Origin of the sequence: Phytohalomonas tamaricis (assembly GCF_003012345.1) — a bacterium.
Taxonomy (GTDB): domain Bacteria; phylum Pseudomonadota; class Gammaproteobacteria; order Pseudomonadales; family Halomonadaceae; genus Phytohalomonas; species Phytohalomonas tamaricis.
Window position 1 is genome coordinate 57,672 of the sequence record NZ_PVRV01000015.1, and the last position, 114,380, is coordinate 172,051.

104 protein-coding genes and 1 pseudogene (2 of these 105 cut by a window edge) are annotated in these 114,380 nt (G+C 57.3%); 51 read left to right on the forward strand and 54 right to left on the reverse strand.

What is annotated here, in order from left to right:
* Positions 1 to 224, reverse strand: the 5' portion of a protein-coding gene (locus tag C3Z11_RS00900) for a 4a-hydroxytetrahydrobiopterin dehydratase (protein ID WP_106475647.1). Its footprint begins 121 nt before the window's first position; only the first 224 of its 345 coding nucleotides appear in the window; the start codon lies at positions 222 to 224; the stop codon falls past the left edge of the window.
* On the opposite strand from C3Z11_RS00900, the gene C3Z11_RS16720 reads away from it, so the two are divergent.
* Entirely contained in the window at positions 223 to 510 is a 288-nt protein-coding gene (locus tag C3Z11_RS16720; RefSeq protein ID WP_158700884.1) for a hypothetical protein, read from the forward strand. The two genes, C3Z11_RS00900 and C3Z11_RS16720, sit on opposite strands and share 2 nt — an antisense overlap.
* On the opposite strand, the pseudogene C3Z11_RS00905 reads toward C3Z11_RS16720, so the two are convergent.
* Together C3Z11_RS00905 and C3Z11_RS00910 are read right to left on the reverse strand one after the other, a co-directional pair.
* Positions 457 to 963: pseudogene (locus tag C3Z11_RS00905) on the reverse strand (Gfo/Idh/MocA family protein); the annotation flags it as partial. The gene C3Z11_RS16720 and the pseudogene C3Z11_RS00905 overlap by 54 nt on opposite strands.
* 89 nt (positions 964 to 1,052) lie before the next feature.
* Positions 1,053 to 1,481, reverse strand: coding sequence for a hypothetical protein (locus C3Z11_RS00910; RefSeq protein WP_106475649.1), 429 nt, complete (start codon positions 1,479 to 1,481; stop codon positions 1,053 to 1,055).
* Between the two features lie 590 nt (positions 1,482 to 2,071).
* On the opposite strand from C3Z11_RS00910, the gene C3Z11_RS00915 reads away from it, so the two are divergent.
* On the forward strand, positions 2,072 to 3,673 hold the full coding sequence (locus C3Z11_RS00915) for a solute:sodium symporter family transporter (RefSeq protein WP_106475650.1): 1,602 nt from the start codon (positions 2,072 to 2,074) through the stop codon (positions 3,671 to 3,673).
* Positions 3,674 to 3,822: 149 nt separating this feature from the next.
* Positions 3,823 to 4,587 carry a M15 family metallopeptidase gene (locus C3Z11_RS00920; protein ID WP_106475651.1) on the forward strand — a complete coding sequence of 255 codons (765 nt, stop codon included), beginning with the start codon at positions 3,823 to 3,825 and terminating at the stop codon, positions 4,585 to 4,587.
* Between the two features lie 117 nt (positions 4,588 to 4,704).
* Here the strand turns inward: C3Z11_RS00920 and C3Z11_RS00925 are convergent, their stop codons facing one another.
* A complete protein-coding gene (locus tag C3Z11_RS00925; RefSeq protein ID WP_262927162.1) occupies positions 4,705 to 6,102 on the reverse strand; it encodes a lytic murein transglycosylase in 1,398 nt (465 codons plus the stop codon).
* 110 nt (positions 6,103 to 6,212) lie between these two features.
* Here C3Z11_RS00925 and C3Z11_RS00930 point away from each other — a divergent pair, with 110 nt between their 5' ends.
* Positions 6,213 to 6,659, forward strand: coding sequence for a DUF4385 domain-containing protein (locus C3Z11_RS00930; protein WP_106475652.1), 447 nt, complete (start codon positions 6,213 to 6,215; stop codon positions 6,657 to 6,659).
* On the opposite strand, the gene C3Z11_RS16965 is transcribed toward C3Z11_RS00930, so the two are convergent.
* Together C3Z11_RS16965 and C3Z11_RS00935 are read right to left on the reverse strand one after the other, a co-directional pair.
* The gene (locus tag C3Z11_RS16965; RefSeq protein ID WP_262927163.1) at positions 6,650 to 6,781 is read right to left on the reverse strand and encodes a hypothetical protein; all 132 of its coding nucleotides are present in this window, start codon (positions 6,779 to 6,781) and stop codon (positions 6,650 to 6,652) included. The two genes, C3Z11_RS00930 and C3Z11_RS16965, sit on opposite strands and share 10 nt — an antisense overlap.
* A gap of 32 nt (positions 6,782 to 6,813) precedes the next feature.
* Entirely contained in the window at positions 6,814 to 7,542 is a 729-nt protein-coding gene (locus C3Z11_RS00935) for a hypothetical protein (RefSeq protein ID WP_106475653.1), read from the reverse strand.
* A gap of 168 nt (positions 7,543 to 7,710) precedes the next feature.
* On the opposite strand from C3Z11_RS00935, the gene yciH reads away from it, so the two are divergent.
* Together yciH and C3Z11_RS00945 are read left to right on the forward strand one after the other, a co-directional pair.
* Positions 7,711 to 8,064 (forward strand): stress response translation initiation inhibitor YciH, encoded by a 354-nt coding sequence (yciH, locus tag C3Z11_RS00940; protein ID WP_106475654.1) that lies wholly within the window; start codon positions 7,711 to 7,713, stop codon positions 8,062 to 8,064.
* A gap of 22 nt (positions 8,065 to 8,086) precedes the next feature.
* On the forward strand, positions 8,087 to 8,512 hold the full coding sequence (locus C3Z11_RS00945) for a YbaY family lipoprotein (protein WP_106475655.1): 426 nt from the start codon (positions 8,087 to 8,089) through the stop codon (positions 8,510 to 8,512).
* Between the two features lie 17 nt (positions 8,513 to 8,529).
* Here the strand turns inward: C3Z11_RS00945 and C3Z11_RS00950 are convergent, their stop codons facing one another.
* Positions 8,530 to 9,384: an NAD-dependent protein deacetylase gene (locus C3Z11_RS00950; protein WP_262927164.1), complete on the reverse strand. Its 855-nt coding sequence runs from the start codon at positions 9,382 to 9,384 to the stop codon at positions 8,530 to 8,532.
* Between the two features lie 136 nt (positions 9,385 to 9,520).
* Here C3Z11_RS00950 and C3Z11_RS00955 point away from each other — a divergent pair, with 136 nt between their 5' ends.
* Complete coding sequence (locus tag C3Z11_RS00955; RefSeq protein WP_106475656.1) at positions 9,521 to 10,408, forward strand: nuclease-related domain-containing protein; 888 nt, start codon at positions 9,521 to 9,523, stop codon at positions 10,406 to 10,408.
* Between the two features lie 25 nt (positions 10,409 to 10,433).
* Here the strand turns inward: C3Z11_RS00955 and C3Z11_RS00960 are convergent, their stop codons facing one another.
* Positions 10,434 to 12,026 (reverse strand): sodium:solute symporter, encoded by a 1,593-nt coding sequence (locus C3Z11_RS00960; protein WP_106475657.1) that lies wholly within the window; start codon positions 12,024 to 12,026, stop codon positions 10,434 to 10,436.
* Positions 12,027 to 12,067: 41 nt separating this feature from the next.
* Positions 12,068 to 12,880 (reverse strand): ribonuclease T2 family protein, encoded by an 813-nt coding sequence (locus C3Z11_RS00965; protein WP_106475658.1) that lies wholly within the window; start codon positions 12,878 to 12,880, stop codon positions 12,068 to 12,070.
* A gap of 313 nt (positions 12,881 to 13,193) precedes the next feature.
* Here C3Z11_RS00965 and C3Z11_RS00970 point away from each other — a divergent pair, with 313 nt between their 5' ends.
* From C3Z11_RS00970 to C3Z11_RS00980, 3 genes are all read left to right on the forward strand, one after another.
* Positions 13,194 to 14,369: an MFS transporter gene (locus tag C3Z11_RS00970; RefSeq protein WP_106475659.1), complete on the forward strand. Its 1,176-nt coding sequence runs from the start codon at positions 13,194 to 13,196 to the stop codon at positions 14,367 to 14,369.
* Between the two features lie 497 nt (positions 14,370 to 14,866).
* The gene (locus C3Z11_RS00975; protein WP_106475660.1) at positions 14,867 to 16,219 is read left to right on the forward strand and encodes a maltoporin; all 1,353 of its coding nucleotides are present in this window, start codon (positions 14,867 to 14,869) and stop codon (positions 16,217 to 16,219) included.
* Between the two features lie 113 nt (positions 16,220 to 16,332).
* The gene (locus C3Z11_RS00980; protein WP_106475661.1) at positions 16,333 to 17,289 is read left to right on the forward strand and encodes a MalM family protein; all 957 of its coding nucleotides are present in this window, start codon (positions 16,333 to 16,335) and stop codon (positions 17,287 to 17,289) included.
* Between the two features lie 85 nt (positions 17,290 to 17,374).
* On the opposite strand, the gene C3Z11_RS00985 is transcribed toward C3Z11_RS00980, so the two are convergent.
* The 7 genes from C3Z11_RS00985 to C3Z11_RS01015 all read right to left on the reverse strand — a co-directional run bounded on the left by C3Z11_RS00985 (position 17,375) and on the right by C3Z11_RS01015 (position 26,849).
* Complete coding sequence (locus C3Z11_RS00985) at positions 17,375 to 19,006, reverse strand: alpha-glucosidase family protein (protein ID WP_106475662.1); 1,632 nt, start codon at positions 19,004 to 19,006, stop codon at positions 17,375 to 17,377.
* A 91-nt stretch (positions 19,007 to 19,097) separates the two neighbouring features.
* Entirely contained in the window at positions 19,098 to 20,210 is a 1,113-nt protein-coding gene (locus C3Z11_RS00990; protein WP_106475663.1) for an ABC transporter ATP-binding protein, read from the reverse strand.
* 46 nt (positions 20,211 to 20,256) lie between these two features.
* The gene (locus C3Z11_RS00995) at positions 20,257 to 21,099 is read right to left on the reverse strand and encodes a carbohydrate ABC transporter permease (protein WP_106475664.1); all 843 of its coding nucleotides are present in this window, start codon (positions 21,097 to 21,099) and stop codon (positions 20,257 to 20,259) included.
* Positions 21,096 to 22,076, reverse strand: coding sequence for a carbohydrate ABC transporter permease (locus C3Z11_RS01000; RefSeq protein ID WP_106475665.1), 981 nt, complete (start codon positions 22,074 to 22,076; stop codon positions 21,096 to 21,098). The genes C3Z11_RS00995 and C3Z11_RS01000 overlap by 4 nt, the downstream gene beginning before the upstream one ends.
* A gap of 17 nt (positions 22,077 to 22,093) precedes the next feature.
* A complete protein-coding gene (locus C3Z11_RS01005) occupies positions 22,094 to 23,368 on the reverse strand; it encodes an ABC transporter substrate-binding protein (protein WP_394810183.1) in 1,275 nt (424 codons plus the stop codon).
* Between the two features lie 216 nt (positions 23,369 to 23,584).
* Entirely contained in the window at positions 23,585 to 25,288 is a 1,704-nt protein-coding gene (locus tag C3Z11_RS01010) for a BCCT family transporter (RefSeq protein ID WP_106475667.1), read from the reverse strand.
* 223 nt (positions 25,289 to 25,511) lie between these two features.
* Entirely contained in the window at positions 25,512 to 26,849 is a 1,338-nt protein-coding gene (locus tag C3Z11_RS01015) for a deoxyguanosinetriphosphate triphosphohydrolase (RefSeq protein WP_106475668.1), read from the reverse strand.
* 227 nt (positions 26,850 to 27,076) lie between these two features.
* Here C3Z11_RS01015 and C3Z11_RS01020 point away from each other — a divergent pair, with 227 nt between their 5' ends.
* The 3 genes from C3Z11_RS01020 (at position 27,077) to C3Z11_RS01030 (ending at position 29,304) form a co-directional block, all read left to right on the forward strand.
* Positions 27,077 to 27,826, forward strand: a complete 750-nt coding sequence (locus tag C3Z11_RS01020) for an alpha/beta fold hydrolase (protein ID WP_106475669.1) — start codon at positions 27,077 to 27,079, stop codon at positions 27,824 to 27,826.
* Positions 27,827 to 27,897: 71 nt separating this feature from the next.
* Positions 27,898 to 28,545, forward strand: a complete 648-nt coding sequence (locus C3Z11_RS01025) for an NAD(P)-dependent oxidoreductase (RefSeq protein ID WP_106475670.1) — start codon at positions 27,898 to 27,900, stop codon at positions 28,543 to 28,545.
* 27 nt (positions 28,546 to 28,572) lie between these two features.
* Positions 28,573 to 29,304 carry a 3-oxoacyl-ACP reductase family protein gene (locus C3Z11_RS01030; RefSeq protein ID WP_106475671.1) on the forward strand — a complete coding sequence of 244 codons (732 nt, stop codon included), beginning with the start codon at positions 28,573 to 28,575 and terminating at the stop codon, positions 29,302 to 29,304.
* Positions 29,305 to 29,320: 16 nt separating this feature from the next.
* Here C3Z11_RS01030 and glnG read toward each other — a convergent pair whose 3' ends face one another.
* From glnG to glnA, 4 genes are all read right to left on the reverse strand, one after another.
* Positions 29,321 to 30,733 carry a nitrogen regulation protein NR(I) gene (glnG, locus tag C3Z11_RS01035; RefSeq protein ID WP_106475672.1) on the reverse strand — a complete coding sequence of 471 codons (1,413 nt, stop codon included), beginning with the start codon at positions 30,731 to 30,733 and terminating at the stop codon, positions 29,321 to 29,323.
* Positions 30,730 to 31,803 carry a nitrogen regulation protein NR(II) gene (gene glnL / locus C3Z11_RS01040; protein ID WP_106475673.1) on the reverse strand — a complete coding sequence of 358 codons (1,074 nt, stop codon included), beginning with the start codon at positions 31,801 to 31,803 and terminating at the stop codon, positions 30,730 to 30,732. Before glnL ends, glnG begins: the two co-directional genes overlap by 4 nt.
* Before the next feature lie 183 nt (positions 31,804 to 31,986).
* Positions 31,987 to 32,553: a DUF4124 domain-containing protein gene (locus tag C3Z11_RS01045; protein WP_106475674.1), complete on the reverse strand. Its 567-nt coding sequence runs from the start codon at positions 32,551 to 32,553 to the stop codon at positions 31,987 to 31,989.
* A gap of 153 nt (positions 32,554 to 32,706) precedes the next feature.
* Positions 32,707 to 34,116 (reverse strand): glutamate--ammonia ligase, encoded by a 1,410-nt coding sequence (glnA, locus tag C3Z11_RS01050; RefSeq protein ID WP_106475675.1) that lies wholly within the window; start codon positions 34,114 to 34,116, stop codon positions 32,707 to 32,709.
* A gap of 537 nt (positions 34,117 to 34,653) precedes the next feature.
* Here glnA and typA point away from each other — a divergent pair.
* Complete coding sequence (gene typA, locus C3Z11_RS01055) at positions 34,654 to 36,465, forward strand: translational GTPase TypA (protein WP_106475676.1); 1,812 nt, start codon at positions 34,654 to 34,656, stop codon at positions 36,463 to 36,465.
* 161 nt (positions 36,466 to 36,626) lie between these two features.
* Here typA and C3Z11_RS01060 read toward each other — a convergent pair whose 3' ends face one another.
* Together C3Z11_RS01060 and ligB are read right to left on the reverse strand one after the other, a co-directional pair.
* The gene (locus C3Z11_RS01060; RefSeq protein ID WP_106475677.1) at positions 36,627 to 36,821 is read right to left on the reverse strand and encodes a hypothetical protein; all 195 of its coding nucleotides are present in this window, start codon (positions 36,819 to 36,821) and stop codon (positions 36,627 to 36,629) included.
* Positions 36,822 to 37,242: 421 nt separating this feature from the next.
* Positions 37,243 to 38,964, reverse strand: coding sequence for an NAD-dependent DNA ligase LigB (gene ligB, locus C3Z11_RS01065; RefSeq protein ID WP_106475678.1), 1,722 nt, complete (start codon positions 38,962 to 38,964; stop codon positions 37,243 to 37,245).
* A gap of 172 nt (positions 38,965 to 39,136) precedes the next feature.
* Here ligB and C3Z11_RS01070 point away from each other — a divergent pair, with 172 nt between their 5' ends.
* A complete protein-coding gene (locus tag C3Z11_RS01070; RefSeq protein ID WP_106475679.1) occupies positions 39,137 to 39,445 on the forward strand; it encodes a hypothetical protein in 309 nt (102 codons plus the stop codon).
* A gap of 172 nt (positions 39,446 to 39,617) precedes the next feature.
* On the forward strand, positions 39,618 to 40,250 hold the full coding sequence (locus C3Z11_RS01075; protein ID WP_106475680.1) for a peroxiredoxin: 633 nt from the start codon (positions 39,618 to 39,620) through the stop codon (positions 40,248 to 40,250).
* A 75-nt stretch (positions 40,251 to 40,325) separates the two neighbouring features.
* On the opposite strand, the gene C3Z11_RS16725 is transcribed toward C3Z11_RS01075, so the two are convergent.
* Both C3Z11_RS16725 and C3Z11_RS01080 read right to left on the reverse strand, forming a co-directional pair.
* A complete protein-coding gene (locus C3Z11_RS16725) occupies positions 40,326 to 40,466 on the reverse strand; it encodes a glycogen/starch/alpha-glucan phosphorylase (RefSeq protein WP_158700886.1) in 141 nt (46 codons plus the stop codon).
* 123 nt (positions 40,467 to 40,589) lie between these two features.
* Entirely contained in the window at positions 40,590 to 41,567 is a 978-nt protein-coding gene (locus C3Z11_RS01080) for an aldose 1-epimerase (RefSeq protein WP_158700887.1), read from the reverse strand.
* Positions 41,568 to 41,764: 197 nt separating this feature from the next.
* Between C3Z11_RS01080 and C3Z11_RS01085 the strand changes: the two genes are divergently transcribed.
* Complete coding sequence (locus C3Z11_RS01085) at positions 41,765 to 42,895, forward strand: NADH:flavin oxidoreductase (protein WP_106475682.1); 1,131 nt, start codon at positions 41,765 to 41,767, stop codon at positions 42,893 to 42,895.
* A 139-nt stretch (positions 42,896 to 43,034) separates the two neighbouring features.
* A complete protein-coding gene (locus C3Z11_RS01090) occupies positions 43,035 to 43,331 on the forward strand; it encodes an ArsR/SmtB family transcription factor (RefSeq protein WP_106475683.1) in 297 nt (98 codons plus the stop codon).
* A 188-nt stretch (positions 43,332 to 43,519) separates the two neighbouring features.
* On the opposite strand, the gene C3Z11_RS01095 is transcribed toward C3Z11_RS01090, so the two are convergent.
* From C3Z11_RS01095 to uxaC, 8 genes are all read right to left on the reverse strand, one after another.
* Complete coding sequence (locus tag C3Z11_RS01095) at positions 43,520 to 45,277, reverse strand: ABC transporter ATP-binding protein (RefSeq protein WP_106475684.1); 1,758 nt, start codon at positions 45,275 to 45,277, stop codon at positions 43,520 to 43,522.
* Between the two features lie 45 nt (positions 45,278 to 45,322).
* Positions 45,323 to 46,270, reverse strand: coding sequence for an acetamidase/formamidase family protein (locus C3Z11_RS01100; RefSeq protein WP_106475685.1), 948 nt, complete (start codon positions 46,268 to 46,270; stop codon positions 45,323 to 45,325).
* A complete protein-coding gene (locus tag C3Z11_RS01105) occupies positions 46,270 to 47,892 on the reverse strand; it encodes an ABC transporter substrate-binding protein (protein WP_106475686.1) in 1,623 nt (540 codons plus the stop codon). Before C3Z11_RS01105 ends, C3Z11_RS01100 begins: the two co-directional genes overlap by 1 nt.
* 57 nt (positions 47,893 to 47,949) lie before the next feature.
* Entirely contained in the window at positions 47,950 to 48,876 is a 927-nt protein-coding gene (locus C3Z11_RS01110) for an ABC transporter permease (protein ID WP_106475687.1), read from the reverse strand.
* Entirely contained in the window at positions 48,876 to 49,733 is an 858-nt protein-coding gene (locus C3Z11_RS01115; RefSeq protein WP_262927165.1) for an ABC transporter permease, read from the reverse strand. The genes C3Z11_RS01110 and C3Z11_RS01115 overlap by 1 nt, the downstream gene beginning before the upstream one ends.
* Complete coding sequence (locus tag C3Z11_RS01120; protein ID WP_106475688.1) at positions 49,733 to 50,323, reverse strand: ANTAR domain-containing response regulator; 591 nt, start codon at positions 50,321 to 50,323, stop codon at positions 49,733 to 49,735. The genes C3Z11_RS01115 and C3Z11_RS01120 overlap by 1 nt, the downstream gene beginning before the upstream one ends.
* The gene (locus C3Z11_RS01125; protein ID WP_106475775.1) at positions 50,320 to 51,459 is read right to left on the reverse strand and encodes a transporter substrate-binding protein; all 1,140 of its coding nucleotides are present in this window, start codon (positions 51,457 to 51,459) and stop codon (positions 50,320 to 50,322) included. The genes C3Z11_RS01120 and C3Z11_RS01125 overlap by 4 nt, the downstream gene beginning before the upstream one ends.
* A gap of 391 nt (positions 51,460 to 51,850) precedes the next feature.
* Positions 51,851 to 53,263 carry a glucuronate isomerase gene (gene uxaC, locus C3Z11_RS01130; protein ID WP_106475689.1) on the reverse strand — a complete coding sequence of 471 codons (1,413 nt, stop codon included), beginning with the start codon at positions 53,261 to 53,263 and terminating at the stop codon, positions 51,851 to 51,853.
* Between the two features lie 359 nt (positions 53,264 to 53,622).
* Between uxaC and C3Z11_RS01135 the strand changes: the two genes are divergently transcribed.
* The 11 genes from C3Z11_RS01135 to C3Z11_RS01185 all read left to right on the forward strand — a co-directional run bounded on the left by C3Z11_RS01135 (position 53,623) and on the right by C3Z11_RS01185 (position 67,068).
* Positions 53,623 to 54,633 carry a TRAP transporter substrate-binding protein gene (locus C3Z11_RS01135; protein WP_106475690.1) on the forward strand — a complete coding sequence of 337 codons (1,011 nt, stop codon included), beginning with the start codon at positions 53,623 to 53,625 and terminating at the stop codon, positions 54,631 to 54,633.
* Between the two features lie 86 nt (positions 54,634 to 54,719).
* Positions 54,720 to 55,334, forward strand: a complete 615-nt coding sequence (locus C3Z11_RS01140; RefSeq protein ID WP_106475691.1) for a TRAP transporter small permease — start codon at positions 54,720 to 54,722, stop codon at positions 55,332 to 55,334.
* Positions 55,334 to 56,629, forward strand: coding sequence for a TRAP transporter large permease (locus tag C3Z11_RS01145; protein WP_106475692.1), 1,296 nt, complete (start codon positions 55,334 to 55,336; stop codon positions 56,627 to 56,629). Before C3Z11_RS01140 ends, C3Z11_RS01145 begins: the two co-directional genes overlap by 1 nt.
* Positions 56,630 to 56,807: 178 nt before the next feature.
* Positions 56,808 to 57,587 carry an FCD domain-containing protein gene (locus tag C3Z11_RS01150; RefSeq protein ID WP_262927166.1) on the forward strand — a complete coding sequence of 260 codons (780 nt, stop codon included), beginning with the start codon at positions 56,808 to 56,810 and terminating at the stop codon, positions 57,585 to 57,587.
* A gap of 88 nt (positions 57,588 to 57,675) precedes the next feature.
* A complete protein-coding gene (locus C3Z11_RS01155) occupies positions 57,676 to 58,158 on the forward strand; it encodes an Lrp/AsnC family transcriptional regulator (RefSeq protein WP_262927167.1) in 483 nt (160 codons plus the stop codon).
* 407 nt (positions 58,159 to 58,565) lie between these two features.
* Positions 58,566 to 59,651, forward strand: a complete 1,086-nt coding sequence (locus C3Z11_RS01160; protein ID WP_106475693.1) for a TRAP transporter substrate-binding protein — start codon at positions 58,566 to 58,568, stop codon at positions 59,649 to 59,651.
* Positions 59,652 to 59,683: 32 nt separating this feature from the next.
* Complete coding sequence (locus C3Z11_RS01165; protein ID WP_106475694.1) at positions 59,684 to 60,193, forward strand: TRAP transporter small permease subunit; 510 nt, start codon at positions 59,684 to 59,686, stop codon at positions 60,191 to 60,193.
* A complete protein-coding gene (locus C3Z11_RS01170; protein ID WP_106475695.1) occupies positions 60,190 to 61,515 on the forward strand; it encodes a TRAP transporter large permease in 1,326 nt (441 codons plus the stop codon). Before C3Z11_RS01165 ends, C3Z11_RS01170 begins: the two co-directional genes overlap by 4 nt.
* Before the next feature lie 159 nt (positions 61,516 to 61,674).
* Positions 61,675 to 62,907, forward strand: a complete 1,233-nt coding sequence (locus C3Z11_RS01175; protein WP_106475696.1) for an efflux RND transporter periplasmic adaptor subunit — start codon at positions 61,675 to 61,677, stop codon at positions 62,905 to 62,907.
* On the forward strand, positions 62,904 to 66,014 hold the full coding sequence (locus C3Z11_RS01180) for an efflux RND transporter permease subunit (RefSeq protein WP_106475697.1): 3,111 nt from the start codon (positions 62,904 to 62,906) through the stop codon (positions 66,012 to 66,014). Before C3Z11_RS01175 ends, C3Z11_RS01180 begins: the two co-directional genes overlap by 4 nt.
* A gap of 106 nt (positions 66,015 to 66,120) precedes the next feature.
* Complete coding sequence (locus C3Z11_RS01185; protein WP_106475698.1) at positions 66,121 to 67,068, forward strand: 2-hydroxyacid dehydrogenase; 948 nt, start codon at positions 66,121 to 66,123, stop codon at positions 67,066 to 67,068.
* A gap of 235 nt (positions 67,069 to 67,303) precedes the next feature.
* On the opposite strand, the gene C3Z11_RS01190 is transcribed toward C3Z11_RS01185, so the two are convergent.
* The 7 genes from C3Z11_RS01190 to C3Z11_RS01220 all read right to left on the reverse strand — a co-directional run bounded on the left by C3Z11_RS01190 (position 67,304) and on the right by C3Z11_RS01220 (position 74,926).
* Positions 67,304 to 68,176, reverse strand: a complete 873-nt coding sequence (locus tag C3Z11_RS01190) for a sugar phosphate isomerase/epimerase family protein (protein ID WP_262927168.1) — start codon at positions 68,174 to 68,176, stop codon at positions 67,304 to 67,306.
* 89 nt (positions 68,177 to 68,265) lie between these two features.
* On the reverse strand, positions 68,266 to 69,276 hold the full coding sequence (locus tag C3Z11_RS01195) for a TRAP transporter substrate-binding protein (RefSeq protein WP_106475700.1): 1,011 nt from the start codon (positions 69,274 to 69,276) through the stop codon (positions 68,266 to 68,268).
* 31 nt (positions 69,277 to 69,307) lie between these two features.
* Positions 69,308 to 70,447 carry a beta-galactosidase BglB gene (bglB, locus tag C3Z11_RS01200; protein ID WP_106475701.1) on the reverse strand — a complete coding sequence of 380 codons (1,140 nt, stop codon included), beginning with the start codon at positions 70,445 to 70,447 and terminating at the stop codon, positions 69,308 to 69,310.
* A 20-nt stretch (positions 70,448 to 70,467) separates the two neighbouring features.
* Entirely contained in the window at positions 70,468 to 71,766 is a 1,299-nt protein-coding gene (locus C3Z11_RS01205; protein WP_106475702.1) for a TRAP transporter large permease, read from the reverse strand.
* Between the two features lie 3 nt (positions 71,767 to 71,769).
* Positions 71,770 to 72,252, reverse strand: coding sequence for a TRAP transporter small permease (locus tag C3Z11_RS01210; protein WP_106475703.1), 483 nt, complete (start codon positions 72,250 to 72,252; stop codon positions 71,770 to 71,772).
* A gap of 349 nt (positions 72,253 to 72,601) precedes the next feature.
* Positions 72,602 to 73,333, reverse strand: coding sequence for an oligogalacturonate-specific porin KdgM family protein (locus C3Z11_RS01215; RefSeq protein WP_106475704.1), 732 nt, complete (start codon positions 73,331 to 73,333; stop codon positions 72,602 to 72,604).
* 717 nt (positions 73,334 to 74,050) lie between these two features.
* Positions 74,051 to 74,926, reverse strand: a complete 876-nt coding sequence (locus C3Z11_RS01220) for a DMT family transporter (RefSeq protein WP_106475705.1) — start codon at positions 74,924 to 74,926, stop codon at positions 74,051 to 74,053.
* Positions 74,927 to 75,042: 116 nt separating this feature from the next.
* Here C3Z11_RS01220 and C3Z11_RS01225 point away from each other — a divergent pair, with 116 nt between their 5' ends.
* Complete coding sequence (locus tag C3Z11_RS01225) at positions 75,043 to 75,258, forward strand: hypothetical protein (protein ID WP_106475706.1); 216 nt, start codon at positions 75,043 to 75,045, stop codon at positions 75,256 to 75,258.
* Between the two features lie 40 nt (positions 75,259 to 75,298).
* Here the strand turns inward: C3Z11_RS01225 and C3Z11_RS01230 are convergent, their stop codons facing one another.
* On the reverse strand, positions 75,299 to 76,222 hold the full coding sequence (locus C3Z11_RS01230) for a LysR family transcriptional regulator (protein WP_106475707.1): 924 nt from the start codon (positions 76,220 to 76,222) through the stop codon (positions 75,299 to 75,301).
* Positions 76,223 to 76,741: 519 nt separating this feature from the next.
* Here C3Z11_RS01230 and C3Z11_RS01235 point away from each other — a divergent pair.
* The 7 genes from C3Z11_RS01235 to C3Z11_RS01265 all read left to right on the forward strand — a co-directional run bounded on the left by C3Z11_RS01235 (position 76,742) and on the right by C3Z11_RS01265 (position 82,846).
* Positions 76,742 to 77,551: a transporter substrate-binding domain-containing protein gene (locus C3Z11_RS01235; RefSeq protein ID WP_106475708.1), complete on the forward strand. Its 810-nt coding sequence runs from the start codon at positions 76,742 to 76,744 to the stop codon at positions 77,549 to 77,551.
* 66 nt (positions 77,552 to 77,617) lie between these two features.
* Entirely contained in the window at positions 77,618 to 78,736 is a 1,119-nt protein-coding gene (locus C3Z11_RS01240) for a succinylglutamate desuccinylase/aspartoacylase family protein (RefSeq protein WP_106475709.1), read from the forward strand.
* Positions 78,737 to 78,793: 57 nt separating this feature from the next.
* Positions 78,794 to 79,273: a GNAT family N-acetyltransferase gene (locus C3Z11_RS01245; RefSeq protein WP_106475710.1), complete on the forward strand. Its 480-nt coding sequence runs from the start codon at positions 78,794 to 78,796 to the stop codon at positions 79,271 to 79,273.
* Between the two features lie 155 nt (positions 79,274 to 79,428).
* Positions 79,429 to 80,730, forward strand: coding sequence for an MFS transporter (locus C3Z11_RS01250; RefSeq protein ID WP_262927169.1), 1,302 nt, complete (start codon positions 79,429 to 79,431; stop codon positions 80,728 to 80,730).
* Positions 80,731 to 80,895: 165 nt separating this feature from the next.
* Complete coding sequence (locus C3Z11_RS01255) at positions 80,896 to 81,390, forward strand: DUF4126 family protein (RefSeq protein WP_106475711.1); 495 nt, start codon at positions 80,896 to 80,898, stop codon at positions 81,388 to 81,390.
* Positions 81,391 to 81,815: 425 nt separating this feature from the next.
* Positions 81,816 to 82,595 (forward strand): hypothetical protein, encoded by a 780-nt coding sequence (locus tag C3Z11_RS01260; RefSeq protein ID WP_106475712.1) that lies wholly within the window; start codon positions 81,816 to 81,818, stop codon positions 82,593 to 82,595.
* A 92-nt stretch (positions 82,596 to 82,687) separates the two neighbouring features.
* Positions 82,688 to 82,846 carry a YqaE/Pmp3 family membrane protein gene (locus tag C3Z11_RS01265; protein WP_106475713.1) on the forward strand — a complete coding sequence of 53 codons (159 nt, stop codon included), beginning with the start codon at positions 82,688 to 82,690 and terminating at the stop codon, positions 82,844 to 82,846.
* Between the two features lie 93 nt (positions 82,847 to 82,939).
* On the opposite strand, the gene C3Z11_RS01270 is transcribed toward C3Z11_RS01265, so the two are convergent.
* The 3 genes from C3Z11_RS01270 to C3Z11_RS01280 form a co-directional block, all read right to left on the reverse strand.
* Positions 82,940 to 84,028, reverse strand: coding sequence for a calcium/sodium antiporter (locus C3Z11_RS01270; protein WP_106475714.1), 1,089 nt, complete (start codon positions 84,026 to 84,028; stop codon positions 82,940 to 82,942).
* 105 nt (positions 84,029 to 84,133) lie between these two features.
* A complete protein-coding gene (locus tag C3Z11_RS01275; protein ID WP_106475715.1) occupies positions 84,134 to 84,625 on the reverse strand; it encodes a YciE/YciF ferroxidase family protein in 492 nt (163 codons plus the stop codon).
* 131 nt (positions 84,626 to 84,756) lie between these two features.
* Positions 84,757 to 85,692, reverse strand: a complete 936-nt coding sequence (locus C3Z11_RS01280) for a DMT family transporter (protein WP_106475716.1) — start codon at positions 85,690 to 85,692, stop codon at positions 84,757 to 84,759.
* Between the two features lie 231 nt (positions 85,693 to 85,923).
* Between C3Z11_RS01280 and C3Z11_RS01285 the strand changes: the two genes are divergently transcribed.
* The 3 genes from C3Z11_RS01285 to C3Z11_RS01295 all read left to right on the forward strand — a co-directional run bounded on the left by C3Z11_RS01285 (position 85,924) and on the right by C3Z11_RS01295 (position 90,114).
* Entirely contained in the window at positions 85,924 to 87,312 is a 1,389-nt protein-coding gene (locus C3Z11_RS01285; protein WP_106475717.1) for a Na+/H+ antiporter family protein, read from the forward strand.
* A gap of 238 nt (positions 87,313 to 87,550) precedes the next feature.
* Positions 87,551 to 88,837: a flippase gene (locus C3Z11_RS01290; protein ID WP_158700888.1), complete on the forward strand. Its 1,287-nt coding sequence runs from the start codon at positions 87,551 to 87,553 to the stop codon at positions 88,835 to 88,837.
* Positions 88,838 to 88,962: 125 nt separating this feature from the next.
* On the forward strand, positions 88,963 to 90,114 hold the full coding sequence (locus C3Z11_RS01295; protein ID WP_106475719.1) for a CapA family protein: 1,152 nt from the start codon (positions 88,963 to 88,965) through the stop codon (positions 90,112 to 90,114).
* Positions 90,115 to 90,205: 91 nt separating this feature from the next.
* Here C3Z11_RS01295 and C3Z11_RS01300 read toward each other — a convergent pair whose 3' ends face one another.
* Positions 90,206 to 91,846, reverse strand: coding sequence for an inorganic phosphate transporter (locus tag C3Z11_RS01300; protein WP_262927170.1), 1,641 nt, complete (start codon positions 91,844 to 91,846; stop codon positions 90,206 to 90,208).
* Between the two features lie 113 nt (positions 91,847 to 91,959).
* Positions 91,960 to 92,541 carry an NAD(P)H-dependent oxidoreductase gene (locus tag C3Z11_RS01305; RefSeq protein ID WP_106475720.1) on the reverse strand — a complete coding sequence of 194 codons (582 nt, stop codon included), beginning with the start codon at positions 92,539 to 92,541 and terminating at the stop codon, positions 91,960 to 91,962.
* Positions 92,542 to 92,642: 101 nt separating this feature from the next.
* Here C3Z11_RS01305 and C3Z11_RS01310 point away from each other — a divergent pair, with 101 nt between their 5' ends.
* Positions 92,643 to 93,548: a LysR substrate-binding domain-containing protein gene (locus tag C3Z11_RS01310; RefSeq protein WP_106475721.1), complete on the forward strand. Its 906-nt coding sequence runs from the start codon at positions 92,643 to 92,645 to the stop codon at positions 93,546 to 93,548.
* A gap of 9 nt (positions 93,549 to 93,557) precedes the next feature.
* Here the strand turns inward: C3Z11_RS01310 and yccS are convergent, their stop codons facing one another.
* The 8 genes from yccS to C3Z11_RS01350 all read right to left on the reverse strand — a co-directional run bounded on the left by yccS (position 93,558) and on the right by C3Z11_RS01350 (position 103,224).
* Entirely contained in the window at positions 93,558 to 95,747 is a 2,190-nt protein-coding gene (yccS, locus tag C3Z11_RS01315; RefSeq protein ID WP_106475780.1) for a YccS family putative transporter, read from the reverse strand.
* A gap of 94 nt (positions 95,748 to 95,841) precedes the next feature.
* Positions 95,842 to 96,429, reverse strand: a complete 588-nt coding sequence (locus tag C3Z11_RS01320) for a DUF2585 family protein (RefSeq protein ID WP_106475722.1) — start codon at positions 96,427 to 96,429, stop codon at positions 95,842 to 95,844.
* A gap of 108 nt (positions 96,430 to 96,537) precedes the next feature.
* The gene (gloA, locus tag C3Z11_RS01325; protein ID WP_106475723.1) at positions 96,538 to 97,074 is read right to left on the reverse strand and encodes a lactoylglutathione lyase; all 537 of its coding nucleotides are present in this window, start codon (positions 97,072 to 97,074) and stop codon (positions 96,538 to 96,540) included.
* 167 nt (positions 97,075 to 97,241) lie between these two features.
* Complete coding sequence (locus C3Z11_RS01330; RefSeq protein ID WP_106475724.1) at positions 97,242 to 98,339, reverse strand: M42 family metallopeptidase; 1,098 nt, start codon at positions 98,337 to 98,339, stop codon at positions 97,242 to 97,244.
* A gap of 97 nt (positions 98,340 to 98,436) precedes the next feature.
* A complete protein-coding gene (locus tag C3Z11_RS01335) occupies positions 98,437 to 100,095 on the reverse strand; it encodes a glucan biosynthesis protein (RefSeq protein ID WP_106475725.1) in 1,659 nt (552 codons plus the stop codon).
* Positions 100,096 to 100,279: 184 nt separating this feature from the next.
* On the reverse strand, positions 100,280 to 101,773 hold the full coding sequence (locus tag C3Z11_RS01340; RefSeq protein WP_106475726.1) for a tripartite tricarboxylate transporter permease: 1,494 nt from the start codon (positions 101,771 to 101,773) through the stop codon (positions 100,280 to 100,282).
* A gap of 6 nt (positions 101,774 to 101,779) precedes the next feature.
* The gene (locus C3Z11_RS01345; protein WP_106475727.1) at positions 101,780 to 102,247 is read right to left on the reverse strand and encodes a tripartite tricarboxylate transporter TctB family protein; all 468 of its coding nucleotides are present in this window, start codon (positions 102,245 to 102,247) and stop codon (positions 101,780 to 101,782) included.
* The gene (locus C3Z11_RS01350; protein ID WP_106475728.1) at positions 102,244 to 103,224 is read right to left on the reverse strand and encodes a Bug family tripartite tricarboxylate transporter substrate binding protein; all 981 of its coding nucleotides are present in this window, start codon (positions 103,222 to 103,224) and stop codon (positions 102,244 to 102,246) included. Before C3Z11_RS01350 ends, C3Z11_RS01345 begins: the two co-directional genes overlap by 4 nt.
* A 173-nt stretch (positions 103,225 to 103,397) precedes the next feature.
* Between C3Z11_RS01350 and C3Z11_RS01355 the strand changes: the two genes are divergently transcribed.
* The 10 genes from C3Z11_RS01355 (at position 103,398) to C3Z11_RS01400 (ending at position 114,247) form a co-directional block, all read left to right on the forward strand.
* A complete protein-coding gene (locus tag C3Z11_RS01355) occupies positions 103,398 to 104,066 on the forward strand; it encodes a response regulator (protein WP_106475729.1) in 669 nt (222 codons plus the stop codon).
* Between the two features lie 10 nt (positions 104,067 to 104,076).
* Positions 104,077 to 105,465 (forward strand): sensor histidine kinase, encoded by a 1,389-nt coding sequence (locus C3Z11_RS01360; RefSeq protein ID WP_106475730.1) that lies wholly within the window; start codon positions 104,077 to 104,079, stop codon positions 105,463 to 105,465.
* Complete coding sequence (locus tag C3Z11_RS01365) at positions 105,462 to 106,502, forward strand: ABC transporter substrate-binding protein (RefSeq protein ID WP_106475731.1); 1,041 nt, start codon at positions 105,462 to 105,464, stop codon at positions 106,500 to 106,502. Before C3Z11_RS01360 ends, C3Z11_RS01365 begins: the two co-directional genes overlap by 4 nt.
* Before the next feature lie 84 nt (positions 106,503 to 106,586).
* Entirely contained in the window at positions 106,587 to 107,084 is a 498-nt protein-coding gene (locus C3Z11_RS01370; RefSeq protein ID WP_106475732.1) for a C40 family peptidase, read from the forward strand.
* 24 nt (positions 107,085 to 107,108) lie between these two features.
* A complete protein-coding gene (locus C3Z11_RS01375) occupies positions 107,109 to 107,888 on the forward strand; it encodes a DUF3298 and DUF4163 domain-containing protein (RefSeq protein WP_158700889.1) in 780 nt (259 codons plus the stop codon).
* 136 nt (positions 107,889 to 108,024) lie between these two features.
* Positions 108,025 to 109,770 (forward strand): putative bifunctional diguanylate cyclase/phosphodiesterase, encoded by a 1,746-nt coding sequence (locus tag C3Z11_RS01380; protein WP_158700890.1) that lies wholly within the window; start codon positions 108,025 to 108,027, stop codon positions 109,768 to 109,770.
* Positions 109,763 to 110,197, forward strand: coding sequence for a BLUF domain-containing protein (locus tag C3Z11_RS01385; RefSeq protein WP_106475735.1), 435 nt, complete (start codon positions 109,763 to 109,765; stop codon positions 110,195 to 110,197). Before C3Z11_RS01380 ends, C3Z11_RS01385 begins: the two co-directional genes overlap by 8 nt.
* A 316-nt stretch (positions 110,198 to 110,513) precedes the next feature.
* Positions 110,514 to 112,256 carry an MFS transporter gene (locus C3Z11_RS01390; protein ID WP_106475736.1) on the forward strand — a complete coding sequence of 581 codons (1,743 nt, stop codon included), beginning with the start codon at positions 110,514 to 110,516 and terminating at the stop codon, positions 112,254 to 112,256.
* A gap of 84 nt (positions 112,257 to 112,340) precedes the next feature.
* The gene (locus C3Z11_RS01395; RefSeq protein WP_106475737.1) at positions 112,341 to 113,330 is read left to right on the forward strand and encodes a zinc-dependent alcohol dehydrogenase family protein; all 990 of its coding nucleotides are present in this window, start codon (positions 112,341 to 112,343) and stop codon (positions 113,328 to 113,330) included.
* A 92-nt stretch (positions 113,331 to 113,422) separates the two neighbouring features.
* Positions 113,423 to 114,247: an HAD-IIA family hydrolase gene (locus tag C3Z11_RS01400; protein ID WP_262927171.1), complete on the forward strand. Its 825-nt coding sequence runs from the start codon at positions 113,423 to 113,425 to the stop codon at positions 114,245 to 114,247.
* A 27-nt stretch (positions 114,248 to 114,274) separates the two neighbouring features.
* On the opposite strand, the gene C3Z11_RS01405 is transcribed toward C3Z11_RS01400, so the two are convergent.
* A protein-coding gene (locus C3Z11_RS01405; RefSeq protein WP_106475738.1) for an HD domain-containing protein crosses the window boundary here: on the reverse strand, positions 114,275 to 114,380 show its 3' end. 491 nt of this gene lie beyond the right edge of the window; 106 of the gene's 597 nt are visible here — the last part of the coding sequence; the start codon falls outside the window, past its right edge; the stop codon is at positions 114,275 to 114,277.

Below are 114,380 nucleotides of genomic sequence, written 5' to 3' on the forward strand. Positions count from 1 at the left end.
GGATGGTGGCCGGCCTGCTCGGCAAGCTCGCCGACGCGGTTGGTAAAATCCAGCGCGGCGCGGAAATTCTTGAAGCGATAGACGCGCTCGAGCTGCTTGATACCGTCGCGCTCGATGACGCTCCACTCGGGCAGTTCGGTGTGAAGCGTGGCGATCTCATTATCGCTGGCGAGTGGCGCATCGGCACGGCAGGCCTGGCAGGATTCGGCGGCGAGTGTGCTCATGACGTATTCCTCTCCAATCAAGGGGACGCAAGAAAGCGACCGCAAGGGTCGCTTTCAGCATAACTCTACTCCGCCTGACGCCGCATCGTTCAGACGGTCACGGCCACGATGGGTCTTAGTCGCCGGTAATGGTGTCGACGCTGACCGCCTGTGGCGGCTCGACTGGCGTAAGGCGTCGCACCTGGTCGGGGTGGATACGGTCCCGGTAGTCGAGCGGTTCGAGCGGCTGCGGTTAGCTGGTTTCAAGCGCACGCTCGATCGCTGCCAGCACGCGCACGTCACGTAGCCCTTCGGTGCCATCGGCCTCGTGGTCACGGTTGTTGAGAATGCAGTCGGAGAAGTAGTCGGTCTCGCCGCCAAACTGCTCGACCGGCCCCGGATTGTGGTGGCGCTTCTCGCCTTCGACGGTAAGGTCATATTCAATCGCGACGTCAGGGCCGAAGAAATAGCACGGTGACGAAGCGACACTGCCCTTGGTGCCTACCACCGAGAACTGGTTGAACACCGCTGAGGCATAGGTGACGAAGAACTGCGCGATTCTCTCGCCCGGGAAACGCAGCGTGACCGCGACGCTGTCATCGAAATTGTAGTTACGCCCGGGGGTCTTGGTGCCGACCGCGCTCACCTCGAGCGGCTCGAGGGCGAACAGGTGGCGCACCACATTGAGCGGATAGGTACCCTGGTCTGGAACCGGTCCCGCCCAATAGCCGTTGAGGGCGCGATGATTCTTTTCGTTGACGCTCCGATTGAAATGCGAGGCTAGCCTTTAAGCGTATCAGCGGTAGCCAACAATGCATTGGCTACCATGTTCGATGCAGCAGGTCACTACTACTGATCGTCCGAACCAGTACCGCCCGCGCCCATGTACTGACCTTTCGATTCTGTAGCGTTAGACCCCGTACCATTCGAGCCCGTGCTGCTGGACCCCGTGCCGGCACGCTTATCGATCTCTTGCTTGGCCTTGTCTCCCGTCTTCTGCTTCATCTTGTCCGTCATGCTGCCGGACTGCTGCGAAGACGTACTAGCACTGTTGCCACCCGTGCTGCTGGACCCCGTACCGGCATGCTTGTCGACCTCTTGCTTGGCCTTGTCTCCCGCCTTCTGCTTCATCTTGTCCGTCATGCTGCCAGACTGCTGCGAAGACGCATTGCCACTGTTGCCATTATCCGTCAGGCTACTGCCCGAGCTCTGCTCGGCAAACGTCGGCGTGGTTGCTAGCGCTAGTACCAACGGTGCTGCCATCCATGCAAACTTCATGAGTGCTTCTCCTTAGCTGAGGTGTACCCTAACCAGCATAGACGAGAGACGACGACCAGCCTCCCCTACCATAAAAAACTAATTAAAATTTAACATTGTCCTGCTCAATCGGAAGCTCCCGGCACAGACCAAGCGGCCGTGGACGTATGTGAGCTGGGCGCGTTCGCTGGCGTCGGGCCTGAGGTTGGCGTAGACGTCGCGGGCGACCATCAACTACAGCGTCAGCATGATCGAATCGATCGTCGACACCGCCTCCGCCGACGTACCGCCACGCTGACCCGCTTCAGCGGTTAACACGCTAAACACGGGGGCGTCTTGTCCTGAACACCCCGCTACGGTCCTCCTTTCCTCATACGTCATCTTTGTCTCACCTTTTTTATTTTTCCCTTTATCATCATTTACTTATATATGACTAATTCGCTCTTATCAGACAAAGGGCGAATAGCACAATGGATTAAGCCGCTTAGAATCGTGCCCCGGTTCTGTACGGCACATGATCTGTTTATATCTCTCATATCTGCGCGCCGTAATCTTTCGACCATGCACGACACTGATCGGTCACTTGCTTCAGTATTCAAGGATAAGACTTCATGCATGCCCTAACGCTTTTATCGTTTTTATTCTTTACCGGGCTGGTAGCGTTTGTTACCTGGCGCATCACCCGTCGGGATGATCTGAGCAACACACGCAATTACTTTCTGGCCGGCCGCAGCCTGACGTTCCCGTTCATCGCCGGCTCGCTGTTAATGACGAACCTCTCTACCGAGCAGATGGTCGGCCTAAACGGCGCGGCATTCAGCGATGGCCTGAGTGTGATGGCCTGGGAAGTGGTCGCGGTCGTCGCGCTGGTACTACTGGCCCTGTTCTTTCTGCCGCGTTTTTTGCGCAGCGGGATTGCCACTGTGCCGCAGTTGCTCGAAATCCGCTTTGACCGGACCACGCAGCTGATCTGTAACATCATCTTCTTGTTGGCTTATGCGGTTATTTTGCTGCCGATCATTCTTTATTCGGGAGCCATTGGTCTTCAAGGCATGCTCGATTTGCCAACGCTGACGGGTATTCAGTCTTCGAGCACCCTGCTGTGGCTGACGGTCTGGGTGGTTGGCCTGATCGGTTCCGTCTACGCCCTGTTTGGTGGCCTGCGCACCGTTGCCGTATCCGACCTGCTCAACGGTATCGGGCTATTGATCGGTGGCTTTGTAATCGTCTATTTCGGTCTTCAAGCTGTTAGTGATAATGGCGGCGTACTGGCGGGCTGGCAGATACTCAAGGACACTCAGCCCGAGATGCTCAATTCGATCGGGCAAGAAGATCAACAAGTACCGTTTGCGACTCTGTTCACCGGTGTATTCCTGATCAACCTGTTCTATTGGACTACCAACCAGCAGATCATTCAGCGTACGTTCGCCGCCAAGACACTGGCCGAGGGTCAAAAGGGCGTACTGTTGACCGGCCTGTTCAAGCTGCTCGGTCCACTCTATCTGGTGTTACCCGGTATTATCGCCTATCACCTCTATGCCAGTGACGGCATCCGTCCTGACGAAGCCTACGGTCGCCTTGTCTTCAACGTTCTGCCGCCTTATCTGACCGGCTTCTTCGCCGCGGTAATGGTCGGTGCGATCCTTTCTTCCTTCAACTCAGCACTTAACAGTACCACCACCCTGTTCAGCCTCGGCGTCTACAAGGGGCTGATCAAGAAAGACGCCACCGAGGAAGAAGTGGTCAAGTCGGGCAAGGTGTTCGGCTGGGTGATGGCGATCGCGGCGATGATCATCGCTCCGCTGTTGGCCGGCCAGGACAGCCTGTTCGGCTACCTGCAGAAGATGAACGCGATTTATTTCATTCCGATTCTCGCCGTGGTACTGGTCGGGCTTTTGACCAAGCGCGTGCCGCCGCTCGCCGCCAAGCTAGCGCTGATTCTTGGCTGCCTGCTGATTGCCGCGGGCTATTTCATTCCGCCTTTCAACGGTATCCTTGAAATCACCAACCAGTATCATTTCGTCGCCGGCGTGTTCGTCTTGCTGGTGGCTATGATGCTGATCATCGGTAAGCTGCGCCCGCGCGCCACCGCCTGGATCCATGAAGACAGCGGTGAGGTCGATCTCACGCCGTGGAAAGGTGCGATTCCGGCCAGCATCGTGCTGATCGTTTTCGTTATCGCCATTTATATGTCCTTCGCTGGCGGCGCTTGATCCCCGCCCGCCCAACAACGCCCCGCACCTGCGGGGCGTTGTTGTTTCTAGCCCAACGTTGAAAAGCGAACGTTTATTGCGACACCGTGCACACCACGTGGCATTCGCGTACAACTAACATTTTTCATAACAATATAGCGACGCTGTATATGGCTGCCTCACGTTTCGACGCTCCCCCCGTTCCCGAACAGGCAATGCCTGACTGGCAATGCGCCAGCCAAATTCCCATCGCCGCCAGCACGTCACAAGCACTACAACCGACCAGCCTTGCCAGTGCCTTTAGAACGCATCCTATTTATTTCAAACTCGGCGTGCCGGGCGCCGTGCCGGAATGCTTCGTACGTACGGAGGTCTATCAGCGGCTGCTCACCGCGGCCCAGACATTGCCTGCCGGCGTCATGCTGGTGGTACTCGACGGCTGGCGGCCACTTGAGGTTCAATGTCATCTCTATACCACTCTGCTCGGCCTGATCACGCAACGTTTTGCCGCGCTCGATGAGGCAACGCGACGCGGGCGTATTCGCGGCTTCGTCGCCCTACCCAGCGATGATCCACTCTGCCCAAGCCCGCACCTGACCGGAGCCGCCGTGGACGTCACCCTGTGCGATGAGCACGGATTGCTGCTCGACATGGGCACCGCGTTTGATGAGATGCATGCCGCCTCGCATACCCGGTATTTCGAGACACTCGCCGCCCCCAGCGCAACCGAACGCGAATGCCGCGAGCGGCGACGAATGCTCTATCACGCCATGGCCCAGGCGGGCTTTGCCAACCTGCCCAGCGAGTGGTGGCACTACAGTTTTGGCGATCAGCTATGGGCCTGGATGGGCGGACATGAGCAGGCCCTATTCGGTAAAAGCGAGCCCTACACGCTGGAAGCACGCTGGTGCCATTCACTGACCTTGATGTCCTAGCCGGGCGAAAAGGACGCTGGCGCGTCCAGGCGGAGTGCCCCCTGCTCAATAGCTGTGTATTTAAACACTATTCAACAGGGAGCTTTGGCGATGTCGGCTTTACGGCCGTGGTGCCGCCTAGCGCAGACGTTCGAGCGTCTCCACGCTGGCAAAGCCATCCGGCGTTTCGCCTCGGCTGCGCTGCCAGGCGCGCAGGGCGGCTCGGGTATTGGGCCCCATGATGCCGTCCGGCGTGCCGGTATCAAAACCGGCACGATTGAGCGCCTGTTGCAGCTCAAGGGTCTGGCTGCGTGATAGCAGCTTAAGACTGCGCGGCCAGCTCGCCTGCACTCCCGGCCGGCCTTTGATGCGATCAGACAGGATCGCCACCGCCAGTGCGTAGCTGGTGGCGTTGTTGTAACGCATGATGACACGGAAATTATGCCCCACCATGAACGCCGGCCCCTGCGCTCCGGCGGGAATAATAATCGCCGCTTCATCGAGTGCCGGCAGCGGCTCGCCGCCTACGCCGCGCACCCCCAGCTCACGCCAGCGCGCCGTACTCATGCGGTTATCGGCATCGGCGCGGGCGTAGTCGAAGCCCTCCGGCAACCTGACCTCCGCGCCCCAAGGCTCGCCGCGCTGCCAGCCGTTGCGCTCGAGATAGTTCGCAGTGGAGGCCATCACATCGGGGATACTGCCCCAGATATCGCGCCGATCGTCGCCATCGCCGTCGACGGCATAGGCCAGAAAGCTGGTGGGAATGAACTGGGTGTGCCCCATCGCCCCTGCCCAGGAGCCGCGCATGTGATCGGCATCGATATCGCCGCGCTGAATGATCTTCAGCGCCGCGACCAGCTGTTCACGTGCGAACTCGTGGCGGCGCCCCTCGTAGCCCAGGGTGGCAAGGGCCGCGATCGTCGAAAAATTGCCGAAGTTGCTGCCGTAGTTACTCTCTACGCCCCAGATAGCGGTCACGATCGATGACGGAACGCCGTAGCGCGCCTCCATCCGCTCGGCAGTCTCGCGGTGAGCCGCGAGTTTGGCACGACCGTTTTCGATGCGGCTTGCAGAGACCGCACTGTCGAGATACTGCCAAATGGCGCGGGTGAACTCCGGCTGGTAGCGATCCAGCTCGATGATTCGCGGCTGATAACTGACGCCACCCAGCGCCATATCAATGGTCGCCGGGTCGATGCCCTGCGAGCGGGCATAAGCACGAAACTCGTCGAGCCACTGGGCAAAGGATTCCTGCGCGGCCGGGGTGCCATCACCGGCGCTCTCGGGGGGGGCCTCACTGCTGCGGACAGTGCCACTATTATCGCTGGCGCCGCTACCGCGTTCGACTATTGCTTCTTTTGTGGCCGTCTCCGCTGTGGCTGCCCGCTTCACAGCGCTCCCGGCGCGAACGTTCGGTTCAGCGGTATTGGCCTGACAGCCCGGCATTATCATTGCCCCTGTCAGCGCCACCATCCACAGGCGCGAGCGCCGTCCGACAGTTGCCCGCCCAACTCTGTCGTTTCTCTCTTCTGCCATGATCGCTTCCCTGTTGGCTTTGCTGAACTATCATGGCTGATGAATAGACTTTTTGCCCACTACCTGGCCTCGCCGGGCGGTGCGGTATTCAACTTCAGGGAAAGCGCCTGATGGGAAATAACAGCAAAGCAACGGCGGAGAAGATAGACCACCGTCATCATCCAGAATGTTACCGGGTCGGGCGCGGCGAGCAGGGCGTTTTGAGTATCGAGCCCTACAAGAGCGAGCTCTTGCCGCACTGGCGCTTCAAGACGCCTGATGACGCTCGCAAATCATCGCAAAAGCTCGAAGAGATGTTCGAGGCCTATCGCGAGGCGGACGATTTCGTCGGCATGGACATGGCGCGCAAGTTCATCCAGATGGGCTACACCCGTGCTCGTCGCTACGCCAACTATCCCGGCGGGCGTAAATACGACAAGAATGGCGAAATACGCGAACGACACATCGACGAGCAGAAGGCGGAGTCGGCCGCCATTTTCGAGCAAGTATGGAAGCGGATACGCGAAGACGAGGACTATCTTGCCCGCAAGCGCGACCACCAGCGCCGTCATGGCTGAGCGCCGCTGTGGCGGCGGTAACCGAAGGAGCTGTCGAGGTTGCAGGTATCGTCAGGCAGCCGCCAGCCGGTGTAGAAGGTAACGCCGTCGAGATCATCGCCTAAACCGATAACGCCCCGCATGGGCGGGGCGTTGTGTCTTGGCTAGGCTCGGCTTAGAAGGTGTACTCGACACCGATCACAGCGACCGGATAGATGTTGTACTTGCTCAGATCATCTTTGAGGTCGTCTTCCTGATTGCGCGCTTCCTGTTCGGCAACTTGGCGGACCAGGGGGTTACTCATCGCTTCCCCACGCGGCGTCAGTGACACTTCCGGATCTATCCAGAACGCGCCGGCTTCGGCGTAGAAGCCTAGCCCTTGCTTGGCGCTGTTGCGCCAGCCGATACCCAGGTAAGGTTCAACGCTGTCGGAGAGTTCTGCACGGCCATCCAGATGCGCATCTTCCGGTTCGATGGAGATGCCTAGATCATCATATGTCCCATCACCAACATAACGTCCCACAGCCTTAAGCTGCACATCGGGCCTGACCGCCCCGGCGGAGATGAAGAAGCCGCTCGTCGCCCACGGATAAATATCGAGCTTCAGACTATAGATATCCGATTCGATTTTGCCCGTGTACTTCACATCATCGTTGGTATGATCAAGATCATCGTAGGTATAACCGCTATAACCAGCGGTCACTGCGAAGTGATCGTCAAAACGCCAGCTGACGTTACCACCAAAACCGGTCGTGCCGGCCTGGGCACCGAGCGACCAGTTATCGTCGGCATGAGCCATGCCAATAGAAGCTGCAAGCAGTGTGCTCGTCAACGCAACAGGAATAAAACGATGCATATCCGGACCTTTAGTGAAGTAATGATCGAGCGGCTGCGTAATGCTCACGCGCGCCTCTAATAATGTGCATCATGCCTTAACTGCAGAAAAGTAAACCTGTAAACACTAAAACTTTTATAGTCCATTTCTTCGATTTTACTGAGCAGGCACCGGTTATTTCGAGAATTTGCTCGGCTGCGCTATGCTAGTCGTCAATATACGCCAGGAGCGCAAACCATGGCTTCGATGAAGGATCAGCTCAGTAAACTCGTCTATTCCACCGAACAGGGCGACCTGCGCAAAAACGAGGAAGACACTGCTACGGCAGATGCCGAACGGCTCGCTTCGCTTGATGGCATTGTCCGTATCCGCCGTGAGACTTCGGGCCGCAAAGGTAAGGGAGTGACAATCGTGTCAGGCGTGCCGCTACCCGCTGAGGAGCTCAAGATATTAGCGGCAGCGCTCAAGAAACGCTGCGGCACTGGTGGCTCAATGAAGGAGGGTATGATTGAGGTCCAAGGCGATCATCGCGAGACGCTTAAGGTGGAACTCGAAAAACGTGGATTCAAGGTCAAGTTTGCCGGTGGCTAACAGGCCACCTGATGAGGAAAAGATGAAGACAAGCCGCCACAAGAGCCATCATATGCTTCCGGCGCTGGTAATAATGAGTGTCGTGCTGGGCGGCTGCAGCTACCTGCCATTCTCATCGGGACCAGAATTCACAACGCTGACCGGCCAGGCGGACAGCGAAGAGCGCATGACACTGCCGGCTGATGCCGAGTTCGATGTCAAGTTGATTGATGTAAGTGATGGCCGTGAAACGCTGGCCGTCATCAACCAGCGCCGTCCCGGTCAGTTCCCATTGACGTTTACGCTGCAATATGATCGTAGCCAGCTCGCCCCCGAACATGAGTACGCGCTCGATGCCAGCGTGCGGATCGGCGGACAGCTCAGCTATATCAATGTCGAGCCAGTATCGGTGCTGACCGGCGGTGCGCCACGCAGCGACGTCACCATTACGCTCGAACGCGTCCACTAGCCAACACGGTGCGGCCGTCAGGCATCCAGTCCGTCCAGTAGTGCCTCTAGTCCCTCGCTGATGGGTTGTTCGAGTTTGATCTCGAACAGCTCATCGGCGCGAGTATGCCCCAGATTGAGACATGCGACCGGCTTGCCGGTCTGTGACGCGTGGCGCGCAAATCGAAACCCCGAAAATACCATCAGCGAAGATCCCACCACCAAAAGCGCCGGGGCAGCATTCAGCATCGCCATGGCCTGTGCCAGCCGTGGCTTGGGGACACTATCACCAAAGAACACGACATCGGTTTTAAGGATGTCGTAACCACAGCGTGGGCAATCAGGTAGCTGAAACGTTGAGAAATCAACACCATCAAGGTAGGCATCACCATCGGGCGCAATTTCTGCCTTCATGCCCACCCACTCGGGATTAAGAGCCGCCAGCGTTTCATGAAAGTCGCGTCGTTCGATAAGCAGGTCGCATTGCAGACAGCGGACCTGATCGGCCCGGCCATGCAGATCGATGACATGCTGACTGCCACTCTTCTGATGGAGACGATCGACATTCTGGGTAATGATGCCATTGATTACACCGCGCTGTTCAAGTTCAGTCAGGGCATGATGCGCACGTCCCGGAACGGCATTGTCGAGCAGGCGAAAGCCCACCAGACTCCTGGCCCAATAGCGTTGGCGCGCCAGCGCGCTGGCGAGATAGTCCTGCTGCGACATCGGTGGTGGTCGTTTCCATTGCCCGGCTTCGTCGCGGTAGTCGGGAATTCCACAGTCGGTACTGACGCCGGCACCGGTCAGCACGCACAATGGAGAGTGACAGCGCACAAAATCGATTAGCATATCCAAAATTGCCTGATCAGCAGCCATATTGTGCTGTGCCATCTATCCTCACTCCTCGTTATCCCTACTCATGGTGGGTGGCCATGAATGCAGCTCAACTAATATTGCGGTTTGCGTGGCCGATGGTATATAGCAACCGTTAAGATGCGCATTTGATTGGCAAGGACACCCTAATTTCATGACCTGGCTGGAATATTTACTGCCGCTGGTTTTTCTTACCCCATTGGCGGCGACCGCGCTGATCGTCTTTGCGCTGCGCCATCTGCTGCGGCGGCGGTTGCGTTCTCCCTTGAGCGGACAGTTGCTGCGTGAATCCGGCCAGAGCCTGAGAATACGCCTCGATCACGCCCAGACCATGCTTTTTCTGACCGGTGCGCTGGGCCCTATTGCCGCGATGGCCCCGCTGGTCTACGGCATGGGACGCATGTTGTTCTCTGAGGAGCAGAACTGGCTGGAATGGGCCTGTTATGGCCTGCTGAGCACCTTGGCAGTATTCATCTTCTGCGCAATGCTGATCACCAGCTATACGCGCATCAGGCGGCTACGCTTCGGACTGGCCTGCGATCTCACCATCGCTCAGGAAGTCACCCGGCTTATCCATCCCGAAGCCCACCCGTATTTCGTGTTTCACAACGTGCCCGGGCAGGGTTTCACGATCGATCATCTCGCGGTGACCCCTTATGGCATTTTCGTCATCCTCGCCAAAGCGCGTACCCGGCCACTCGATGTCGCCCGGGACCGTCCGGTTATCGTCGATGGGGAAACACTGCGTTTTCCTCAAGGCGAAGAAAACGCGCTGCTGCGGCGCACTCGTGTCATTAGTCGTTGGCTGTCGCATTATCTTGAGCAGCAATGCGGTCGCACCATTCCTGTCTGCGGCGTGCTCGCCCTGCCCGGCTGGGACGTTCACGTGGCCACTCCGCCAGAAGGACTCCTGGTACTCAGCGGTGAATCCCTGGCGGAACAGCTCGAAGCGCATCGCTTTGCGTCGCTCGATGATGGAACTCGCAAGACCGTCATCCACGCCATTACACAGCGTATTCACGATTATCAACTCGCGGTATGACGTTGCCCGATTCAGGTGTTGCAGCCTACAAGCTTTGCAGATAGAACAGCAGCGCCATGACTGCAACGAAGTAAACGACCAGCGCAATAACCCAGTGACGAGTACGATCCGGCGCATGACCCAACCGTGACGCCTGGCCATGTTCGTCTGGCTGATACCAGGTCAGTCCTTTAAGCTTGTGCGCCGCTGGTTTTGCGCCGAAAGCGCTAATGATATAGCCCACGGCAATGACGATCACGGCGCCTACCAGATTGTAGTAAAGCCATGACATATCGGTTATGCGCGATAGCACACCCACGATGACAGAGCCAACTACCAGCCCACTAATAGCGCCAGTGGCGTTAATCCGACGGCTGAGCAACGCCACCAGAAACGCGCCGAGCAGGGCGCCGTTGAAGTAGGAGCCGATCTTGTTGACCGCCTCGATCACTGGCCCCAGATTACCGGCAAAAAAAGCAAATATTGTCGCGAATACACCCCAGAACACCGTCACCCAGCGCGACGCCTTGAGATAGTGCGCTTCACTGGCGTCACGCTTGATAAAGCGCTGGTAAATGTCACGTACCGATACGGCAGAAAGTGAATTGAGTGCTGAATCGAGGCTCGACATCGCTGCGGCGAACACACCGGCAATCACCAAGCCAGAAATACCCGGCGGCAGTTGGCTGACGATAAAGCGTGGAAACAGCTCATTGGAGTTGGCCACGTCAGGCTCGCCCACGTGGGAATAGAAGGCATGCAACATGATGCCGATAAAGAGAAACAGCATCATCTGCGGAATCAGCAGAAAACCGCCAAGCATCAATGAACGCTTGCTCTCGGTTTCGGACTTGCTGGTCAGCACGCGCTGGATCTGGCTCTGATCGGTGCCGAAGTAGGCGACATGCAGGAAGAAGCCCCCCAGAATGCCTGTCCATAAGCTGTAGGTCACCGAGGGCGAGGTATCCAGATTGATCGGGTGAAGCATGTCCATCTCACGGGCATGGCTTATTACCTCGCCCCAACCGCCCGGTAGATGATTGATGATCACAAACACGCTCAGCGCCGCACCAAGCCACAGCACCAGCATCTGCATCACATCGGTCCAGATTACTGCTCGAATGCCACCAAATACGGTGTAGGCCACCGCGATCACTGCCATCACCACAATTGTCCAATCAACGCTCCAGCCTGTCACAACCGAGAGCACCAGTGCCGGCGCGTAAAGCACCACACCAGTGGCGAGGCCGCGGGCAAGCAGGAACAGTACCGCCGCAAAGACCCGCGCGCGGACATCGAAGCGTTTCTCCAGATATTCATAAACGGTGTAGACACCGCTGCGGTAGAACACCGGCACGATAAAGGCGATCAAGAACCCTACCGCCAGCGGCGCATTGACGAACATGATCAAACGTTCAAGCCCGCCCTGATAGCCCCACCCCGGCGCACCAATGAACGTAATCGCGCTAGCCTGGGTCGCCATGACCGACAAGCCAATCGCCCACCAGGGAATGCGTCGCCCACCCAGAAAATAATCTTCCGTTGAGCCTTGCTTGCGTCCGACCCACGCGCCCACCACAGCAGTCAGCGCGACATAGGCCACCAATACCAGCATGTCGATCCAGGTGAACTGACTCATCCACTTTCTCCTTGTGATTGCCGTTGCCTTCTTGCTGCCGCCTACCCTTTACTCCTCGCCGTGCGTGTTCGATCAGCCGGGCGCCCCTCGCCGGGCGCATCCAGACAGATCGTGGTCGCACAGTTGCCTGTTCCAAGCGTTGCCAGTGATGCCGAAGCGGGAAAGGTATCGAGTGCATCAGCCTTGATGCCAACCTGCACCTCGGTTAACAGCGAACGTGCGCCATCACGCCTGCATTGCAGCTTCAACGCCCGCCCCTTGCCACGCCCGAACACGTTTTCGAATACGTCAATCAGCTCATTGCGCCCGATCGCAGCGCCGGTGTGAATACGTAAATAGTCACCGAACACGCTATCGGCCAGCGTGTCACGCAGCGCCAGGGCTGTCGCAAAGTAGTCGTTGGCAGTCACGCCGAAGCAGACCGCATGCTTGGCATATTCATGGCGTTCAAGACAGCTTGTGCTGCCTGGCATGTCATGGGCCAGTTCATTCGTCAGTTGTTTATCCAGTGACAGCGGCGGAGATGCGGCACAAAAACCTGACCGTTCAGGCGCAGTGAAGTGGAAGCATCCTTCCTGCCACCATTGGCGCTGGGTCATGCCTTGTGCGGCAAGCGTGGCAGGCAGTGAGGGCCACAGCCCATGCAGAACCAAAGAGGGATAAGCATGTTGATCACGACATTCAGGCCGGGCCTCGCCTTCAGTGGCACAGAAGCCGGGATGCCAGGTAAGTGCCAAGGTGTAGTGATCGAAATCGTCAAAGCGCGTCGGTGAAAGGCCCCAGGCATTCAAGGGCTGCAGACACAGGCCGACCATGAGGGTGACGAGGGTGATAAGGCGCCCTACGTAAGGCATCGGAATGTGTGCTCCCTGGCGTGTCCCGCCACGCTGTTATTGTTCACAAAGACTAAAGGCCTCGTATCGGATGAGGCGACAGATACAACGAACCATCCTCTCTGAGCCTTTATAACCATAGCGTTATAACCTTGTTCTTACACAGCGCTTTTTGACGTATGACGACCTGCCTTCTGATGTGCTTATTGTTTCCTAAACTTGTGTGTATTAAAGCTGTCGATGAGCGTGTCGTTAACGTGACAGTGGCACTTAGCGTGTCGCTTATTTATTACACGTTGATCACTCACATTACGTAGCAAAAGGATGAAGGCGCATGACCCAGACGGATGACTCCCGAGGCGAAATACCTGAAGCGCCCACGACGAGTCCGAAAAGTCGTGCGGCCATTGCGTTTTTCTTTGCACTGTCCGGACTATCGTTCTCCAACTGGGCCGTCCGCATCCCGGACATCAGTATCAAGCTTGACTTGAACGAATCGCTGCTCGGCTTGCTACTGCTCTGCCCGGTGGCGGGCTCATTGCTGCTGACGCTGCTGTCGAGCTATCTCAATAGCCGCTTCGGTAGCCGCCGCATGGTGCGCGTCGCCTCGATCATGGTAGTCGTATCGGTTGCGCTGATCGGCTGGTCGACGACACGCCTCACGCTGGGTGGCGCACTTGTGGTATTCGGCATGGGGATGGGGCTTCTGAATATTGCGATGAATGATCAGGCGGCTGCACTGGAGCGGCGTTATCGACGTTCGATCATGTCATCGTTTCACGGCGTGTTCAGTCTGGGTGGCATGATCGGGTCACTGACTGGCGGTGCGCTCGCCTCGATCGGCCTGGAGCCACGCTGGCATCTCGGCTGTGTCGCACTGGCCGCTGCGATTGGCATCTTGGTCAGCCATCGCCAGTTGCTGGCACCACCACCCCGCCATGAGCGTGTGCGCGGGCCATTGTTCGTGTTACCACGCGGCCGGCTATGGTTGATCGGGTTGATTGCCGCAGCAACCGTCTTTATTGAAGGCGCAATGGCTGATTGGTCGGCGCTGTTTCTGGCCAATATTGGCTCGAGTTCAGGTCATGCCGCCCTCGGGCTTGCAGTGTTCACCGGCACCATGGCGGTAGGGCGCCTGCTCGGTGACCGCTGGCTCGACCGCGTCGGCGCACTGCGCGCGCTGCAAATCGGCAGCGTTGTTTCACTGCTTGGGCTTTTATTAGCCGTAGCTATGGCCACGCCTAACGTGGCGCTGGTGGGCTTTGCGTTCGCCGGACTCGGCATGGCCACCTTATTTCCCTGCCTGCTAAGCATGGCCGGGCGAAGCCAGGCCATGTCGCCCTCAACGGCTATCGCCTCGGTAGCGATGATGGGCTATTTAAGCCTGCTTGGCGGCCCGCCACTGCTGGGCTTTCTTGCTCATGCCGTAGGACTGCGTATGGCTTTCGTCGCACTTGTCCTCTCTGCTCTCATTATTCTCATACTGTCCAAACCTGCGTCGCGGCAGTAGTCGCGGAAGATCAAACGCTGACGGCCCCACGGCTCGTCAGCGTCCTACGTCAGTCAGTATGTGCTGATGTGACCACCTGCATGTCTAGTTACCCAACGCCTCTTGCTTTGATTATTGCTTCTCCCTTTATTTGCCCTTCGCTCAAGCGGTTAGGGTTTTGCCCCCTCCGTACGCGCTCGCTTTATGCCGATACGTGCGCCGTAATACCTTAGTCACAATGCAACATAAGTTTACTAGCGCGATAATGCCCCCCGGAACGTAAATGAGTAGGCGCGATCGGTTCACTTATCTACGAACACATGTGGTAAGGTGCTGCCCGCTTCGGTCCGGTGCGTCATGATGTCGCACTGCCAGAGCCTCTATGCGCTGGCAGCCGTCGCGTTTTCGGGCATCACTGCATGCATCAGTGCCCGATGCAAGCGTCATCGTTAGAGCGGCCAGTTCGGTACAGCCGGTTTGGCAAATAAAATATTGGGATAAAAACAAGGGATCACGTCATGAATTCCAAGCAACAACGCTTCTTGCCTTTCGCCAGAGTCGCGCTGCTCGGCGCAGGTTGTCTTGCATCGTCGTTCGTGCTGGCCGCGCCTACCGAAGCGGACTCCCCTGATCTCGTCTTCTACGGCTACGCACGCTCCGGCATCGGCAGCCTATCCGGCGGCGGCGATCAGGCATGTTTTCAGGCCAACGGCGCACCCGCCAAGTATCGCCTCGGCAATGAGTGCGAGACCTATGCAGAAATCGGTCTCGGAGCCACTCTGTTCGAGCAGGGGGGCAAGAGCTTCTACCTCGATAGCATGATCGCCTACGCTACCGATCAAAATGATGATGCTGAAGGCACCTCTAATGACGATAACGACGTCGCGGTGCGCCAATTCAACATCCAGGCACACAACGTGATCGACGCCTTGCCGGGCGCGACGCTGTGGGCGGGTAAGCGCTACTACCAGCGCCACGATATCCATATGAACGACTTCTACTACTGGGATGTTTCCGGTCCCGGTGCGGGTCTTGAAGATATCGACGTTGGCTTGGGTAAGCTCAGCCTTGCCTGGACGCGCAACTCTTCTGATTTTGACGAAAACTTCTTGCCTGAAGATCAGAACCGCCTCGCCAATGACACCCTCGACGTGCGTTGGGCAGGGCTGCCGGTCAACCCGAATGGCACGCTGGAAATCGGCTACGATTATGGCCGTGCCTCGCGCAGCGACCGTCAGCGTCGTCTCGGTGTCGAAGAAGGTGACAAGGGTCACATGGTCACGCTCGAGCACACCCAGGGCAACTGGTTCGGTGGCTTCAACAAGGCCGTAGCCCAGTACGCTACCGACGGTATTATCAGCACCTCGGGCCGTATCAATACCGGAGGCGAAGCCCCACAAGGCCATATGTGGCGCCTGATCGATCACGGCCAGGTATGGCTGCTTCCCGACCAGGTCGACATGCTTTACGCCGTAATCTATGAAGATCAGTCGCTTGATAACAGTGAAGGCCGCAAGTGGTTCTCCGCCGGTATCCGTCCAAGCTACTACTGGACCGATATCATGAGTACCGCACTTGAAGTAGGCTACGACCATATTAATCCAGATAGCAATTCAAGCCTCGGCTCCTCTTCTTACAGCCTGAAGAAGTTTACCCTCGCCCAGCAGTGGTCGGCAGGCCGTGGCGCGCTGACGCGCCCGACGATTCGTGTCTTCGCTACCTACGCCAAGTGGGATGGTGATGCCTACCAAACTGGTGACGATGGCGTAGAAAGCTATCGCTTGAATGCTAGCACCAGCGGCGCGGACTCGGTCGATATCGATGACAACGACGGCTTCACCTACGGCGTGCAGATGGAAGCGTGGTGGTAAGTGACAAAGAAGCGCCGGATAATCTCCGGCGCTGATGGCTTGCGTTCGATTTTTTGCGGCTCAGGGTGCCAGGCGCCTTGAGCCGTTTTTGAGTTGTATCAGGGAGTCGATTCATGTCCTACAAGATACCGTCCGTGGTACTCATCACGGGCCTGATGATTACCGGCCTGAGCGGCTGTGCCTCGCTGACCGGCGACACTGCACCGCCGGCGCTGAATGCGCAGCAGTCCAGCACCGTGCTGACCCAGGCCGATGACTGCTGCCAGTCGCTCGCCGCGCTGCCCTATCAATCACTCGGCTATGACCAGACGCTGACGCTCAACTTTGACGCTTCGACACCTGCTCACGTATTCGATAGCGGCAAGAGCCTGTTTCACGCCTTCAGCCTGCCACGTGGGGTGGGCCCGCTGACCATCAATGTTACTAGTCCGGTTCACCAGCAGCAGGTGTTCGCCCCTGAACTGCTAGTACTCGATGTCAATTTCCAGCCTGTCCGCCGCTACGCTGATGAAACGTTCAGCTATGCCCAACAGCGCGGCTTCAGCGGCGATCGATTGAGCGGTGAGCTGACCCTGACGCCGGGTGACGATGCCGCCTACCTTATTGTCATGACCAGCGACAAGGCCCGCGCCGCAACGACAACCATGCTCCACCCTGCCAAGGCTTACGCCCGTGCACGCAGCCTGGTGGAACCCGATATTGAAGACCCTGTCGCTCAGCACGTTGCCACCGGCCAGGTTACGCTCGACGTATCGCCACTGGGCCAATCCAGCGGACTTGTCACCACCATCATGGGACGCAGCAACAGCAGCGCACCCGCCGTGGCGCAGCCGACCTTGCCTCAGACACAGACCACCCAGGCAGCCAATCAGCAATTGGCACCAGCTCCTCAGGCACAGACTGCCGAGGCAGCGGCGCAGGATGATCTCGATTATCATCGCATGATCAACGCAGCGCTCAAGGCCGGCGATATAGAACTTGCCATAGAGCTTGCCGACCGCGCCGAGCGCGCTGGACAAACTGGCACGCGCGCCTGGCTGGCCAAGCAGCTCAAGGCCCGCACGCCTTAGGCACGACGATGGCGTAATAACGACGCCGCCTGCTGCGAAATGCGACAGGCGGCGTTTTGGTTTGTTTACGGTGCAAAAATTATCTCTATTTCAGTGCGAGAAAAGCCGCCTGGTAGGGGCCAAGCGCCAGTTCGTGCGTGCCCTCTGTCACCAGCTGAGCACCATGGAACGATGAGCCTTCAAGCAACACGGCGTCAACAGCAATGGCAGGCAGCGGGCAGCGATGCGCCTGCATACTGAAGTTGAAGACACACAGCAGTCGTTCCTGCTCGTCGCTGCGTAACCAGGCAAGGCATTCCTCTCCCATCTCAACCAGCTCGATTGCTCCCTTTTGCAAGGCGCGGTGTGCTCTCCTGAAAGCCAACATGCGTCGAACATCGTTGAGCAACGAGGCAGGGTCAGCCTCCTGGGATTCAACCGATAGCGCTCGATGCGCCGCGGCCAAAGGCAGCCAGGTATCCACTTGAGAAAAGCCGGCATACTCGCCCTCACGACGCCAAGGCATCGGCGTGCGGCAGCCGTCACGTCCCTTGTACTCAGGCCAGCGCGGCATGCCAAACGGGTCCTGAAGCCGCTCGAAGGGTACCTCCGCTTCGGGCAGCCCCAGCTCTTCGCCTTGATAGAGGCAGACACTGCCACGCATCGCCAGCAGCATCGCCATGGCCAGCTTCGGTAATTCCGGCGCGTCGCCGTTGCCCCAACGCGAGGCGATACGCGTCACGTCATGGTTGGATAATGCCCAGCACGGCCAGGCATCTTCGGCATCCTGCTCAAAACGCTGTATCACCTCACGGACATAGGCCGGTGACAGTTCGCCCTGTAGCAGGTCGAAGGTATAGGCCATGTGCAGCTTATCGCCGCCCGAGGTGTAGGCCTTCATGATCGGCAAGGATTTGTTGCCGCCCACTTCTCCCACGGTGGTACTGCCCGGATAGCAATCCATCACCTGACGTATCGCCTTGAGGAACTCAATATTCTCGGGGCGGTTGATGTTGTACTGCTGCCATTGATAGCTATGCGGATTATCGCGCGAATAGCCCAGCGGCTGGTCGCGCCCCGGTTCTACCGCCGGATTGTCGCGCAGCTCTTTATCGTGGAAATAGAAGTTGACCGTATCGAAGCGAAAGCCGTCGACGCCCAGCTCAAGCCAGAAGCGCATGTTCTCGAGCTGTGCCTGACGCACCTCGGGATTGTGGAAATTAAGGTCCGGCTGACTGGTCAGGAAGTTATGCAGATAATACTGACAGCGCCGACTGTCGAAGGTCCAGGCGCTACCACCGGGCACCGCCAGCCAGTTATTGGGCGGCGTACCGTCGGGTCTGGGATCGGCCCATACATACCAACTCGACTTGGCATTGACGCGGTTGACCCTGCTCTCCTGGAACCAGGGATGCTGGTCGGAGGTATGACTCAGCACCTGGTCGATGATCACCTTGAGCCCAAGCGAATGAGCGCGCGCGATCAACGTACAGAAATCATCCAGCGTGCCGAACATCGAATCAACGTTGCGATAGTCACTGACGTCGTAGCCAAAATCCTTCATTGGTGAGGTAAAAAAGGGCGACAACCAGATGCCATCCACGTCCAACGAGGCCACATAATCAAGCTTACTGGTGATACCAACAAGATCGCCAATACCGTCGCCATTGCTGTCCTGAAAACTGCGCGGATATATCTGATACAGTACGCCGCCTTTCCACCACTGCTGTTGCGTCATTATCGGCCTCCGATAGGAACATGCGAATGCAGCAACGTGCGCTACGTTCGTCAGGCAAGGGATTTCTATCGCCAAGGGGTTATCTTGGGCTTCAAGCTGCCGCCTGATCACGCACTTGGCGCTGCAGCGCATGACCGTCGGCGTTAAACAAATGCGCAGACGCCGTTATGATTCTGGCGGTTACCGACTGACCACTGCGCCATGGCGTGGTGGCCTCGGTGCGGCACACCAACAGCTCCTCAGCGCCCGCCACCTCAAGATAGACATAGGCTTCATTGCCGAGAAATTCCATATTGGCGACCGGCAGCTGATGAGTCGTCTCGGCGCCATCATCCAATACGATGTGCTCAGGCCGTATGCCCAGCGTCAGAGGTAAGCCAGCCTCAAGGCCCTGGGTATCGATCGGTAACGTGAGTTTGCCTAAGTGTGGCGATGACACAACGCTGTCGTGTCGGTCTGGAGCGGTAAGCGTTACCGGCAGAAAATTCATGCGTGGCGAGCCAATAAAGCCTGCAACAAAACGGGAACGCGGATGTTCATAGAGTTCACGCGGCGAACCGACCTGCTCGACGATCCCACCATTGAGCACTACGATCTTGTCAGCCAGCGTCATGGCCTCGATCTGATCGTGGGTGACATAAACTACCGTCGACCCCAGCCGATCATGCAACCGCGCGATCTCGTTGCGCATCTGTACGCGCAGCGAGGCATCAAGATTGGAGAGCGGCTCGTCGAATAAGAGGATATCGGGCTCCCGCGCCATCGCGCGCCCCATCGCTACACGCTGACGCTGCCCGCCCGATAGCGCCTTGGGTTTGCGATCAAGCAGCGTTTCGAGCTGCAGGATGCGTGCGGTCTGCTCGACCCGCTCTCGCACACTATGCTTGTCGGCTTTAGCCAGCTTCAAGCCGAACGCGATATTTTCATAGACAGTCATGTGGGGGTATAGCGCATAGGATTGAAACACCATACCCACACCCCGTTCGCGTGGCGCCAGCTCATTGACGCGGCGTCCGGCGATGTTCAATTCACCGCCGCTGATCGACTCAAGTCCGGCAATCAGGCGCAACAGCGTGGACTTGCCGCAGCCCGATGGTCCAACGAAGACGACAAATTCACCATTCTCGATCTCAAGGCTGACGTCGCGAATGATATGCGCGTTACCGAAACGCTTGTTTACCTTGTCGAGCACCAGCTTGGCCATGCTTGTCTCCTTGCGTTTTTCTCCACGCCCATGACGTGCTCGTGGCTTATCCCTTTACGGCACCGGCCGTCAGCCCTGACACGATCCGCCGCTGAAAAATGATCACCAGCACGACCAGCGGTACGGTCACGATCACCGAAGCCGCCATGATCATGCCCCAGGGCAGTTCGTACTGACTGCCGCCCGAGATCAAGGCAATCCCCACCGGCACGGTGCGCTGTGAATCGGTCAGGGTAAACGTTAGTGCGAATAGAAATTCGTTCCAGGCGGCAATGAAGGCCAGCAGCCCGGTCGTCGCCATCGCCGGCCACATCAGGGGCATGAAGACGTGCACCAGCGTGACCCAGGGCGTGGCGCCATCCATGATTGCCGCTTCCTCCAGCTCACCGGGGAGCTGACGCATAAAGGTGGTCAATATCCAGACCGTGAACGGCAGGGTGAAAATGGTATAGCTAAGTACGAGTCCCCAAGGCGTGTTGTAGAGGTTCAGCGTGCGGATGACCTCGAACAGCCCGGAAAGTACCGCCACCTGGGGAAACATGGATACCCCAAGCACAATCATCAATACCGCGCCTCGGCCACGAAAGCGTACACGTCCCAGGGCGTAGGCAGCCGTCAGGCCCAGCGTCAATGAAATCCCCACGACACAGAAGGCGACGAGAATCGAGTTCCAGATACTTTGCACGAACGATGACTGGGAGAGCACCGCAGCATAATTGGAGAGATCAACATGATTGATCCAGTAATCGATCTGGAACAGAGCGCTTGAAGGCTTGAGCGAGGTAATTACCGCATAGTAGAACGGAAAGACCGCATAGCAGACCAATAGGGCGACCAGCGCCCAGAAACCGATCTTCATCAGCACCGCCTTGAGCAGCCGAATGCTCATGTGTCACCTCCCAACTGGCGGCGTCCCAGGTAGAGATAGGCAATCGACACCAGCGCGATGATCAGGAACAACAGCGTCGAGGCAGCGCTGCCATAGCCGACATCCTGAAACTCGACCAGCTGCTGACGCGCATAGACTGACATTGTCATCGTGCTCGATGAGTTCGAGGTCAGCACATAGATCACGTCAAATACCCGCAGCGCATCGAGAGCACGGAAGATAATCGCCACCAGCAATGCCGGCATGATCAGCGGCAGCGTGACGCGAAAGAACACCTTGAGCGGAGAGATACCATCGACCTTGGCCGCTTCATAGCAATCCGAGGGCAACATCTGTAACGCAGCCAGCACCAGTAGCGCCACGAAAGGCGTTGCCTTCCACACGTCGACCATAATGACCGCCCACATCGACAGGCTCGCATCGGCGGTCCAGGCCAGCGGTGCATCAATCAGACCCAGCGTCATGAACAGATGATTGAGAATGCCGAACTGATCGTTGAGCATCCAGGCCCATATCTTGGCGGAGACAATCGTAGGAATCGCCCAGGGAATCAGGATCGCCGCACGAACCAGCGTGCGCCCGCGAAACTCGGCGTTGAGCACCAGCGCGACGATGATGCCAAGCACGCTTTCCAGCCCTACCGACACGCCAGTGAAATAGAGCGTATTCCACACTGCATTCCACCACTCGGGATCGGCTAGCAGGCCGTACCAGCCCCCGGCGTCATGGATCAGGTAGTTCTCGAAGCCAATGAAGTTGGCCCCTTCCATACTGTTAAGCGTGGCATCGGTGACGCTGAACCAGAAGGTCCGCAGTAGCGGCCAGCCTGCCACCAATGCCAACACAATCAGCATCGGTGTCAGAAAAAGCCAGGCGGCGCGTACCCGTTGACGCCTGACGCGTGTACTGCGTCCACGTGGCGCTGGCTGATTATACGCCCCCGGTTCAGTAGGCCGGGATTTCGCTGCGAATGACATATCCGCCTCCCTGTCGATTACCAGCGCCGGCGCTTGATGCGTGTCAGTTCGCTTTCCAGCGATTCAAGCCCCTGCTCGGCACTCGTATTGCCAGACAGCACCTCGTGCACCGTATTGAAGAAGGCATTGGAGACACGAGAATAATTATCGCCGGTAACTGCCGAAGGCCGAGGCACACCGTTGACGAAGGTTTCATAGAGCGTGCCGAAGAAAGGCGTGGCTGCGAGAACTTCCTGGTCCTGATAAAGCGACTCGATAGTCGGATTATAAGAAGCTTCAATTGCGCGGCGTTTCTGCTCCTCGGGGCTGGTCAGGTAGGCCACAAGCTCGGCCGCTAGCTCAGGACTGTCGCTGTACTTCGAAACGGCAAGATTCCACCCCCCCAAGGCAGCAACGTGCTGCCCATTGTCGCCCCCCTTGGGCAGTACACCCACGCCGACCTTACCCTTGATTTCACTATTGTCACTCTGTGCCAGCGCCCAGGCGTAAGGCCAGTTACGCATGAATACGGCGTTGCCGGACTGGAACACGCCGCGCGCTTCTTCTTCGGTATAATTGAGCGCCCCCTGCGGGACGATATCGCCGATCCAGCTTTGGGCAAGTGTCAGCGCGCGGGCGGCGTCGGCATTATCGATGGTAATTTCGCCGTCTTCATTGACGATGGTGTCCCCTTGGGGATAGCTATCGATCCATTCAAGCGCATTGCAGGTCAGCCCTTCATAGGCACGCCCCTGAAAGACGTAGCCCCACATGCCGCTGTTACCTGCCTCGCGTTCTCCCTGCTGAATTATCCGCGCCGTCTCGGTCATCTGCTCCCAGGTTCCGGGCACTGGCTGGTCATACTTTTCAAGCAGATCCTTGCGATAGTAGAACACGCCGGCATCGGTGAACCACGGCATCGCTACCAGGCGATTGTTGATGGTGTTGTTGTCGATCAGCGCGGGAAAATGTCCCTGCGTCGCCTCCTCGGGTAAATATTCACGCAGATCAAGCAGATGGGGCGCAAGCATGCCCGGCCACACCACGTCGATCTGCATCACGTCGATATCACTCGAATGGGCACTGAGAATCTGCTGATAGAGCGACAGCCGCTCGGTAGAGGAATTGGGCGTCGAGACGACATCGACGCTGTGGCCCGAGCGTTTCTCCCATATCGCCACGCCGTCCTTGCAGAGCTGCAGCTCGGCGCCAACGGCACCGCAGGAAATGGTGAGATCGGCAGCCTGCGCGTGGGTAAAGCCCATGGCCGTGCCGATAAAGGTGAGCGTGGCAAGTAACTGTCTAGGCGTCATCATGGTGACCTCTGCCATTATTGTTATCGACGAGGATGCCGTCGGAGCGAAAGAGGCTTGGCAAGCCAAGCATGTCACTCAGAGTTATCAGCGCGATCCATGAGTGACAACCTAGACCTTGGACGTAACCTGGTGTTAATGAACAAAAAAATGCGCCGCATCAAAGGCGGCGCATGGCAGGACAGCAGAACGTCCTAGACTAAAGAGTCATTAGCATCAGGCTGAAGGGGGACGAGAAGCGTCACTCTGCGAGGAGACATTCTTGTCGTCCATCGTTGCATCGGGGCCTGTTTCCTCCCAGCTGCCCTCCTTCGTCCAAGGGTCGGCTTCGGGAAACTCTTCGATATTGATCTGCGGGTCTTCGTAATGCGGCTGGTAACGCAGGTCAAACTTGGCAGCACGCACCATCGCGATCATCAACAGTAGTGCTACGGCCAGAAGCGGCACGCCGCTAATGACGCTCGCCGTCTGCAACGTGTCGAGGCCACCTAAAAACAGTAGTGTCATTGGCATGAATGACAGGGCGAAAGCCCAGAACAGCCGGTTCCAGCGCATCGGCTCGCCACCTTCGAGCTTTTTTTCGACCACGGAGGCCAGGATATAAGAGATCGAATCGAAGGTTGTGGCAGTAAAAATGATCACCAGCACGGTAAAGACCAAAATCACCAGCCAGGATAGCGGCAGTTGATGAAGCACGGCAAAGATCGCCGCCTGAGGCGACTGGTCGTTGAGAATCGAGACGACATCGAGAGCACCAGTCAGCTGCAGATAGATGGCATAGTTGCCGAGGATGATAAAGAACAGCGAACAGCCCAGCGTGCCGAAGAATAGCGAGCCAGCCACCATCGTCTTGATGGTACGCCCCCTCGAGATACGTGCGATGAATAGCCCTACCGTTGGCGCGAACACCAACCACCATGCCCAGTAGAAAATCGTCCAGTTTTGCGGAAAATTCGACTTGGGGAAACCTTCCAGCCCGCCGAACGGCTCGGTCCAGGTCGCCATGTGCAGCAGATTGGAGGCCATCAGCCCCAGCGAGTTGAGCCCGGTGTTGGCCAGAAATAGCGTTGGCCCGACAACAAGGACGAACACCAGTAGCAGCAATGCCAGCCACATATTGATGTCAGATAGTAACTTGATGCCCTTACTCAGCCCGACGTAAGCGCTGACCGCGAAGATCGCCGTGCATAACAGCAGCACAAAGATCTGGGTATAGAGTGTGCTCGGAATGCCAAACAGCTCTCCCAGCCCCTGGGTGATCAGCGGCGCCAGAATTCCTAGCGTTGTCGCCCCACCACCGAGCATGCCGAACACAAACAGAATATCGATGATCTTGCCCAGCCAGCCGTGGCCGAGCTTCTCACCCAGCACCGGCAGCAGCGCCTCGCTGATACGCAGCACCGGGCGCTTGCGTACGTAGAAAAAGTAGGCAATCGGCAGCGCGGGTACCAGATAGATTGACCAGGCCAGCGGCCCCCAGTGGAAAATGCCATAGGTCGTCGCCCAGCGTACTGCCTCCTCGGAGAAGGGTTCTACATTGAATGGCGGCGCCTGCAAATAGTAGACCCACTCGATCATCGACCAGTAAAGGATGGCGCCACCAATACCGGCGCAGAACAGCATCGCTGCCCACGATAACAGTGAGAACTCAGGCTTTTCATCCGGCTCGCCGAGCTTGATCTGGCCGATATCACTGAAAATGATGTAAATCATGAAGCCGAACGCACCGATGCCAAGCGCCAGATAAAGCACGCCGAACTTATCGGTAACAAAGTTCTTGGCGGCAAGGACTATTTCCTGTCCTGCTTCGGGAAAAATAATGAGCGGTAGCGTCACCGCGAACAGCACGATCAAGACGCCGAAGAACAGCACCTTGTCGATACGCGCAAAGGAAGTAGATGAAGACGACGAAGTGGCCATATAGGCAGAATACCTTGGCTGTTGGAATGACATCTTCAACAAGGATCATCGTCGCGAACACGCGCCCGACTTGGTCCCTATTGAAGCAGCTTTCCTGCAATGAATCATCCGGATTAATAACCCAGGACTATACAAAATCGTTATAACCATAACGCATCATGATAGTACTGTCATCGCTGTTTCCCGATGCTTATTCAACGCAGATGCAGCGTTGGCCTCCGCCTCAATCACCGCGCAACTTGCCGCCCATCTCCTGAGCGAGGTCGACCGCATAGTGGTCGGTCATGCCGCCAATAAAATCGAGCATGCGCCGGTAACTGGCGTAAAGTCCCCATGAGGGCAGCGGTGTATTTTCGCCGATCAACGTCAGGACCCGCTGATGCTTGTAGCTTGACTGTCCAGTGTGATGAAGCTCATGCGCTGCTCCGATAAAGGCTTCAAGTAAAATACCCAGTGTCGTATGCGCCCCTATTTCGAGCTTGGCCTTACGTGCATTGCGAAAGATACGGTCGCGAGCGAGCTGTTTAGCTGCCCTGACGCCCCAGCCAAGATCGGGATGACACAGGTCAAGCAGATCGCGGCCCAGCGTACCCGACAGCAACGCCATGTCATGCTGGACAAAGGCTTCAGCAGCTTCGTTAACTGCACGCTCCATCGCCGCACCGCGTAGTACAGCCACGCGTCGGCGCTGAGAAACATGCAAATGCTGCATGTCCCGATAGTCTTCCGGCTCGCCACCGGCAATGTGAATCAGGATCTCGGCCACTTCGTCAAAGCGCAGAATCCCCATTTCCAGGCCGTCTTCAAGATCAAGCAGTGCATAACAAATATCGTCAGCCGCCTCGACCAGATAGGCAAGTGGATGACGACACCAGGCATCATCGCCGGTCGATTTAAGACCCAGCATGCCTGCCACTTCGGCAAGTAGCGCCTTCTCTGACTGATAGGCACCGAACTTGCCGGCTGCGCTGGCATGTTCCACTGTCCAAGGGTACTTGAGCATCGCGCCGAGCGTGGCCGCTGTCAGACGCATACCGCCGCGAAACTGGTTATATTCGACCTGGGTGACAATACGAAACCCTTGCGCATTGCCTTCATAGGTCAGCAGATCGTTACACTCGGTCTCGGTCAGCCCATCGAAATAACCTGCGCCACTATCGCGTGCAGCACGAAACCAGTCGCGAATGGCGTACTCACCGGCATGACCAAAGGGCGGATTGCCAATATCGTGACCAAGACACGCCGCCTGAACGATCACGCCCAGGTCAGCCGGTGTGATCCAGGCGGGTAACCGCGCACTCAGACGCTCTCCTACAATCATGCCGAGGCTGCGGCCCACACAGCCGACTTCCAGCGAATGGGTCAGACGCGTATGGATGTGATCGTTCTCGGTCAGCGGATGAACCTGTGTCTTGCGCCCTAAACGTCGGAAAGAGCCGGCAAAGACGATTCGATCATAATCCTTATGGAAGGGGCTGCGTCCGATTTCCCGCTCGGTGCCCGAGGGCTTGTCATTCAAGCGGACCGGCTCAAGCAGTTGCGCCCAGTTCATCTGCGACATGGTATTTCCCAACGTGGTAGGTGCTGCTCTGGCTGTACAGAGATTATGTCATCCATTCTGGCACTGCCTCATTCGCCTGACCAGCGGCAGCACTGCCCAACGACACCGCTTGTGAGTAAGCGTCACGCTTTCTACAGTTTAAGGATAGGTTATAACAACGCATCGCTTGATGCGTTCGCCATCCGGCAGCGGATTGCCAGATGGCGTCATTCAAGGAGGGATTCGTTATGTTGGCTTACATTGATCACGGTAAAGGTTCACCTACCTTCATACTGATGCATTTTCTTGGCGGTTCGCACCGCACCTGGTCACCTACTCTGCCCTATCTTGAGGAGCGTCATCGCTGCATTGCCGTTGATATGCCGGGGTTCGGTGATTCTAAAGACATTGAAGGCTACTCCGTGAAAGAGATGCTCGACCATGTCGATGCCACGATCCGTGATCTGGAACTGGATGACTGCATCCTTGTAGGACATTCAATGACAGGCAAGGTGGCACTCGCGCTGGCCGCTCGCCGGCCCGAGTACCTCAAGGGCATCATTCTGGTGGCCCCCTCACCGGCCACCCCGCAGCCGATGAAAGAAGAGCAGCGCGAAAAGCAGATCAACTATCAAGGAACGCGTGAAGAGGCTGAGGGCTTTATTGACGGTGCCACTGCGCAGCGTTTGCCTGACGATCTGCGTGAAATCGCCATTGCTGATGTCATGCGCGTCAATCTTGAGGCCTATCACGCCTGGCCGAAATACGGCAGTCAGGAGGACTGGTCAGGCGCGCTGGGAGAAGTCTCATGTCCCGCGCTGCTTGTTGCCGGTGGCAACGATCAGAACGTCCCGCCGGTCGAGGAGCAAAAGCGGATCACGCTTAACCATCTGCCCAATCACCGTATCGAAGTGATCGAGAGTGCTGGTCATCTCATGCCACTGGAAACGCCACAGCAGTTGGCAAAGCTGATGCTTACTTTCGCCGATGGGCTGTAACTGCGTCCCTCGCTAGACTATTGCCCACTATGGCCCATGTGCTGTGGGCTACTTGATACAGGAAAGCCATCATGAATATCGTTTTGCTCGGTGCCACCGGTTTTGTCGGCTCGGCACTGCTCAAGGAAGCACTGCAACGCGGTCATTGGGTCACAGCAATCAGCCGCAGCGCCGGCAAGCTCGATGCTCACCCGAATCTGACGCCGGTTGAAGTGGATATCAACGATGTCGCCACGCTCACTAGTCTGTTTGTCGATCGTGACGCCATCATTCACGCTTATGCGCCGCCCAAGAGCGAGAGCATCGCACGGCGCATCGAACAACAGACGCATGCGACCCAGACAATTATTACAGCGCTCAAGCATGCCGGGGTGAAGCGCATCCTGGCCGTGGGCGGTGCGGGGACGCTCAAGGTCGCCGGTGGTGGCTACAACATGGATCGCCCCGACTTTCCACGTGAATACGAAGGCGGTGTCAAATCGACCAAAGTGGTCAAGGAGTTACTCGAACAGGAACCTGGACTTGAATGGACCTCATTGTCGCCGGCCCATGAGATCTTTTCTGGTGAACGCACAGGCAAGTTCCGTCTCGGCCTTGATGACATGATCGTCGATAACGCGGGCATCAGCCGGATTTCTGTGGAGGACTTCGCTGTGGCGATGATTGATGAGCTGGAAACGCCGCGGCATACGCATCGCCGATTCACCGTCGGCTACTGACAATGATTATCCGGAGAGAATAACGTCATGGATGAAATTGAGGGTAAGGTGGCACTGGTCACCGGTGCCAGCCGCGGTATCGGTCGCGACATCGCGCTTGCGTTGGCTGAGGCAGGAGTCAATGTCGCCGTCAATTATCACGACAGCGCTCGCGAGGCGCACGAGACGGTCAGGTCTATCGAGGCGAAGGGACGTAAGGCTTTGGCCATCCAGGCTGATGTGTCAGACGCCAATGATGTGGCGCGCCTGGTGAATGAAACACGCGACGTCCTGGGCTGTATCGATATCCTGATCAATAATGCTGGCGTATCCCGGGCGCAAGCGTGGCAAGACGTGACAGCTGACGATTGGTCAGCGCTGATTGCCCAGAATCTCACCTCATCATTTCTCATCTCCCAGGCCGTACTGCCCGACATGGTGGCTGCCGGCTGGGGACGGCTGATCATGGTGTCTTCGATAGCCGCCCAACTTGGCGGTGTCATTGGCCCGCACTATGCCGCTTCGAAGGCTGGCCAAATTGGCTTGGCCCATTCTTACGCATCACTTCTTGCCGAGACGGGCGTGACCTCGAATTCGATCGCACCGGCGCTGATCGAGACCGACATGATCAAAGGTAATACCCGGATCACGCCGGACATCCTGCCGGTCAAACGCTTTGGCAAGGCCAGCGAGGTCGCTGGCGTGGCGGTGATGCTGGCCCGTAACGGTTACATTACCGGCCAGACGATCAATGTCAACGGCGGCTGGTACATGAGCTAGCCACGTATCCAGCTCATCACTCGGCGTCAGCAAGTTCCGGCAGCAGGACTTTCAGCTTGCGTGTCAGCGTATTTCTTCCCCAGCCGAGCAGCTCGGCCGCCTCGCCCTTACGCCCGCCGGTGTGTTTGAGCGCCGTTTCGATCAGGATACGCTCGAAGTCCGGCACCGCTTCTTCAAGCAGATGAGTATGGCCGGCAGCCAGCGCACGATCAGCCCATTCACGAAAGGCGCCGCGCCAGTCGCCGGAGGCAATGTCGGTGCCTTCAAGATCACGCAGCTCTGGTGGCAGATCATCCACCAGCACTTCGCGCCCCGATGCCATTACCGTCAGCCAGCGGCAGGTGTTTTCGAGCTGGCGAACATTCCCCGGCCACGTCAGGCGCGATAGATGCTTTTCAGCGGCTTCGGTCAATACTTTCGGTTCGGCGCTCAACTCGCGTGCGGCTTCGGCAAGGAAGTGTCGCGCCAGACGCGGAATATCTTCACGTCGCTCAGCCAGCCGCGGCAAATGGACACGAATCACGTTAAGACGGTGGAACAAGTCCTCACGAAAGCGCCCATCCGCTACCAGCTTTTCGAGATTCTGATGGGTGGCGGCAATAATACGCACGTCGACCTTGACCGGAGTAAGCCCGCCGACACGGTAGAACTCACCGTTGGCCAGCACGCGCAAGAGACGCGTTTGGGTCTCGGCCGGCATGTCGCCGATCTCGTCTAGAAACAGCGTCCCACCATCAGCCTGCTCGAAACGCCCGCGACGCTGCGAGGTCGCCCCGGTAAAAGCGCCCTTTTCATGGCCAAACAGCTCCGACTCCATCAGGTCTTTAGGAATGGCGGCCATGTTCAAGGCAATAAACGGATGGCGTGCACGCGGGCTGTGCTGGTGTAATGCTTGAGCGACCCGCTCCTTGCCGGTGCCCGATTCGCCGTTGATCATTACCGTAATATGCGAATGCGAAAGCCTTCCGATCGCGCGGAATACTTCCTGCATCGCCGGCGCTTCGCCGATGATTTCGGTATTGATGCCTTCCGGAGCCTGTGCAGGCGCGTGACGTTCTCGTGCATGAGCTATAGCGCGCCGCACCAGCGCAAGCGCCTCGTCGACATCGAAAGGCTTGGGCAGGTATTCAAATGCCCCACCCTGGTAAGAGGCTACAGCACTATCAAGATCGGAATGCGCGGTCATCACGATAACGGGCATATCCGGGTAGTGTTCGCGCGTTTTAGCCATCAAATCCAAACCATCGGTGCCGGGCATACGAATATCGGTCAGCAGCACGTCCGGTGGCTGGCGTAAAATGGCTTCTTCGGCCTGGTCAGCGCGCTCGAAACTGGACACATCGATATCGGGTTGAGCGAGGGTCCGCTCCAGTACCCAGCGAATCGCTCGATCATCATCGACGATATAAACTCGCGCGGCGTCATTCATGCATGGCCTCCATTGAGTTGATGTCCCTTGTCAGCAATGTCCAAGGGCACCAATAAGCGAAATTCGGTATGCCCGGGCAGGCTGTCGCATTCAATCAAGCCCTGATGCTGATGCAGGATTGACTGCGAAATGGAAAGCCCAAGGCCGCTTCCTTCGGCCCGACCTGAAATCATCGGATAGAACAGTGACTCTCTGAGGCTCTCGGGAATCCCCGGGCCGTTATCGATGATGGCTATCTCACAGACCAACCGATGGCGCTCGGCGCCGAGCGTGAACTGGCGACGTGCCCGTGTTTTCAGCGTTAGCGTAGGCGAGGATATGTCGTTCTCCTCCAGCGCCTGCACAGCATTGCGGGCGACATTCAGTACGGCCTGGATGAGCTGACTTTCATCTCCGATGATATCTGGCAGGCTGGGATCATAATCGCGGATGAAGGTGACATTGCTCGTCTCGGCCGTCAGCAGCATACGCACTCGCTCCAGTACGGCATGAGCATTGACGGGGGTATGTGCTAAAAGCTTGTTGGGCCCCAGCATACGATCAACCAGATCACGCAGCCGATCAGCCTCCCCCACAATGATGCGGGTAAATTCGCTGAGATTTTCATCATCCATCTCACGCTCTAGCAACTGTGCCGCACCACGTATACCACCCAGTGGATTTTTCACCTCATGCGCGAGGCCTCGTGTCAGTACCTTGACCATTTCCTGCCGGGCAATCAGCGCTTCTTCGCGTGAAATCCGCATCAGCCGATCGCGCGCCTCGAACTCAAGCAGCAGTTCCTGTTCCGATAGCGGCGTTGCGGTGTAGTCCACCGTTATGCTTTCGCCACTGGCAAGCACCAGACAAGCCTCACGCTGGGTATAAGGGTGCTGTTCTTCAAGCGCCTTGGCGAGCATGGCACTGATAACCCCATCGTCACCTTCTAAGCAATCGATACGTGACTGTTCTACGCGCGCACGACTGATGCCCAGCAATGCTTCAGCGGAGGGATTCATCCATATGACGTGCAGTGAACCGTCAAGAAGTACTACTGCAGTCGTTAAGTGTTCTAGCAGGCGTTGGTACATGCCTATATCCGTCATCCTTGTTCACTCTAGAAGTGCAAAAAGCGCGCCAGAGTGAGCAATCTCGTGTGCATTGCTCAGCAATGGCGCAGCGTGGCGTTATCGCCCACAACTATTTAGCACCGAATTGGTGCAATGAGATCAATGGATGTCAGTTTCTAGCGCACCGTATTTCCCAGTACCCCATCAAGGAGCCGAAGATGAGCTGCGTGGATTAGCGGGCATGTTCTGGCTGGCGCGCTGCACATAAATGGTGACGGGATCACTTTGCTGACGCACATGACCGGTGCTATCGAGCAGTTCGACTCGCAGCGTATGTTCACCTCGGTTCATCCCGGAAATAAAAAATGCCGATGTCCGAAGCGCGGACTGGCTCACCTGTCCGTCGACACGAAGCCGTACCTTGTCTCCGGGAGCAAGCTGCGGCGTTATGGCCAGTTCAACCTGAACATCGCCGGCAGCACCAGTCGGTATCGTTGCTTCGTTGCGAGGAGAGACAATGGCCAACTGCGTATAAGGAATAAAGGCCTGTTGGGGTTCTGCGGGATCAAGCGCTTTTTTTTGCGGCTGAGAGGACTTCGCGTCGACGTCGACCACGTCGGGTGGCGCCACATTGATACGGCTACTCTCCGGCTGCGGCTGATCGGTAAAGACCGGATTGCCATTGGCATCAACACTGCGATAGACCGCTGCATTTACCGCCGGAATGGCAGCGAACAACAGCAAACATCCCGCGAGCGTCCGTCTTTTCATGCTATCGCGCCAATTTCCTTTCATGAAACTTGCCTCCCATATGATGAGGGCCAGTGTAGCGAATTACCGTCTACTGCAGACATGAAAAAAGCCCCGTGAATACGGGGCTTTCTTTGTTTTGCGCGGTACTGCTTACAAACTGAGCTGCCGTGTTTATACGCTGTAGTACAGTTCGTATTCCATCGGGCTCGGCACCATACGTACCGCAGTCACTTCTTCCATCTTCAGCTCAATGTAGGCGTCGATTGTATCTTCAGTGAAAACACCACCTTCGGTCAGGAAGGCATGATCTTCGCGCAGCGCTTCGAGTGCCTGCTCAAGGCTTGTAGCGACCGTTGGCACCTGCTTGGCTTCTTCTGCCGGCAGGTCGTACAGGTTCTTGTCCAGAGCATCGCCAGGATGAATCTTGTTACGGATCCCGTCGATACCCGCCATCAGCAGTGCAGCAAAAGCCAGGTATGGGTTAGCTGTCGGGTCAGGGAAACGTGTCTCGACACGCTTGGCCTTGGGACTTGAAGTATACGGAATACGCAGCGACGCAGAGCGATTACGCGCGCTATAGGCGAGCATGACCGGCGCTTCGAAGCCTGGCACCAAACGCTTGTACGAGTTGGTGGAGGCATTGGTGAAGGCGTTCAGTGCACGAGCGTGCTTGATCACACCACCGATGTAATACAGCGCAGTTTCGGACAGACCAGCATATTCGTCACCGGCGAACATGTTCTCGCCATCTTTCCAGAACGACTGGTGAACGTGCATGCCAGAACCGTTATCACCCGCCATCGGCTTAGGCATGAAAGTCGCTGTCTTACCATAAGCGTGCGCCACATTGTGGATCACATACTTCATGGTCTGAACTTCGTCGGCCTTCTTGACCAGCGTGTTGAACTTCACACCGATCTCATTCTGGCCCGCATTCGCCACTTCGTGGTGGTGAACTTCAACACTCTGACCGACTGCTTCCAGCGTGGCGCACATCGCGCTACGAATATCATGGAAGGAATCAACCGGTGGTACCGGGAAGTAGCCGCCCTTGACGCGGGGACGGTGGCCCATGTTGCCGCCTTCCAGGTTGGTCGCGTCGGTAGACCAGGCGCCCTCTTCCGAGGTGATCTTGAAAAACGAGCCGTTCATTTCATTCTTGAAATGAACCTGATCAAAGATGAAGAACTCGGGCTCCGGGCCAAAGAAGGCAGTGTCGCCCAGGCCAGTGCTGTTCAGATACGCTTCGGCGCGCTTGGCGATGGAGCGTGGATCACGCTCATAGCCCTGCATTGTCGCCGGCTCGATGATGTCGCAGCGCAGTACGATAGTCGGGTCTTCGGTAAACGGATCCAGGTAGGCGGTGCCGTCCTCCGGCATCAGAATCATGTCGGACTCGTTGATGCCTTTCCAGCCGGAAATGGAGGAACCGTCAAACATTTGGCCGTTTTCGAAGAATTCATCATCGACGGCGCGGGCCGGAATCGTGACATGCTGCTCCTTGCCCTTTGTATCGGTAAAGCGCAAATCAACCCACTTGACGTCGTGTTCTTCAATCAGGGCAAGAGTCTTTTCTGCCATGGTGGTCCTCCAATGTGAGCCGAAGCTCGAATGGTTGGCTAACGTGTCCAGTTCGACTTTTTTACACGCTCATTTGCAGTGCATACAAGCGTTTTAATTGTCCGAATTAATGCATTCACCGTGCCAAAATAGCGCGCAAGTTAAGCGCAATACTAATAAGGCTTTGATAAAAAAAGGTTTTATATGATGTCAGGGATTTATTCGCAGCATCTTCGCTATAAAAACCGAACGGCTTACAGGCGAATACATACCAGCAACGCACTAGCTTGGTGCCATTATTTTATTTATGCACCATTACTGTGCATAAAGACCTGCCGTTTCATTTCGTGCCAACGTTATTCTAGCCTACCACCTTTATTGCTAATAACAGGTTTGATTCGACTAAATTAAATATTTACTTATAATACGGAACTTAGCTTTTTCTCAGGCGATAATTGATAATTTGCCTTCTTTTCGCATCATTTCATTCGCGCAGGGTGGTCGTAACCATCGCTGCGGCACTATAATGCGCACCGATTTTCCTTACAGGATCCCGTCGTGATCGAGAAACTTCGTAATATAGCTATCATCGCTCACGTCGACCACGGCAAAACCACTCTGGTCGACAAGCTTCTTCAACAGTCCGGTACGCTTGACCGCAAGACCGAAGGTCAGGAACGTATCATGGACTCCAACGACCAGGAAAAGGAACGTGGTATTACCATCCTGGCAAAGAATACTGCTATTCGCTGGCACGATTACCACATCAATATCGTTGATACGCCAGGGCACGCCGATTTTGGTGGTGAAGTTGAACGCGTCATGTCAATGGTCGACTCCGTGTTACTGTTGGTTGATGCGGTTGACGGCCCGATGCCGCAAACTCGTTTCGTTACTCAGAAGGCATTCGCTCAGGGTCTGAAACCGATCGTTGTCGTCAACAAGATTGACCGCCCCGGCGCTCGCCCTGACTGGGTCGTCGATCAGATTTTTGACCTGTTTGACAACCTTGGCGCAACTGACGAGCAGCTCGACTTCCCGATCATCTATTGTTCGGCGCTGAACGGCATCGCCGGCATGGACCCGGAAGAGCTGTCTGACAACATGGATCCCATGTTCCAGGCCATCGTCGACATCGTTGAGCCACCTAATGTCCAGCTCGACGGACCGTTCCAGATGCAGATTTCTGCACTCGACTACAACAGCTATGTTGGCGTCATCGGCCTGGGCCGTATCAAGCGCGGCAGCGTCAAACCCAATCAGCAGGTAACTGTTGTCGATGTTGACGGCTCTGTACGCAAGGGCAAGGTCGGTCAGGTCATGACTCACCTTGGCTTGGAGCGTGTTCAGACGGATGAAGCTTCTGCAGGTGACATCGTCTGTATCACAGGTATTGATGATCTGGGTATTTCCGACACGATCTGTGACCCGGCTGCACCTGAAGCGCTGCCACCACTTTCCGTTGACGAACCAACCGTTTCGATGACCTTCCAGGTCAACGATTCGCCATTCGCAGGCCGTGACGGCAAGTATGTCACCAGCCGCAACATCAAGGATCGCCTCGATCAGGAGCTGATCCACAACGTGGCACTGCGTGTCGAGCAGGGTGAGTCACCTGAGAAGTTCAAGGTATCCGGACGTGGTGAACTTCACCTGTCGGTGTTGATTGAAACCATGCGCCGCGAAGGCTTCGAACTGGCCGTTGGCCGTCCTGAAGTCATCATTCGTGAAGTCGATGGCGTCAAGCAGGAGCCGTACGAAGAAGTCATCATCGATATCGAAGAGCAGCACCAGGGCTCGGTGATGGAAGAGCTCGGCTACCGCAAGGGCGAGCTGACCAATATGAACCCCGACGGCAAAGGACGTGTGCGTCTGGACTTCATCATCCCCGCTCGTGGCCTGATCGGTTTCCGCGGGCAATTCCTGACGTTGACTTCAGGTACCGGCATCCTGACCAGCCGTTTTGATCATTACGGCCCGCTCAAGCCCGATGCATCGATCGAGCGTCGCAATGGCGTATTGGTTTCGATGGTCGATGGCAAGGCACTGGCTTATGCGCTTTACGCACTGCAGGATCGCGGTAAGCTGATCATTGATCATGGTACCGAAGTCTACGAAGGCATGCTGATTGGCATCAACAACCGTGCCAATGACATGGTCGTCAACCCGACCAAGGGCAAGAAGCTCGACAACATGCGCGCCTCAGGTAACGATGAAAACATCGTCCTGACGCCGCCGGTCAAGTTCTCGCTGGAACAAGCCATCGAGTTTCTTGATGATGACGAGCTGGTTGAGATTACACCGAGCTTCATTCGTCTGCGCAAGAAGCACTTGAAAGAGAATGAGCGCAAGCGCGCCGGCAAGTCATAACGCAAACACAAGCTTAGCGTAGTCGCTGAAAGCCCACCCTGGCGGTGGGCTTTTTTATAGTGGTTTACGCTACAAAGCCAGCGGTAACCAGCAGCCATAAAAAAACCGCCGGAGTGACTCCGGCGGTTTCGTAACTCTGTTTGATTCAGACGGCTGTAAAATCAGGCGGCATCTTTATGAGGAATGAATGCAAAGGCCAGCTTGTCTTCAGCAGCGCGGGCTTTTTGCATTCGTGCCAGCTCAAAGCTTTCAAAGCTTTCTTCGGCATCACTGCCACGGCCGGAAACGTACATAGCACCCAGCATGAAGAGCATCAATACGGCGTACAAAGCACCGCCAACGATAAGTAGTGTCATAGCAAATCTCCTTAGCTGATCAATCGCCTTTGGCAATTAACGCTTCCTCACAAAGAAAGCTAGAAGGCATCTTGCAGGAACGTTCCCTGACACTTCGCTGCGAACCTTTGCAGCCCTGCCGGCCTCATCATTTCGTCTGAGCAAGCTTTTCACGATTATCTATCGGCTTCAGTGCGGATTGCTTTAATCCTGTGTGAAGCCCCTTGCGTCCCGTCTTGCTCTGTTACACATAATGGACAGAATTATGACTACATGCTGCCCAACTTTAGTCTTAGCGTAACTTTATGTACTAACTAGCGAGACGTGATCACATCAATACTCTTTAAGTAACCAAATATTACATTGAGCAATTAAACTTTGCAACACAAAATTCATGACTCGCCTAGTTTCATGCGCTACTCGAGTACTAGAATATCTAGTCCTATTGTTCAGCTTTAGGTACGTTAAAGCCCTTCACTTCTGTGCGGCTTAGCTGCGTCACGGCTTCTTGCACGTTAGGATGATTGAAAAAAACATACAGCTGTTCAGCACGAGTCGTACCGACACCGTCAATAGAGCGCCAAGCCATGCGTGAGCGTGTCGCCAACTTTTCGATATCAATCATCCCATCCGCCTCGATCTTGTCACGTGCCACAGGCGGCAGGCCCAGTGCCTTTAGCCACTGCCATGCACTCCGTTGTCTCGCGGTATGAAATGCCTCCGTCCATTGCTCGGCCCGGCGCATGCCTACACCTTCAAGGCGCTTTAGCTCATCGGTTTCCAGCCAGAGCGCATCGGTAAGTGTCACGACCAGTCCCGCCTCAATCAGGCGTTCCCATACTCCAGCACCGATTCCCGACAGGTCCAGACCATTGCCACTACTTAGCCAGGCCAGACGGGCAAGGAATTGCATATGGCAGTCCGGCGTCCAGGTCATACAGCTTGTATAGTGATAGCGTGTGGCATCCGGCACGCTCACTTCTCGCCGGATATCACTACGTAGCTCAACTGAATCGAAGCGGGGAATGGTCAGCCCGGCAAGGCTGATACGGACCTGATCGCCAGGACGAATATCAAAACGCTGCCAACGTGCGAGTGAGCCAACACTGACACGCGTTACCTCACGATCATCAAGTTCGACGGGAATGAGCTCAAGTACCGGCGTTATTCGCCCGGTACGGCCGATGGTAAATATCACATCGCGGACTTCGGCTAATGTTTTACGGGCAGGATACTTCCAGGCCACGGCCCACGCGGGGGCGCGCGCCTGCCACGTCGTCGCTGGTGGCCGACGGCTCTGGCGAATAACGATACCGTCAGAAGCAAACGGCAGCGCAGCGTGATACCAGCGCTCGCGCCACTGCACAACGTCATCGACGGTCTCAATGCGCTCACTATAGTGGCCCACCGTGGCAAATCCCCACTGTGCAAGCAGAGCCAATCGTTCATCTAGCGTCTCTGGACCTGTAGGAAAATCCCAGGCGAAGAACTCGATCTGATCTGCCAACGCCGGAGCCAGCGCCTCACGTTGCATCCAGCCGGCAACGTCACCACGCGCCCCGGCGCTGCCATCGCGAGATTGAACATGATGTTCGAAGTGCCTAAAGAGTTCGCCTTGCAGGATCACATCGGCAGGTGCCGATTCAGGCAGTCGCTGAGGGATATTGGGTAATTCGCGCACACGTGCCAGCCAGTCGTGCCCCCGCGTACCATCACCACGACTGATAGCCTCGGTCAGCACGCCGTCTCGATACACGAGCGTTACCGCTACGCCATCAACTTTTGGCTGTACCCATAGCGTTTTATCCGTATGGCGTGAAAGCCATTCAGCTATTGCCTGACGGTCAGGCAACTTGTCCAATCCCGTCTGCACCACGGGATGGCGCCGCATATCGTCACTGCTGGGCAAGGGCGATGTTGCTTCGTCATGACCGAGGCATGCACGCCATTGTTCAAGGCGACGACGCGCCTGGTCATACACCCCATCATCGACCTCGCGCAGACCTTCGATGTAATAGGCATGGTCCCACTGTGCAATACGCGCCGTTAATGCATCAAAGGAGGCACGTATATGCTCATCGGAACAGGAGGGCTGCGCCATAGCGGTACTGGCGCATAGAAATCCCTGAGCAAGGGCCATTATTATCAAGCTTATGTGTTTCATGTAGCCTCGCTACAACGACGACGCCCTACAGTGCGTATCTGTACATTCTCCGTTTCTCTTTTTGGTTATCGTCTGAACGGCGATGAACTACAGTCGGCACGGGCCCATTGCGCGTTAACTGCTAGGATGAAGAGAAGAAAAGAGACGAATCGACACTAGGAGATAGATTGCCATGACCGATGCGCGTCAGATCGAGTGGGATACCCCCGATAATGCCAGCGTCAAGGAGCACTACGAGGACCTTTACTTTCTCAAGGAAGCGCCCAAGATAGGCAGTGTGATCACTGCCCGTTACAAGAAGGCCAATGTGCGGTTGCAAGTGACAGAGCGCCCGGACAACACCTCATCAGTCGCCCAGGTGCTCAGCATTACCCCTGATGGCCAGACATCCCGCTCGGAATATGAAGACCTCAATAAAGGTGATCTGGTCATCGTGGCAGACAACAAGCGTGCCTTCGTGCGCTATCAGGAAGATGATTGATACTCTTTTCATATTGACGATGATCAAGGCAGGTGATTTCTTGAAGAAAGCCGTTATGTTCAGATAGGAATTAACTTAGGCGAACTTGTTGTTTGGCTAATGCAGCGGAAATCGTCAATATCGTGTTCCAGGATAACTCCACTTACCTCCGCTCGACGAAAGGAGACTTTGCATGACGCTGCAACTCGGCGATACCGCTCCCGACTTTTCTCAGGACAGCACCTCAGGCACCATCAATTTTCATGAGTGGATGGGCGACCAATGGGCAATCCTGTTTTCACATCCCAAGGATTTCACCCCGGTCTGCACCACCGAATTGGGCGAAGTTGCTCGTCTGAAGCCGGAATTTGAGAAGCGCAACGCCAAGGCTATCGGTCTGTCGGTTGATCCGCTTGACGATCACCACGCTTGGAAGGGCGACATCGAACAGACGCAGGGCCACGCGCTGAACTTCCCCTTGCTGGCCGATGCTGACCGCAAGGTCAGTCAGCTCTATGGCATGATCCATCCCAATGCCAACGACACATTGACTGTGCGTTCGGTATTCGTGATTGATCCCAAGAAGAAGGTCCGCCTGATTTTGACGTATCCGGCCAGCGCCGGCCGCAATTTTCAGGAGATCTTGCGCGTACTCGACAGTCTCCAACTTACTGACAATGAGCGCGTCGCGACACCGGTCAACTGGAAGGATGGCGACGACGTTATCATTGCGCCGTCAGTCAGCAATGAGGAAGCCAACGAGCTGTTTCCGCAGGGTTGGGATGAAAAGACCCCTTATCTGCGCATGACCAAGCTCAAGAAATAAGCGTCAGCCTACTTAGAAATGAAAAAGCCCCTACTAGTAGGGGCTTTTTCATGACCTTTGGTGACAGATACCCAGCTAACGTGTTTTCCATATCTGGGCTGCGTATTCACGCACGGCACGATCCGACGAAAACCAGCCCATGTTTGCCGTATTACGCACCGTCGCGCGCCACCATTGCTTATCATCACGCCAGCGCTCGGCAACCTGACGCTGCATATCTCAATACGTATCGAAATCGGCGCGCACTTCGATCGCAGCTCCGCCATCCGTTCAATATGGCTTGCGCCAATTTTTCAAATGACTGCGCCGCGCTAGATCTTCACAGACACACGATAGCGGTCATGACGTCAACGCTTCGAGCGTCACTTTGGCGCCGAAACGGCGTACTGCACCAGGCGCCAATGTTATCTGTTCGGCCAGTTCCGGCATGTTGTAGGCGTTGGGAGGGAACTCGGTTGGTTCGATCGCCAGCGATGATCTCGCCCGCTCCGCGAGCGTATCACCAGTAAACAGGTGGACAGCGCCATAGGGTTGAGCAACCACCAGTTGAAGCCCGGCACGGCTATCCTCGAAGCGTGTGCGGCACAAGCCATCCTCATCGGGCGCGAGTGCGGTAAAGCAGGCGTCTAGCACGTGAGCATTGAGGGCGAGAACATGATCATTGAGCGTACGTCGCCCCTTATCGCCTTGCAGAGGGATTAACGTTTTGTCGGCCACTACCGCCTCGCGTGCCGGAAGCACCACGCGGCACGCTTCGAGATTGCCACCGGGTGGGTAAAAGTAGGGATGCCAGCCACAGCCGAACGGTGCCGTTGTAGTACCGACATTTTCGGCTACCAATGACCACTCCAGCCCCTGCTCGTCGAGAGTGAACATGCAGCAGCAGTTGACCGTAAACGGATAGCCAGGCAGCGTGTCGGCACCAATCGCCGTAGTCAGAGTGACTGCGGCACTACGTTCATCACAGTGATGATTAGCCAACGTCCAATCAAGATCGCGCACGATGCCATGAATCGCATTACCCTCGCCCTTGCTCACCGGCAATTGATGCTCCTGACCGTTGAACTCGTAGCGCCCGTGCGCGATGCGGTTGGAAAACGGTGCCATCAGCGCTGAGCGGGCCGCGCCACCCACCTCAAGCTCCTGAGCGTGGCGATAGCCGTCGATGATGCGAAGAAGATTACCGTCAGGCCCTGGCAAATAGAGATCAAGCAGCGTGGCACCGTGCAGTGCAATGCGCATCCGCAAGCCTTTATCATCGTGCAGCTCAAGCGCTGGCCACTTGCCAAAGTGGGTTTCATGCAAGGCGAAAGACATCGGGTAATCTCCTGACCGTAGGGGCATCTGCTCTCACCATAGCGTGTTGCCCGACAGGTACAAGCGCCAGGTAGGCAAGCATGGGCAATAGCGATAGCCATCGCAGGCGATTACATCATTTTATTGACAGCAATATCGTAATACCTCGATATATGGATTACCCTTCTGCAACGTTCTTAACGCCACAGGAGTTTTCCATGGCCACCACTATACATCCTCGTGTTGCATCGCTGTTCACCCCGATCACATTAGGCAGCCTCACGCTTGCCAACCGGCTCGTCATGGCGCCCATGACGCGCCAGCACTCACCCGGCGGCGTTCCCAATGAAGAAGTAGCACGCTACTACCGCCGCCGCGCCGAAGGCGGCATCGGCTTGATCATCACCGAAGGCACCTATATCGATCATCCTGCCGCTAACGGTTATGAAAACGCCCCGGACTTCTTCGGTGAACAAGCACTGGCCGGTTGGAAACGTGTAGTCGACGAAGTCCACGCTGCTGGCGCCAAGATCATCCCGCAGCTCTGGCACGTAGGCAACGAGCGTCGTCCCGGCATGCCTCATGACCTCAGCGTACCGGGCTATGGGCCGATGACGATCGAGGAAGAGGGTCAGGTTGTGGTCAAGGGCATGAGTATTGATGACATCTATGATGTCATTGCATCTTATGCGCGCGCCGCCCGTGACGCTGAGCGCCTGGGCTTCGACGGGCTCGAGATCCACGCTGCTCACGGCTACCTGCTCGATACGTTCCTGTGGTCACAAACGAATCAGCGTGATGACGAATACGGCGGCTCGCTGGAAAACCGTCTCCGTCTACCCGTCGAAGTAGTACGCGCGATGCGTGCCGAAGTCAGCGATGATTTCCCGATCGTGCTGCGCTTCTCGCAGTGGAAGATGAGCGATTACGAGGCCAAGATCGCCGAGACACCTGATGAACTGGGCACCATCCTGTCAGCGCTGGCCGAAGCCGGAGTGGATATCTTTCACGCTAGCACACGCCGCTTCTGGGAGCCGGCATTCGAAGGCTCGCCCGACAACCTGGCGACCTGGGCACGCGAACTGACCGGTAAACCGGCCATCACAGTGGGCAGCATCGGGCTCGACAAGGCCTTTGGACCCGATCAGTTTACCGGCAAGGCCGATCCCAACGCCGGACGCGCCGATATCGACACCTTGATTGAGCGCATGGATGCCGGTGCCTTTGATCTGGTGGCTGTCGGCCGCGCCTTGCTTTCCGACCCGGACTGGCCGGCCAAGATTCGTGCCGGCCGGTTTGAAGACACTATCGACTTTGATCGCAACGCCCTGTCGAATCTGGTGATCTAACGCCATTTATTGAGCGCACGATGACGCGCAAACGCACTAAATGGCGTCTGCGCGTCGTTGTTCACCGCGAAATATGCGAACATAGGCGCATTATCTGTTCCGTTGTCCAACACCCGTTGCCCAGCATCACGAGGCGCCCATGAACGTCAATGAAATCCTCAAGGCGCTCGCCAATCCTCAACGCCTGCATATCCTGCAGTGGCTCAAGGCGCCACATGAGCACTTCGCCGCCGAGCACTGCCGTGCGGATGGCAGCGTCTGCGTCGGCATCATTCAGGAGAAGGCGGGCCTTTCACAGTCGACCATCTCGGCTTATCTCGCCACCCTATACCGTGCTGGGTTGGTCAGCGCCGAACGCGTCGGTCAATGGACCTACTATCGCCGCAACGAAGATACCATAGCTGCATTCATCACGGCGCTAAACAAGCTACTCTGAGCACGCCAGCACGCTTTACGTTGCGGTCAGCACCACGTTGGCCGCAATCCTTTCAATATCAGTAGCGTCTCATCGTCCGCCTAACCTTTTAAGCGTGCCGCTAGCGCGCGGGCCTGATCGCCAATCAACAGCTATTCGAAGCCCATCCCCACGCTGATCTTGGCGCTATCGTTGCCATCCAGGCCGGTCTAGACGGCAACGAAGTGGCCCGCATTCGGTTCGATGTAGCACTGCGCCGGGGCGATATAGTCGTGCGGCTTGATCGGGTTGGGCGATTCGAACGCTTCTAGCAGCGCCTTGAAGTCACGCCGGCTATCCATCTCTGGCACTGGCACCGCAGCCAGTAGCCGCCGGGTATAGGCGTGCTGCGGGTCATGCAGCACCTGATCGCGGGAGCCGATCTCGACGATCTGCCCGCTGTACATTACCGCGACGCGGTGACAGAGCCGCTCTACCACCGCCATGTCGTGGGAGATGAACAGATAGCTCAGATCGTATTGGCGCTGCAGCGTCTCCAGCAGCTCGAGCACCTGGGCCTGGACTGAGACGTCGAGCGCCGAAACCGGTTCGTCGGCGATGATCACCTTCGGCTTCAGCGCCAGCGCACGGGCGATACAGATGCGCTGACGCTGGCCGCCGGAGAACTGGTGTGGATAACGCCGCATCGTATCACCCGGCAGTCCGACCTGTTCAAGCAGCGCCGCAACCCGTTCTTCGCGCTCGTGCAAGGCAAGTCGGTGATGGATCAGCAGCGGCTCGCCAACCAGCTCGAGAATCGACTTGCGCGGATTGAGCGCGGCGAACGGATCCTGAAAAATCATTTGGATATCGCGACGTACCGCCTTGAGCGCCTCGCCCTTGAGGCCGTTGAGCTCCTGACCATTGAGCCGCGCGCTGCCCTCGAAGGCGAGCATGTTCATCAGCGCCTTGCCAGTGGTCGACTTACCGCAGCCACTCTCACCGACGATGCCCAGCGTCTCGCCCTGATGAAGCCTGAAGCTGACGCCCTCGACTGCGCGCACCTCCTTGGGCGTAGTGAACAGTCGCTCACGACGCAGCGGAAAGCGTACCTTCAGATCGTCAACCTCAAGTACCACCGGTCGCTCGGTTTTTGATGCCAGCGGCCCTGCCGTGCCCAGTCGCGGCACGGCGGCCAAGAGCTTCTGGGTGTAGGAGGCCTTGGGATGGGTGAACAGTTGGCGCAGTGGCGCCTGTTCCTCGACCACGCCCTGGTTCATCACCACTACCTCGTCGGCCATCTCGGCGACCACCCCCATATCATGAGTGATCAGCAGCATAGCGGTATTGAATTCGCGCTGTAGGTCACGCATCAACTCAAGGATCTGGGCCTGAATCGTCACGTCCAGCGCAGTGGTCGGCTCGTCGGCGATCAGTACCTTAGGATTGGTCAGCATCGCCATCGCGATCATCACCCGCTGGCGCATGCCACCAGACAGCTCGTGAGGATATTGCTTAAGCCGTCGCTCGACGTGGGGCACGCGCACCGCCTCGAGCATTTCGCGGGCACGCTGATGCGCACCACTGCCTGCGGCAATCCTGTGACGGCGCGCCGTCTCCTCAAGCTGCTGGCCGATGCTCATCATTGGATTGAGCGAGGTCATCGGCTCCTGAAAGATCATCGCGATCTCCCGCCCGCGCAGGCGCTGCATGTGCCGCTCGGGCAGGCTCAGGAGCTCCTGATCTTTGAATAGGATCGCCCCGCTCGGCGTCGCTGCTGCCCGGGGCAAGAGCCCCATGATTGCCAGCGCCGACAGCGACTTGCCGCTGCCCGACTCGCCAGCAATGCACAGTGTCCTGCCGCTCTGCAGCGTAAAGCTCAGCTCGTCGACCACGCGCCGTCTGCGCGCACCATGACCAAATTCGATCGCCAACCGCTCCACTGACAACAGTGAACGTGCCGCCTCCTGTTCCGTTTGTACGCTCATCTCGGCCCTCCTTGCATCGACCCGGCTCAGTTGAAGACGATTGTTTTAGCTGAAGACAATTTTTGGGAAGTAGAACGACACCACCCAGTTGGGCATGTCGACGATTTCGCTAATGCGCAGGTCGCCGCATACCGAGCACAGCATGTAGGCCTGCTCGGCCGGCATCTGGTGCTCACGGCATAGCCAATCGATGGTGCCCGACAGCGCATCGCGCGCCGCTTTCATCAGGTCGGGACCGATGCCGGTGCAGACCTCGTAGCCAGCGGCGTCGAGATGACGAGTGACCGGCCCCGGCGTGCTGAAACGCGGCATCGCCAACGGTGTGTCCTTAATCAGATCGAGGGTGACGACCACATCCATCGCGCTCTCGATTGCCGTGCCGCAGACCTCGCCGTCGCCCTGAGCAGCATGAGTGTCACCGATCGAAAACAGCGCACCGGCGACTTCTACCGGCAGGTAAAGGGTAGTGCCAGCGCTGAGATCACGAATGTCGAGGTTACCGCCAACACGCCGGGGCGGCACTATCGAGTGCAGTCCCGGCTCGGCCAGCGCCACGCCAATGGTGCCGGCAAACGGCTTGAGCGGTACCTTGGCGAACTGACCGAAGGCGGCCGGTGCCAGCGTGTCACGCTCGTAGTGCCATAGCGCCAGCGCCGGTTCCTTGAACTGGTCAGCCAGCAGGCCGAAGCCGGGAATATTGGCGGTCCAGCCGAAGCCCGACGGCTTGAAGCTGTCGATGGTGACCTTGAGAATATCGCCCGGCGCAGCGCCGTCGACGAAGATCGGCCCGGTGACCGGGTTGATCTTGTCGAATGGCATGGTCAGCACGTCACCGAGCGTCGAAGCGGCGCTGAAATGGCCAGCAGAGGAGTCGTGACAGTTGAACTCGAGCGTGGTGCCCGGGGCGACGTGCGCTGCGGGTGGATTGCTGTTGTCCCAGCCGTTGTGGCAATGATGGCCGTGGATGGTCTTGACCAGATGGTGATCACACATCATTTCACCCAGATGTAGTCGTAGTTGACAGGAACGTGGACGGGATCGACATAGAGCGCGTCGCTGCCGCCCATACGCGCCGAGTGCACGGTGAAGCGCTGCTCGTTGAAGATCGGTACCCACGGCGCATCGACCATAGCGTCGGTGAATATCTTGCCCCACAGCTCGGCGCGCGCCTGCTGCTGTTCGGGGGCGACCATCGCGTCGGCCTTCTGCGCTTCGGCGTCGAGTTTTTCGTTGCAGTACCAGGCCCAGTTCCAGCCACCGGACACCGCACCTTCACAGCCGAGGATCGGGCCCCAGAAATTGGACGGATCGGGGAAGTCGGCGATCCATGCCATGCCGCCGGACCACACCAGTGGTGCCTGATCCTTGTCGCCGCCGGCGGCGATGACGTTGGCCTGAGCCAGCGACTTGATCTCGGCGTGGATACCGATATTGGCCAGATCCTGCTGAATCGCTTGGGCAATGCGCGGCTGCGGATCAGTGTTCATAACGTAGAGCTCAGTGTCGAAGCCGTTCGGATGGCCGGCTTCGGCGAGCAGCGCCTTGGCCTTGTCGACGTCATAGGGATAACCCTGATAGCTCTTGTCGTAGCCGGGCATGGCCGGCGGCAGCGGCTGGTTGGCCGGTTTGGCGCGGCCGTTGATGATGCGCACGATGCGGTCCTTGTTGATCGCCATGTTGATTGCCTGGCGCACCTTGACGTCATCGAGCGGTGCCATGGTGACGTTCATGGTTAGGTAGCCGGTCTGCAGCTGATCGCCGGTGACCATCAGCTTCTGATGCTGGGGATCATTCTTGAACTGCAGGAAACGTGCCGGCGGTACACCGTCGCCGGCGATGTCGACTTCGCCGCGCTCAAGCCTCATTAGTGCCACCGTCGGCTCTTGGCCAATCTCGAAATCGATCTTGTCGAGATAAGGGATGCCCGGCTTGTAATAGTCGGAATTCTTGACGAATTCGAGGCGCTGGCCGAGGGCCCAGTCGGCCAGCTTGTAGGCACCGGTGCCGACCGGATGCTTGCCAAAATCGGCGCCCCACTTATCGACCGCCTCCTTGGGCACCACCGAGGCGAAGTTGAGCGCCATCACGTGCAGGAAGGTAGCATCCGGCGCACTGAGCGTGATCTGCACGGTGTAATCGTCCGGAGTGGTAACACCTCTGAGTTGGTCGCTCTTGTCGCTGGCGAGATCATCGAAGCCAACGATCGACGAGAAGAAGCCGGCGCCTGGGCTCTGGGTCTTGGGATTGACGGTGCGCTCGAGTGAATACTTGACGTCACTCGCCTTCATCTCGCGGCCGTTGTGGAACTTGACGCCGTGACGCAGCTTGAAGGTGTAGGTCTTGCCATCGTCGGAGATGGTATAGCTTTCAGCCAGGTCAGGGACCAGCTCGGTGGTGCCGGGCTTGTAGTCCATCAAGCCATCGAACAGGCTCTTGATCATCGACCAGTTTTGCCAGTCGTAGCCGATCGCCGGGTCGAGTGTGGCGACATCGTTCTGGTAGGTGACGACGATATCGCCGCCGGCCTTGGGTGCATCATCGGCCTGGGCCACGCCCGCCAGCGTCAGTGACGCCACAGCGACTGACAGGGCAAGTTTTGTTATTGTCGCTTTCATTTCCCTTCCTTCTCTCAAGAACAAGAACGCTCGCAAGGAGCAGTGGTCCAGCCAACCTTAGGACTTGCGGATATCAATACGCGGATCGATGAACGGAATGATCAGATCGGCGAGCAGGTTACCGACAATGATCGCCACTGCTGAGACGGTGGTGACGCCGACGATGACCGGAATGTCGACCTGCTGGATCGCCTGCCAGGCGAGTTGGCCGATGCCCGGCCAGCCGAACACCGATTCGACTACCACCAGCCCGCCCATGAAGATGCCGATGTCGATGCCGATCATCGGAATCACCGGAGTGATCGCGTTGGGCAGCACGTGGCGCAGGATCACGCGCGCGCGGGTCAGGCCCTTGGCGCGGGCGGTGCGGATGAAGTCTTGATGAAGTACCTCGATCATCGACGAGCGCACCATGCGCGAATACCAGCCGCTGCCGAGCAAGCCGAGCGTAATCGCCGGTAGTAGCAGATGGCTGACGCCGCCGTAGCCGCCCATTGGGAACCAGGCCAGCTTGACCGCGAAGACGTAGAGCAAGAGCATCGCGGCGATGAAGTGGGGCGATGACACGCCAATGAACGAAAACGCCATCAACAACCTATCAATCGCCGAGTCGCGCTTGAGCGCCGCCAACATGCCCAGCGCGATGCCAATCACCAGCTCGCAGGCGATGCCAGCTGCCATCAGCTGCAGCGTGGCGCCGAGTCGCGAGCCGATCAGCGCGGCCACCTCCGAGCGCTGCACGTAGGAGCGGCCTAGATCACCCTGGAGCAGATTACCGAGATAGCGCAGGTACTGCTGGTAGAACGGAAGGTCGAGACCGAGCTGGTGACGAATATTTGCCACCACCTCGGCGGTTGCGCTGCGCCCGGCGATCTGCCGCGCCGGGTCGGCAGGGATCAGATAGAGCAGCAGATAGGTGATGAACGACACACCGAGCAGGATCAGCATGGCGTAGGCGATGCGCTTGGTGATGAACCAGATCATCAGCGGCGTCCTTTCAGTGTGGGGTCGAGCTCGTCACGCAGCGCGTCGCCGACCAGATTGAAACTCAGCGACAGCGCGACAATGGCGACGCCGGGAAACAGCACCAGCCACGACGCCGATGTAAAGTAGCTCTGGCTTTCGAAGATGATGTTGCCCCAGCTCGGCAGCGGCGGCTGCACCCCGATACCGAGAAACGACAGCGTCGCCTCAAGTAACACCGTGGTCGAGATACCGAGCGTGGCCCAAACCAGGATCGTCGGCACCAGGTGGGGCAGCAGATGAGAGAACAGGATACGCAGCGAACTTGCGCCAATCGTGCGCTCGACCGCGACGAATTCTCGCGCGGCGATCGAGATCGTCTCCGAATAGATCACACGAGCGACCTGGACCCAGTTCACCATCGCGATCACCAGCGCTACGATCCACAGGCTAGGGCTGAGGATCGCAGCCAGCGCGATCGCCAATAGCAGCGCCGGAAAGGCCATCATCAGATCGGTCAGACGCATCAACGCCATGCCCAGCCAGCCGCGCACGAAGCCTGCGGTGATACCTACCAGGGTACCGATCACTACCGCGATACCGTTGGCGACGATGCCGATGATCAAGGAAGTACGTGCTCCGTAGACGATGCGCGAAAATAGATCACGGCCAAGCAGGTCGGTACCCAACCAGTACGTCGCATTGGGCGGCAGCGGCGCACCTTCCAGCGTCAGGCCTTCGAAGAACTGCTCGTTCGGATCGTAGGGCGCAATCCACGGTGCCAGCAGTGAAGCCACCACTACGATAACGATGAACGCTAGCGCCACAGCCACCGAGGGGCGCCGGCACATGGTCAGAAATATGCGCAAGGCCGCCATCATGATGTCCTGATGTGTCCGGGTTGATCATGCAGAGTCTCGGTGCAAATGACTTCGATACAGACGTTGCGCTGCATCGCCAGCGTGCGAAGGTGGGTAAAGGCCTGCTCCTCGCCGACGCTGTGCTGCGTCATTACCCGAGCAACTGCCTGGGCGACCAGCGGCCGGCTCGCCACCTTGCGCGCGAGCTCATCACACTCGCGCTGCAGCGTAGTGAAGCGTTCACGCAGTCCACCAGCCATCATCAAGGTGGTGTACACCGAACTCTGGGTGATCGGCTTGTTGAGCAGCGCAGTGGCACCGAGCCGGATCGCACGTTGAATCTGTGACAGCGTCTCATGCCGGGTAACGGCAATGATCGACAATGCTCGGGCACTGGCCGCTTCGAGCAGGCGCGGACTGTTGAATTGATCGAGCTCGACGATCAAGGCGCTAGTCTCACCGAGGTCTGGCGCTGCGTCATCGAATACAGCGAGTGAGGCAATCCCCAGCCGGTCGAGGCTCTTATTCAGCGCCATGCGGGTACGCTCGTCGCAATCGACCAGCAGCAAGCGTGCGCCATGTTTGAACGCGTTGTAAGACGTACTCATTTGATAACCCTCAGATGGCCACACGAACGCGTCGTGCCGGTAAGGCCATGAAATGCGTCCGGGCTGAACTGGGTGAGGTAGGGGTCGGCATCGAGCATGCCGACCTCGCTATGAACGAGCGTAAAGCCGTCGCCCACTGCCTCGCCGATGTAACACGGCAGCGCAACGTGATTGTTACGCGCCGATAGCGTCAACTCGCCGAGAGCAGTAGCCACCGGCGTGCGATAGAGATAGTCGCGAGTTGCAACGGGATCATCGCCAACCTGTTGGCAGGCCTTGGCAAACAGGGTGACGGCGGCATGGGCGCTGGCATAGTAGTGTGAATAAGGATGGGCGCCGTGGCGCATGCGCTGGCGGGCAATGAAGGCGCTGTCCAGCGCGGCGAAGAAAGTGCCACAGGAGAGCAGGCGAATATGTTGCGCCGCCCGGATCTCGTCCAGCTCTCCCTCGGTGAAGTTGCAACTCAGTACCGGCATGCGCCTGCTGCGTGCCACGCAGGCCGCATCGAGCTGACGCAGGAAGTGATACGACGATTCGCCGACCAGGTTATTGAGGACAAAAGCGCTGTTGCTGGCCAGGAGCGTTTCGATCAGCGCGCTGAAGTCGGTAACGCCGAAGCGGTAGTACTTTTCCCCCAGCACGCAACCGCCGGCAGTCTCGATCAGTTCGCGGGCGATGCGGTTGCTCTCCCAGCCCCAGACGTAATTGGAACCGAGCAGAAAGGCCTCGCCGCCGAACTGGCCAAGAGCATAGTGCAGCAGCGGCACCAGATGCTGGTTGGGGCTGCTGCCGAGATAGATGACGTTCTCGCTGCACTCGAAGCCTTCGTAGGGGCAGCTGTACCACAGCAGAGCGTCGGCGCGCTCAAGGTCGGGAATGATCTCCTTGCGACTCGCCGAGGTGATGGTGCCGAAGACATGGCGAATGCCGGCCGCCATGAACCGGTTAATACCCTCAACGTAGCGTTCGAGCTCACCCTGAGGATTGAAGTAGTGCGGCTGCAGCACGACGCCCCCGGCCGCGTCCTGGTTGATCTCGGCAATGGCGTGCTGTACGCCGGCCAGCGCATTCTGTCCCATGCGCTGATAGGTGCCCTCGGTGGAAAACAACACCCCTATCGGGACTTCACGCCTCATGCTCCGCTCCAAAAAAAAGCCTGAACGTCCGCGATGTGCGGTCGTCCAGGCTTCATTGCCCATGCGCCTGATGCGCTAGATTGTTGTAAAGACTGACAGGCTCGATGCCCTGCTTTGGTAATGACTATGAAATATTCATGCCAATTACGTGCTTGTCCTGTGATGCAACTGGCAACCAGTTGAATTGTAAAGCCAAGTTACATGTCTCTTTGTATTTCCACCGCATCGCTCAAATCCCATCTGGCGCAGCGATACGCACCAGAAGAGATCAATCGAGCCTTTCAACGCACCGTATTGGAGCACCAATGAACAAGTTCTTTTTGTCGCCTGTCACGCAACCGCTCATTACTCGCCGCTGGATTTCAGCCAGGCCTTATACTTCAGGACCAATTTATACTTCGAAACCAAAATAGTCGCGGGCGTTATTGAAGCAGATGTCTTCGACCATGCCGCCGAGCAGCTCGATGTCATCCGGCGCTTCACCCGCCTCGACCCAGCCGCCAATCATCTGGCACAGCAGGCGCCGGAAGTACTCGTGACGGGTATAGGAGAGAAAGCTGCGGCTATCGGTGAGCATACCGACGAAGCGACTGAGCAGGCCGAGCTGCGAGAGCTGCATGATCTGCCGGGTCATGCCGTCCTTCTGATCATTGAACCACCAGCCGGAGCCGAACTGGATCTTGCCCGGTACGCTGCCGTCTTGGAAGTTACCCGCCATGGTGGCGACAACTTCGTAATCGGCAGGGTTGAGGTTGTAGAGAATCGTTTTGGGCAAATCGTCGCTGCGGTCCATGGCGTCAAGCAGCCGTGACAATGCCATCGCAATCGGCTGGTCGTTGATCGAGTCGAAGCCGGTATCGGGGCCGAGGCGCTCGAACAGGCGGGTATTGTTATTGCGCAGCGCGCCAATGTGGTACTGCTGTACCCAGCCACGCGCCTGATACTGGCGGGCAAGATAAATCAGCACGGCGGTTCTGAACTGCGCTACCTCGTCCTGATTGAGCGTTTCACCGTTCATGCGTCGTGCCAGCAGACGATCAAGCGTCACCTCATCCGCCTCGCCATAAAGCACCACATCAAGGGCATGATCGGAGATGCGGCAGCCGTGGTCGGCAAAGTGGTCCAAACGCTTATCGAGGGCCGTGCACAGATCGCCGAAACGGGTGATCGCCACATCCGCCGCCGCACCGAGCTTTTCCATATAGGCGGTAAACCCTGGGTCCTCAATCTTGAACGCCTTGTCGGGACGAAAACTCGGCAGTATCTGGATATCGAAGCTGGCATCGTCGGCGATAGCGTGGTGATGGCTCAGGTCATCGATCGGATCGTCGGTGGTCCCGACCATACGCACCTTCATCTGCTTGAGAATGCCGCGCGCCGAGAATTCGGGCATAGCGAGCATCTCGTTACAGCGCGTCCACACCTGCTCGGCCGTCGCACCATTGAGCGTTACATCGGTGATCCCGAACGGGCGGCGCAGTTCCAGATGGGTCCAGTGATAGAGCGGGTTACCAACCGTTTTCGGTACCGTCTCGGCCCACACCTGAAACTTGTCCCGATCCGGCGCGTCGCCAGTGCAAAAACGTTCATCAACGCCATTCCAGCGCATCGCCCGCCACTTGTAGTGATCGCCCTTGAGCCAGATTTCAGTCAGATTTTTGAAACGGTAGTCGCGGGCAATTTCCGCCGGTGGCAAATGGCAGTGATAATCGATGATCGGTTGATCGGCGGCGTAGTCATGAAACAGGCGGCGGGCAAAATCGTTGCCCAGCATGAAATCTTCGGTCAGGAAATTGCGAGTCATGGGCATGCGTTCCTTTTAGATCAAAGCGCCAGGCAAAAACGCTGGGAAAGGCGATATCGCTACCACAATGGCATTTTAAGCGTGGCAACGACCTCTGTGGCGTCAGGTAAATGGACACGGTTCGAGCCGTCGCAACCGAATCGTCGACTAAAGTCCAGATGGACAATTTGGCCCATTGGCCTTACCAATTAATAAAACCTGACTGACCTATAGGCGTCAATGCATAGCGGGAAAAGTCAGGCTAGACCTTCGCATAAGGTCAATAAAAATAGTGCATGCCCCGTGACCTATTGGACCAATCCATCTGACCGAATGCCTGTGCTGGATTCGCTCATCGCCATCACAATGCCGAGGTAACCATGCCATTGCTCAAGCCCCTGCTGCTCAAATCACTGGCCACCGCCTGCGCCGCTGCCGCGCTCACCCTGACGGGTACGACAGCCGCCCAGGCGATGGACCGCGTGACGCTGCGCCTCGCCCACGAACTCAATCAGGACCATGTCGTCGCTCAGGCGTATACCCACCTGGCCGAAGAAGTAAAGCAGCTTTCCGATGGCAAGATGCGCATCCAGATTTTCCCCAACGGCCAGATGGGCAGTACCCGCGAGACGGTAGAGCTGATGCAGAACGGTGCGCTCGACATGAGCCACGCCTCAGCAAGCGTGCTGGAGTCCTTCGCCGATATCTATTCCGTCTTCAACCTACCTTATCTGTTCAACGATCAGGCCCATTTCAACAAGGTGGTATTTGGCGATATCGGCCAGAACATCATGGCCTCGACCAAGGATAAGGGCTTCGTCGCCATTGGCGCTTATGTCGCGGGCACCCGCAGCTTCTACGCCAACAAGCCGATCAAGAGCCCAGCGGACCTCAAGGGCATGAAAATCCGCGTTCAGCCTTCACCGACCACGCTGGCGATGATCAAGATGATGGGCGGCTCGCCCACGCCGGTGCCGTTCAGCGAGGTTTATAGCGCCCTCCAGCAGGGTGTGGTCGATGGTGCGGAAAATAACGTGCCTTCCTGGGTACAGACCCGTCACCTCGAACTGGCCAAGTACTTCTCGGAGGATGAGCACACCTCAGTGCCTGATTTCCTGACCATCTCCAACACGTCCTGGAACAAGCTGAGCAAGGAGCAGCAGGACGTATTGATGAAGGCGGTCAAGGACTCCGAAACCTATCAGCAAGAGCTGTGGGACAAGATCGACGCCGAGTCGCGTGAAAAAGCCAAGCAGGCCGGTGGCGTCTTCGTTGAAGTCGATAAGGCACCGTTCCGCGAAGCGGTCAAACCGCTGTATGAGGAATACAGCCAGAATCCCGAACACGCCAAGCTGCTTGATCAGATCAAGGCCGCCGGCACTGGCGCATAAGGCTTCAGTCCTCATCCATCCATAACCCCACCGGACCGGCACAAGCGACATGACGGCTTGTGTTGGTCTGCGGAGGTTGCATCGCCATGAACGTTGAAAAAATCAAAAAACCGATCGATATCATGATCGCGACCATTACGGTCGTGGTCATGATCGCGCTGGTTATCTGTGTCGTCTGGCAAGTGTTCAGCCGTTATGTCTTGAACGACCCGAGCACCGTCACCGGTGAACTTGCCCGCTTTCTGATGATATGGGTGGGCCTGCTGGGTGCTGCCTACACTGTCGGTTTGCAGCGCCATCTCGCCATCGATCTGCTGGCCGAAATGCTTAAGGGCCGTGCCAAGGTGGCACTTAACTTAATCATCAACCTGCTCATCACTGCCTTCGCCGCGCTCGTCATCGTCAAGGGCGGAATCGATCTGGTCGACAAGGTATTGGCGTCAGGACAACTCTCGCCCGAACTGCGCATTCCGATGGGCTATGTCTATATCGTCATTCCCGTCAGCGGTGTGGTGATGATGTTCTACAGTGCCCTCTTTTGCGTTGACCTTGCCATTGGACTGTTCACCGGCAGGACTGCCGCACAGTCCCGTATGCCTTCCACGGCCGACACGGCGCCGATCCCGCACACGCTGCCGTCTAACGCCGCCCCCCATGCGTGTGCACCGCATACTCGTACCTCTTCAGAGGAGCATGTCTAATGGATTGGCCGATGCTTATCCTGTTTGGCAGTTTCTTTGCGCTGATCTTCATTGGCGTCCCGGTCGCTTTCTCGATCGGCATCGCGACGATTCTGACCATGCTGGCGCTGTTTCCCCTTGACGTGGCCATTTCGGTCATTGCCCAGCGTATGGCAGCCGGGCTCGATAGCTTCACCCTGCTGGCGATTCCGTTTTTCATTCTTGCCGGTAACCTGATGAGCAGTGGCGGTATCGCCCAGCGGCTAATCAATTTCGCCCAGATCCTGGTCGGCCGGCTGCCGGGCTCACTCTCCCACGTCAATATCATGTCCAACATGATGTTCGGTTCCATTTCAGGCTCGGCAGTCGCCGCCGCTGCCGCCGTCGGTGGCACGCTAGGACCGATGCAGGACAAGATGGGCTACCCCAAGCCCTACTCGACCGCGGTCAATGTCTCGTCGTGCATTACCGGACTGCTGATTCCCCCCTCGAACGTCTTGATTGTCTATTCGCTGACCTCGGGTGGCGTGTCGATCGCCGCGCTGTTCCTGGCCGGCTATATCCCTGGCATCCTGATGGGGTTGTCATTGATGCTGGTCGGCGGTGTCATTGCCAAGCGTCGTGGCTATCCGACCTCACCGCGCCCGACACTCAAGCAGGCGCTGCATGCCTTTCTGGATTCGATCCCGAGCCTTCTGATGATCGTGATCGTGATCGGTGGCATTCTCGCCGGTGTCTTCACCGCCACGGAAGCCTCCGCCATCGCCGTGGTCTATACCTTCGTGCTGTCAGTGCTGATCTATCGCGAGATCACGTTCGCCGAGCTGCCTAAACTGATTCTCGAATCGGTGGTGATGACCTCAGTCGTGCTGCTGCTGATTGGCCTGTCGGTGAGCATGTCGTGGGCAATGACCATCGCCAACATCCCCTACACGATCAGCGATACGCTGCTGTCGCTATCGGATAATCCATGGATCATTCTGCTCATGATCAACGTGGCGCTATTGATCGTCGGTGTGTTCATGGACATGACCCCCGCGGTGCTGATCTTCACACCGATTTTTCTGCCTATCGCGACAGATCTCGGCGTTGACCCGGTCCACTTCGGCATCATGATGGTATTCAACCTGTGCATCGGCCTGCTGACGCCGCCGGTAGGTAGCGCCCTGTTCGTCGGCTGCTCGGTATCAGGCGTCAAGATCCAGCAGTTGATTCGCCCGCTGTTACCGTTCTATGCGGCGCTGTTCGTCGTACTGATGGCTGTCACCTATATTCCATCCCTGTCGCTTCTCCTGCCACGACTGTTCGGCATGTAGTCATGCGTCGATATGCCGGTAGCCCATGATCTTTCGACCACAGGCTACCGGCATATCGATATTGGTCCTACAGGTTAAGGCACGCTTGGCACTGGCTGTGTCAGAATAGCGTCTGCGACTAACGTCTAAACAGGCACTTAGTACTTACTTTTCCTCGTGTGCACTGCAAGGTATTGCCATGACGCTTCCCGACATGACGCCTCCTGAACCCAAACGGCTTTATCAGCGTATCGGCCGTACGCTCAAGGAGCAGATAGACAAGGGCGACTACCGTATTGGTGAGCGCTTGCCGGCAGAGCGGCTGATTGCCGAGGAGCTTGATGTCAGCCGTACGGTAGTACGCGAAGCGATCATCATGCTCGAACTGGAAGGACGCGTCGAAGTACGCAAGGGCTCTGGCATCTATATTGTCGAGCCGCCGCATCGCAATGCGCACAATGGTCAGATTGATGAATTAGTCGCCGGGCCGTTCGAAATGCTCCAGGCCCGTCAGCTGATCGAAAGTAACATTGCTGAATTTGCCGCCACGCAGGTAACGCGCAACGATATCGTCGAACTGATGCGCATCGTCGAATGCGGCCGCAGCGAGGACCGCTACCGTGATTCGGACTGGGACCGCCAGTTTCATGTCCAGATCGCCCAGGCGACCCAGAATGCCGTGTTGCCTTTTCTGGTCGAGCAGATGTGGCGACAGCGCACCCTCAATCCGATGTGGCACAAGCTTCATGACCGCATTGAAAACCATGACGTGCTCAAGAGCTGGTGTGATGACCATGAGGCGATTCTCAACGCTCTGATCCGTCGTTCGCCGCAAGAGGCCAAGCGCACCATGTGGCAGCATTTGGAAAACACCAAGCAGATGCTGTTCGAGGCCAGCACGGTCGATGACGACAACGATATTGACCGCTTCCTGTTCATCGATAATCCCGTCGTGGATATCGAAGCCTCAAAGCGATGAAGCTTGGAACCTAGTCGTTTAGCGTGGCGACCAGCAGGCCGCGCGCTAACAGCAGACGGTATAGTAGCAAGCGAAGGCTCAGGCGTTTATGTTGGCTCTTCACCACAATGCCAATCACGATGCCATGAATAAACTCGACAGTGCCCTGCTCAATCTCCTGCTCAAGGACGGTCGCATGTCCTATGCCGACCTGGCCCGCAAGCTCGATATCTCACGCGCCCACGCTCGCGCCCGAGTGCAACAACTGGTGGCTGACGGCGTGATCGAACAATTTACGGCCGTCATCAATCCCGCCAAACTTGGCAAGGTTCTCTCAACCTTCATTGATCTGCAGGTAGCTCCTCATGCGCTTGAGCAAGTAGCTGAAGAATTGGCCGGATGTCATGAGGTGATCAATCTCTACATCATGAGCGATCTCAGAAGCCTGCATATCCATACGCTCACCGACAGCCAGGCAACCTTCGATAGCTTCGCACGCCATTACCTGCTGGGCCGCAAGGAAATCCTTTCTATCAACTGCACTACGCTGCTGACGAGGGTCAAGCATGGCCGAGGCGGCGCCAGGCTGTAGTTCCAAGCGTAAATAAGGCGTTGTTCTAGGCACCCGATAAGCTCCGCATCAGCATGCTGCGCTCAGCTAGCGCTATCGATCCCAAATTGGCACTAAAAAAGTGCATGCGCTATCCCCTGCGCTTAGCACAGGCTGTGCAAACAAGAATTTACGTTCGGTCCCACCTAAACCCTCCTCTCTAACAAATGCGCTGCAGTCATGGGTAGTAACTGAACAATGTTCACTACTGCCTGCCAAAGCACATACCGCTGCCCAAGCGGCCCCGTTTCCGGTAGATCACGGGGCTTTAAAAATATAAATAAATTCAGTTAGTTATAAGCATGCAAAACTTGGCATCGAGTTTGCTTATAAAACAGCAAGAAGTTTACAAACGCCCATCACACAATAACAAACGACAGAGAGCCATCATGACAATCGATCGCCGCCGTTTCATCGCAGGAGCCCTCGCCACATCGGGCATGATCGTCGCCGCGCCCGCCATCGTGCGTGCCCAAAGCGAGCGCACCTTCAATTGGAAAATGACCAACGCCTATCCGCCTGGCTCACCGTTCTATGTCACCGGCCCCGGCAGCCCGACTGATTTCTGCAAGAAGGTCGAGGCGATGTCGAACGGCCGCCTCAAGATCCAGCACTTCGCCGCCGGCGAGTTAATCCCGGCGCTGGAAGGGTTCGATGCTGTCTCCAGCGGTGTAGTGGAAATGAACGCTGCCAACGCATTTTTCTGGGCTGGACGCCTACCCGCAGCGCAGTATTTTACTGCTGTGCCATTTGGTATGGCCACGTCCGGCATGAACGCCTGGCTCTATCACGGCGGTGGCCTTGAGCTATGGCATGAGCTCTACGCGCCGCACAACCTTATCGCCTTCCCGATGGGTAACACTGGCACGCAGATGACCGGCTGGTTCCGTGAACCGCTGGAAAGCGTCGATGACCTGAAAGGGCTGAAGATGCGCATCCCCGGCCTGTCCGGCAAGGTCTACAGCGAGCTGGGCGTGGCGGTCAAATTACTGCCCGGCGGCGAGATATTCCCAGCGCTGGAGCGTGGCGTTATTGATGCTGCAGAATTCGTCGGCCCCTATCAGGACCGCCGCATCGGCCTGCAAAAGGCCGCCAAGAATTACTACACCACGGGCTGGCACGAGCCTACCAATGTGACTGAACTGATGATCAACAAACAGGCGTGGGAAAGCCTACCCGCCGATTTGCAGGCTATCGTCCAGACGGCGGCCATGGCATGTAACGCCGAAAGCTATGCGTGGTGCGAATCGGTCAATGCCGAAGCGCTTGATGATCTGGTCAACAACCAGGGCGTCACTGCCCGGCCATTGCCGGCACCGATCATCGAGCGTTTGCATGAGGTAACTAACGACACGCTGGAAAGCATGGCGGCTAATGATGCCTCAACGCGCAAGGTCCATGACGCCTTCATGACGTTCAAGAAGCAGTACGAACCGTGGAACGGGGTGGGCGAGCGCGCCTTTCTCAATCTGTAACCGCTCTTGAGCGCTGAACTGGCAGGAATGTCATGAATCAACTCGTGCGTATCATCGAGTCCATTGTCGTCGCCGTGGGCGTCGCCGTTCGCCTGGCTCTATTGGGACTGGTGCTGCTGGTCGCATTCGATGTGCTGCTGCGCTATCTCCTGGACTACAGCCCGGTCGCCCTGCAGGAGCTTGAATGGCACTTGATGTCACCGATTGCCCTGCTGGGGCTCTCCTATGCCGTCAAGTACCGCGCCGATGTCCGCGTCGACTTCATTTATGAGCACTTCTCCGTGCGCGGCAAGGCCGTGATCGACCTGCTTTCCGCACTGTTGATGCTGGCGGTAGGCATCATCATCTGCTGGCTGTCGATCGGCTATGTCGAGCAGTCCTATGCGATGGGCGAAGGCTCGCCTGATCCGGGCGGATTGCCGTACCGCTATCTGCTCAAGGCCTTTCTGCCGCTCGGTTTTGCCCTGCTGGCGCTGCAAGCCATCGCCGAATGCCTGCGCGCCACAAACCAACTGATAGACCCTGCCCGGAGTATGTCATGAGCCCCAATGAATGGATCGCCATCGCCATGCTGGGCGGCTTTCTGGTAATGATGCTGCTCGGCATTCCGGTCGCGATCGCACTGGCCGTGTCCGGTTTCGTCGCCGGCTATGCTGGCTTCGGCCCGTTGTTATTCAACCTGCTGCCGTCACGCCTGTACGGGGTGGTCACCAACTACACCATGCTGGCGATCCCGCTGTTCGTGTTCATGGGTGTGATGCTTGAGAAGTCACGGCTCGCCGAGGATATGCTCGAAACGATTGGCCATGCCATGGGCGGGCTGCGCGGCGGCATGGGCATCGCCATTATTCTGGTCGGGGTGCTGATGGGCGCCTCGACCGGCATTGTCGGCGCTACGGTGGTCACGGTCGGTATGCTGACTTTGCCACCGCTGCTGCGCCGCGGCTACAAACCGTCAATCGCCTGCGGCACGATCTGCGCCTCGGGGACGCTGGGCCAGATCATTCCGCCCAGCCTGGTACTGATCCTGCTGTCCGATATCGTCGGCGAATCGGTCGGCAGCCTGTTCGCCGCCGCCTTTATTCCCGGTCTGGCGCTGGCCGTGATCTACATGATGTATTTGCTGGTGCTCGGCTGGCTTAGCCCGAACAACGTACCCGCCATCCCCAAGCAGGAACGTGACGCCAAGAACGGCAAACAGCTGGCTCTGGAGCTGTTTAAGAGCGTGCTACCCCCACTTTTGCTGGTCGTGGCGGTGCTCGGCTCGATCATCGGCGGTATCGCTGCGCCGACCGAAGCGGCCTCGATGGGTGCGCTCGGCAGCTTGCTGATTGCCGCCGTCGCCCGTCGCCTGACATTTTCGCTGGTAAAGGAAACCCTGCACGGCACCTTGATGATCTCAGCCATGGTGTTTTTCATTCTGCTGTGCGCTCAACCGTTCTCGCTGGCGTTCCGGGGACTGGGCGGCGAACGGCTGGTGCAGGACATGTTCCTGATGCTGCCAGGCGGTGAAATCGGTGCGATCCTGTTTCTGATGGCAGTCCTGTTTGTACTCGGCTTCTTTTTGGAATGGATCGAGATTTCCTACATTGCGCTGCCGATGTTTCTGCCGGTCTTTCATCAGTACGGCACGGACATGGTGTGGCTCGCGATCTTGGTGGCAATGAATCTACAGATGTCGTTTCTTACTCCGCCGTTCGGCTGGGCGCTGTTCTTTCTCAAGGGCGTCGCCCCACCCGGCGTCTCGACCAAGGACATCTATCTGGGCGTGCTGCCGTTCGTCGGGTTGCAGCTGCTGGCTGTTGCGCTGATTTTTTTCTTTCCCATCATCGCGACCTGGCTGCCTACAGCCATTGGCTGGTAACGGCAGCAGGATGTCATTTCACCGCTTAAAAGCAACTTGAGACCAGACAAAAAACGCCCCGCGCCTAAACGTGGGGCTCGCTTCTTCCTGGCTTCGCTGCCATGCTCAGTAACCAATAATTTCATTTGTCTTTACTTATGAAAATAGAAGACACCCTGCATGACTGATGCCTCTAATACCAATACCGCACCTGACCGGAAGAAACAGACGCCACGCCACGACGTAAAGCGCCCGCTTGCCTGGCTGGTTGCATTGGTACTGATAGCCCTTGCCGCCCTGCTCTACTGGGGCCTGCCACAGGTCACTACGCCACAAAGCACCACAACACGACCGCCCACCACGGTAGGCGCAGCTGATGTCATCGCACGTGAGCTGGGGCGTCATTTTGAAAGCGTGGGTGACGTCAAGGCTGAAGAGTCGGTCGATCTGGCCGCTCTGGTCACTGAGCGGGTCGCTCGTATCGCCTTCAGCGAAGGTCAGCGCGTCAAGCGCGGAGAGCTTTTGATTCAGCTCGACGATCGCACCGAGCGCTATGAGCTACAGGCTGCCCGCGTCGCACTGGATGAGGCTGAGCGTGAATATGCGCGCTTGAAGACATTGAGTGAACGCGGTGCGCTGTCACGACAGCAGTTCGATGCCCAGCGCACCCTTCTCGAAACAGCCAAGGTCGATGTGGCCCGCCTGCAGGAGGCGCTTAATGATCGGGCGATCGAAGCGCCCTTTGATGGCGTAGTCGGGCTGCGCAGGCTGTCAGTGGGCTCGCTGGTCTCTCCAGGCGAAGTGCTGGCTACCCTCGATAAGCTCGACAGTATCAAGGTCGATTTCACCCTGCCCGAACGCTATCTGACCTCACTCACTGTCGGCGCTCCCGTCACGGCGGCTAGCGTGGCGTATCCCGACCGTCGTTTCAGGGGCCGCATCGCCACGCTCGATACGCGCCTTGCCGCCGAAACACGCAGCGTCGTTGCTCGTGCCCGTTTCGATAATCCCGACGGTTTGCTGTACCCCGGCATGTTGCTCACGCTTGATTTCTCAACGCCTGCCGAACGGCGCCTGATCGTGCCGGAGACGGCACTGCAATCTGAAAATGACCGTCATTATGTTTACCGCATCGACCGCAACGAAGAGGGCCTGACCGCGCAGCGTATAGCGGTCAACGTGGTGCAGCGTGAACCCGGCTGGGTGGCGCTGCAGGCTATCGAAGGCGCGGAACTCGATACCAGTGACCGTGTCGTGGTCAGTGGCCAACAAAAACTTAGCGATGCGGCACGCATCCAGATCAATGAAGAAGGTTCGCGTGATACGCAGGCGCTGTTTGAGGAAGACGATACGCTCGGTAGCCGCGCACCGGATACCCAAAGCACCATGACGCTGGATGCAGCCACCTCGTGAAGCTAACCGACCTCGCTATCGCCCGCCCGGTCGGCACGGCCGTCGCCTCACTGCTGCTGATCCTGTTCGGCACGCTCGGCTTCCTAGAGCTACCGATTCGCGAATATCCCGAGATTGAAGAACCTGAGGTCTCGATCGAGGTCAGCTATCCCGGTGCCTCGGCGGCGGTGGTCGAATCACGCGTTACCCAGCGCATCGAAGACGCCGTCTCCGGCATCGAGGGGCTCGAAAGCATCGAGTCATCAAGCGAGGACGGTGAGGCAGAAGTCACGCTGACGTTTACCAGCGACCACGATCTGAACATCGCCGCCAACGATGTGCGTGACCAGATCGGCCGTATCGCCGACTCGTTGCCTGACGAGGCCGAGGCGCCAGAAATCAGCAAGGATCAGGGCGGCAGCGACACCGTCATGATCCTCTCGTTACGTGCCACCTCGATGTCGCCGATGGCGCTGTCGGACTACGCCGATCGTTATCTGGTCGACCGCTTTGCCGTGCTTGATGGTGTCTCACGTGTACGGCTATGGGGCGCACAATCGCCCGCGATGCGCATCTGGCTCGATCATGAGGCCATGACAGCACGCAATGTCACTGTCGATGATGTGACCTCTGCGCTGGAAAGTGAAAACGTCGAATACCCTGGCGGGCGCATCGAGTCGCATACGCGAGAATTCACCGTACGCCTGATGCCCGGCTACAAGCGCCCGGTGGACTTCGAGCGCCTGACGATCCGCCACGATCAGGGCACGCAAGTGGTGCGTCTGGGCGACATCGCCCGTGTCGAGCTTGGCCCCGAAACGCTGCGTGAGAGTTTCGAGGCCAACGGCGAGCCTACCGTCTCGATCGCAATCAGCCGCCAGAGTACGGCTAACACGCTGGCGATTTCCAGAGCGGTACGTGCGGAACTCGCCACACTGCAGGATGAATTGCCCGAAGGCGTGACGATGGGCATTGTCAACGACGACACGCTCTATATTTCCGCCGCGATGGAGGAAGTATCGATCACGCTTGTGATCGCTGTCGTCATGGTGGTGGTCGTGATCATCGCCTTTCTTGGCTCATGGCGCTCGGCGCTTATCCCGGCGGTAACCATTCCGATTTCAATCCTCGCCAGCGGCATTTTGCTCGCCGCACTGGGCTTCAGCATTAACCTGTTGACGCTGCTGGCGCTGGTACTTGCGGTGGGTCTGGTCGTCGATGACGCCATCGTCATGATCGAGAACATTCAGCGCCACCTCGATGAAGGCGATACACCGCTGGTCGCCGCCTACCGTGGCGCGCGTCAGGTCGCTTTCGCCATCATCGCCACAAGCCTGGTGCTGATGGCGGTGTTTTTGCCGATTACGCTGATGGCGGGCCAGACCGGACGGCTTTTCACGGAATTTGCCGTCACCATTGCCGCCGCCATCCTATTCTCGACCTTCGTCTCGCTGACATTGACTCCGATGATGGCGTCCTACCTGCTGCGCACCGTGGGGAATCGGCCACAGCCACGCCAGCCGTTTATAGTACGCCTGATCAACGCAAGTGAAGTGCGCTATGCACGCCTCTTGATGTGGGGTATGCGGCGTCCGGTAATGCTTTCCGGCGCCTTTATCGCCCTGGTGGTGGTGACCTGCGCGCTGCTGCGTGTCCTGCCCATGGAGTATGAACCCTATGAAGACCGCGGTTCGATCCGTATCCGTACCCAGGCCGAGGAAGGCACCAACTTCGAGGAAATGACGCGCCGAATGCGCGCCATGGGTAAGGAGATGGCCCCTGTGCTCGACCCAGCGGTGGTCTCGCAAGTGCTGATGCGGCTACCCGAACCGGGCAATGACGAAGGCGCAGTCAATTACGGGCGCTGGATTTTGCAATTTGCCCCATGGGAGGCACGTGACGTTTCGACACGCGAGGTCGCCAACCGGCTGCGCGAAACGCTGGTGAACGCCTCGGGCCTGAGAATCTCGGTCACGCTGCCGCAGGGGCTTAGCTCCGGCAACAGCGCCCCGGTACAGTTTGCCCTCGGCGGCCCGTCCTATGAGACGCTCAAGGAGTGGCGTGACCGGTTGATGCCGTTATGGCAGCAGTATCCCGGCCTGAGTGATCTCAACACGGATTACGTCGAAACCACCCCACAGATAGAAGTTCGCGTCGATCCACTACGCACAGCCCAGCTGGGCGTGCGTGCCGAGACGATAGGGGCAGCGCTGGAAACCTTCATGGGCGGCTTGACGACCACTACGTTCGAAGAAAATGGTCAGGAGTATGACGTTATCGTGCAGGGCGAACGTGATCAGCGTTTATCACCAGCCGCCATCGAGGCGTTACGGGTGCGCGCGGATAACGGGGCATTGGTACGTCTGGGCAATCTTGCCGATATCGAAGAGGTCGCGGTATCGAGAACGCTCAACCGCTACAACCGCCTGCGTACGGTGACGTTCTCTGCCAACGTCACAGAGGGCTATACCCTGCCGCAGGTGCTTGATCATATGGCCGAGACGGTACGCACCGAGCTGCCATCAAGCGCACGCATCGATTACAAGGGCGCCTCGCGTGACACGCGTGAAGCGAGTAGCGGGCTGTTTCTGGTGTTCACCATCGCCTTGCTGGTGACCTGGCTGGTGCTCGCTGCTCAGTTTGAAAGTGTCATCAGCCCGCTGGTGGTGATGCTGACGGTGCCATTGGGTGTACTGGGTGCCAGTGCCGGATTGATCGCCTTCGGGCAGAGTCTGCATATCTATGCCCAGATCGGCATGCTGATGCTGATCGGATTGTCGACCAAGAACGGCATCCTGATCGTTGAGTTCGCCAATCAGCTGCGTGATCAGGGCATGGCGTTGACAGATGCTGTACTGGTGGCCTCGCGTCTGCGCCTGCGCCCCATTCTGATGACCTCGTTTGCGACCATGGCGGGGGCATTACCGTTGATCATGACCAGCGGCGCCGGCTCGGCCAGCCGGTTCGGATTAGGCATCACCATCTTCTTTGGCAGCGCCAGCGCTGCGGCACTGACGCTGCTCGTCATTCCGCTTGCCTATCAGTGGATCGCGGGCCGCCAGCATCCGCCCGGGCATCGCGCCCAGCGGCTGACCCGTGAGCTGGAAGATAAAGAACAGCGTCAGTAGCCAGTGCCCCCCGGTATTGGGTGGGCATCCGCTGTACTCCCCGCACCGCTCAAAACGCGCTAGGCTGCTGATCGATAACGTATAACAACCTCTCGGGAGTCCTGACATGTCCATCGACCTGCTGGTCGTCACCCATATTTCGTCTCGTCACCAGCGACAGCTCAAAGACGCTGGCGTACGCGTTCACATGGCCGAGGAGCGCGCCGTACGTGAGAGCATCCTGGCCGAGCATCGCGACGCCATTCGTGCGGTGCTGACCATCGGCACCATCGGTTTCAGCGCCGAGGAGATGGACGAGCTACCCAATCTGGGCCTGATCTGCGCCCGTGGCGTGGGCTTCGAAGGCATCGATGTGCAGGCCGCTCATGCTCGCGGCATCCAGGTCACCCACGGCCCCGGCACCAACGCCGAGACGGTTGCCGACCATACTCTCGGGCTGGTGCTCGCCGCGCTGCGTGCCATTCCTGCCCGTGACGCCGCCGTCAGGCGCGGCGAGTGGCGCGAGGCGCAGTACGAAGCGCCGGCGCTACATGGCAAGACGCTGGGTCTGCTGGGGATGGGCAACATCGCCCGCGCTGTCGCCCGGCGCGCCCTCTACGGCTTCGACATGCCGGTGATCTACTACAGCCGCCGCCCGAAACCTGAGCTGCCGTACGAGTATGAACACGACGTGCGCCGCGTCGCCGAGCGCTGTGACATTCTGGTATCGACGCTACCCGGCGGGCCCGAGACGCATCACCTGATCGATGCCGCGCTGATCAAAGCCTTGGGCGCCCACGGCATGCTGGTCAACGTCGGACGCGGCAGCGTGGTCGATACCCAGGCGCTGATCGAGGCTGTCCGCAATGGACACATCAGTGGCGCCGCGCTCGACGTCGTCGAGGGGGAGCCGGGCGTGCCCGAGGCGCTGAAGACTGAGCCAAGCATCGTACTGACCCCGCACGTCGCCGGTAAATCACCGCAGGCGCTCGACGCCACCGTCGCGCTGGTGATTAAAAACCTCACGGCGTTCGCCGCCGACGAGCCGCTGGTGACGCCGGTGATGCACACTTAGAGCCGCTTTATCCAACCGGCCCAAACGCAGCATTAGCTCGTTTGGGGCCGATACCATTTTCGTCCTGAGCGCACCACCGGTGCTATGGATCGGTCTTCGCATCACGCCCAATGCCGACGTTGAGCTGCCATGTTCAGCCGGTGATGTTTTTTCGTCAGGCGTTCCTTGGAATATTAGCCAGGAGGAAACATTCACCGGACGTTCAATTCCGAGGTCGAAATCGGCATCATCTTCATTAATGGCGAGTTGGGGCGGGCCAAATATTGACGTTATGAGTAGTCATCTTCTCCAGGATGAATCTTCTCGAATCCTGGGTGTTAGCTGGTCTTACTTCGTCCAATATAACGTCTAGTTCCGGCTTCAGTCGGGCAATTTTCGCCATGAGAAAATCATAATCGATCAAGCCTTCGCCAACAGGAACGGTCACGACCTTTTTATTCTCGATCGTGAAATCCTTAGCGTGGACCGCAACTATCCTATCGCCCCAAAGATCGAGCGCTTTACTGAAAATTTCAGCTTGGTTTTCATGGTTTTTGAATGTTAGCAAGTTGACGGGATCAAATATCACTTGGAGACAATCAGACTGAACATCTTCAATCAAACGAGACAGTGTCTCAGGGGAGTAGATAGGGTGATTCACGCCAGGCTCTATTCCCACCATGACACTAAACTTCTCTGCCTCTTCGACCAGTCTCTTGACGCTGTCGACGACCTCCATGAAAGGCTTTTCCGAGAAGTTCTCTTCAGTGTAAACAATCTCGCTGTTCACGTTTCCGGTTTCGGTCGCGACGATACTGCTGCCAATATCCCGGCAGAACCGGATATGGTCCTTGAAACGCGCGAGAGCCATGGCGCGGGCGCCGGCATCTGGATGAATAATATTATCGTAGCAGGCCAATACCGACACTCTGACGTTCCGCTTCGCAAACTCCTGGCCTATTCTGTGGGCAAGTCCTGGATTCAGCATCCCGGGCCGCCCACCTACGTTGAATGATTTCGCCATTGCCAGTTGAACGGTCTGGAACTCTTCCCTAGACGCTGCATCCGCCAGCGATTCTGGAGTATCGTCTTTTACGACGAGGTCATGTGCTCGTATGCCGATAGCCATAAGTATCCTTTTTCAGCTGATGTATGCGAACGAAACAGGGCGACGCGGGGTAAAACACGCCAACCATCATCGATAGCTGGCACATAGCCTCAATGGTTGGCAGCCCTGAGATTTTCTATCTCCTGGTAAATTTGATATTGCTCAGGTTTGTTCTTGAGTCCCTCATACATAGGCTGTACCGCCTCCCGGAACGCGGACTTATCGACGTCATTGATTTTGACATCAAAATTTTCCTGAATCTGGCGCCTGGCCTCGGCAACGGCAGCGTCCCACTGGGCGATTTCAAGCTGAGTTGACTCTTTTACCGCAGCCATGAGCGCTTGCCGTTGTGAATCCGACATCCGGCTCAAAGTGTTACTGTTGATAAGAATTATATCGGGAACACGGGTATGGCCATCCAGAGAATAAAAGTTAACTACTTCTCCATGGCGGGCGGTCGTTAGTGCGAACTCATTGTTTTCAGCACCATCCAGGATACCTTGCTGCAGAGCCGTATAAATCTCTCCTTGGGACATGACAACAGGCGCCCCACCGAGTAGGCGAATCATGTCGACAGCATTCTGGTTCTGCATGACGCGAATCTTCATGCCTTTTAGATCATCCGGTTGCTCGATCGGCCTATCTTCCGTATAGAAGTTGCGCTGCCCTGAATCGTACCAGCCGACCCCAACAAACCCTTGTTCTCTGGTAGATTGATAAATGTCATCCATTATCTTGTTGTCGTTCATGACGGCGTAGAAATGGTCGACATCTTCGAACAGGTAAGGCATCGAGAAAACGTCATAAAGTGGTGAGAAACTGCCCATCAACCCGCCTGAAACTTTCGTCATATCGATAGCGCCTGTCTGCAGGAGCTCAACGAGTTCGCTTTCACCGCCCAGTTGGCTATCGGGGAAATAAGTGACGGTTACAGTGCCATCGGTTTTTTCTTTTACTAGTTCGCCAAATCTGGCCAGAGCATCTTTGACTGGCTGCGAGTTCTGGGCGTACGCCAGTTTCAAATTGAAATTTTCATCCGCCGATGCGGGTGTCAGGCACAACGCCGCAGAGATCAGCAGGGTGAAACCGAGGGCTTTAACAGAATGGGTGACTTTGAACATTGTTATAACGCTCCATCCTAGAAAGAGGGATTTATAAATAGCTACGCAGATACTCAGATAGACATAGAATCGCCATTGCCTGCCCATACGGCATCGAGGTCAGAGGGATTTGTTTGTAATAATCGAGCGTCTCGCCCATCGCAGTGCCAAAAGAGACGTTTTCGAGCTCTCCCGATTCATTGATATTATTCACAACGCCTGCGATGGCCTTCTCGGCAATGCTGCGGTAGCGGTCGTCGATATAACGAAGCCGGGTAGCCTTGAGAATGCCGTAGGCAAACCCGGCCGTGGCAGAAGACTCCAGATAAGACGTCTCATCATCGAGCAGCGTATGCCATAACCCGGAGTCTGCTTGGGTGCTCGCGATCATCTCGATCTGAGACGTGAGGGTCTGGACTAGAAAGCGTCTGAAACCGTCCTGCTCAGGGAGATCAAGCAGTTCTAGGAGTTCGGGTATGGCTACAGTGATCCAGCTATTGCCGCGGGCCCATCGCGCCCCGGCGAAGTTATGGTGGCCATCGAACGTCCAGCCGTGGTACCAAGCTCCAGTACTTCTATCCATGAGGTACTGAATATGCACAAGGAACTGATATTTCGCCTCCTCGACGAACTCGGGTTTATTCAGTAAGCAACCCATTTTGGCCAGGGGCAAAACGCTCATCATTAAGGTGTCATCCCACAGCTCTTGATGATTCTCGTCGTTGTAAACGACGTGCTGTAACCCTCCCCTGTCAGTTCTCGGCATCTCATACATGACCCAGTCGCTCCAGCGCTCAAGGTATGGGAGCCACTCCCTGCGCCGATCTTCTTCGTAGCGATAGGCCAGTGTAAGAAAGGGACATACGGTATTGACGTTTTTCGTCGCAGGTCGATCAGCAAAGCGGGCAGCGAACCAATTGTCGATGATTGTGCATGCGTGCTCGTCACCTGTCTGTTCGTAATACCGGTAGATACCGTACAGGCCGATTCCGTGTGTCCACTCCCAGCCGGCCCAACCCTTGGTATCAATCGTTCTTCCGTCATCAAGATAAAGGAGAAACTCACCACTTTCATCGTTGATGGAAACAAGGTTCTCAATGACCTTCTTTATAAGAGAGACCATCTCCGGTCGAGGCAATAGCCTCTCTTCCTGACGCAGCAGAGGGCTATGCTTTACTGGATAAATATTCATAAATCATGCCTTTACTAGTTTTAAAGCCCCATTTCTCTTGGCAGAAACAGAGTGATGGAAGGTAGGTAAGTGATAAGCAGAAGCACGGCGAAGATGACGATATAGAAAGGCATCAGCGGGATGATCAACTTCTCGACCTTTTCCTTTGCAATGCCAGCACCGATAAATAGCCCCGTGCCCACCGGCGGTGTGATGGTGCCGATGCTCAAGTTGAACACCATGATGATGCCGAAATGAATAGGATCGATGCCCACCTGCTTCACGATAGGAAGAAGTATCGGCGTAAAAATAAGGATGGCTGGCCCGATGTCCATAAAGCAGCCCACCACGAGAAGCAGGAAAGTGATAACGAGCAGCACGATGATGGGGTCTTCAGACAAACCAAGAATGGCATTAGCGATAACGGCGGGAAGACCGGTAATCGACATGGCAAAGGACATTGCCGAAGAAGCGGCAAGCAGCAACATGATGACACCCGTGGTCTTGGTTGCCTTGATCAGCGTGCTCCAGAGGGAGGCCCAGCCGATGGTGCGATAGACCACCATAGTTAGGAACAGGGTGTAGAGCACCGAAATGGCGGAAGCCTCGACGGCGGTGAAGATTCCCATCACGATCCCGCCGATGATGAGAACGACCAGGAACAGGCTGGGGATGGCCTGAAAGATCACTTGGCCGATGGGGAGCCGATCGAGGTCGATCTTCGTGGTATAACCTTTTGAACGAGCGATGAGATAAGCCACGAACAGACAACCCAGGCCCCACAGCAACCCAGCTACCAGCCCTCCAGCAAATAATGCGGAAATTGAGGTGCCACCGCTGGCGAGCGCATAGAGAATGAAGGCAGTTGTAGGCGGAATAAGCATCCCTGTCGGTGCAGAAGCGATATTAGCTGCTCCTGCGAAAGCTCGGCTATAACCTTCTTTTTCTCCCATGGGGACCATAACTCCCCCGATGGACGTTGATGCTGCGATCGCAGAGCCTGAGATTGCCCCGAACATCATATTACCCACGATGTTGGTATGGGCCAGAGATCCGGGAATTCGCCCACTCAACAGCTTGGCAAAATTCACTAGCCTAAGCGCAATACCACCGTCGTTCATGAGGGTGCCGGACAGGATAAAGAAGGGAACTGCTAGCAAGGTGAAGCTGTCGAGCCCCGCAACCATTTTCTGCGCAGTTGTGAATATGGCTATATCGATAGGCAGTGCAACGATAATAGTCAATATTGATGACACAGCAATACATATACCAATAGGTACGCCAACTATCAGAAGAATGAAGAAAGAAAGAATAAGAATAAGACTGGCACCTAGAAACATGTCCTAATTCTCCATCTTGGCAGTAGGGCGATATAAAGAATGGCAATTAAGACAGGAGTAAATAACGATAATTACGCCAGCCAAGACCAATGGAACGTAAATGATACTTTTGGGTATTTGCAATATCGGATAGAGCTGACTCATGGAATTACTTGTGGCTTTTCCTCCTCCATATATGAGTACAAAAAAGGAAAAAGCGATAAAAATCACCTCAACGCCAACCGCCAATATGAGCTGCCATTTTTCATTAAGTTTATCCGTCAGCAGTGTGAGACTTACATGCTCACGCTGACCAACGACATAAGCAATCGAAACAGATGAAAGCCAAATAAGAAGACAACGAAGAATTGCTTCTGTAACGGTACTGGGATCGTTAAATATATAGCGACTAGCAACCTGCCAAGTGGATACTATGATCATTAATAAAAACAGAGAACAACAAAAAAATTGCAGGCCTGTATCCAATATATGACGAATGGCTTTCATGGCTTATTTCGTGCCTCTCTTGGATAATTTAGCGTTAATCATGGCCGTAATTGCTAACAAATACGCAGCAATATCGATGCAATAATTATAAGAACCTACCACTGAAATAATGAGAATAAAACACAGCTTTAATCATACTTTCGCATTGTTTTTCATCACTTTACATCCGGTATTACGTTTCTATTTTTAGATATACAAGTTAGAAAAAAGATTATTATAAAAATTTATCGCCACCCTTTAAGACCTATAACTTACTTTTTGTGCACCCAGTATTTGCTCTTAATTTATAATTATTTCTAATATTGATAATCGATTGGCGCTAGCGAACAGCACCAAGCGATATCCACTTTTAAAATTTATAGATATAGCCAAGTAACCAAGAACTATTTCTCTGACCTGGATCCAAGGCCGCCTCATCGCTATTCTTATCTCTAAGAATATAGCCACCGAATAGGCTGCTGGTGTCGCTCGTATCGTAAAAGGCGATAAACTCGTGCTCCCAATACTTTCGTTCTCCATTACCGAAATCTGGAGAGCTGCTTTCTTGTTTAAAGTGATAATGAGGGTTGTAGAGCAACGCCCATTGATCATTTATAGTGTAAGTAGCGAAGATATCGATCCTGCCCACTTCGCTCTTGTTATCGTTGTTTTCATTATTCGTCTCTTTTTCGTACCGGTACCTAGTCGCCAAGCTCCATCCGTCGCCTTTGTATTCTAATCGCAGGGCGGCCAAAGCACGTGTATTGTTCGAGCGAAACTTTGCGCCTATTTGAGGAGTAAAAGACCAGCTGTTTTCAGCTCCGAATACATAAGGGGGAAGCGTATAGTTGACAAATGCCTCGTCATGCTTTGGCCATCCACTATCATGATAATCTTCTTGCCAGTACCAATCCTTCTCAAACATTAGTGATGATTCATCATCAAATAGACGCGTATAGGCCAGCTTTGGCAGTGTCAGAGAATGATCGTTAGTCGTTTTCTCAAGTTTCATTGTAATCATGTTACTTGCTGAGAAAGCGGGCAAGGAAGTGGTAATTAAGGCCACAGCAAAGGTGCATTTTATAAATCTTATAGCGTTCATTGGCGTGTTCCTTTTAGCATTTTGATTATTAATTGGATTACCATTTTTAAAAAAATGAATTAACGTTTCAATTATCCAATAGTAGCAATATGTCGTTGCAAATTTTAGAAATTATATTTTCATAATGCCAATAAATGCCCATAACACCATTCCCTTATAAAGTGTCATAGCAATCAATTATGTATGGCTTATGGTTTAAAAAAATCAGTAACTGAAACGCTTTTTTTGAATTATAAACACCCTCATTTTGATTATAGAGAATGTTGAAAATATCCTTGGTTAAACATTCATAAGGGCAATGAATATCCATCAAGTATCGATATAGGCGGGCTGGCTTTTTATGTATTCGTATACACCCATGCCTCATTGAGGCTTTTTTGAATCACTCGACGTTTGAAATGGTAGGTAGCGCCTTCACTGCGAACGGTATAGGCATGGGCCTGTTTAATCCTGGGTGTGAACATCGAGTTCAGCTCCTGTCAGAGACCGAGGTGTAATACGTGGTAGTACATAGCTACCAGACTCAGTGGGCATCTGACTAATTCGTAATGCGCAGCATTCGATACCCTAAAGGTATCGAATAAGCGGAAGACCTTATCCCATCTGAAACGCTCAATCTCTAAGGCAGCTCCCCAAAACGAAGCTCTAGACCAATGTCTCATGCGGCTATATCTAATGACTTGCCGTTATTAGTCGCTATCGAACCGCAGACGCCGTTCAGGTCGTCGGCCGCGCCTTGATCGCCACGCGCCGCTCGTGCAGTGCGATCGCCACGCCGCTGGCGATGATCAGCGCCGCGCCGATAAATACCCAACTGTCAGGCACTTCGCCCCACAGCCACCAGCCCAGTACTACCGCCCAGATCATCGCCGTATAGTCGAAAGGGGCAGCCAGCGCTGCCGGCGCGTAGCGAAACGCCAAGGTAAGACACGACATAGCGGCGGCGCCGAGCAGCCCGGCGGCACAAAAGCCCAGCCAATGCAGCGGCTGCGGCGTGTGCCATACGCTGGGCAGCAGTACGGCACAGACCAGCATCGGTACCAGGGTGGCGTAAAACACCATCGCCCACAGGTTCTCCTTGCTGCCGTAACGCCGCGCCGTGATCATCATCAGCGCGTAGCAGACCGCTGCGCCGATCACGATCAGTGCGCCCCATTGAAAACCCGCCGCGCCGGGACGCACCACGATCAATACGCCAACGAATCCGACCAGCGAGGCGATCAGCGGCACCCTGTCGACGCGCTCGTTGAGCAGCGGCCCCGACAATAGCGCGACAAACAGCGGCGCGGCGAAGGCAATGGCGGTGGTCTCCGCCAGCGGCAGCAGGGTCAGCCCGGTAATGAAGCAGAACATGGTGGCGGTGAAGATCAGCCCGCGCAGCAGATGTACCCCCGGCCGCCGCGTCCTGAGCGTCTGCCAGCCGCCGTTGAAACGCGCCAGCAGTGCGATCAATGGCAGCGAAATCAGGGTACGGAAGAAGATGATTTGGATCGGGTCGTAGCTGGCGCCCAGCCACTTCGAGAGCGCATCGCCCAGCGCCAGGCACAGCACGCCCGCACACATGATCAGAATTCCCAGCAATGACGAAGACATGCTCACCTCTCTGTCGCGGCGCACTACAACGGGACTGTCGCGGCGCCGGATACAACCGCCCGGTAGTGCTGCGAGCATAGTCAAAATGATCATGCACGGCGACGGTGCATGTAGGCATGCTCACTCAGCATGGCTTGAACGTTAATGGCAAAGCGATGTCGCGTATCAAAGGCAACCCGCTGGGGACGCGGCACGACACTTATGATGACTGGTGGCGCCTGCTCGGTACGCATGTACGCCAGCCCCCCGGCACTGCCAGTGTGCATGGCAGCGTCTGGACACGGTGGGAGGATGACGCCAGCTACCGGCCAGAGAATCTCAGCAAGCGCTGAGCGCACATCAGAAGATATGCTGGACGTGGCGTATCGGCATTCATGCCTCAGAGAGTGATGCCAAGCCTTCCCGGGCGCGAATCAGCGTGGTGAGCTGATTGAGGCCGGGCTGGGTCTGCTTGCGGCTTGAGTAGTACATCTGAAACCCTGGCCCGGTCGATGCCCATTCATCCATTACGATTTCCAGCGAACCGCGCTGAAGTTCAGCCTTCACGCGCCGTTCCAGCAGGTAGGCAAGGCCAACGCCATTCAATGCTGCCTCTATCGTCAAGTCCGTATCGTTGACGGAGAAGGGACCCTGCACTTCCAACCTGAGCATGGCATCATCATCGCCCAGCTCCCACTTAAACGGTGAGTTATTGCCCAACCGCACGCCAATACAGGCGTGCGTCAGCAGGTCATCAGGATGCTGCGGCCTACCGTGACGCGCCAGATAAACAGGCGAGGCGACTACCACCCAACGTAGCGGCGGCGTCAGCGCCACCGTGACCATATCTTCCGGCACCGTGTCGCCATAGCGAATCCCGGCATCGAATCCCTCCGCGATGATATCCACGGGCCGGTCTTCAACGGCTGCGGCTAGCTGTACATGCGGATAGGCCTCGGCAAATTCGAACAGCACAGGCCCAATCAAAAGCTTGGCCGCATCACGCGGCACATTGAGGCGCAGCTCGCCCACTGGCTGGGTTCTGAAAATTTCCAGTTCACCCAGCGCTTCACCGATATGCTGAAACCCTTCTTCAAGCTTTTGTGCCAAGGTTATCCCTATCGGCGTCGGCACTACCGTCCTGTTCGTCCGGTTGAGCAAGCGGACACCGAGTTTCTCTTCCAGCTTGGTGATCTTGTGACTGAGCGCCGAAGTCGTTACGCCATGTTCGATGGCTGCAGCCTTGAAGCTGCGCCGGCGTACGATCGTCGTGAAGACATTAAGATCCGCTAGATCAGACCGGGAAAATGCGGGCATAGGAGTTCCGTGTCGGGGCTAAACGCTTCGTTGAACAGGCTTCAACCGATTCTCGCATAAAAGTCGCCATCTTGATGTTACGCTGCTTTCACTACTTACCTACTTATCCCCTTCAGACCTGTTTGTCTGAAGAGCGTCACACATGAAACCACAGGCGTTTCGCCAAGCAAAACCGTAAACCATTCGCATGACAAGCCATCAAGGATGACGGCTTGGTAGTTCCCGCCGCAGGTGAAGGATCGCCTTGCAGCGGTTTTTTTTATCCCCACCCCAGCATGTGGCATTCACACATTTGTGCGCATCTATCACACAAAAGTGCCTTTATCTGCCTCCGGTATTTGCCCTCACATACTCTTGAGCTGCGCTCGATTCCTACTGGCTGTAAACGGCGAAAAGCATTCTCGCTCACCTGATATTCGCAGGCATGAATATAACCGCATAACTTTCCATCTTGCGATGCGCTGAGTAGGATCAATCGTTTTATTACTTATCCACCCCATAACGATAACGAGATATGCCATGAAAAGAGCATTGACGTCTGTCCTGATCGCAGGAATTTTTTTCTCCGGCAGCGCCCTGGCGCGTATTCCGGATACGGTGCGTATCGCAATTGAAGTCCCCTACAAGCCTTTCGTCGAGCGCGCCCCCGACGGCAGCCTGACCGGGTTCGAGATCGACCTGGGAGATGCCCTGTGTGAACGAGCCAAGCTGGACTGCGAATGGGTTGAGCAGAACTGGGACGGCATCATCCCTGGCCTGCTGTCACGCAAGTACGACGCCATCTTGTCATCGATGGCGATTACGCCGGAGCGGGAAAAGCAGGTGTTGTTCTCGATTCCCTACTACAACAATCCCAACATCTTCATCACCGCACGCCATCGCCAGATCAACTTCGACGACAAGGCCTCCCTCAAGGGGCTGACGATAGGCGTTCAGCGCGGCACGATTCGCGATATCTACGTCAGCACGCACTACGCCGATACCTTCGATATCCGCCGCTACGCGTCCTCGCAGGAAGCCGACAATGATCTCAAGGCCGGCCGAATCGACCTGATCATGGAAGACTTCGGCATCGCCGTGGATACCCTCGACTTCCGTGGCGAAGATAGCCCCTACAAGCAGGTCGGCCCTTCTCTCAAAACGCCGACCAACATCTTTGGCAAGGGCGTGGGCATGGCCTTTCGAAAGCGTGATAAAGACTTGGCGGCAAAATTCGACCAGGCGATTGAATCGATCTACGCCGATGGCACCTATTACCGCCTGATGGACAAGTATTTCGATTACGATATTTCGACACCGCCCGAAGGTGTTGCCCCACCGCAGCAGTAATGAGCAGGGCCACAGGGTGGCCCCACTCGTTCAGATCAAGTCTCGTTTCGACCCAGAGAATACCGCGTGAAACACGACACCACTCCGCTTCTTTCTGCCGTGCCTGGCACGGCGCGTACCCTTGATAGCTTTCGTTTCGGCCCGGCCGATGCCGAAAAGCGCGTATACATTCAGGGTGCGCTGCACGCTGACGAGCTGCCCGGCATGCTGGTCGCCTGGACCCTGAAGCAGCGCCTGAACGCCTTTGATGAGGCGGGACTGCTGCGCGCCGAAGTGATCGTCGTGCCGGTGGCCAACCCGATCGGGCTCGATCAGCAGCTGATGGATGTCCCGCTGGGGCGCTACGATTTCGAATCGCTGGCCAACTTCAATCGCCATTTCGCCGATGTCAGCGACGCCATTGCCGAAGGTCTGGAACCGCTACTCAGCGATGATGCCGCCCACAACCAGCGCGTGATTCGCGAGCGCTTTTACAGTGCACTGGGGGCGATCACCCCCGCCAATGCTTACGAGCATCAGCATCTGGTGCTCCAACAGTTGGCCTGTCGCGCTGATTACGTGCTCGATCTGCACTGCGATTTCGAAGCCGTGCCGCATCTCTATACCACCCCAAACGCTTGGCCCACCTTCGAGCCACTGGCACGCTATATCGGCTCAATGGCGCAGCCACTTGCCGCCGACTCGGGCGGTCAGTCCTTCGATGAATGTTTCACACTGGTGTGGGAGCAGCTTCGCACTCGCTTCGGTGACCGTTACCCGATCCCCTACGGCACCGCCTCCGTTACCGTGGAGCTGCGCGGTCAGGGCGATGTCGACTACACGCTGGCCGAGCAGGACAGTGACGCCATTCTCAACTGGATGCGCCATCACGCGTTGATCGACGAGCCTGCGCCTGCGCTACCGGACTTGCTGTTTCCTGCCACCGAGCTGTCTGCCATGGAGTTTTTGAAGGCGCCGGCCGGCGGGCTACTGGTCTTTCACGTTGCCCCCGGCACCGAAGTGCATAAAGGTCAGCGGATCGCCGATATCATCGACCCGATTAGCGACGAGGTTCACCCCGTTACCGCCACACAGGCCGGCATGCTCTACGCCAGAAACCAGCGTCACATGGCGACACGCGGCATGATCGTCGCTGACATTGCCGGTTTTGATGCCAAGCGCAGCGGTTACTTACTAGCGCCCTAGCGCTAGCGACAGCAAACCTTATCCTCGAACGTGGCCGCCTGCCGCCAAGGACAGTCCATGATAGCGATTCGCCCGGCCACGCCCGAGGATATTCCTGCCCTATGGGCGCTCAGAACCCGCGCCGTGCGGGTGACCTGCGCCGCGCACTATTCTCATGACGAGATTGCCTGCTGGACCTCGCTTCCCGCGCCGGAACATTCCTATCGGATGATGATCGAAGAAGGCAGCGCACTGGTCGCCGAAGAAGCGCGTTGCCCGCTTGGCTACGCGCTGCTCAAGCTGGCACGTGGTGAAGTTGAAGGTTTTTTCGTTGATCCCGACCACGGTCGGCGCGGCGTCGGCACGCGATTGCTCAAGGCGCTGGAAGAAATTGCCCTCGCCCACGGCCTGCGCTGGCTCAAGCTGTTTGCCGCGCTGAATGCGGTGGCGTTCTATCGGGCCAACGGCTTTACGGCGATCCGTGCCGAGCGCTTCCCTCACCCCAGCGGCGTCACGCTCGATTGCGTCTACATGGAAAAGCCGCTTCAGCACGGCTGACAACTTGCTAGCCGAGCGCCCCGCTACGATTTTGCGTGTCTGCTCTTGATAATCTACCCTTTAGACTAAAGTTATAGACATAAGCGCTTTTCGGCTGAACCCGGCTTCGGCCCGATGTACTGCGTACAACTCCAACGTATTAACACGCAAGGAGGATGGCATTGCGGGCTTTACTGCATCCTGTCCGTTCCGTGCTGTGGAGTGTCGCGCTCCTCCTACTCGGTAACGGTCTCATCAACACCCTTTTGACGCTGCGCGGTACCAGCGAAGGGTTTTCCACGTCGCTGCTCGGCATCATCATGTCCGGCTATTTTGTCGGTTTCGTCTGCGGCACCTGGGTCAGCAGCCGGCTGATTCGACGCATGGGCCATATTCGTACGTTCGCTTTCTGCGCGGCGCTGTGCGCCTCTGGTGCGCTGCTTCACGTCATCTTCGTCAATCCGTGGGTGTGGCTGGCGCTGCGCTTCGTTTACGGCCTGTCATTCGTGACGCTGATGACCGTGATCGAGAGCTGGCTCAACAGCAAGGCCGCCTCTCATGAGCGTGGGCGCATCTTCGCCATGTACATGCTGGTCAACCTCGGTGCGATTGCCGTAGCCCAGCAGATCCTGCGCCTCGACACCTCCGAAGGCTTTTTGCTGTTCGCGCTGACCGCGATTCTGATCAGTTGGGCACTGCTACCGATCACCATGACCCGGCGGCCACAACCAACGATTCCCGACCGTCCCAAGAGCAGCCTTAAAGCATTGATTGGCTTCGCGCCGATGGCCGTTGCCGCATCGGCACTGTCAGGGCTGGCGATGGGAGCCTTCTGGGCAATGACCCCGGTCTATGCCAAGCAGCTTGGCTTCGATAACGGCGGGATTGCGATGGTGATGAGTATCACCATTCTCGGCGGCGCGCTGCTGCAGATTCCGATTGGGCGTTTTTCCGACAAGCACGACCGCCCACGGGTGCTGACTTACGTCACCATCGCTGCAGCTGTTCTCGCCGCGCTGATGCCATTGGCACCTAACCAGATGGCACTGATGGGCTTGTTCTTCGTGTGGGGCGGGCTGTCGTTCTCGCTCTATCCGATTGCCGTCGCCCAGTTAATCGACCAACTTCATCCCGATGAAGTCGTCTCCGGCTCGTCCGACATGCTGGTCATGCAGGGAGCCGGTAGTGCCGTTGCCCCTATCGCTGCGGGCTTCATTATGCACCTGTTCGGCGCTCAGGCCTTGCCGCTTTACATCGCCTGCGTACTGGCGCTACTCGGCGGCTTCGCGATCTACCGTCGCCATCGCGTATCAACGTTGGTGACGGGTGAAACGGCGCACTTCGAGCCGTTGGTCCAGACCAGTGCCCAAGGCATGGAGATGATCTTCGACGACACGCAGCCCGACCTGTTCGATGATCCTACCTTTTACGAGGAACACGAACGGCGGCGCATTATCGACGCGGTCATGCACGGCTGACATGCATCAATAACCGCCAACCCAACACGCCCCGATGCCTTAACGTCGGGGCGTTTTTTATGGAATGGGAAATTGTTCCTATAGTGATAGGTAATACCGCTAAAAGACGCGTGGGTTAGCGCCAATGATGACTTACGCCACATTCAGCTATCGGGAGAGATAGGCATGACCAGATCGAGCAACCTTCTATGGGGCGCACTCGCCCTTGGCGTGGTGACCGGCATGCGCAGCATGTTGGCCCCGACAATGACCAGCCTGGCACTCGCCAAACGCTCGGATATCGAAGACGCCGCAGAGCCAGCACGCACACTGGCTTCACCGCGCACGCGCTATGTGCTGATGCCGCTAGCCGCCAGTGAATTATTAGGCGATAAGATGCCCTTCGCCCCGGACCGCACAATCGCGGCCTCGATGATAGCGCGCGCACTCTCGGGCGGAACGACTGCAGCAGCACTTGCTAGTGCGCAGCGCCAACCTATCCTTTTTCCGGCATTGATAGGGGCCACAGCTGCTTGTGTCTCCTCGAAAGTCGCAATCGACTTGCGCAAGCGTTATGGCAGCGCCAATGCATTCACCAACGCGACGCTGGGGTTCACCGAGGACTGTTTGGCGCTGGCTATCGGTAGCGCAGGGCTTAAGCGCGCCATGCGGGAGGATTGATCTTTAACGAGAGATGCGTCATTGATGTGGTAAGGCGAGCTGAAATTGATGACAGATTAACGATGTAAGACGCTTCGGCCCGGATAGGTCGGGGCATTTTATATGAGAGAAATTATTTCTGTAGTTATTTGTGATGACATCGATAAAGGGTTTATTGGCTGGAATCAATTAGCACATACCCAAGCAGGCACTGAATAAAAAAGGATTTAACCATAAGCAAACATAAAGATGGCAACCAATAAATGGCTGCATACAATCCAAAGCGGTCATTCCGGCATGTGCCGCTCACATGCTTATCTTTATCATGATGTCTAGACATATGTATTTTATTTTTGGCTAGAGAGTTGCTAGTAAGCATGTGCCGTGTTCAAGTCAATAAAGAGTAGATTAGTCTAGTTATTATTAAGCCTTAAGGAGAGTCAGAATTGATTGATGAGAGCAATCCGGCCGGAAGGCTTCATAAAATACTCGTATCAGCGAAGAGGTTTCCAGATCAGAAGAAGGTTAGGGAAGTTTGGGCCACAGTTCTGGCTGTAGACAGTGATGATGCCATAGTTACTAAAGCTGTTGTTGAGCTCTACTCTCTTTCACACGAAATTCAGTCACTTATTAAAATGAATGATCAGCTTAATCACGAGCTATATTTAGCGTCATTTGTGGGAATTGATAAGGCTCTAATACCATTAAATCTTGGGACAAATTGGCAGGTAGTAAAAGTCCATCTAACCGATGAAGCTCTAACAAGGCTGCAGTTCTGCGCTGAAGAGCTTTCTAGATTTTATGCTGAAGAGTCTTTGTCTGAAGATGAGCTCAATGAAGTAATTCAAAAAACAGAAGCTCTTTTTGATGCTGTTTATAGTTCTTCACTTCCAGACTCGCTTAGACTCTCATTGCTCGAAGAAGTAGAGAGGCTAAGAAGTGCAATTACCATGTACAGAATTAAAGGTGCAAAAGGGCTAAAAGAAGCGCTGCAAGGTACAATTGGTGCGGTAGTGGTAAACCAAGATGAGCTTAAGTTAGTCTCTAAGGATAATTATGAAGTAATTAAGCGACTTGGTGAGCTAATAGACAAAATGGATGCATTTACAGCTCGAGCCCTTAAGATTAAGAAACTAGTTAATCAGCCTATTCGTTATTTGCTGAAAAGAGCTTCAGAACCAGATCAGGAGCCTTTCAATGATGAAGACCAAGCTACAGAAGCTTAAAAAATAATTTCAGCGGATAAGTCGCTGAATGCGGCATTATGTTAGATGTCTATGAATGACTGCCGATATATAGAATCACCCAGGCCTCCACAATGGACCACTACGTTCTACTCGTAATCGCCGTGATCGCCCCACCAGCGGCGGTCTACGCCGTGCTCGGCGTCGGCGTGCAGTTCTGGACCAATGTCGCCCTCACCTTTCTGGGCTATATCCCCGGCATCATTCATGCGCTGTATATCGTCAACGGCTGAAACGGACGGCTAACCGTCAACGCTTCAGCCGCTCTTCTTTTTCGTCTCTTTTCTCTCCTCTCCCTTCCCTCTTCTTTCCTCTCTTCTGAACCATTACGCCGGTGAACGCTGCTTGCGCCAGGCGCGTGCGCCAATGACGATGAGCGTTACTGCCGTCAGCGGCAGTACGTAGCCGAGCATGGCGTGGCCGAAGGTCTCGGCGGCGGGGCGGCCGGTGGAGAACAGCACCAGATAGACGGTGTAGGCGATGTAGTAGGCGAAGAACAAAAGCCCTTCCCAGCGGTTGATGCGATAGCCGGAGAAGAAGATCGGCAGGCAGGCGAGCGCTACGGCGATCATCACGGGGAAGTCAAAGGCCAGCGCCTGCGCCGAGACCGCGATGGGCGCGGGTGAAACCAGCGATGCCAGGCCCAGCACGCACAGCAGATTGAAGATACAACTGCCGACGACGTTGCCCACCGCGATGTCGCGCTCACCACGGATGGCAGCGAGAATCGAGGTAGCCAGCTCCGGCAGTGAGGTGCCGATGGCCACCACCGTCAAACCGATTACCAGCTCCGACAGGCCGAGCGCCCGCGCCAGGCTCACCGCACCTTCCACCAGAAAGTTGGAGCCGACCACCAGTAGCACCAGCCCGACGATCAACAGCGCCGTGTCGATAAACCAAGCGTTGGCCCGGGGCGCCTGTTCTGCGTTCGTACCGTTGGCTTCCGCGCTCTGGGCCTGACCCTCTCGCCGGCTGCTGACCACCATGAATACGGTGTACGCGATGATCCCGGCAAATAACAGTGCGCCATCCAGCCGGCCCAGTGCACCGTTCCAAGCCAGCGCAAAGGTTACTAGGCAAGCGACAATCAAAATCGGTACGTCGAGGCGGATGAGCTGACGCGATACCACGAGCGGCGCGACCAGCGCGGTCAGGCCGAGAATAAACAATACGTTGGCGATATTACTGCCGACCACGTTGCCTACCGCCAGATCACCGCTGCCGTTGAAGGCGGCCTGGACGCTGACCGCGGTTTCCGGCGCGCTGGTGCCGAAGGCGACGACGGTCAAGCCGATGACCAGCGGCGAGATGCCGAACCGAGCCGCCAGCTTGGCGGCGCCGCGCACCAGTACCTCAGCGCCCCCGACCAGCAGCACCAGACCGGCAATCAGATAGACGAAGGTCATCGGCGTCATAATCACTCTCCCATTAAAAGACGCCAGGGCCGAAAGGCGCTGGCGTCATGTATGAATCTTTTCTCAACCGAACGGTTAACGCGGTTGGTCACCCATTTGAGGCGATTAACCCGCCTTCTGGTTGACGTTCTGCTTGGCCAGCTCGGTGAGTTTATCGTCAGTGGCCTTCTCTTCCTGAAGCGTTTCAGCGAGCAGATTCTTGGCTTCTTCATAGCCCAACTGCCCGGCCAGCGCGGCGAGAGTGCCGTAGGCCGCGATCTCGAAGTGCTCAACCTTCTGAGCGGCACCGATCAGGCCGGCATCAAGCACGGGGCCTTTTTCAGCCGCTTCGATCAGCTCCTGCGCTTCTTCGATCAGGCTTTCCATGGCATAGCACTTAAGGCGCTTGATGCGGATATCGGGAAGTGCATCTGCCACCTGTTCGAGCCGGTCGATCTGGCCACGCGTTTCTTCAAGGTGGGTCTTGAAGGCATCGGCCAGTTTGGGGTCGTCCGCTGCACGGGCCAGCTTCGGCAGTGCACGGGTGATCTGCTTTTCTGCACTGTTGGCTTCGGAAAGTAGACGTACGAAAAGATCTTCAGGATTCTTGATAACCATGTTGAGCTCCATCTCGATGTATCAATGTCGTATCAGCGACGTTGCCTTCTAAAAGCTAGCAGGGATTGCTGACATAACAACCTTGCACTAATACATCTTTCAGGAAAATATCAGGTAGCGAAGCGGGCTTATCAGCCGCTGCGCCCCGGCCTGACCAGCGCCACGCCCACGGCGGCGACTGCCATGCCCAGCCATGCCAACGGCGGCATTTCCTCGCCAATTAGCAGCCATGACAGAAGTGCGGCACAGGGCGGGACGAGATAGAACAGTGCCGAGACGCGTGAAGCCTCGCCTCGGCGAATCATCGCCAGCAGCAGCGAGATCGCGATCAGCGAGTTGCCGATGACCAGATAGGCGAGTGAAGCGATGACGACGCCATTGACGGTAAAGCTGAGCTGGCCGAACACAAACGCCAGCGGTAGCGTGGTGACGAGTCCCGTCGTGTATTGAATGACATTGGACGTGACCGGGTGCTGGCTGACGCCAAAACGCTTTTCATACAGCGTCGCACTGCTCATGCCGAGCAGCGCACCCACCGCGCACACTATCCCCGCCGTGCTGGTCGCCTCGGCCTCGGCGCGGCCAAGAATCACAATCACTGCTCCGGCCAGCCCCAGCGCGAAGCCGATCCAGCGTTTGAGGCCGATCACCTCGCCGGTAATGGACGGTGCCAATAGCGCAACCAGTACCGGCTGCAGCGAGACGATCAGCGCCACGGTGCCGGCCGAGGCGTCAAGGGCGAAGGCGCTCCACGCCAGGCCGAAGTAAAGCGTCTGGATCAAAAAGCCGATGACGATCTGATGGCCCCAGGCGGCGCGGGTCCTGGGCAGCGGCGGGCGCAGCCATACGAACAGCGGCAACAGCACCACAAGCACCAGTGCGAAGCGGGCCGCCAGCAGTAGCATCGGATCGACATAGCCGGTAGCGATCTTGGCGATCGGAAAGCCGAGCGACCACAGCAGCAAAAATATCGCCGGGCCAGCAGAGAGCCACAGTGGCGGCCGTTCGGACTGCGCCGTGGTGGGATTGGGGGACGCAGCGCTAGCCTGCTCGGACAACTGGGACATCAAATGCCTCCGGGGAGATTGTAGTTATTGGGCGTTACCGGTTCGATCAGATGCTTAGCAGTTTAATTATTTTCCCATCATAGTCCTTCGGCCTTCATTGTCATCCCGCACACGGCGCATGGCCGGGGCGGCGAGAATGGCGCCGCTGTGATAGAGTGCGCGCGGCCCGCGGCGGTACGTCAACGTTCACGCCGTCGATCGACGAAACATGCTTGCTTCTCTGGAATCCACATGAACGCCATTGTCCTTGCCATTCTGGTCATGGTGGCGCTGAGTCTCGCTCGCGTCTCCGTGGTCTTCGCTCTGATCGTCGCCGCACTGGTCGGCGGCCTCTACAGCGGTATGTCGCTCAGCGACATCCTCGACGCTTTCAATGATGGACTGGGCAATGGCGCCCAGGTCGCGCTTTCCTACGCCACCCTCGGCGCTTTCGCCGTCGCCCTGTCGCGTTCGGGGCTGACCGAGGCGATCGCTCGCAAGCTGATTGCCCGGCTCGACGGCCACAATCATCACGATATTCATCACACCCGTACCGGCAAGTCAGTACGCTGGGCGATTCTGGGCAGCCTGCTGATTGCAGCGATCTGTTCGCAGAACCTGATTCCGGTTCACATCGCCTTCATTCCGATTCTGGTACCACCGCTGCTGATGGCAATGGACCGGCTGCGTCTCGACCGCCGTCTGGTGGCCTGTGTAATCACCTTCGGTATCACCGCACCCTATATGCTATTGCCGGTGGGCTTCGGGGCGATCTTCTTGAACGACATTCTGCTCAGCAACCTCAACGAGGCGGGCAATGCGCTGGGGCTCAACATTACTGCCGCAATGGTGCCTCAGGCGATGGCACTGCCGATCAGCGGCATGCTGGTAGGGCTTTTGATCGCGGTGCTCATAAGCTACCGCAAGCCGCGTGACTACGCCCTGCGTACAGTCGGCGTCGGTCATCCGGCTCCCAGAGAGGCAGTCGGAAGCGAGCAGGAGCTGGAGCAGAAGGGTGCGCTCAAGCCGTTGCAGTTCGTGATTCTCGGTGTCGCTATCGTGGCCGCCCTGACCACGCAGCTTTTGACCGATTCGATGGTATTGGGTGGGCTGCTCGGTTTCGCGATCCTCTCGCTCAGCGGCGTGTTCCGCTGGCGTGAGCAGGATGATGTGTTTACCGAGGGGATGCGGCTGATGACGCTGATCGGCTTTATCATGATCACCGCAGCGGGCTTTGCCAGCGTGATGCAGGCCACCGGCCAGATCGATACGCTGGTCGAAAGCTCGCGGTCGCTCATCGGTAATAGTCAGGCGCTGGCGGCGCTAGTGATGCTGCTGGTCGGGCTGTTCATCACCATGGGTATCGGCTCGTCGTTCTCGACTATTCCGATCATCGCCTCGATCTACGTGCCGCTGGCGCTGGAGTTCGGCTTCTCGCCGATGGCGATCATCGCGCTGGTCGGCACCGCTGCGGCGCTCGGCGATGCCGGCTCGCCAGCCTCCGACTCGACGCTGGGGCCGACTTCGGGGCTCAACGCCGATGGCCAGCATGATCATATCTGGGACTCGGTGGTGCCCACCTTCCTGCACTACAACATCCCGCTATTGCTGTTCGGTTGGGCCGCGGCGATGGTGCTGTAACCCCCTACCACACCGGCTTTTTCACCCTTTAAACGATATCGCCCAGGCGCCTTGCGCGCCTGGGCGATGATGTCTTACGTGTTGAGGGCAGACGGATAATAGTGTCGTCAGCAGACTCGCAGACCACCGCCGTTACCCTTTTTGGCACAACCTTCCAGCCCACGGCATGGCATGATTCGCCCTCAGACTTATGTCTATCACCCTCCGAGACTTTCCATCTAGTGATTTTAGGCATTTCATGAACAGGGCACTCATCAATACCGGCTGGATATTAACCGAAAAAGTTCTGTTCGCACTTGCCGGTATATTCATCAATGTTTACGTAGCCCGCTATCTGGGCCCCGAGGCATTCGGCCTGATAGGTTTTTCCATCGCGATCGTCGGTCTGATTACGCCACTGGTTAAACTCGGCAGTGACAATATCGTCTTCAATCGACTGGCCAAGAATCAGCAAAGCGGCTTGTTGCTGTTGGAGACTTCCGCCCAGATTCGTGCGATTGCCTTTGTGATCTTCTGCACGCTGTTGACCGCCGGCGCCTTTTTCTACTTTGAGCGAAGCCAGCAGATCGTCGTGTTTTGCATCATCGTCTGGGGCAGCTATTTCACCTCAAACGATATTTACAGCATCTTCTTCAACTCCTCATTGAACGCCAAGTTCAATACGATAGCGCAGAACATTTCCCTGTTATTTGGTGTCGTACTGAAAATTGCCTTCATCAAGTTGAGTGGCAATATCGTCTATTTCGCCGGCGCCAATGTGCTGCAATGGATGATTTCCTTCTTCATCAAACGCCATTTCTACCAGCGCGAAACCAAACAGATCGAGCGCACCTACCGCAAGAAAAGTCCTCGCCATATCAAGCACCTGTTAAAGGTGGGCTTGCCGCTGGCGTTCTCCAGCCTGTCGATCGCCATCTATACCAAGACCGATCAGATCATGCTGGGCGCGATGCTGGACGAGACCCACGTGGGCTATTACAGCGCAGCGCTGACGCTCGCGCAGGGCTGGCTATTTCTGCCCATGGCGATCATCACGTCCTATATGGTGCGTATCAACGAGGCTGCCAGACAAAACGATAGCGTGATATTCGACCGCAAGGTCCGGAAACTGTTTAGCATGGTGTTTTTTATCACGCTGTTGCCCGCTCTGGTCATTGGCATTTTCCGTGAGCCGCTGGTCGATCTGCTTTATGGTCAGGACTACATGCCGGCCGCCTCCATATTGGCGATAACGGTGGTTTCATCGATGTTCTCTGCCATGGGTTATTCATCCTATGGCGTCATCACCGTACTTGGCGGCTACAGCTTTTTGCTCAAGAAGATGGTGGCCATCAGCCTGCTCAACATTGTGCTCAACTTCCTTCTGATTCCCCAGTTCGGCCTGGCCGGTGCCGCGATTGCCACCATGATTTCTGAAATACTCTCTGCCTTTTTGCTCAATATCTTTTATCGCAAAGGCCGTGTATTCAGGCTTCAACTGGAAGTGTTCGCCCTTCACAAGCTGAAGGAAACCATCAAGGCATAAGTACCGATCAGGCCCAAAACAAGACGCCATGGCGGCTAATGACCATGGCGTTATCAAATAAAAAAAGATGAGCTTCGTATTATCGATCTCAAGCACAACTAACTTATAAGGAAGGAAATTACTCGATGGTCGAGTTCTTCGTATGTGGGGATGTGGTCAACAGACAATACGCCGGCGACCCTTTCTGTGAAGAAGGTTTGATTGAGGAAATAGCCTCTGCCGATTACGCCATCTGCAATTTTGAAGCGCCGGTGAGCGACAGCGGAAGCCCTCAGCCCAAATCGGGCCCGCACATAGCACAGCCCGCCGGAATGGTCGCGAGTCTCCGCCAGCAGGGCTTCGATCTGCTGCTACTTGCCAACAACCACATGATGGACTTTGGCGAGCGCGCCCTGAGCGCTACCCTCAACGAAGCGCGTCGACACGAGCTTGATACCCTGGGCGCCGGCTCGGGCGTCGACGAAGCCTATCGCCCGCTGATCAAGACCTTCGGCGACACGACGATCGGCCTTGTCAACGCCTGCGAGGCCCAGTTTGGCGTACTGGATATCAACGCCTCGGCGCATCAGGCAGGCTACGCCTGGATTAACCACAGCCTGATCGACAAGCAGATTGTCGAACTCAAGAAAGCATGCGACTTCGTTGTGGTTTTTGCCCATGCCGGGCTCGAACACTATTCGATTCCCCAGAAAGAGTGGCGCATGCGTTACAAGCACCTATGCGATCTGGGCGCGGATGTCATTGTTGGCTGCCATCCGCACGTACCCCAGGGGTATGAGCGTCATAACGACGCCGTCATTTTTTACAGCCTGGGTAATTTCTATTTCAGCTCCATGGGGAAAGCGACCGGCAAGAAGCATGCCTCCTACGCGCTGAAATTGCAGTTCGAAAAAGGCCGTCCCGTCAGCTTCACGCCGGTCTTTCATCACACTCAGGATGGTCAGGTCCGGCTTTCCACTCCAGAAGAACGAATCGACCTCGACCAGCTCAATCGCATGCTGGAAGAAGGCTATCAGGCTCGGCACGATGCCATGAGCCTTGAGGTGTATCACAACTATATCAAGGGGAACCTGACCAATGCCCTGCTGCCCTTCCCCTGTGATGGCACCGGCAAAGGCACGCTGCGGGAAATGATCGCCACGCTACTGGGCAGGCGCAAGCACCTTAACAAGCGCGTCCTGCAGTTGCACCTGATCAGAAACGAGACCTACTACTACGTCATGCGCCACGCGCTTGAATTACTTAATGCCCAGGGCACCACGCCTCACCAGCAGTAGCGACTCAGGAGCACTCTTCCCATCCGCATGGCATCACCGCTGGTTATATCGGTCGCATGCCTGTCCGTAGCGCCGACAGGCATGGCCCGCCTTACAACAGCCCATCCAGAAGCAGGAAGATCACGGCGCTTAGCGCCGCTGCAACCGGCAGGGTAATCACCCAGGCTGCGGCGATCGGTTTCATCAAGGCCCAGTTGGCGTTGTGGTTGACCAGGCCGATACCCAGTACTGCACCGATCAGGATATGAGTGCTCGATACCGGAATGCCAAATATAGTGGCGATCAGCACGACACCGGCGGCAGAGAGTTCGGCGGAGAACCCCGAAGCCGGATGCATCTTGGTCAGGTTATGCCCCACCGTGGTAATGACCTCCTTGCCGATGAACCACAGCCCGGCAATCAGCGCCACACCGAAGGCAAGCATCGCGGCGGCGGGCACCGGCGCCTGTGTAGCGGCTTCGCCGGTGCGCAATACATCCATGATCGCGGCAAAAGGGCCGATAGCGTTGGCGATGTCGTTGGCACCGTGGCTGAAGGCGAAGCCGGAAGCAGTAAATACCTGCATCCAACTGAACAGCAGAAAGGTTGATTGCTCAAGTGACTTGCCCTTGAGGATCTTGGTGAAGATAAATACCGCCATCCATACCAGCGCCGCGACCATCAACATGATCAGGATGTTATTAACCAATGACAGGCCAAGATGAAGGTTTTTCAACCCCTTGAAGATCAGCATCGCCGAGATGATCAGCGAGCCCAGCGCGGCAATGATGGGAACGAACTTTTCCAGTGCCTGACTCGCCTGGACTGACGCACGCTGCTGCTCAATTGCGTGCAAGCGCTTGTAGAACTCCGTCTCAAGCTCGGCGGGATCATAGCTGTCCTCAGAGCGCGTTTCGGCATCGCGCACCAGCGCCGAGGTGTAATCAATTTTCTCCTGCTCATTCAGGCGTTGAATCATCTGCTTGTGCTCATTTTTGAGCTCACGCTTGTCGCGCTTGATCTGCTTGAGATGACTAATCGCCTCATCGTTATAAGTCAGCACGTTGTGCTTGATGAAGGAGTAAAGCAGATAGGAGACCACGCCACCAAGCAGCGGCGAAATGACCCAAGACAGAACGATAGTGCCCACCTGCCCCCATTGCACCAGCGACAGCGCCTGGCCCGAGCCGACCAGCAGTATGCCGAGCATGATCGAGCTGCCGACAATACCGCCGACGATCGAGTGGGTTGTGGAGACCGGATAGCCGCGCCGACTGGCGAACAAAAGCCATAGCGCCGCGGCGAGCAGTGCCGACATCATGATGTAGACGAAGCGCATCGGTTCGACATGCATCGCGCCGAGATCGACGATGCCCTCGCGGATCGTGCCGATGACTTCACCGCCGGCGATCATCGCCCCGCTGACCTCGAACACTGCAGCGACCAGCAGCGCCTGCTGCACCGACAGAGTGCCGGCGCCGACGCTGGTCCCGAAGGAGTTGGCAACATCGTTACCGCCGATATTGAACGCCATGAACAGGCCGAACAGCGTCGCGATGAAGAAGATCAGCGTGTAGTTACCGTGAGTGTAATTCGTACCCCAGAAGAGAAACCCAATGACGCTGGCGGCCAGCAGCAGCGTGAAGAAAATATTGAGTTTGACGCTCTTGATCGTACCCGGTTCAGCCGTGTGCGCTGCGTTGTTGCGACCATCCATGATCATCACCGTTGTGAGCAGATGTATGTCGTTCATTATTGATGACTTATATGTCACGACTGTGACGTCTCAATGTCGCTTGCAACGAAAACAGCCCGCCCCTCTCGGGGCAGGCCGTCTTTCAAACACAGACTAATGCTACGCGTGGATCAACCAAATACAGTACGCAAGTGGGTGCTGTAGCGCTCGATGTCACGCTCGATGTTGGGCTCTTTGATCACATCAGTGGCCAGAAACGTCGGCAGTGCTTCAAGGCCAACGAACTGCTGTGACTTATGGAACGGGAAATAGACAGCATCGACGCCCTTGCCTTCAAAAAAGTCTTCAGGGTCATCGAACGCCTGCTGCGGCGCGTTCCAGGTCAGGGACAGCATGTACTTGCGGCCCTGCAATAGACCACCGCTGCCATAGCGGCGCGAGGCATCGGAGCGCGTGCGGCCGTCACTGGCGTAGAGCGCGCCATGGCCGACCGTGAATACTTCATCAATGTACTTCTTGACGGTCCACGGTGCGCCCATCCACCAGCCCGGCATCTGATAGATGATGACATCGGCCCACAGGAATTTTTCTACTTCTTCCTTGATGTCATAGCCGTCATCAACAGTGGTTTCCTTGAGTTCGTGGCCCAGCGCGCTCAACTGCTCCACGGCAACGTCATGCAATGTAGCGTTGAAGCGACCATCGGAATGCGCGAACTGTTTCTTGCCGTTGATCAGTAAAATCTTGCTCATGAGTAATTATTCCAGCGTCAAATGATTACGCGCAGTATGCTTGGCTTATATAACGCAATAAATGGGATAAAGCGGGAAACTTACTTGACTGAAAATCAACAATGAAAACGACGCTGGAAGAGCTACTGGCCTTCAAAGCCGTGGTGGACAGCGGCTCGATCACCGCCGCTGCCGAACAACTGGGCCAGACGACGTCAGGCATCAGCCGCGCACTCAGCCGGCTGGAGGGCAAGCTTGCGACTGCCCTGCTGCGGCGCACCACGCGACGTCTGGAGCTGACCGAAGAGGGCCAGAGCTTTCTTGCCCATGCCAGAGCCATTCTAGCTTCTGTTGAGGAAGCGGAAGAGCAGATGGCGCTGCGCCGTCAGACACCGTCGGGACGGCTGCGCGTTAACGCCGCACCCTCATTCATGCAGCACGTGATCGTGCCGCTGGTCGGCGAATTCCGTCAGCGTTATCCGGCGATCACCCTTGAACTCGATACCAACGACCGTTTTATCGACCTGCTCGAACACCGCACCGACGTCGCAATTCGCATCGGTGCGCTGCGTGATTCAACATTGCATGCCCGCCCGCTCGGCACCAGCCGACTGCGTGTACTGGCCAGTCCCGACTATCTCGAAGCCCACGGCACACCCTCAAGCGTCGCTGACCTTGCACGCCACACCCTGCTCGGCTTCAGCCAGCTTGAGTCGCTCAATGATTGGCCACTGTTTGATGCCCAGGGCGGTGAATTGCACGTCACGCCTGATATCTCCGCCTCGAGCGGCAGCACGCTGCGTAGCCTGGCGCTGGCGGGGCAGGGTCTCGTCTGTCTGGCCGATTTCATGACCCGTGATGATCAGCGCAAGGGCACGCTCATACCGATACTCGAACAGGAAACCCACGACATACGCCAGGTCATCAACGCCGTGTATTACCGCAATACCCAGCTATCGCTACGCATCATGTTATTTCTGGATTTCCTTGCGGCGCGGTTAGAAGGCGTTCTCGAACCTCTCTCATAAGCGGCGCCCCTAGTCCACCCCTTGCTTATCTTGCAGCAAAAGCCGGACTGCCGCACCGCGCAGCGGCGCTAACTGACGGCAGATCAAGGCGAGCTGAGTCTGTACCAGACGCCGATCATCGTCGATTTCATCAGGCAATTGTTCAAGCTCCGTTGCCCATACCTCCGGAGCGGGATTATCGCCGGCATCCAAACGCCGCTCGGAAAGTCCAAGGGCGATCGCCTCAAGATAATCGGCAATGTCGCCCGCGACGTCGACGAGACGATCATCAACGGTTTGGGCGCTGGCACGATGAGCGCCCAGGGCAGAAAGGTGACCCAGCACAGTGTGCGAAACGATCAGAAAGCGAAAGCCCTCGTCGGCATCGCGTCGGTAATGGCCGGGCTCAAGCAGCATATTGGAAAGCAGGGTCGACAGCGCGGCATCGGCGTTGTGGGCATTGCGCCGAGCGAGTCGGTAGGCCAGATCGTCACGTTTGCCCGTACGGTACTGGGCAATGATCTCACGCAGATAACGGCTATCGGCCGCGACCACGTGCGCCGCCTCCTTGTTCAGCCGCCGCCCCTGCCAGTCAGGCAGGATCAAGAACACGGCAAGGCCCGCGATCAGCGCACCGACCAAGGTATCGAACAGCCGCGGCCAGATCAGCCCGAAGCCATTGCCGACCTGATTGAAACAGCACAGCACCATCAGCGTGATCGCCGCCGTCGCCAGCATGTAGCGGCTGTCACGTGTGGCAAAGAAGCTCACACCTGCCAGCACCGCGATCGCAAGCTGGACACGTGGCTCGGGAAACAGCGAGATCAGTGCCCAGCCGGCGATCAAGCCGAGTACGGTGCCCACGATGCGCTGACGTAGAAAACGGTGAGTAGCGCCGAAACTGGGACGGCAGACAAACAGCGTCGTCAGTAGTATCCAGTAGCCCTGAGCAGGATGGATCAACATCAGGACGCCATAGCCGACCACCAGTGCCGTCGACAAGCGCAGCGCATGACGAAAGATCGGCGAGGTCGGGGTCAGGTGGCCATGGATACGCTCCCGAATATCCTTGAGCCCGTGCGGTGAACGGTCGAACAGGCTGCTGTCGCCATCGGTGGTCGTGACATCGGGATTGTCGGCGCTGGCCAACTGACGTTCCAGTTCAGCCAGGTTGCCCAACAGGGCCTGCAGTGAGCGCAACAGGTGGCGGCGTGACGTACCCTTCTCGGCGTGCAGATACTCAAGTGAGGCGCGCAGATCCGTGAGGGCCTGCTCGCTCTCGCTGTGATCGAACCGTCGGCGTAACAACAACGCTCGTCCCAATGCCCGGCACGCCTTGCCCTGCTGATACAGCAGACGCTGGCAGCGAAACAGCACATCGCTATGAAAGAAGGCCTCGGCCAGCGCCGCGTAGGGATAATGCGATGAGCTGGCACGCTCATGGATATCCTGGGCAATGAAGTAAAGACGCAGGTAGCGATCAATCTTGCTGCTGCGGCGCTGACCCTCAAGGCGGCTGAAGATCATTTCCTTGGTCTGATTCAAGGCATTGACGACGCGGCCGTTCTGACGCGCCAGCGCCACTCGCCGGGCCTCCAAATCAACCCCGCGAACCGCCTCAAACAGCGTTGACTTGATGATCAGGTACTCCCCCAGCTCAGCCAATAAGGTGGCCAGGCTCTGTTTGACCGGCTGGTGAGTGAACAGGCCATGCCAGGCGACTGACAACACACCGTACCAGGCCGCCCCCACGACCAGCAGCACTGGCCCGTGCCAGAGGTTAACGGGCACGGCACTACTGCGCTGCTCAATGCCGATCATGGTATAGATCGACAGGATCAGCGTGGCCGAAGCGATAGTGGCGTAGCGCTGGCCGATCGCCCCCAGCATGATCATCACGAAGGTGGAAATGCCCAATCCAGCAGCAAACAACCACGGCTGGTTAAACAGCAGCTCAACCGACAGTGACGCCACGCTGAAACAGACCAGAATGACGATCAGCGCCTTGATACGCCCCTGCCAGCTATCGTCGACCTCCGCCAGCGCGCTGGCGATGATACCGAGGAAGAGCGGGATCAGGCTGTGAGTGTCGTTCTGCTGCCAGCTCCATAGCACCGCACCGGCCAAAGCAATAAACACACGCAAGCTATAGGCAAATTTATCCAGCGCCCAGAGACGCCGCAGCGGCAGGATCAAGACAGCAGGAATGACACGTGACATGGGGCAGATACCGAAACAAGGCGTTAACGACTGGATATAAAACACATCGGTGGCCCTGACCTTATCGGATTGCATCCGCCAGTGCCATGCATGCTCACAGGGATACGGGAATACCGAATAGCCTGAGGGTGGCCAGCACCATGCCGTCGTTGATGGCAAAGGAGACGGCAAGTTCGAGCGCGACAGCAAGCGCAGCTATTGCCCATAGCGACAAGCGGGTGGCCAGCCCAAAGCCGATCATCACAAACAGCGTATCGCCCAACGAATTAAGTATGCTGTCGCCCCAGTAGGTTGGCGCGTGGGGCGAATGCTTGAACAAGGCAACAACGAAGGGCGTATTCTCTACCATTTCCCAGATCGCACTGCTGACCAGCGCCATCAGCGCCTTGGCACCGAGCGACCAGTGCGGACGCATGACATTGGCAAAGATGAACAGGCCAAAGCCGTACATGACATGCAACAATGAATACCAGTCAGCGAACTGCTGTGAATTCTGGGCGGGATCAAGTTCACTCTGCCAGAACACCACCACACCACACGGGCAAATGTAACTACGCCCCACCAGCTTGAGCCAGACCACCATCGTGCCCAGCACCAGCACGACGCGTAATACATGCCCCCACCAGGGCTTCAGTACTGCATGGCGAGTACGCTGCCACATCGAAAAGAAATTGTCCGCCATGCCGTTGTCTCTGCGCTGCAACACATTGAAATAGTTAAAGAGTAGACGACACCGAAACGGACGACCGCCTGCGAGCAAGGCAGGCGGTCAATAAAGGCTAGGCTGACATTACTGACCCGAGCCGCCCATCAGATCGGCCTGAACGATCTCAATCCAGTAGCCGTCGGGGTCTTTGACGAAGGCGACATTTTTCATCTTGCCCTGGTCGGGGCGCTTGACGTAGTCGACGCCATTGTCGTCGAACCAGGTCACTGCCGTGTCGAGATTGGGCACGCTAAAGCAGATATGCCCGAACCCTTGCGGCTCCTGGTTGCCGTTGTGGTAGATGAAGTCAGCTTGCTCTTCGGTGCCCCAATTGTGAGTCAACTCCAGCAAGCCTTCCTGCTGAAAGGTCCAGATAGTACGTGCATCCGCCTCGTCCGGCACCTCATCACCCTCTTCCAGCCGAGCAAGGAAATAGAGCGTGAACTTCATTTCGGGGAAGTCGAGTTTGCGCAGCAGACGCATGCCGAACACATGGGTATAGAAGTGCAGCGCCTTCTCAGGATCCTTGATCCGCATCATGGTGTGATTAAGGGTAAAACCGGCGGTCATCGCTGGCGCTTCTTCGGCCACGCCGGGTGCAGATTCGGTAAACAGGGCCATTATAGTCTCCTTGTCTAGTGACAAACCCTAAACAGGGTAGTCGATGAAGATCGCTATTTTGTCCAACTTGTACGCTAGCTCAAGACGCGCCTCCCGCCGCCGCATGCCAGTCAGCGTTGTGAACAGGAGAAAAGCGCCCACGGAGTGAACGCCGTGGGCTGTGCGACTTAACGCTCGAAGTAGCTGAACGTCTCGCCAGGCTCGATCGTCAGCAGGCTATGGTAGATCAACTCGATCAGATGCTCGACGTCGCTACGCTGCACCATCTCGACCGTGGTGTGCATGTAACGCAGCGGCAGCGAGATCAGCGCCGAGGCAACGCCTGCGTTCGAGTAGGCGAACGAGTCAGTATCGGTACCGGTGGCGCGCGACTTGGCGGCGCGCTGGAACGGGATATTGTGCTGCTCAGCCGTTTTGATGATCCGCTCGCGTAGCCGATTCTGTACCGCCGGCGCATAGGCAAGTACCGGGCCGGCGCCAAGCTTGATCGAGCCCTGAGCCTTCGGCTCGATCATCGGCGTGCTGGTGTCATGGGTCACATCGGTAACGATGGCAACATCAGGCTTGAGCCGTGCAGCGATCATCTGCGCGCCACGCAAACCGACCTCCTCCTGTACCGCGTTGACGATGTAGAGGCCGAAATCGAGGTGTTGCCCGCGCTCTTTCAGAAGGCGCGCTACCTCGGCGATCATGAAGCCGCCGATGCGGTTGTCGAGCGCACGGCAGACGAACTTGTCGCCGTTGAGGACGAAGAATTCGTCCGGGTAGGTAATCACGCAGCCGACGTGGACACCGAGTGCTTCCACCTCTGCCTTCGTGGCGCAGCCCACGTCGACAAAGATATTGTCAGGCTTGGGCGTCAGCTCTTCCGTCTGGCCGCGTCGGGTGTGGATCGCCGGCCAGCCGAAGACGCCCTCGACGATGCCGTTTGACGTATGGATGTTGACGCGCTTGGAGGTGGCGATCTGATGATCGCTGCCACCGTTGCGGATCACGTAGATCAGGCCATTGTCGGTGATGTGGTTGACATACCAGGATATCTCGTCGGCGTGGCCCTCGATCACCACCTTGTACTTGGCATCTGGATTGATCACGCCAACGGCGGTGCCGTAGGTATCGGTGATGAAGTCATCCACCCACGGGCGAAGATAGTCCATCCACAGCCTCTGCCCCTCCCACTCGTAGCCGGTGGGCGAGGCGTTATTGAGGTAGCGCTCAAGAAAAGCCATCGAGTCGGCATTAAGCAGGCCGTTATCGAAACTCATGTCAGTTTTATCCTTGGATCGAAAAACGAAATGCCTCACTCACCCTATCACTGTGACCGGCCACCAGCACGGCAGTCACAGTGACAGCGCACCCACTTTACGCGTTGGGGTGGGCAGGATAGGTACGCTTTTCCGGCGCCGGCGGGAAGTACTGGTAGAGCCAGGTCTCACTTAGCGTCTTGCCACCGCCTTCCAGCACCAGGCGCATATCGATCGGATCGGTGGAGGTATCGTCGCCGGGATACCAGTCAAACAGGATGCGGAAACCGTTGATCGGCTCGACCCAGAGAATGTGAACGTCGCGCACTTCGCCGCGGGCCACACTGATATTGGCCTCGATCGGAATGTTACGCGCCGGCATCTTCTCGATGCCGCCGCCCACGAAGTCGACCGCGAAGCGCCGCGCCCATACCTCGGGATAGTGCTCGCCCGGTGCCCACCCTTCGGTGAAGCCACCCATGCCGCTGCGCGTCGAACGAACTCGTGCCAGCTCCGGCGTCGGTGTCTCCGGCGGTTCAGCGCTCCAGTAGAGCTTGTAGCCGAAATCGAGCGATTGGCCCACCGCAATCGGCTGGGCCGGCTTCCAGAAGCAGACGATGTTGTCCATTGTCTCACCGGTCGTCGGGATCTCCAGCAGCTGAATCTCGCCGTCGCCCCACTTGCCCTTGGGCTCTACCCACAGGCTGGGACGCTTGTGGTAGAAACCGACGATATCCTCGTAATGGGAGAAGTCGTGGTCGGTCTGCAGAAGCCCAAAGCCCTTGGGGTTGCTGTCGATGAAGGCGTTGAACTGCAGCCGGGGCGGATTGTTAAGCGGACGGCATACCCATTCGCCGTTGCCGCGCCACATAGAGAGGCGATCGGAGTCGTGGATCTGCGGATGAATGGTGTCGCACATGCGCCGCTGGTGGGTGCCGCAGCTGAACATGCTGGTCATCGGCGCGATACCAAGCTGGGTAATCGCCTTGCGTGGGTAGAGATGGTTGTCGATATCCATCACTACCCGTGCCTCCTCGCAGTGAATCACGAAGCGGTAGGCACCGGCGACACTCGGCGAATCGAGCAGCGCATAGGCGGTAAACGTGGTATCGCCAGGCTTGGGCGTCTGCAACCAGAAACGTGTAAACGCCGGGAACTCCTCAGGCGTATCGGCAAAGGTATTGATCGCCGCGCCCCGCGCTGACAATCCGTACTGCCCCGTCTCATCGACGGCACGGAAGTAGCTTGCCCCAAGAAAGGAGAGGATATCGCGCTCGGCCAGCGATGGCGCCTTGAAGGCGCGGAAACCGGCGAAACCGAGATTGTCCTTGCCTTCGAGCTGGGAAACATCGACGTCGGCGTTTTCATAGTTGAACAGCTCAGGGTCGAAATGAATCTCGCGCGCCTGCTGGGTCTTCGGATCGAGCGAATACATCCGCACCGGCTGATTGAACGCCATGCCGACGTGGAAAAACTGCACGTCGAGCTTGCGCTCGGGCTGGTCGTGCCACAATGAATGGTCGGGATCGAAGCCGATCGCGTTGTACTGCTGCGGGGTCAGCTTGGCCAGCGTTTCCGGCAGCTGCTCGACGGTGCTCTGATAAGGTTTGATGGCCAGTTCCCGGGCCATTTGCTGCAGTGTATCGAAGTCGAAGTGATGGGCCTCGCCATCGGCAATGGCGCTATTGTCACGTGCAGCGGCAAACAGCGGTGCCGAAGGCAGGCCATACCAGGCGGCCAAGACCAATGAGGACTTCAACAGGCTTCTACGATCCATTACTCCACATCCTCCATGATGACTATCGTCGCGTAGCATATCCGATTAAGCGCGATCGGGCTGCTCACTGAGCAATGCGGGTTAAGCATTGTTTCAGTCCGTCTCGTTCACATCACATAACGACGTTAAAAAACAGACGCCGACATTACGCCGGCGTCTGTAGAGGCTAGCCTGTCTTCATCACTTAGGCGGAAGCCCTGCGTCGTTTCCAGCCGCTGACCACCAGCGGTACCACAACCACCGCTACGGCAGCACACCATAGCCCAATTGCCAGTGTCGACTGGAACAGCACGGCGACATCGCCGCCGCTCATCGCCAGGGCGCGACGCAGATTCTCCTCCATCAGCTCACCCAGCACGAAGCCGAGTACGATCGGTGCCAGCGAGAAGCCAAACTTACGCAGCACATAGCCGAGCACACCGATCGCCAGCATCAAGAAGATCGCCATCAGATCGGAGTGGAGCTGGTAGACACCGACAAAGGCAAGCAGCGCAATGCCCGGCACCAGCGCCCAGCGCGGCACTGTCAGCACGCGGGCAAACAGACCTGCTAATGGCAGGTTGAGCAGCAGCAGCATGACGTTGCCAATATAGAGCGAAGCGATCAGCCCGCCGGCGACACGCGGCTGCTCGGTAAACAGCATCGGTCCCGGCGTGATGTTGTAGAGCATCAATGCGCCGAGCAGAATCGCAGTAGTGCCGGAGCCGGGGATGCCGAGCGTCAGCATCGGCACGAACGAGCCGGCGGCGGAGGCATTATTGGCCGCCTCGGGCGCAGCCAGCCCACGCATGTCGCCGTGACCGAAGGTGCCTTCGCGGTCGCTGATGCGCTTCTCGGTGGTGTAGGAAACCGCGCCGGCGACCGAAGCGCCAGTGCCCGGCAGTACGCCAATCACGAAGCCGATCAGCGACGAACGCAGGATCGCGCCCTTGCAGAACATAACCTCTTTCATACTGACCATGACGCGCCCCACCGGCGCCATACCGCCACCCTTGGTGAGATCATGTTCGAGCATCAACAGAATTTCGCTGATCGCGAACATGCCAATTACCAGCACCACGAAATCGATCCCGTCGTAGAGCTCGGGCATGCCCCCCGTGAAGCGCATCACGCCCGTGCCAGAATCGACGCCGACGGTGGCCAGCATTACGCCAAGCACGGCGCCGATCAGCGTCTTGATCGGGTCCTTGCCCATCATCACCGACAGCGACGAGAAGGCGAACACCATCAGCGCGAAGTACTCGGCCGGGCCGAAGTTGACAGCGAAGGCGGCAAGCAGAGGCGCAAACAGCGTCAGACCGACGATTGCGATGGTCGCGCCGATGAACGAGCTGACCGCGGACAACCCCAGCGCTGGCCCGGCGAGACCCTTCTTGGCCAGCGGATGACCATCGAGCGTGGTCATTACCGCTCCGGCGTCACCCGGCACATTAAGCAAAATGCTAGAGATCCGCCCGCCGTACTCGGCGCCGGTATAGATCCCGGCCAGCAGGATCAGCGCCGATTCGGCCGGCAGGCCCAGCGTATAGGCGAGCGGCATCAGGATTGCGATACCATTGATTGGGCCGATCCCCGGCAGTGCGCCAAACAGCGTACCGAGCAGCGCCCCGATGAAGGCGAGGCCGAGGTTGAGCGGCGTCAGCGCCACCTCGAAACCTTGGAGCAGAAAATCCCACATGGGCGTTTATCTCCCTCCGAACAGCTGCCCCACCGGCAGCGAAATATCGAGCGCATAGACGAACAGGGCGTAGCTGCCCAGTGCCATCGCGACGGCGCAAACCAGTGCCTTGAGCGACCCGGCATTGAACAGCCAGGCAAGCGCAAAGATCGCCAACGCCGAGCTCAGCAGGTAGCCAAGCGAGCTGAACGCCAGCGCGTATAGCGTCAGCACGACAAGCACCGCCACTACCTTGGCGAGCAACACACCACGCTTGGCGAGCAACACACCACGCGGCCAGGGCTCACCAAGCGCGGGTCGCAGCAACAGCACAACAGCCAATACAACAAGCAACGCGGCAAGCACGAACGGAAAGCCCTTGGGGCCGAGCGGATCGTAGGAGAAAGGGACTTCCATCTGTGTGGTACTGGCCGCATACACCGCGGCCAGTACCAGCAGGATCATACCGAGCAGACGATCTCCCAGGCGGGTCATTTAATCAGCCCCATCTCTTGGCTGAGCGACTTGAAGTGGGCAATACGTTCCTGTACGTACTGTTCAAATTCGGTGCCAAGCTTGGTGAACGGGAACAGTCCACGGGCATGTCGCGCCTGCTTGAACTCTTCGGTATCGACCAGCTTGGTGAAGACATCGAGCCACGCCTGGTAAGCCCCGTCGCTGACGTTTTCGCCCATATAGTAGCCGCGCCAGATCGGCCATTCGACGTCGTAACCCTGCTCCTTGGCGGTAGGAATATCGGCAAACGCGCCTTCCTGACGCTGATCGGACAACGCAGCCAACACACGGATCTTGCCCCCCTCGAGCTGCGATTCGATTTCCGACAGGTCGCCGGTAAAGACCTGGATATGGTTGCCCAGCAGCGCCGCCAGTGATTCGCCGCCGCCCTCGAAGGAAACGTAGCGCAGCTTACGCGGATCGACTTCATCGGCTTGGGCGATCAGCGCCGCCTTCATCCAGTCCTGGCTGCCAACCGTGCCGCCAGCGCCGAACACGATGCCTTGGGGATCTTTTTTCAGTGCCTTCATCAGATCATCAAGTGTCTGCCAGGGCGCATCGTCACGCACTACAACCGCACCGTAATCGGTGGCGACCGCCCCCAGCCAGCGCACTTCGCTGCCGTCGTACTTGCCGAACTTGCCTTCAGCCAGGTTGAGTGCAGCACCCGTGCTGGCCGCAACGATCAAATTGGGATCGTCGTCGCGCACGCCCATCACGTGGTTGTAGGCCACCGCGCCGATCCCTCCGGGCATGTAATTGACCATCATGGCCTTGTCGAGAAGTCCGGTCTGCTGCAGCGTGGTGGCGGCGAGCCGGCAGGTCAGGTCATAACCGCCGCCCGGCTTGGCCGGGGCCAGGCATTCGGGCTTGTCGATCGTGGCAGCATGGAGCTGGGCGCTGCCGAGCAGACCGAATGACAGCAGAGCGGGGGTAAGCAATCGGCGCAGGGTCATGGCGTGCTTCCTGAGTTTATTAAAGAAAATGTTTCCTGGAGTACGACTTTCGCAGGGGTGGGCCGCACCCGCTGCTGACCGCATCATGTCAGGCGACACTCGCTGCGATCATAGTCGCGTTAACCTTTCATCAACCTGTCATCCGGGTTGCCAGCGGACACTCCATTAGTCGTATGCGCCTACTACTCGTTGAGGATGACCCCATGCTGGCCCGCGCTACGGCGCGCGCCCTCGCCCCGCTCGGTCATATCACTGATGTACTGATGCGGGGTCACGATGCTCGACATGCATTGCAGGAAGGCGGCTTCGATCTGGTACTGCTTGATCTCGGCCTGCCCGATGTCGAAGGACTGGAGTTATTGCGCGAACTTCGCAGCCGCGGCGACAACACGCCGGTGCTGATCCTTACTGCCCGCGACAGCGTCGACGATCGGGTGCGCGGGCTCGACCTCGGTGCCGATGACTATCTCGCCAAGCCGTTTCAGATCGCCGAGCTCGAGGCGCGGGTGCGCGCCCTGCTGCGCCGCAGCCAGCAGCGCACCAGCGATGCGCTCTGTCTGGGTACGCTGCATTTCAATATCCGCACGGTCAGCGCCACCCTCGACGGCGCAGCGCTTGAGCTGCCACGCCGCGAGCTGCATCTGCTGGAAAGTCTGCTGAGCCAGGCCGGCCAACTAGTGACGCGTGAAACGCTCGAGGCGCGTCTGTTCGGTTTCGACGCCGTCGGCCCCAATGCCCTTGACGTCTACGTCAGCCGACTGCGCAAGCGTCTCGAGGGCCATGGCCTGCGCATCCGTACCGTGCGTGGACTCGGCTATCTGCTCGAAGAGTTCACGCCATGAGGCAACTGCAATGATTGTCATCGAACAGTCGCTCAGACGACGACTGCTGCTGTGGCTCGCCGCTGTAACGCTGGTGTTCGGCGTCGCGCTGCTGATCGAAGCCTACGTCAGCGCGCGCCGTGCCGCCGATCGCACCTTCGATGGCCTGCTCGACTCGGCCAGCCTGACGATCGGCGAGGCGATCCAGTGGCAGGATGGCAAGCCGCTGGTGGCAATGCCGTCGGCGGCGCTGCAAATACTCGCCACTCCCTCTCAGGAACGAGTGTTCTATGCACTGTTTGGCGCCAACGGCGAGACCGTAACGGCCAATGCGGCGCTGCCAATCAGCGATGCGATGCGTCGCGCTGCTCATGCCGGGCCGGTCTACGCCGACATTACCCACGACAGCGTCCGGCTGCGCATCGAGGGGCGCGAAATCGACTCGGCCGGCTGGGAGACTCGCGAGCCCGTGCAGATATGGGTCGCCCATACCCGTGGCGGCCGCGAGGCATTGATCCGTGCGCTGATGGAGCGAGCGGCGCTCCGCTTCATTGTCATGGCACTGCTCGCCGCCGCCCTGGTCTGGTTGGCCGTACGCACGTCACTTGCTCCACTGGAGCGCATTCGCCAGTTGCTGCGTGCGCGCACGCCTGACGACCTGCGCCCGCTTGCCGTCAGCGTGCCACTCGAACTCAAGGAGCTGGTCATTGCCCTCGATCAGCTACTCGAACGTCAGCGCGCCAGTCACGACCGGCTGATGCGTTTCATTGCCGATGCCTCCCACCAGCTCAAGACGCCGCTGGCCGGATTGCAGAGCACCAGCGAGCTGGCGCTGCGCTCGACCGACGCCGCCGACTGGCACCAGGCACTGGTCGAGGTCAACCACGGTGCCCGCCGTTCGGCCCGCCTCGCCCAACAGTTGCTCAGTCTGGCCCGCCTCGACCACCGCCACGACGAAGCCTTCGTCGTGCTCGATCTCGTCACCCTCGCCCGTGCACGGCTGATCGACTGGATCGGGCGCGCTGCCAGTCAGGCCCACGACCTAGGCTTCGATGGTCCCAACCAGCCGGTGATGGTGCGCGCCATCGCCTGGCAGCTCGAGGAATTTCTCAACAATGCGCTCGACAACGCACTGCGCTACACCCCGCCGGACAGCGCCATCACCGTTGGCGTCGTGACCACGGCGCAACAGGTAACTCTGTTCGTCGAAGACGACGGCGCCGGCGTCGACGAGGCGCTGCTGCCGCGGCTAGCCATGCCGTTCGAACGCGCCGGCCGCCAGGACACCACTGGCTCAGGGCTGGGGTTGGCTATCGCCGCCTCAGTCGCCACCCACCACAACGCCGAGCTGGCGATCACACGGGCCGGTGTGGGCGGGCTGCGCGTGGCGTTGCATTTCAAGCGCGAGAGGTTGCTATGAAAGCGACGCTGCTGGGGCTGTGGCTGATGTGGCTAAGTGCTCATGCCTGCGCGGCGACGACGCTGGTAATCAACGCCGCGCTGGACCGCGACGTTGTCGCGCCGCTACTTGATGCCTTCAGCCACGCCAACCCTGACATCGAACTCATCTATCATGACGGCTCGACGCTCGAGGTCGAACGCCAGCTCCAGGCCGGTACGCGGCAAAGCGCCGATATCGTGCTGAGTTCGGCAATGCCGTGGCAGCTGGCTGCGGTCAACGCCAACCGCGCCCAGGCTCTCGACATTCCCGAGGCGGCCGAATGGCCGGCCTGGGCCAAGTGGCGCGACGAGGTGTTCGGTTTTACCTTCGAGCCGATCGTCATCGCCTACCGCCTTGAACTCGCCCACGCCATGCGCCCACCCGAAACCCACCGAGACGTACTGGCCCTGCTGCACGCGCACCGCACCCTGCTGCGCGGCCGAGTCACTACCTATTCGCCCGAACGCAGCGGCGTCGGCTACACCCTGTTCCAACAGGACGCGCGCTATTCGCCGCGCTTCTGGGATCTGGTCGCCGCGCTCGGCGCCGCTGATGTCTCGCTCGAGGCTACCAGCCGCAACATGCTCGAGGGCCTCAGCGCGGGGCGCTACTGGCTCGGCTACAACCTGCTTGGCTCCTACGCGCTGGTCTGGGCTCGCGAGCATCCTGACATCATCGTCCAAGTGCCCAGCGACTATAGCCTGGTGCTGATGCGCATGGCCTTCGTCACCCGCGATGCACCGCATCCCGAGGCGGCACGCCGATTCATGGCATTCTTGCTCGGCCACGCTGGTCAACACGTGATGGCCGGACAGACACCGCTGTTCAGCGTGCGTCCTGACGTCACCGGGCCCTACACTGCTCAGCGTCTGCGCGATCAGGTCGGCGATCATCTCTATCCGATTCCCATCGACGCCTCGCTGCTCGCTTTTGTCGATCCTTTGCGCCGTGATGCCTTCATGGCGCGCTGGCTACGCGAACTCAAAATCCTCGATGACGGCACCACGACGCAGTGAAGCCTTGACCGCGACGCGCCGATAAGCGATGGATAGGCACAACACGCGCATGAAGACACGACTGAAGGACGCGGAGAACGCAACATGGCAGGCAAGATGTGTATAGCGGGACTGAGGCGGCTGGGCGTGGCGGGCATCGCGCTTGTCCTGGCGATGCTCGCCGGCTGCGCTGGCAACCCGCCACTTGAGACCCAGGACACCAGCAACGAGACAGACCTGTCGATAGAACGGGTATTGGTGATCACCGCAGCCAAGGATGCGCTCGGCACGCCCTACCGCTACGGTGGCACCACGCCGCGTGGGCTCGACTGCAGCGGCCTGACTCAGTTGAGCTATCGCGCGGCAGGCATCGACATACCACGCACGTCGCAACAGCAGTTCGACGCGCTGCCAAGGCGCGATAAAGCCCGACCTGGCGATCTATTGTTTTTTGGTCCAGGCGGTGTCAGCCATGTAGGTATCTATATTGGGCACAATCAAATGATTCATGCGCCGGGCAGCGGGCGCACAGTCAGCGTGGCCAACATCACCAATCGCTACTGGCGCAGCCATTATCGCGGCGCAGCGGCTCCTGCGCCCTGAGCGTTTATGCCAGAAGGAACATACATGATGAGAAGTTTCCGTTGGTCTGTTCTGCTGGGGCTGACAGTCACGCTCGCTGCTTGCCAGAACATCACTGAAAGGACGCCACCGCCTGACCCGCCGGCCGTGCTTGAGATCCAGCGTGTCGAACGCTTGTTCATTGAACCGGACTGCAGCGGTGATCACTGCGCCAGGGTCAGTGCCGACTACCTGCGCTTCGTCAACGATGCGGCCCTGTCCGCCGAGCTCAAGCGGCGCTTGCTCGTCATGGCGGGAGGCATTGGCAATGGCAGCGAATCGCCTGCTGCCTCATTCGACGCCTATGCACATGAGTTCTTCAGCGAGGCGCGAAAGGCACGCACCGATTATCCCGACACCGCGCCTTACCATGCTAGCGTGACGGCAGAGGTGATCGCCGATCATGATGGTTTGCTGATCCTTGCGTTAAATAATTATATTTTCATTGGGGGTGCGCACGGTATGCCGGTAACGCAGTACATGGTGATCGATCAGCATAGCCGTCAGATTGTCACGCTTGATGACATGCTGCGTGATGGCCAGCGTCACACCTTCGATGCCGCACTGGAGCGTGCCCATAACCGCTGGCTTGAGCAGCTCGGGGAGGATCAGGCCTTCGCCGCGCAATGGCCGTTGTCGAGCTCCAGTAACGTTGCACCATTGGATGAAGATGTCGTGGTCAAGTATCAGGCCTATGATCTCGGCCCCTATGCCATCGGCCAGCCTGAATTACATATTCCCTATGCGGAGCTGAAGGGGATTTTCAAGCCCCGTTATCTGCACTGACGTGCCAATGGAAAAGGATAACGTTATCGGTGTGTGCGGCTATATCAAGTCCAGGCCGAATAGTGCCGATAATCCTTCATTGAGCTTGCGCCATACTTAGCGGCTCGCGATTCACTGTGAAAAACAATGGATGCCTATGCCCGGCTCAAAGAAAACTTCCGACGCATTTCCAGCGTTTAGTGCCATATCGGCAGATAACGAAGCACAGCTGACATCGCTGGAGATCGACGCTTTTTTGCAGGCGGCGCAGCACTCGTCACTCGGGCTCGCCGTTGTCGATGATAGCGGTAGCGTGAACTACGCCAACCCTACCTTCACTGCGTTGCTCGGGTTGACGGAACATGCCATCCGCCGCCAACCGCTGTTAGATCGATGCGAAATGCTGTCACCTGCCGAACGGGCCGCCCTCAGTGAGCTACTGGCGCGCACCGAAAATGGTGTACTGACCCTGCCACGGTCAAACGGTACCGCTCTTATCCTTACTCTTGATGCTCGCCATGCCGATTCGCGCCTGATTGTAGTAACTCGAGCGGGCGAGCATACCGTTACGTTCGAAGCCGACCAGCAGTTATCCCTTAATGACCCGCATACAGGACTCGGTAATCGCTTGGCTTTTGAGGAAGCGGTGGCGCGCTGGATGGCTTGTCATCCCGATAACCAGACCCTCGCGGTACTGTTGATTGATCTCGATCGCTTCAAACAGGTCAACGAGACGCTAGGCCATCTGGTCGGTGATGCCCTGCTTAAACTCGCCGCCAGGCGCCTGAAGAATGCGGCGCACGATAATGATCAGGTGATGCGCTTGAGCGGGGACGAATTCGTGATTCTTCATCCGCTTGAGCCTTCTCACGACGATACCGCATCGTTGGCTGAGCGGGTTATCGAGCTGCTGAGCCGGTCGTTTCTGATTGAAGGTCAACAGATCAATATCGGCGCCAGTATCGGCATAACGTTGCTCAAGCCTGAAAGGCCTGAAAATGCCGATGTGCTCAAGCATGCCAATCTTGCGCTTTACGCCGCAAAGGCAGCAGGACGGAGCACCTTTCGTATTTTCGAGCAAAGATTGGCCGAGCAAGCCCTTGAGCGCCGCGAAATGGAGCTTAATCTGCGCCGCGCGCTGGGACTTCAGGAATTGTCCCTGTTCTATCAGCCGCAGGTGAATCTTCAGACCCAGGCCATCAGCGGCTTTGAGGCGCTGCTTCGCTGGAACTGTGCCAAGTGTGGGCCCATTTCACCGGCCGACTTCATCCCGCTGGCAGAAGAGATCGGCGAGATCCATACAATTGGTGAATGGGTGCTTTATGCCGCCTGTCAGGAAGCCAGCACCTGGCCCAATGACCTGATCGTCGCCGTCAACGTCTCGCCGCTTCAGTTCAATGACGACAGGATCGTGACCATTGTGCACGATGCACTACGATCTGCAGGGTTGGCGCCGGCACGGCTGGAGCTGGAAATCACCGAAGGCACCCTGATCAGCAATTCACCCGCCGTCATGCAGCGCTTGTGGGCACTCAAGGCGATGGGGGTGGGCATTGCCATGGACGACTTCGGTACCGGCTATTCGTCACTGAGCTATTTGAACAGCTTTCCGTTTTCCAAGCTGAAGATCGATCAGTCGTTCATTCGCGGCGAGCAGTCGGTAAAGTCGAAGGCGCTGGTCGATGCCATCCTGGCCCTGGCGACCAGCTTGGGGATGACAACGATCGCCGAAGGCGTCGAAACACAAGCACAATTTGAAGCGCTGGCGCGCAGCGGCTGTGACAATGCGCAGGGTTACCTTATTGCCCGGCCCATGCCGCCTGAACAGATCAACGATTATTTTCAACGCTGCGGGTGCCCAGCCAAGACGCCCGCCCCGGCAACGGCCCCCCCTCATGAATGATGCTCTATATAGATTGGTCTATGTCAGCCGTAACGATATCGAAGGCGACGATGCGACCATGCATCGCGAAATCGAGCAGATTCTGGACGCGTCACGCCGCAACAATGCCCGGGCAGGGATATTCGGTGCGCTGATGTTCAACATGCGCTGTTTCGCGCAGGTGCTGGAAGGGCCACGTGCGGTTATTGAGGACACCTTCGAGCGTATTCAGCATGATATCCGTCACTCCAATGTCGCCGTGCTTGATTTCAAGCGTGTAGATCAGTGCACCTTTGCACAGTGGTCGATGGCTTACGTAGGCGCTGATACTCAGGCTGCACGCCAATTCGCGCTGTCGACTGACGCTGACTTCACTGCCGAGACGCTGGATGCAGAGCATATCTACAGGCTTTTAAAAGCGCACATGTTCGAAGCAGCGTGCAGATAATTGCCTGGACTCAGTGTAGTGACCGGTCAATCGAGACAGCGATCGATCTTGCTGCAGGCAGTATTTTAGTACGTAAAAGGCCGCTGCTTATGCAGCGGCCTTTTTCTTTTAATGCTCTTTCTCTCGTTTACATGGCAACCGCACACGCTGAAAGCGCGTTGCCAGGATCACTTCATCCTTCGACAAGCCGACTATACTCACACGACAACGCCTGATGTGGCTTGCCACTGTTGCTTGCCATCGCCACGACGGCGGGCCGCACTTAACCCAGTAGGCCTTCAGATCTTTCTCGCCATCTGCTACTGACGAGCTGTCCATGCTGCAACCCGTTTCACGTCAAAGCGATCTCACGCTGGAATCTGATCAGGTTCCACCACGTCCCGAGAATGTGGGCACCTTCGCCCCCCTTTCCATTGCCGCCTTTCGCGCCATCTGGATTGCCAACCTGTTTGCCAACTTAGGCATCTGGGCGCAGTCGGTCGCTGCCGCCTGGGTCGTCACGGAAGCCCAGGGCAGCGCCGTGATGGTCGCGATGATTCAGGTCGCCGCAGCTCTGCCGCTGGTACTAATGTCGATTGTTACCGGTGTAATTGCCGATAATTACGATCGGCGCAAGATCATGCTGACGGGCATGACCATTGAGGTACTGGGCGGCCTTTTTATCACCGCTATTACCTTCATGGGCTTGCTGTCGCCGACGCTGCTGATTGCATCTATCTTCTGCGTTTCCATCGGCGCCGCCATCACGACACCAGCCTGGCAGGCAGCGGTGAACGAACAGGTGCCGAAGAATCTCGTCAGCAGCGCAGTGCTGCTCAACAGCGTCAATTACAACGCCGCACGTGCCATTGGCCCAGCGATTGGCGGTCTGCTGCTGTCGGCGGTAGGACCGGCATGGATATTCCTGCTCAACAGTCTGTGCTTCTGCGGACTGATCTGGGCGGTGTGGCGCTGGCGGCGTGCAGTGCCGAAAAAAACCTTGCCGCCCGAGCGTATTGTCGAAGGGATCAAGGCGGCGCTGCACTTTACGCAATACTCCAGCGTGACTCGCCTGGTGATGCTGCGCTCATTCATATTCGGCATTTCCGCCAGCGCCATCTGGGCCTTGCTGCCACTGCTGGCACATGCTCACCCCAGCGGCAGCGCCTCGCTTTATGGCTATATGCTCGGTGCCCTCGGTATTGGCGCCATCGCTGGCAGCACTCTGGTCAATCGCATCCGTCGCAAGCTCGGCAGCAGCCACCTGATCAGTTACGCCGCAACGGTTTTGGGCATGGTCATGCTTATCCTTGGCGGCTTCGACACGTTGTGGGCACTGTTCCCGGCCTTGATTATTGGGGGCAGCTGCTGGATCGCCGCCGTAGCATCCTATAACTCATCAGTTCAGGTACTGGTACCGGACTGGGTCAAGGCGCGTGCTTTGGCGCTTTATCAGACCGCACTCTATGGCGGTCTAACCATTGGCTCATTCGTCTGGGGCCAGCTGGCCGAGAACATGGCGGTACAGGGCGCACTGCTGAGTGCCGGTGGGCTACTGATTATTTCCGCCCTGCTGCTCTATTCCTCCCGTTTACCGAACCTTGATGCCGACAGCCTCGTCGAAGCGCCCGAAACCATGGCCGGACAGCCCGCTTTCGAGTTCAATCCGGCGCGTGGTTCGGTGCTGGTATCGATCGAATACCGAATTGCTACTGACAATATCCGCGAATTTGCCCGCGCCGTGCGGCCGCTCAGGAAGCTTAGGCTGCGCAATGGTGCCGAGCGCTGGTCGCTGTATCGTGATGTCAACGACCGTGAGATATGGCAGGAAGTCTTTCTGGTCCGTAACTGGCTACAACATCTACGCATGCTTGATCGCCTGACGATGGCCGACCGCGTCATTATCGACCGTGTCACTGCGCTGCACAGCGGCACCCAGCCGCCCCTGCTTCGTCACGGTGTCAGCTACAAGGCGACGCGTTACGAGACGCAGGGGCCAGCGTTGACACCGACCATGTCTGCCCTCGATGACATTGACGCACCCGACCGCAATAATCCCGATTATCCCGCCCCGCCATGACAGCGGGCGGCAATAGTGTCACTGGAAATGCACACAGCAGTGCATGCGCCAGCATTATCATTCATTAATCTGGAGTTCTTTCTCATGTCCAAGGTAGTCCGCTTTCATCAGACGGGAGGCCCCGAAGTCCTGCAGATCGAGGATATCGATGTGCCCGCGCCGGGCCCCAATGAGGTACGCATCAAGGTCAAGGCGCTCGGCCTCAATCGCGCCGAGGCGATGTATCGCAGCGGCAATTACACTATTCAGCCCTCGTTTCCCGCCATTCTCGGCTATGAAGCCGCTGGCACGGTCGAATCCGTGGGCGATGGCGTGACCGGATTCGCCGTCGGCGATACGATCAGCACCATTCCCGCCTTCGGCTTTGACGAATACGGCCTGTATGGCGAGCTGGTCAACGCGCCGGTCCATGCCGTGGTCAAGCATCCCGAAACGCTCTCGTTTGAACAAGCCGCCGCCAGCTGGATGATGTTCGTTACCGCCTACGGTGCATTGATCGATATTGCCCAGCTCAAGCAGGGCGACACGGTACTGATCCGCGCCGCGTCAAGCAGCGTCGGTCTGGCCGCGATCCAGATCGCCAACCGGGTCGGTGCCATACCGGTGGCACTGACGCGCAGCAACAAGAAGGCGTCCGCCCTGCATGACGCCGGTGCGGCACATGTGATCGCCACTGAAGAGAAGGACATCGTCACCGAAGTCGAGCGGATCACGGCAGGCAAGGGTGCCCGTGTCGCCTTCGATCCGGTCGGCGGCCCGGAAGTGCCCAAGATTCTGCGTTCGCTGTCGTTTCTCGGCATCTTCTTTCAGTACGGCGCGCTGGATACCAGCGATCTGACCGTGCCGGTGATGGACATCCTCGGCAAGGATCTGACCCTGCGTGGCTATCAGCTGTTCGAGATCACCGGTGATGCGACACGGCTGGAACGGGCCAAGAAATTTATCGTCGATGGCATGCGCGACGGCAAGCTGCGTCCGGTGATTGCCAAGACATTCGCTTTCGAACAGATCGTCGAGGCGCATCGTTTCATGGAGTCGAATGCGCAGGTCGGCAAGATCGTGGTGACGCTGTAAGCCGAACCGAGCGCGCATCATGCCATCGCAGGAAAGACAGCCGCCTACCGGTGCGGCTATGCTGGAACTCTCTTCAGGCAGGAGCGAATGCAGTGGAAACAAGAAACGTTGATTGCTGGCTGACCGACATGGACGGTGTGCTGGTGCATGAAAACAAGGCACTGCCCGGCGCCGCCGAACTGATTGATCAGTGGCGCAGGCAGAACAAGCCCTTTCTGGTGCTGACCAATAACTCCATTTATACCCCGCGCGATCTGAGCGCACGATTGGCGCGCAGTGGCATCAACGTGCCCGAGGAACAATTATGGACTTCGGCGCTGGCCACTGCCGCCTTTCTGAAAGATCAGGCGCCGGGCGGCTCGGCCTTCGTCATTGGTGAGGCCGGTATCACCACCGCGATGCATGAAGCGGGCTTCGTGATGACCGATACCGCGCCCGACTTCGTAGTACTGGGCGAGACTCGCACTTACTCGTTCGAGGCGATTACCAAGGCGATCCGTTTGATCAACGCTGGCGCACGCTTCATTGCCACCAACCCGGACGTCACCAGCCCGAGTGCCGACGGCCCGCTACCGGCGACCGGTGCGGTGGCGGCACTGATCACCAGTGCAACCAAGCGCGAGCCCTACGTGGTCGGCAAGCCCAACCCGATGATGTTTCGCTCGGCGATGAATAAGCTCGGCACCCACTCGCTGCGCACCGGCATGATCGGTGATCGCATGGACACCGATGTGGTCGCAGGTATCGAGGCGGGGCTGCATACCGTACTGGTGCTGACCGGCATCGCCGACCGGGCCGAAGTCGAACGTTACCCGTTCAGGCCCAAGGAAATTCTCGACTCGGTCGCCGACCTGCTCGAGGACGAACATCCCTCTGGGGGCAAGAAGAGCACGACGAAAAACAGCGCAGCCGAATAATCTTTTCCAGCATACCGGGGCGAGTCGTCATGCTCCGGTATGTGGATGGCCCTGTTCCGATAATAACGCCTTGTGGCGCGTTTCTTCATCGAGACGCTGGCGAATTTCGATAAATAGCGGATGCGTTGAGGTG

What these genes read in the sequence shown, in the direction of transcription:
- C3Z11_RS01210 (WP_106475703.1), bottom strand. Translation starts at nt 72,252, where the DNA reads ATGAAAGCCATTCGTCATATATTGGATACAGGCCTGCAATTTTTTTGT.
- C3Z11_RS01220 (WP_106475705.1), bottom strand. Translation starts at nt 74,926, where the DNA reads ATGTCTTCGTCATTGCTGGGAATTCTGATCATGTGTGCGGGCGTGCTG.
- C3Z11_RS00950 (WP_262927164.1), bottom strand. Translation starts at nt 9,384, where the DNA reads ATGGCACAGCACAATATGGCTGCTGATCAGGCAATTTTGGATATGCTA.
- C3Z11_RS01345 (WP_106475727.1), bottom strand. Translation starts at nt 102,247, where the DNA reads ATGACCCGCCTGGGAGATCGTCTGCTCGGTATGATCCTGCTGGTACTG.
- C3Z11_RS01120 (WP_106475688.1), bottom strand. Translation starts at nt 50,323, where the DNA reads ATGAGTACGTCTTACAACGCGTTCAAACATGGCGCACGCTTGCTGCTG.
- C3Z11_RS01165 (WP_106475694.1), top strand. Translation starts at nt 59,684, where the DNA reads ATGAATCAACTCGTGCGTATCATCGAGTCCATTGTCGTCGCCGTGGGC.
- C3Z11_RS01280 (WP_106475716.1), bottom strand. Translation starts at nt 85,692, where the DNA reads ATGTCCCAGTTGTCCGAGCAGGCTAGCGCTGCGTCCCCCAATCCCACC.
- ligB (WP_106475678.1), bottom strand. Translation starts at nt 38,964, where the DNA reads ATGAAACACATAAGCTTGATAATAATGGCCCTTGCTCAGGGATTTCTA.
- uxaC (WP_106475689.1), bottom strand. Translation starts at nt 53,263, where the DNA reads ATGACTCGCAATTTCCTGACCGAAGATTTCATGCTGGGCAACGATTTT.
- C3Z11_RS01375 (WP_158700889.1), top strand. Translation starts at nt 107,109, where the DNA reads ATGATGAGAAGTTTCCGTTGGTCTGTTCTGCTGGGGCTGACAGTCACG.
- C3Z11_RS01230 (WP_106475707.1), bottom strand. Translation starts at nt 76,222, where the DNA reads ATGCCCGCATTTTCCCGGTCTGATCTAGCGGATCTTAATGTCTTCACG.
- C3Z11_RS16965 (WP_262927163.1), bottom strand. Translation starts at nt 6,781, where the DNA reads ATGCGGGGCGTTATCGGTTTAGGCGATGATCTCGACGGCGTTACCTTC.
- C3Z11_RS00955 (WP_106475656.1), top strand. Translation starts at nt 9,521, where the DNA reads ATGACCTGGCTGGAATATTTACTGCCGCTGGTTTTTCTTACCCCATTG.
- C3Z11_RS01300 (WP_262927170.1), bottom strand. Translation starts at nt 91,846, where the DNA reads ATGAACGACATACATCTGCTCACAACGGTGATGATCATGGATGGTCGC.
- C3Z11_RS01275 (WP_106475715.1), bottom strand. Translation starts at nt 84,625, where the DNA reads ATGGTTATCAAGAATCCTGAAGATCTTTTCGTACGTCTACTTTCCGAA.
- C3Z11_RS01175 (WP_106475696.1), top strand. Translation starts at nt 61,675, where the DNA reads ATGACTGATGCCTCTAATACCAATACCGCACCTGACCGGAAGAAACAG.
- C3Z11_RS01340 (WP_106475726.1), bottom strand. Translation starts at nt 101,773, where the DNA reads ATGTGGGATTTTCTGCTCCAAGGTTTCGAGGTGGCGCTGACGCCGCTC.
- C3Z11_RS00975 (WP_106475660.1), top strand. Translation starts at nt 14,867, where the DNA reads ATGAATTCCAAGCAACAACGCTTCTTGCCTTTCGCCAGAGTCGCGCTG.
- C3Z11_RS01190 (WP_262927168.1), bottom strand. Translation starts at nt 68,176, where the DNA reads ATGGCTATCGGCATACGAGCACATGACCTCGTCGTAAAAGACGATACT.
- C3Z11_RS01020 (WP_106475669.1), top strand. Translation starts at nt 27,077, where the DNA reads ATGTTGGCTTACATTGATCACGGTAAAGGTTCACCTACCTTCATACTG.
- C3Z11_RS01245 (WP_106475710.1), top strand. Translation starts at nt 78,794, where the DNA reads ATGATAGCGATTCGCCCGGCCACGCCCGAGGATATTCCTGCCCTATGG.
- C3Z11_RS01010 (WP_106475667.1), bottom strand. Translation starts at nt 25,288, where the DNA reads ATGGCCACTTCGTCGTCTTCATCTACTTCCTTTGCGCGTATCGACAAG.
- C3Z11_RS01310 (WP_106475721.1), top strand. Translation starts at nt 92,643, where the DNA reads ATGAAAACGACGCTGGAAGAGCTACTGGCCTTCAAAGCCGTGGTGGAC.
- C3Z11_RS01235 (WP_106475708.1), top strand. Translation starts at nt 76,742, where the DNA reads ATGAAAAGAGCATTGACGTCTGTCCTGATCGCAGGAATTTTTTTCTCC.
- C3Z11_RS01115 (WP_262927165.1), bottom strand. Translation starts at nt 49,733, where the DNA reads ATGGCGGCCTTGCGCATATTTCTGACCATGTGCCGGCGCCCCTCGGTG.
- C3Z11_RS00965 (WP_106475658.1), bottom strand. Translation starts at nt 12,880, where the DNA reads ATGCCTTACGTAGGGCGCCTTATCACCCTCGTCACCCTCATGGTCGGC.
- C3Z11_RS01075 (WP_106475680.1), top strand. Translation starts at nt 39,618, where the DNA reads ATGACGCTGCAACTCGGCGATACCGCTCCCGACTTTTCTCAGGACAGC.
- C3Z11_RS01195 (WP_106475700.1), bottom strand. Translation starts at nt 69,276, where the DNA reads ATGTTCAAAGTCACCCATTCTGTTAAAGCCCTCGGTTTCACCCTGCTG.
- bglB (WP_106475701.1), bottom strand. Translation starts at nt 70,447, where the DNA reads ATGAATATTTATCCAGTAAAGCATAGCCCTCTGCTGCGTCAGGAAGAG.
- C3Z11_RS01150 (WP_262927166.1), top strand. Translation starts at nt 56,808, where the DNA reads ATGACGCTTCCCGACATGACGCCTCCTGAACCCAAACGGCTTTATCAG.
- C3Z11_RS01385 (WP_106475735.1), top strand. Translation starts at nt 109,763, where the DNA reads ATGAATGATGCTCTATATAGATTGGTCTATGTCAGCCGTAACGATATC.
- C3Z11_RS01100 (WP_106475685.1), bottom strand. Translation starts at nt 46,270, where the DNA reads ATGTGTGATCACCATCTGGTCAAGACCATCCACGGCCATCATTGCCAC.
- C3Z11_RS01215 (WP_106475704.1), bottom strand. Translation starts at nt 73,333, where the DNA reads ATGAACGCTATAAGATTTATAAAATGCACCTTTGCTGTGGCCTTAATT.
- C3Z11_RS01355 (WP_106475729.1), top strand. Translation starts at nt 103,398, where the DNA reads ATGCGCCTACTACTCGTTGAGGATGACCCCATGCTGGCCCGCGCTACG.
- C3Z11_RS01390 (WP_106475736.1), top strand. Translation starts at nt 110,514, where the DNA reads ATGCTGCAACCCGTTTCACGTCAAAGCGATCTCACGCTGGAATCTGAT.
- C3Z11_RS01270 (WP_106475714.1), bottom strand. Translation starts at nt 84,028, where the DNA reads ATGACGCCGATGACCTTCGTCTATCTGATTGCCGGTCTGGTGCTGCTG.
- C3Z11_RS01060 (WP_106475677.1), bottom strand. Translation starts at nt 36,821, where the DNA reads ATGACACTACTTATCGTTGGCGGTGCTTTGTACGCCGTATTGATGCTC.
- C3Z11_RS01225 (WP_106475706.1), top strand. Translation starts at nt 75,043, where the DNA reads ATGCTCACTCAGCATGGCTTGAACGTTAATGGCAAAGCGATGTCGCGT.
- C3Z11_RS01030 (WP_106475671.1), top strand. Translation starts at nt 28,573, where the DNA reads ATGGATGAAATTGAGGGTAAGGTGGCACTGGTCACCGGTGCCAGCCGC.
- C3Z11_RS01285 (WP_106475717.1), top strand. Translation starts at nt 85,924, where the DNA reads ATGAACGCCATTGTCCTTGCCATTCTGGTCATGGTGGCGCTGAGTCTC.
- glnG (WP_106475672.1), bottom strand. Translation starts at nt 30,733, where the DNA reads ATGAATGACGCCGCGCGAGTTTATATCGTCGATGATGATCGAGCGATT.
- C3Z11_RS01145 (WP_106475692.1), top strand. Translation starts at nt 55,334, where the DNA reads ATGGATTGGCCGATGCTTATCCTGTTTGGCAGTTTCTTTGCGCTGATC.
- C3Z11_RS00920 (WP_106475651.1), top strand. Translation starts at nt 3,823, where the DNA reads ATGGCTGCCTCACGTTTCGACGCTCCCCCCGTTCCCGAACAGGCAATG.
- C3Z11_RS01085 (WP_106475682.1), top strand. Translation starts at nt 41,765, where the DNA reads ATGGCCACCACTATACATCCTCGTGTTGCATCGCTGTTCACCCCGATC.
- C3Z11_RS01160 (WP_106475693.1), top strand. Translation starts at nt 58,566, where the DNA reads ATGACAATCGATCGCCGCCGTTTCATCGCAGGAGCCCTCGCCACATCG.
- C3Z11_RS01185 (WP_106475698.1), top strand. Translation starts at nt 66,121, where the DNA reads ATGTCCATCGACCTGCTGGTCGTCACCCATATTTCGTCTCGTCACCAG.
- C3Z11_RS01095 (WP_106475684.1), bottom strand. Translation starts at nt 45,277, where the DNA reads ATGAGCGTACAAACGGAACAGGAGGCGGCACGTTCACTGTTGTCAGTG.
- C3Z11_RS01370 (WP_106475732.1), top strand. Translation starts at nt 106,587, where the DNA reads ATGGCAGGCAAGATGTGTATAGCGGGACTGAGGCGGCTGGGCGTGGCG.
- C3Z11_RS01320 (WP_106475722.1), bottom strand. Translation starts at nt 96,429, where the DNA reads ATGGCGGACAATTTCTTTTCGATGTGGCAGCGTACTCGCCATGCAGTA.
- C3Z11_RS01135 (WP_106475690.1), top strand. Translation starts at nt 53,623, where the DNA reads ATGCCATTGCTCAAGCCCCTGCTGCTCAAATCACTGGCCACCGCCTGC.
- C3Z11_RS01335 (WP_106475725.1), bottom strand. Translation starts at nt 100,095, where the DNA reads ATGGATCGTAGAAGCCTGTTGAAGTCCTCATTGGTCTTGGCCGCCTGG.
- C3Z11_RS01395 (WP_106475737.1), top strand. Translation starts at nt 112,341, where the DNA reads ATGTCCAAGGTAGTCCGCTTTCATCAGACGGGAGGCCCCGAAGTCCTG.
- C3Z11_RS00910 (WP_106475649.1), bottom strand. Translation starts at nt 1,481, where the DNA reads ATGAAGTTTGCATGGATGGCAGCACCGTTGGTACTAGCGCTAGCAACC.
- C3Z11_RS01360 (WP_106475730.1), top strand. Translation starts at nt 104,077, where the DNA reads ATGATTGTCATCGAACAGTCGCTCAGACGACGACTGCTGCTGTGGCTC.
- C3Z11_RS00995 (WP_106475664.1), bottom strand. Translation starts at nt 21,099, where the DNA reads ATGAGCATTCGGCTGCTCAAGGCGGTGCTGATGAAGATCGGTTTCTGG.
- C3Z11_RS01155 (WP_262927167.1), top strand. Translation starts at nt 57,676, where the DNA reads ATGTTGGCTCTTCACCACAATGCCAATCACGATGCCATGAATAAACTC.
- C3Z11_RS01365 (WP_106475731.1), top strand. Translation starts at nt 105,462, where the DNA reads ATGAAAGCGACGCTGCTGGGGCTGTGGCTGATGTGGCTAAGTGCTCAT.
- C3Z11_RS00945 (WP_106475655.1), top strand. Translation starts at nt 8,087, where the DNA reads ATGAAGACAAGCCGCCACAAGAGCCATCATATGCTTCCGGCGCTGGTA.
- C3Z11_RS01090 (WP_106475683.1), top strand. Translation starts at nt 43,035, where the DNA reads ATGAACGTCAATGAAATCCTCAAGGCGCTCGCCAATCCTCAACGCCTG.
- gloA (WP_106475723.1), bottom strand. Translation starts at nt 97,074, where the DNA reads ATGGCCCTGTTTACCGAATCTGCACCCGGCGTGGCCGAAGAAGCGCCA.
- C3Z11_RS01140 (WP_106475691.1), top strand. Translation starts at nt 54,720, where the DNA reads ATGAACGTTGAAAAAATCAAAAAACCGATCGATATCATGATCGCGACC.
- C3Z11_RS01110 (WP_106475687.1), bottom strand. Translation starts at nt 48,876, where the DNA reads ATGATCTGGTTCATCACCAAGCGCATCGCCTACGCCATGCTGATCCTG.
- C3Z11_RS01380 (WP_158700890.1), top strand. Translation starts at nt 108,025, where the DNA reads ATGCCCGGCTCAAAGAAAACTTCCGACGCATTTCCAGCGTTTAGTGCC.
- C3Z11_RS01330 (WP_106475724.1), bottom strand. Translation starts at nt 98,339, where the DNA reads ATGAGTTTCGATAACGGCCTGCTTAATGCCGACTCGATGGCTTTTCTT.
- C3Z11_RS01000 (WP_106475665.1), bottom strand. Translation starts at nt 22,076, where the DNA reads ATGTCATTCGCAGCGAAATCCCGGCCTACTGAACCGGGGGCGTATAAT.
- C3Z11_RS00980 (WP_106475661.1), top strand. Translation starts at nt 16,333, where the DNA reads ATGTCCTACAAGATACCGTCCGTGGTACTCATCACGGGCCTGATGATT.
- C3Z11_RS01265 (WP_106475713.1), top strand. Translation starts at nt 82,688, where the DNA reads ATGGACCACTACGTTCTACTCGTAATCGCCGTGATCGCCCCACCAGCG.
- C3Z11_RS16725 (WP_158700886.1), bottom strand. Translation starts at nt 40,466, where the DNA reads ATGCAGCGTCAGGTTGCCGAGCGCTGGCGTGATGATAAGCAATGGTGG.
- C3Z11_RS01045 (WP_106475674.1), bottom strand. Translation starts at nt 32,553, where the DNA reads ATGAAAAGACGGACGCTCGCGGGATGTTTGCTGTTGTTCGCTGCCATT.
- C3Z11_RS00970 (WP_106475659.1), top strand. Translation starts at nt 13,194, where the DNA reads ATGACCCAGACGGATGACTCCCGAGGCGAAATACCTGAAGCGCCCACG.
- C3Z11_RS00925 (WP_262927162.1), bottom strand. Translation starts at nt 6,102, where the DNA reads ATGGCAGAAGAGAGAAACGACAGAGTTGGGCGGGCAACTGTCGGACGG.
- C3Z11_RS01170 (WP_106475695.1), top strand. Translation starts at nt 60,190, where the DNA reads ATGAGCCCCAATGAATGGATCGCCATCGCCATGCTGGGCGGCTTTCTG.
- C3Z11_RS01125 (WP_106475775.1), bottom strand. Translation starts at nt 51,459, where the DNA reads ATGAGGCGTGAAGTCCCGATAGGGGTGTTGTTTTCCACCGAGGGCACC.
- C3Z11_RS01305 (WP_106475720.1), bottom strand. Translation starts at nt 92,541, where the DNA reads ATGAGCAAGATTTTACTGATCAACGGCAAGAAACAGTTCGCGCATTCC.
- C3Z11_RS01255 (WP_106475711.1), top strand. Translation starts at nt 80,896, where the DNA reads ATGACCAGATCGAGCAACCTTCTATGGGGCGCACTCGCCCTTGGCGTG.
- C3Z11_RS00915 (WP_106475650.1), top strand. Translation starts at nt 2,072, where the DNA reads ATGCATGCCCTAACGCTTTTATCGTTTTTATTCTTTACCGGGCTGGTA.
- C3Z11_RS01015 (WP_106475668.1), bottom strand. Translation starts at nt 26,849, where the DNA reads ATGTCGCAGATGAACTGGGCGCAACTGCTTGAGCCGGTCCGCTTGAAT.
- yccS (WP_106475780.1), bottom strand. Translation starts at nt 95,747, where the DNA reads ATGTCACGTGTCATTCCTGCTGTCTTGATCCTGCCGCTGCGGCGTCTC.
- C3Z11_RS00930 (WP_106475652.1), top strand. Translation starts at nt 6,213, where the DNA reads ATGGGAAATAACAGCAAAGCAACGGCGGAGAAGATAGACCACCGTCAT.
- C3Z11_RS00990 (WP_106475663.1), bottom strand. Translation starts at nt 20,210, where the DNA reads ATGGCCAAGCTGGTGCTCGACAAGGTAAACAAGCGTTTCGGTAACGCG.
- yciH (WP_106475654.1), top strand. Translation starts at nt 7,711, where the DNA reads ATGGCTTCGATGAAGGATCAGCTCAGTAAACTCGTCTATTCCACCGAA.
- C3Z11_RS00985 (WP_106475662.1), bottom strand. Translation starts at nt 19,006, where the DNA reads ATGACGCAACAGCAGTGGTGGAAAGGCGGCGTACTGTATCAGATATAT.
- glnL (WP_106475673.1), bottom strand. Translation starts at nt 31,803, where the DNA reads ATGTACCAACGCCTGCTAGAACACTTAACGACTGCAGTAGTACTTCTT.
- C3Z11_RS01290 (WP_158700888.1), top strand. Translation starts at nt 87,551, where the DNA reads ATGAACAGGGCACTCATCAATACCGGCTGGATATTAACCGAAAAAGTT.
- C3Z11_RS01250 (WP_262927169.1), top strand. Translation starts at nt 79,429, where the DNA reads ATGGCATTGCGGGCTTTACTGCATCCTGTCCGTTCCGTGCTGTGGAGT.
- C3Z11_RS01070 (WP_106475679.1), top strand. Translation starts at nt 39,137, where the DNA reads ATGACCGATGCGCGTCAGATCGAGTGGGATACCCCCGATAATGCCAGC.
- glnA (WP_106475675.1), bottom strand. Translation starts at nt 34,116, where the DNA reads ATGGCAGAAAAGACTCTTGCCCTGATTGAAGAACACGACGTCAAGTGG.
- C3Z11_RS01350 (WP_106475728.1), bottom strand. Translation starts at nt 103,224, where the DNA reads ATGACCCTGCGCCGATTGCTTACCCCCGCTCTGCTGTCATTCGGTCTG.
- C3Z11_RS01205 (WP_106475702.1), bottom strand. Translation starts at nt 71,766, where the DNA reads ATGTTTCTAGGTGCCAGTCTTATTCTTATTCTTTCTTTCTTCATTCTT.
- C3Z11_RS00960 (WP_106475657.1), bottom strand. Translation starts at nt 12,026, where the DNA reads ATGAGTCAGTTCACCTGGATCGACATGCTGGTATTGGTGGCCTATGTC.
- C3Z11_RS16720 (WP_158700884.1), top strand. Translation starts at nt 223, where the DNA reads ATGACGTATTCCTCTCCAATCAAGGGGACGCAAGAAAGCGACCGCAAG.
- C3Z11_RS01025 (WP_106475670.1), top strand. Translation starts at nt 27,898, where the DNA reads ATGAATATCGTTTTGCTCGGTGCCACCGGTTTTGTCGGCTCGGCACTG.
- C3Z11_RS01005 (WP_394810183.1), bottom strand. Translation starts at nt 23,368, where the DNA reads ATGACGCCTAGACAGTTACTTGCCACGCTCACCTTTATCGGCACGGCC.
- C3Z11_RS01295 (WP_106475719.1), top strand. Translation starts at nt 88,963, where the DNA reads ATGGTCGAGTTCTTCGTATGTGGGGATGTGGTCAACAGACAATACGCC.
- C3Z11_RS01080 (WP_158700887.1), bottom strand. Translation starts at nt 41,567, where the DNA reads ATGTCTTTCGCCTTGCATGAAACCCACTTTGGCAAGTGGCCAGCGCTT.
- C3Z11_RS01105 (WP_106475686.1), bottom strand. Translation starts at nt 47,892, where the DNA reads ATGAAAGCGACAATAACAAAACTTGCCCTGTCAGTCGCTGTGGCGTCA.